A 109688-nucleotide genomic window follows, 5' to 3' on the forward strand; every position below is an offset into this window, starting at 1 on the left:
CCACCCCCCAGGTCATGCCATCGACAGGGGGCAAAAGTCATACCGGGCCCGGAGGCCAGCGGTCCTCTTGCAGGACCGCGGAAAACATAACGGGGCAGGACCCGTCGAGCTGGGCGGGCGGGGGGTCAGGTGGTGATGGTGGCGACCGGTTCGAGGCCGTAGGTGCGGGCGTAGCCGTTCTCGGTGCCGACGAGGAGGTCGATGACCTCGAAGTAGCGGTCCCAGAAGGAGGTTTCGCGCAGTGCGTCGATGAGGAGCTGGTAGGCGTGGTGGCTTTCGGCTTCCCACACCCAGACGTCGGTGACGCGCGCGGAGTAGAACTCGGTGTCGTAGAAGCGCGCCCGGACGCCGGTGGTCTTCGCCTCGATCGCGGGCAGGACCCGGGTGGTGAAGGCGTCGACGCGCTGCTGCACGGTCAGCGCGAGCCACTCGGGTGTGGTCTTGACGAGCATGAAGGCCGTGACCGGTGGTTCGGTCGTTTCCGTGGGCATCAGGGTGCCTCCGAGGTGAGGTGACAGGTGGTCCTGAGCGCCGGGTCGTCGCTCTGGGGTCCGGCGGATGGTGGGCTTCAGGAGAGGACGGCGGGCTTGAGCGTCTGGGCGCACCACTGCTCGAAGCCGGTGGGGGAGGAGGTGGCCGGGGTGCGGGCGACGCCGGCGTCCAGGCCTTGGTCCTTGGCCCGCTTCATGTCGACGATGCCCTGGACGAACGCCTGGTCGAGGCCGAAGCCGACGAGGGCGGTGTGGAGTTCGTCGAGCCTCTGACGTTCGTAGCGGACGGGGCGGCCGAACTGCCCGGTCATGATGCGGGCCAGGTCGTTGGGGGACAGGTCCTGGGGTCCGAGGACCGGGACGCTGCCGGTTCCGGTCCACGAGCGGTTCAGCAGGAGGTCGGCGGCCACGGCTGCGATGTCGGCGGTGGCGACCAGCGGAGCCTTGCGGTCGGCGCCGACCGTGTCCGTGAAGACGCCCCTCTCGCGGATCGACTCGGACTCCTCCAGGAGGTTCTCGAAGAAGGACGGGTTGGCCAGGGCCCGGTAGGCGACACCGCTGCCGGCGATGAGGTCGTCCAGGGCGAGGGAGGCGGTGACGAGGCCGGCCCGGTCGGCGAGCGGGGTGCCGCGGCCGAGCGCGGAGACGCCGACGACATGGCCGACGCCATGGGCGGCGAGCGCCTTCACGGCAGGTCCGCTGAAGCCGCTGTAGGCGTCGTACGGGGTCAGGGAGGCGTCCGGGGGAGCGAGCCAGAAGACGGCGTCCGCGCCGTCGAAGGCCCGGTCGACGACCTCGGCGTCCCCGTGCGAACCGGCGATCACCTCGACGCGTTCGCGTGCCGCCGTCGGCAGCCGGGAGGGGTCGCGCACGATCACACGTAGTTCCTCGCCGGCGGCGGGGGCGGACTCGAGGAGCCGGGTGAGCAGATGGCGACCGATGTTCCCGGTGGGAGCGGTGATGACGATCATGAAAACCTCGCAGGTCGTGCTGGTCGGAACACCCCCCATCCTGCGAAGGGCAACCATGTTGCCACAATGGGAACTTCGGCACGGAATCATTGACTGAAATGGAATGATGCTGGTGAACAGCCCGGATTCGGCCCTCGACGCCAACCTCGCCATCGCGTTGGACGCCCTGCTGGCCGAGAACAGCGTCACCCGGGCCGCCGCCCGCCTGCACACCTCGCCCGCCGCCATGAGTCGCACGCTCGCCCGCCTGCGCCGCACCCTGCAGGATCCGCTGCTGGTCCGGGCCGGGCAGAGCATGGTCCCCACCCCGCGTGCCCAGGCGCTGCGGGAGGAAGCCGCGGCCGTGGTGCAGCGCCTCGGAGCCCTGCTCAGCCCCGACACCGGCATCGACCCCGCCGCCCTGCGCGGGACCTTCACCCTCCAGACCGCCGACCTGGTCGGCTCGGCGCTGGCGCCCGGACTGCTGAGCCTGGCCGAGCGGGAGGCGCCGGGGGTCTCGTTCCGGCTCCGTGCCGAGGAGTTGGAGGCCGGCCCCGCCCTGCGCGACGGCCGGATCGACCTGGAGGTCGGGTCCATCGACCATGCGGACCCCGAGACCAGGGTCGAGGAACTGGTCAGCCTTCGTATGGTGGCGGCCGTGCGAGCCGGTCATCCGCTGACCGAAGGCCCCCTGACCCCGGCCCGGCTCGCCGCCGCCTCCCACGTCGCCGTCAGTCGACGAGGCCGGTTCACTGGCCCCCTCGACACCGCGCTGGCCGAGCGGAACCTCCGTCGACGGGTCGGCATCGTGCTCCCCAGCCACCTGGCCGCCATGACCCTCGCCGCCCGCAGCGACACCGTCTGCCTCGTACCTGCCGCGCTTCCCGGCGCCGCCCCCTCACCCCTTGCCCACGACGCCATCGCCCTCGGGCTGCGCCTCCTGGACATCCCCTTGGCGCTGCCGCCCGTCACCGTCGGCATGGCCTGGCACCCCCGCCACGCGGCTGACCGAGCCCACCGCTGGCTCCGCGACGCCGTCCGCCGAACCCTCCGCACGCCCGTGAGCTTGACGGCGAGCCCGGCCGCGTGAACCGGCCGAGGCGCCCGACGAGGCGGCGCGCGTCCCCGCTTCGATGATGGGCCGATGGCGCCGATCAAGCAGATCCCCATCACCCGAGGGGTTCGCCACATCTGTCCCTCAGGTGTGGGCCCGGGACCGCATTTTCAGCGCGTTCCCGAGGGCAGGGCCGTCAAGAACCGGGTGCATCTCGATGTGCGGGTCGGCACGGGGCTCGTGGCTGAAGAGCGCCTGGCCGCACCCGAGGCCGCGTGCGCACGGCTGGTCGCGCTCGGCGCGGTAGGTGGCCGGCCGTTCCTCGCGAGTTCCGTCTCGACCGAGGTGGGGACCGGTATGCCGTGCCATGGATCCCGGCCTCCCCACGGCACGCGCGGTGCCGCGGGGAGGCCGGGTCCGCCCGCCGTCCAGGCCGGCCGGAGTGGTCGTCAGCTGACGGTCGTGGTGCTGAGGACCGGGTTGGGCGAGGGGTAGCAGGAGGTCGGGACGCTGACGTTGGTGAAGAGGATCGGAACGGTGGCGGTGAAGGTGAGGCCAGGGTTGTTGTAGTCGGTGCCCGAGAGCTGCGTCCGGACGGTGCCGCCGGACGGCCCCGCGGTCAGGGCGAGGTTCAGTGCCGGGAGCGTGAAGGTGGCGCCGCCGCTGATCGGGCCGGGCACCGTCATGACCATCTGCCCGCCACTGACCGTCACGCCGGGAGTTCCCGCGCCGGTCCCGGAACCACCGGAGAGGCTGACGCCGTTCAGTGTCGCGCCCGCCGGGACCGGGGCCTTGAGGACGATGTTCTTGATCGACTTGACGGTGAAGCCGCTCACAGAGCCGGGCACCGTCATCGGCTGGGTCGCCAGTGAGACGGTGAACGCGCTACCGGAGGCGACGGTGGCCGGTGCCGTGGCGTCGACTCCGGCGGCCAGGCTGAAGGTCTGCGCGGAGCCGATCGGCGGCTTGGCCTGACAGGCGAAGGTGAGGCTGGTGCCGGCGGCTGACGCCGGGCCCGCGAGCAGGCCGGTCAACGCCAGTCCGGCGGCCGCGGCGACCGGTATGCGCAGGCAGAGGGATCTGGGGGTCATGAGCGTTCTCCTCGCACGTGCTGGGGGACACAACGAAAGAAGAGCTGTCGCGTGCATGACAGCATTGAGAGGGTGCGATGTACAGGGACGAGCCCCTGTGAGTACCTGTGTGCTGTCGGAGCCGGCGGGCGGGCCGACGGCCGTGGGGCAGGTGCACCAGGGCGGGCGATGACGTTTCCTGGCGCGAGGTGACGCCGCCGGATACTCTCCGGTCCATGCCCGCTCAGCCTCCACAGCCCATCACGCTCATCGGTCACCGGGTACGCCTCGAGCCGTTGGCGGTGCGACATCTCGATGAACTCTTCGCCGCGGGAGGCGGCGACGAAGAGGTGTGGCGATGGCAGGACGGGCCGGCGCCGAGGACCCGGGAGGAACTGGGGGCCAAGCTGGCCGTGGTGCTGGACGCCGCGGCGCTGGGTGAGGTGGTGCCCTTCGCGGTCGTCCACCGCGCCTCCGACCGGGCCATCGGCTGGACGACGTACATGGATCTCGACGTGGCCGACGAACGGCTGGAGATCGGCTGGACCTGGTACGGGCGCGCGTACTGGCGCACCGCCGTGAACACGGAGTCGAAGCTGCTCCTGCTCACTCACGCCTTCGAGGATCTCGGCATGGGGCGCGTGCAGTTGAAGACGGACCATCTCAACCACCGCTCCCAGGAGGCGATCGCGCGCCTGGGAGCACACCGGGAAGGCGTGTTGCGGCGCCATCGCCGGCGCCCCGACGGCTCGTGGCGGGACACGGTGTACTTCTCGATCCTCGCCGACGAGTGGCCCGAGGCCAAGAAGCGTCTGACCGCCAGGCTGGGGGCGCCCGGTGACGGCGTACGCCGCGAGGAACCCCGTGGAACGGAACCGCCGCGCGCACCCGACATCACGTCATAAAGCCTTGGCCAAAGGAAATGCGGTGAACTGCCGCCGCCCGGGGCTTTCCTGCGAACGGAAGGCGATGGCATTCCTCCGGTCCGGGGAGCAGATTCCCGCACAGGAACCCGGGTTCAGGGCGCGGACGCGCGGCTCGGGTCGACCGGACCGGCGATCCGGGCGGTGAATACGGTCTCGCCCTCCTGCCGCCCGGTGACCAGCACACGCCGGCTGCCGTCGCCGTCCTCGGGCAGTTCGCCGGCCTCGATCCAGCAGGGCGCGCCGAACTCGGCGTAGCGGAAGAACTCGGCCTGGATGTCCGACGGTGTCAGGGGCTCGGGGTGCAGCAGGCCGCAGGCGGCCTGGCGGGCCGCTTCGAGCAGGACCATGCCGGGCATGTGATCGCCGCTGTGGTCGAAGAGGATGGGATGGCGCGGGTCGGGGTCGAGAAGCCAGCGGCCCGGTCGGTCCGAGGGGGAGAGCACCACGTCGAAGGGGAGTGTCCTGCCGAAGACGGACGCTTCGGGGGCGGCCGGGGGGTGCGTACGTCCTGCGCCGTGACCGCGCCCCGGGCCCGAACCGGCACGTGCGCCGGCACCGGCGCGAAGGCGCTGGTAGGTGGCGGGAGCGATACAGGTGAACCGGCCGCCCCCGACGGCGCAGGCAACGCCGTCACGCTCCACGCTGATCTCCATGGAGAACTCCGACAGCCGCTTGCCCTTCCACTTCATCGAGGTGCAGACGGCCGTCAGGTCGAGATCGCTCGGTTCGGCCCCGATGGCCAACCGCTCGGCGTACGCCGTGACATGCAGGTCCCACATGAGGAACTGATGCCCGAGGGGAACGCCGAGTTCGGCGTGGGCGAGGTAGAGCCCCGTCTGGCGGATGGTCTCGGCGGCCTGCATCGGATCGTGCCGGACGCCGTCGGCGCTGGTGAAGAAGGTGTGCGCCCTCGGCCACTGGCCGCTCAACGCGAAGTGGGTGTCGTCGAGTTTCGTACAGCCGGTGAGGAAGACCTCCGCGAGGCTGGACCGGTGGACGTATTCCCGGGGGACCGTCGTCGTCAGTCGGGGCAGTTCGGCGACGTCACCCACGGAGGGCCCGCACGGCTCCCCGGGTATGGAGCGGTCATTCTCATGGAACGTCAGGACTGCCATGTGATCTCCGTCTCGCCGTCGGAATAACACCGGGAAGGCCGTTCGGGCATTACAACATACGAACCTAGCGGTTTTCTTTTCAACCCCGGTCAAGCGGTGTGCGGCCGCGGATCGCATCCGTACAGATGCCAACGCGCCCTTTTCGCATACGCGCCGGCCCGGGAATGAGCCGGCGGCGCACATTCCTTGGAGGCGCCGCCTTTTGACGCCGCCATACCGCGGCTCCGGTGCCCCTCTCGTACGCCGGTGCGCTCGTGCCCCTCCCGCGCGAGGTCTCCCCCCGGGCTCTCGATGAGGCTACTGTAAACCGGGCCACCGGTTTGGTTCCGGGGGTGGAGCCCGTCCAGTGGTGAAGCCCCGCACTGGGCGGCGCGGGGGGACCGGCCGGTGCCGGACCCTGTTGCAGCAGCAGTCCCATGAACTCGGCGACCGGGGAGACACCGATGTCCCACGCGCAGTGCCCGTACGCGATCGACCCTTTCGGCAGCGACATCCACGGTGAGGCCGCGCGGTTGACGCGGCGCGGACCCGTGACGCCGGTGGAACTGCCCGGAGGGATCGGAGCCTGGGCCGTGAGCGACCCGGCGGTCGTCCGGAACCTGCTCACCGACCCGCGGATCTCCAAGGACGCCTACCGCCACTGGCCCGCCTGGATCAACGGGGAGATAGCCGAGACCTGGCCGCTGGCCATCTGGGTCTCCGTCCAGAACATGGTCACCGCCTACGGGGACGAGCACAAACGCCTGCGCAGACTGGTCGTGTCGGCCTTCACCGCCCGCCGTATCGCCCAGCTCCGTCCTCGGATCGAGGAGGCCACCGCGGCGCTGCTCGACGATCTGGCACGCCAGGACCCGAGCCGGCCGGTGGATCTGCGGCGCGGGTTCGCGCAGGAACTGCCCCGCCAAGTGGTCGTGGAACTGTTCGGTGTGCCCGCGGCGTTCAGCGAGCCGCTGCGGCAGATCATCAACGGCTTCTTCGAGACGGGCATGACCATCGAGGACGCACGGCGAGGTCACGAGGCGCTCTACCGGACCATGGGGGAACTGGTCGCCTACAAGCGCCGCCTGCCGGGACAGGATCTGACCAGCGCCCTGGTCGAGGCGGGCGCCGCGGACGAGACCCGGCTCAGCGACAAGGAGCTGATCGACAACCTGATCCTCCTGCTCACCGCGGGCTACGAGACCACGGTCAACCTCCTGGACAACACGGTGGCCCTCCTGCTGGCGCATCCCGACCAACTGGAGCTGGTGCGCTCGGGCAGGGCCACCTGGGCCGACGCGATCGAGGAATCCCTCAGGGTGGAGAGCCCCGGCGCGAACGGCATCCTGCGGTACGCCGTCCAGGACGTGCGGGTGGGGGACACCGTCATCCCCCAGGGCGACCCCGTGGTCATCTCCTTCGCCGCGGCCGGAAGGCACCCGTCGGTCCACGGCGCTGACGCCGACATGTTCGACGTCACCCGCACCACCCGCCGCGACCACCTCGCCTTCGGCCACGGCGCGCACTACTGCGTGGGCGCGCCCCTGGCCCGGATGGAGGCCGAGATCGCGCTCAGCGCCCTGTTCGCCCGGTTCCCCGAGATGTCCTTGGCCGTGCCCCCCGGTGAACTGCGTCCACTGGAGTCGTTCATCTCCAACGGCCACCGCGAACTGCCCGTGCTCCTGGGCCCGTCGGCCGCGGAGCCGGACCCGGGACGGCGGCTCAGCCGAGCAGACTCCGGTAGTACGGCATGACCTGCCGCAACCCGTCCAGGGGCGCCGGCCCGGGGTCCAGGTCCGGCAGTTCCCAGATCGGGTCGCTGTCGAACCAGTGGTCCACCGCCAGCATCTCCAGGTGATGGCGGAGCAGGGGCTCGTCGGCGACCAGCTCCCGTGCCCGCTCCAGAGTCAGGGCCGGGCCGGCCGCCCCACCCGTCTCCTCCCGTATCAGCTCCATGAGCGCTGATACCGGCAGGGGGTCGGGATGGCTCACATGGTGGGCGCCGGCCAGGTCCCCCTCGAACAGGGCCGCCGCCCACGCCGCCCGCGCGAGGGCTCCCACCTCCACGGCCGAGTGCACCGACGGGCAGTCGACGATCCCGCCGAGCCGCCGGATCAGGTGGACGAGGCCGGGTACGACCCACCGGTCTCCGGCGCCGTAGACCAGGTGAGGCCGCAGCACCGTGCCGGAGGCGGCCAGCACGTGCCGTTCGGCGGCGGCCCTGCTGCGGCTCGTGGCGGACGCCGGGCGTACGGGCGGCGCGCCGGGCTCGGCCCGGTCGAAGGGGCCGCGGCCGTGGACGGCGGCCGTGCTGACGTACACGAACCGGCGCACGCCGCTCCGGGCCGCCTCCGCCACCAGCGCTGCCGTGCCGAGGTCGTTGGTCCTGCGGAGCTCCTCCTCGTCCCCCTCGATGAGCGAGGCGCAGTGCACGACCGCGTCGACGCCTCGGCACAGCCCCTCGACGGTGGCCGGGTCGGACATATCCGCGCGCGCGATCTCCACCCTCGCGCGCCCGGCGTCCGACACGGTGACCGGCGGGGTCGAGCGATGCCGTACCAACCGGATGTCCACCGTCGGTTCGGCGAGGGCCCGGGCGGTCACCTGGCCGCCGATGAACCCGCTCGACCCGGTGATGAGTACGCGGCGCGACATGGGGCTCTCCTTCGAGCACACGAGGTGGGCGGCCGGATGCCGCCCCTTGTGAAAATACGGACTACCTGGTTTGGTTCAAGGTGATAGCAGACAGGCTTGTGCTTTGTGCAAGGAACGACCCCTGGAGGGCCCGTGGTGCGGCAGGAACGTGCGATTCGCACCAGACGAGCGATTCTCGACGCGGCGGCCTCGGTGTTCGACGAGCGAGGGTACGAGGCAGCCACGATCGGCGAGGTCCTGGCCCGGGCCGGAGTGACCAAGGGAGCCCTCTACTTCCACTTCCCCTCCAAGCAGGCTCTCGCCGAGGGCGTCCTGAGCGAGCAGTTCGCCGACGTCCGGCTGTCCCCCAGGGCGAGCAAGCTGCAGGAGCTGGTCGACATGGGGCTCGCCCTCGCCCACCGCATGTGCCACGACCCGCTGGTCAGCGCCTCGGCGCGGCTGTCCTTGGGGCAGGAGATGGGGGAGCTGTTCGGAACCCGCGGGATCACCGGGTGGATCGAGACCACGGAGCAGGTCCTGAGGGAAGCCAAGGAGCAGGGCGAACTGCTTCCGCATGTGGAGCCGGGTGAGTCGGCCTGGATCATGTCCGCGGCCTGGACCGGTGTGCAGGTCTACTCCCAGACCCTGTCGGGCAGGCGGGACCTGGCGGAACGTGTCGCTTCCCTCTTCGAGCATCTCCTGCCGAGCATCGCGGTCCCGGCCGTGCTGAACAAACTGGTCTACGGCCCCGAACGGGCCGAGCAGGTCGCGCGGGAGGGCGCCCGGCTGGCCGCCGACGCGCGCAAGGAAGAGGAAGAGGAACTCCGGGCATCCGCCTGACGGGCCTGAGACCCCACGCCGCCCCGCGCCCCGAAGGGGCGCGGGGAAAACCGCGAGACCGGCCACGACGGCGCCGCGGACGAACGACGGGCCCGGTGAACCACGATGCCGGGCCGCCGGGGCCGCGCCCGAGCGGGCATTCCGAGAGGGCCTCTAGAGCCGGGCGCCGAAGTCCTGGGTCCACCAGGGGCCGCCGCCGCCGTTGTGGACGCCCACGCCCAGTTCTTTGAACGAGCAGTTGAGGATGTTGGCGCGATGGCCGGGGCTGTGCATCCAGGAGTCCATCACCGACGCCGGGGTCTGCTGGCCCCTGGCGATGTTCTCGCCGTACGTCGACCAGCGGTACCCGGCCGCGGTGATGCGGTCCCCGGGGTCGGCGCCGTCGGGGTTGGTGTGTTCGAAGAAGTTGCGCGCCGCCATGTCGTCGGAGTGCTTCTGGGCGGCGTCGCGCAGCTGGGAGTTGGCGGTGACCGGTCCGCAACCGGCGGTCGCACGCTCCTTGTTGACCAGCGCGATGATCTGCTCGACGGTCCCGCCGGGCGCCGGCGGCGCGGCGGGGGCGACGGTGCGGCGCTGGGTGGGACGGGCCGGTGCGGGGGAGCTGCTGGGCTTCCTGGAAGGGCTCGGGCTCTTCGACGGGGAGGCGGAGGGGGACGGCGACGCGGACGCCGAAGCGGACGGTGAGGGGGACGGGGAGGCCGATCCGGGCGTCGTCGCCTCGGTCTGCGCCAACGGTGTGGTGGGCGTGGTCTCGGCGCTGGTGTCCTGGGTGCCGGACTCCGTGGAGACGTACCAGACCCCGGTCCCGAGCAGGCAGGCCGCCGCGACGGCGCCGCCCAGTGCCCGCTGCCGGTTGCGGCGCTGTCTGCGCGCCGCGGTCCGCGAGGTTCCCGGCTCCGCCGCGGAGCGGTGCCTGGCGGTCCTGCCGCCCACCGACGGCAGGACGGTGGTGGCGCTCGCCGGGGCGGAGTCGCCGAGGGTCGGGCGCAGGCCCGACAGCAGCGCGGCCGGTACGGGGAGCAGCGCCAGCCCGGCGAGCAGCCCCTCGGCCGGCATCAGCCCGTTCCACTGGCCCGCGCAGCGGACGCACTCCCGGGCGTGCCGGGCTATTCGCTTGCGCCACAGCGCGGAGGGCCGCCCGTCCCAGCCGGCCAGCTGGGACCGCAGGTCCTCGCACACCGGCTGCGCCTCCAGGGCGCGTACGACGACACGCGCGGCGTCGAGCTGCGTCTTCATCCGCTGCACCCGCACCGCGGTGTGCTGCGGGGTCAGCTCCAGAGCCTGCGCCACCTCGGCGCGGGTCAGCTCGCCGGCGCACTCCAGCCACCACAGCGAGAGCAGGCTCCGGTCGTCGGGCTCAAGCCAGCGCGTCGCACGCGCGGTCTCCTGGCGCTGGCCGGACAGCTGGAGCCGCATCATGGTCAGATCCACGAAGTCGGCCCCGGGGTCGGCGAACTCGCTCGCGTCCTCCACGGGGCCCGGGGCCGACTGCCGGTCCTGCCAGTACGCCCGGACCCGGTTCATGGCGATCGCCACCAGCCAGGGACGGAAGCTCTCCGGCTCACGCAGACCGCTGAGCCCGTTCAGGGCCCGCAGCATGGCGTCCTGCACGACGTCGTCCACGTCCACCGAACCGTTCAAGGCCCGGCCCACGACGTTGTACACCAGCGGCAGGTACGCGCTGACCAGAGCGTCCTGCGCCGCCTGGTCGCCGTCGCGGGCAGCGGTGACCAGCGCCGCGGAATCCGCCACGTGCTGTGTGCTCATATGAAGACTTCCCTGTCCTTGACGTCGGACGGTGGTGTCCGACGCTTGGGAGACGCGCGAGGCCGGTCCGGATAACAGTTCTCGGGACACTAGTTCCGAACGGGTTCACGCCAGGGTGGAGTTGGTGGCTCTTCGTGCCGGAATGCCCACTCTTGGGCGTAGCCGGAATCACACGCGACCGTCGCGGCGGCCGGAGGCGCGGGGCCGCCGCGGAGACCACCTGTTTGACAGTCGGGCTCCTCCTGATCAACTATTCACTACTCAAATAGTGAAAGGAAGTTTGCCGGGATGGTCGAATACCGGATCGACCGGCGCAGCGGGGTCGCCACCTACATGCAGATCGTCCAGCAGACCAAGCAGGCGCTGCGGCTGGGCCTGCTGGAGCCGGGCGACAAGCTTCCCGCCGCCCGGGAGGTCGTGGAGGCCACGGCGGTCAACCCGAACACGGTGCTCAAGGCGTACCGGGAGCTGGAACGGGAGGGGCTGGTCGAGGCCCGCCGGGGGCTCGGCACCTTCGTACGCAGGACACTCGGCGCCGCGCCGGGCGACTCCCCGCTCAGAGGCGAGCTGGCCGAGTGGGCCACGCGCGCCCGGGAGGCCGGCCTCGAGCGCGACGACGTCGCGGCGCTCTTCACCCTCGTACTGGACGAGCACTTCGAGCCCACGGAAAAGGAACAGCAATGACGAACACCGCCATCGAGGCGAGGGGACTGGGCAAGTCGTTCTCGCGGTACGGGAGCTGGGCTCTGCGGGAGTGCACGTTCCGACTGCCGGCCGGACGCGTCTGCGCGCTCGTGGGCCCCAACGGCGCCGGCAAGTCGACCCTGCTCGCTCTGGCGGCGGGCCTCGTGGCCCCCAGCGAGGGCTCGGTCACGGTACTCGGCGAACACCCGGCTCACGCGTTGCCCCGCACGGCGTTCGTCGCCCAGGACAAGCCGTTGTATCCGCAGCTCACCGTCGCCGAGACGCTCCGCATGGGCGCCGACCTCAACCCCGGCCGCTGGGACGCGGCAACCGCGCAGCGGGTCGCGGCGGGCGACGGCCTGGACCTCACGGCACGGGTCCGCTCGCTCTCCGGCGGCCAACGCACCCGGGTGGCGCTCGCCCTCGCCCTGGGCAAGCGGCCCGAACTGCTGCTGCTGGACGAGCCCATGGCCGCCCTCGACCCGCTGGCCCGCCACGAACTGATGGGCGCCCTCATGGCCACGGCCGCCCAGCACGGCACCACGATCGTCATGTCCTCCCACGTGATCGCCGAACTGGAGGACAGCTGCGACCACCTGCTGCTGGTCGGCGACGGCCGAGTCCGCCTGGCCGGCGACATCGACGACCTGCTCGCCGCCCACACCCTGATCACGGGCCCCGCGCGCGACACCACCGGCACCGCCGAGGACCTGGGCCCGCACACCGTGGTGGAGTCCCGCACCACCGGCCGTCAGCTCACCGCCCTCGTCCGCCCCGCCGGCCCCCTGGCCGGCACCTGGCAGCGCTCGGAACCGTCCCTGGAGGCACTGGTTCTCGCCCACCTGCGCAGCCCGACGGCACCCGCCCTGACCCTCGACCCCATATCCGCGTCCGCCCGGCCCCAGGAGACGACCGCATGACCGCCCCCGCCGCCCTGACCCCCGCGGCCACCCGGCGTTCCCCCACCGCCCCCCGCCAGACCCGGTGGCTGCTGCGCCTGCACCGTCCCGCGCTGTGCGCCTGGGCCGTGCTCGTGATCGCCGTCTCGGCCCTGCTCCTGTGGCTGTGGGGCCCGCTCACCGATGCCGCCGCGACGGCATGGAGCCAGTACGACGCCTGCGACTTTTCACCGACCTGCGTCTACGACCAGCCCGCGATCCTCGTCTACAAGGACGTCTACCAGTACGCGACGACCGCCGTCCTCGCCCTCCCCTTCCTCATCGCAGCCTGGGCCGGTGCCACCCTGACCAGCAGGGAGCTGGAGACGGGCACCGCGCAGCTGATCTGGGCGCAGTCGGTGCCTCCGGCCCGCTGGCTGGCCATGAGGCTCGCCGTCCCGGCCGCCCTGACCGCCACCGGCACCAGCCTGCTGGTCGCCCTGCAGCACCTCGCCTCGTCCGCCGGCCAGGGCCGCGTCGACACCGCCAAGAAGTGGTTCGACCCGCCCACCTTCTACGCGGGAGGCCCCCTCACCGTCGCCCTGGCCCTCGCGGGCCTGGCCGCCGGCGCCCTGGCCGGCCTGGCCTGGCGGCGCTCCCTCCCGGCCCTGGTCACGTCCGTACTCGCCACGGGAGGTGTGTTCGGGATCGTGCACCTGGCGCTGCCGCACCTGTGGCCCAGCGTGACCCGCGTCAGCAGCTTGACGCTCAGCAACCCGGCGGGCTCGGGAATGACCGTCGACGAGGGGGTCCTCACCTCCAAGGGCGCCCGACTGCCCGAACCCTTCTGCGGCAGCAGCGAGTGGAAGCCGTGCCGCGCCACGTACGAGAAGCTCGACGCCGTCAGCTTCTACCGCGACTACCACCCCCTCTCCCACTACTGGCCGCTCCAGCTCACCGGCACCGCGCTGACCCTCGCCATCGCCGCCCTGCTCACCTTCGCCACGTTCCACCTGCTGGCCCGCCGCACGGGCAAGACGCCACCCCGCGCCAAGGCCGGTACCTGACCCGGACCCGCACGCCGCCCGCCACTTCTCGGGGCCCCGCGGCCCCGAGGGAGCGACGTACCGGCCGCGGCCGGTACCGGTGGTGACACCACCCCCGCCGCCCGGCGGTCCCTGCCGCGTGCCCGCGCACGCCGTGCCCGCCCACCCGAGGCCGCGCACCGCGACCTGCCCGCCGCCCTTCGACGAACGCGAACCGCCGCCGCGCTGACCGCGGTACCGGCCCGTGGCCCCCTGAAGGCTGTCCCGCGATCCTCGGCGGGCGCGCGCCGACCGCCACGGCACCCCGCCGCGTCGTCCGATCGCCCGCGCCCGGTGCGCGGACGACCCCGCGCCGTGCGACGCGCCGCATCCGACGCCGCGCGCCGACCCGCCGGGAACGACGGGACGGCTTCGAGGCCACCACGACCCGCCCGCCGCTGATCCCCACCGCAACCGCAACCGCAACCGCAACCGCGACCCCGGGCCGGGGCACCCCTGCCCACCGTCGGCCGGAACCGGCCACGCGACGCCCCCGGCCCCCTCAACGATCGCTCACGCCCTCTCCAAGGACGGACGTCCGATGCTTCGAGCTGCCCGAGAACAAGCCCCGCAGGCCTGCCCCGCGGACAGATCACCGCACCGCGAACGGCGGTGGGACCGGCTGGTCCTGGTGGTGTGCGCGATATCGGCCCTCACGGTGGGGCTGGCCTCCGCCCCGAACACCTCGCAGCACGCGTGGGGTCTGTTCGCCGCGGCGGGATACGTGTGCGCCGCCCTCGCCGCGGCGAGGACGCCCACGCCGTGGGCCCGCGTCCCCGCGACGATCGCCGTCGTCGGCGCGGCCGTCCTGCCCCTGCTGTACCTGACCGCGATCGGCAGGGCGCAGATGGAGGTAGGCGTCGTGGAACGGTCGGCCGACCTGCTGTTCTCCTCCGGAACCCCGTACCACCCGGCACCCCACGCGGTGCGCGACTTCAACCCCTACCTTCCCGGCATGGCGCTCTTCGGAGTACCGCACATGCTGTTCGGCCCCGCCGCGTTCACCAGCGCCCGCCTGTGGTTCCTCCTCGGCTTTCTCGCGGCCCTGGCCGCCGCCGTACGCGCCCTGACCGGTAAGCGGACCACCGGCAGCCGCCCGCCGAACGGCACCGTGCTCCGCGGCACCGCGCTGACCGGCGCCCTGTGGCTGACCGCCTGCCCCGTCGTCGCACTGCCTCTGAGCATCGGCGGCGTCGACCCGCCCGTCGTCGCCCTGCTCTGCCTGGCCCTGGCCTTCACCCACCGGGGCTCCGCCGTGCCCGCGGGCCTGGCCATCGGGGCGGCCGCCGCCCTGAAGTGGACCGCCTGGCCGGCCGTCCCCGTGATCGTCGCCGTGCTCGCGGTCATCGCCGGGAAGCGCGCCGCGCTCACCTGCGCTGCGGTGGCCTCCGCCCTCGCCGCTCTCGCCATCGGGCCCGTGGCGCTGGTGGACGGCGGTGCCTTCTACCAGAACGTCGTGCTCTACCCGTTCGGCCTCGGCCCGACCGCTTCCTCCGCGCAGAGCCCGCTGCTCGGGCACCTGATCGTCCTGGCGGTTCCGCACGGTGAGACCGTCACGATGGCACTCATCGCGTCGAGCGCCGTCGGCACCGGGTTGTCGCTGCTGCTCCGCCCGCCACGCACCACGACGGCGGCCGCCGACCGCCTGGCCCTCGGCCTCGCTCTGGCGATCCTGCTCTCGCCGGCCACCCGCGTGGGCTACGCCATCTACCCCGTCGTCCTCGTCGCCTGGCCTCGCTTCACCGCCCGCCTCGCCACCGAGCGGCCCGCACCCCGCCCTCACCCGGGTGAGCGGCCCCACCTTCGGCCCACCGTGGCGAGCCGCCTGTGCACCGGCACCGCCTCGGGCGATCCGTCGCCACGCCACCGCACCTCGACCCGCACTCCCACCGGTTCGCCGTCCCCCCACCGGAGACCGCGCCACCCCGACGCGGCCGGGGACCCGCGCCCGACTCCGGGGGCGCTCCGCTCCCCGAAGCGCCCCTGAGGAGAGGGTGAACCTGCCGCGTCGCACGGCGTCACACCGGGATCATCACCGGCCGCACCGGTCCACGAGCCAGGCCAGAGCGTCCGCGCCGGCGCCGAGCACGGAGATGTGCCCCTCCTCGGGGAGCAGCCTCAGTTCCGCCGAGGGGCAGTGCCGCGCGAGCCACTCGCTGTGCGAGCAGGGCACGACGCGGTCCCGGCGGCCGTGCAGGAACAGGACCGGTGTCCGGACCTGTCCGGGATCGAATCCCCACGGGGCGACGTACGCCAGATCGTCGTCCACCAGCCCGCCCGTCCCGGCCGCCAGGGCGGGAGCGACGACATCGTCGAACCAGGACCACGCACCGGCGAGGGCGGCGTGATCGGCCGGGGTGAACATCTCGGGGTCGTAGGTCGCGGACGCCTCATGGGCCTCCTTCGCCGCCCGCCCCTCGGTGGCGGCGCGAAGGGAGGCCGCACCACCGTCCGACATGCCCGCGAACCAGTCCAGCCCCTCGGCCGTGAACGGGGCCGGCCCCGCCACGTCGACCGCGGCGAGGACACGGTCGGGCAGCAGCGCCGCGCACGCCAGGGCGTGCGGACCACCGCCGGAGTGCCCCATGACCGCGAACCGCCCCACGCCCAGCGCGTCGGCGACGGCGGCCACGTCGTCCGCCGCGGACGCGATGGTGCGGCCGGGGAGCGGAGTGGAGCCGCCGTAGCCCGGCCGGTCGTACGACACCCAGCGGACGCCGAGCCGGTCCGAGGCCGGGAGGAGGGGCACGGGAGGGGCGCCGATGTTCGGAGTGCCGTGCTGCCAGAAGACCACGAGGCGGCTCTCGCCGTCGCCCTCGCCGGTGTCGTACACGTGCAGTCGGCGCCCGTCGCCGAGTTCCAGATCGTTCTCCACCACGCTCCCACCTCCTGGCGCCGCGGCCACCGGGACCACGGCGGCACGAATCTACCGGCCGGCGGACGCGAGCAGCGGTTCCGGATCCGCTCTCGACGGGGCGGGACGATCCGGCTGTTCCGACGGCGGCGTGCCACCGGAGCGGCGAGCGGGGCATCCCTGAGGATGGGCACGTGCACAGCGACCCTGGCGTCCCACCCCTCGACCTGCCGGGACGAGGGTGACCATGGACCGGTACGACGAGGACGGGATCCCTCGACAGGAACCGAGCCGGCTGCCGCCCCAACTGCGTGAGGAACTCCTGCGCCGGCTGCGCCGCACCGACCGTGCCTTTCGCGCGGACGACGTGCGGGTGGTGGAGCGGCCGATGCTCAGGCGCGCCGTCGGCGCCTCTGCTCTCGGCAACTGCATGGAATGGTTCGACTTCGGCGTCTACAGCTATCTGGCCGCCACCATCGGCAAGGTGTTCTTCCCCGGCGCCTCGCCCGCCGCCCAGCTCATCTCGTCCTTCGCCACGTTCGCCGCGGCCTTCGTGGTCCGGCCCCTCGGGGGCGTGGTGTTCGGCCCCCTCGGCGACCGCGTCGGCCGGCAGAAGGTGCTCGCGACCACCATGATCATGATGGCGGTGGGCACCTTCGCCATCGGACTGATCCCCGGCTACGCGACGATCGGAGTCGCCGCCCCGGTCCTGCTGCTGCTCGCCCGCATGGTGCAGGGCTTCTCCACGGGCGGTGAGTACGGCGGGGCCACCACCTTCGTGGCCGAGTACTCCCCGGACCGCCGGCGGGGGTTCCTGTCCAGCTGGCTCGACTTCGGCACGTTCGTCGGCTACGCGCTCGGCTCGGCCCTGGTCACGGTCCTCAATCTGGCCCTGAGCGACGCCCAGATGCTGTCGTGGGGCTGGCGGATCCCCTTCCTCGTGGCGGGCCCGCTCGGCGTGATCGGCCTCTACATCCGGCTCAGACTGGAGGAGTCGCCCGCCTTTCAGCAGCAACTCGACGAGCACGAGAAGGAGATCGCGCAGAAGTCGGCGGGCGGCGAGTTGAGGGAGGTCGTCACCGGCCAGTGGCGGCCGCTGCTCGTCTGCATGGGCCTGGTGCTGCTCTACAACGTGACCAACTACATGGTGACCGGCTACCTGCCCACGTATCAGACCGAGACCCTGCACCGCTCGAGCGGTTCGGCGGATGTCCTGGTGCTGCTCGGCATGGTGTGGATCGTGCTGCTGATCACCTTCCTCGGCAGGCTGAGCGACCGGGTGGGCAGGCGGCCCCTCTACGGGGGCGCGGCGGCGGCGATGATCGTGCTCGCGGTGCCGTCCTTCCTGCTGCTCAAAGCGGACGGCACAGCGGCTCCGGTGTGCGGCATGCTCATCCTCTCCACCCTGCTCGCCTGCTTCGCGGCGCCGAGCGCGGCCACCCTGCCCGCCCTGTTCCCCACCGCGGTGCGCTACGCGGCCATGGGCATCGGCTTCAACATCGCCGTCTCCGCCTTCGGCGGCACCACCCCGCTGGTCACCGAGGCCCTGGTGAACGCCGCCGGTGACGACCTGATGCCCGCCTACTACCTCATGTTGACCGGTGCCATCGGCCTGCTGACCGTCAGACACCTCCCGGAGACCGCCCGACTGCCGCTCGACGGCTCCCGCCCGATGGTCGGCTCCGAGGCCGAGCAGCGCGAACTGATCCGGGTGTCGCAGGAGCTGTACGCCACGCAGACCGGGAACCGCGGCCCGGAATGAGGAGCGGCCGTCACTGGTGCTCGGGGGAGGCCCAGGAGACGAGTTGGAGGATGACGCCGTTCGGGTCGGTGACCTGGAAGAGGCGCTCACCCCACGGCTCTTCGCGCAGCGCCATGGTGATGGGGGCGCCCTCGTTCCGCAGCCGCTCGTACTCGGCGTCCAGGTCGGTCACGGTGAACGCGATGATCACGCCGGCCGCGCGCTGGTCCCGGAAGCCTTCCGGCAGGACCTCGATGCCGCGCCGCAGGAATATCACGCCGGCCGAGTCCTCGCGGACGAGCGAGGCGAAGCCGTCGGCGGCCATGGCTTCGTGGAAGCCGAAGTGCTCGACCAGGAACGCGGCGGAGGCGGAGAGGTCTTCCACGGTCAGAGAGAGGGCGGTGGAGGTGATGTTCATGGTGTGCTCCCGGGTTCGCATCAATGTCTGTACAATGTACGCTGTACAGCGTACAGAAAAGAAAGGGAAGGGGTGTGGGTTTCAGCGGGGAGAATGGCGCCCATGGCCAAGGAACACGGGGGCACGAGCGACCCGACCCGCACCCTGGAACTGCTGTGGCGCGAGCCTGGGCAGGGGGACTCCCGTCGCGGACCCAAGCAGGGCCTGTCGGTGGACACCGTGGTCCGGGCTGCCGTCGACCTCGCCGACTCCGACGGCCTGGACGCCCTGACCATGCGTCGCATCGCCCAGCAGTTGGGCGTCACGCCGATGACGCTCTACACCTACGTCCCGGGCAAGGCGGAGCTGCTCGACCTGATGCTGGACTCCGTGTACCTGCGGATGCCGCGCAGCGACCGATCGGCCGCCTCGTGGCGCGCGAGGGTGGAGGCCGTCGCGCACGAGAACCGTGATCTGTACGACCGTCACCCCTGGGTGGCGTCCATGCCCACGGTGCGCCCGCCCCTGGGGCCCGGACTCATGGCCAAGTACGAGTACGAACTGGCCGCGTTCGACGGCCTGGGCCTCGACGACGTGGAGATGGACGCGGCCCTCACCCTGCTGCTGGACTTCGTCCGGTCCGTCGCCCGCGCGGCCCTCGACACGCAGGCCGCCGCCCGCGACAGCGTGATGTCCGACCAGCAGTGGTGGGCCGCCAACGAATCACTCCTGGCCAAGGTCTTCGATCCGGCCCGATTCCCCCTCGCGGCCCGGGTCGGAAGCGCCGCGGGGGCGGCCCATCAGGGCGTGTACAACCCCGAACACGCCTTCACCTTCGGGCTGCAGCGCATCCTGGACGGGCTCACCCACCTCATGGGCCGGCCACGCTGACGGCGTGCCGTCGCCGTGCCCTGGGTCCTCCTTCACGAACATGGAGTTCTTCGTGAGTGGATGAGGAAGGGCAGGGCACACGGCAGCGCAGGAGGTTGATGACCATGGTTCCCCTGCTGCTCGTTCTTCTGCTCGCCCTCGTCCTGTTCGGCGCCGGCTTCGCCATCAAGATCCTGTGGTGGGTCGCGGTCGCCGTCCTGGTGCTGTGGCTCCTCGGCTTCGTGATGCGCTCCACCGACGCCGGAGGCGGCCGCGGCCGCTGGTACCGATGGTGACCTGACACCGCACACCCCACATCCACACCCACGCGGGCCCTGCCGGTATCCGGCGGGGCCCGCGGGCGTGCCCGACTACTTGGCGTCGACGCGTCCCACCGCGCCGGGGCCGGTCGTCAGCGCCTCGCGCGCGGTCCGCCACGCGGAGGAGTCGGGGTGGAACCGGGTGTGGAGGTAGGCCCCGGTGAGTCGGGCGAGGGCGCTCACGCGCTCGGGGCTCTCGTCGGTGGTCTCGGCGGCGTCGTATCCGGCGATCCCGCCGAGTCCGTGCTCCGCGTCGAACAGGGTGAGCAGGGACGTGGGGCCGGGGGCGAGGTGGTGGGGGTCGGCGTGCCAGTCCGGCCCCCTGTCCGTGAAGTGCCGGGAGTCGTCCTTGTCGCCGACGACGACCAGCGTGGGTGTGGTCATGGTGGAGAAGTCGACGGCTCCGATGACCGGCCACTGCTCGGCCATGGGCCCGTTGTAGGAGTCCCCGCCCCGGCCGGGCGCGGCGAGCAGCACGCCTGCCGTGATGCGGGGCTCGGTGAGGTGCACCACCTGCCCGGTGTCGGGGTCTGTGAGTCCGGCGCCCAGCAGGAGGGCGGCGGTGAAGCCGCCGAGCGAGTGCCCGGCGAGGGCGACCCTGGTGCGGTCGATGCGCCCGGCGAGATGCGGCACGGCCTCCTCGATCACGTCGAGCCGGTCGAGGATGTGTGTCATGTCCTCGGCGCGGGAGCGCCAGAAGAAGGGTGCGCCGGGGGCGTCGGCCACCAGGTGGGTCAGCGTCCTGGACGTGAGGTGGGTGGGCTGGACGACGACGAACCCCTGTGCCGCCCAGAGGTTGGCGAGCGGCGCGTAGCCGTTGAGCGAGGAGAGGTTGTGGGAGGGGCCGTGCCCGTGGGAGAGAAGGATGACGGGCAGGCCGGTTCCGGTCGCGGGGGCGGAGACGCGCACGTGGAGGTCCACGGGGCGTCCGGGCACGGAGAGGGCTACGGGGCTGAACGACAGAACCGGCACGGGCGCGCCCAAGGGTTCGGTTCCGGTGGCGGTGGAGGTGCTCACGATGCGGGTCCCTTTCGGTGGCGTCTGCCGCCCGCCCGTCTTCTGCGTGGACGGGCGGTGAGGACGGTCGGCGGCGCTCCGCTTCGGCTAAGCTGAAACGGAACGATGCTCCACTTAATATCCGGAGCAGCGCTCCGTTTTGTCAAGACGGATCGACGGATCGACGGATCGAAGGAGAACGCGATGGCCGCCGAAGGTCCCGCAGGGGGGGAGTCGCCGTCCCGCGGCAAGCGCGCCGACGCCCAACGCAACCGGCAGGCGGTGCTCGCCGCCGCCGCCGAGGCCTTCGCCGCGTCCGGTGTCGACGCGCCGATCCGCCAGATCGCGGGGCGGGCGGGCGTGGGGATGGCCACGATCTACCGCCACTTCCCCACCCGGGCCGACCTGGTCACCGCCGTGTACCGCCACCAGATCGAGGCATGCGCCGAGGCCGGCCCCCGACTGCTCGCCGACGAGGACTCCCCGCTCGACGCGCTGCGCCGGTGGATCGGCCTCTTCGTGGACTTCCTGGTCACCAAGCACGGGCTCGCCGACGCCCTGCAGTCCGACAGCGACCGGTTCGCCGCGCTGCACGCCTACTTCCTCGACCGCCTGCTCCCCGTCTGCGCCGAACTGCTCGACGCCGCGGTCCGGTCCGGCGAGATCGAACCCGGCGTGGAGCCCTACCTTCTGATGCGCGGCATCGGCAACCTCTGCATCGGGCGCGACGACGACCCCCGCTACGACCCCCGACGGCTCATCGCCCTCCTCCTCCAGGGGCTCCGGCGGCCACGGTCGTCCTGACGCCCGAGGGGGCTCACCACGGGACGGGCTCGCCGTGGCGGTCCAGGAACCGCAGGCCGGGCGCCCCGGCCTGCGCTTCGAGGACGTCGACGACCGACGGGATGCTCTCCCGGGGCATGAGGGGTGCGTCGGGTCCGCCGAGCGCGGTGCGGTTGTGGCCGGGGTCGATGAGCAGCTTGGTGTGCTGGTCGTCGGCGTGGCGGGTGGCGTAGCTGCGCATCAGCTGGTTGAGCGCGGCCTTGCTGGCCTTGTAGAGCTCGTAGCCCTCCTCGGTGTTGCGGGTGATGCTGCCCTGCTCGGAGGACATGACGGCGACGGTCCCGCCGGGCACGACGAGCGTGCGCAGGGCCTCCAGGACGCGCAACGGGCTGAGCGCGTTGGTGACCATGACCTCGGTGAACATGTCGGTGGGCACCTCGTGGATCGGCAGGTCCCCGCGGTCGATCGCCGCGTTGACGAAGAGCAGGTCCAGCCGGCGGCCGTTCAGACGCCGCCGCAGGGACTCCAGTTGGTCGGCGCTGGTCATCTCCAGCCTCTCGACCGCCGGCCGCCCGTCACGGCCGTCGGTGTCGGCCTGCAGCTCGCCGGTGGCCTGGCGTGTGGTGGCGGTGACGTGCCAGTCGCGGCGTAGAAGTTCGCGTACGAGGACGAGTCCCAGTCCTCGGGAGGCGCCGATGACGAGGGCTCGGCGGGTGGGCGCAGTGGACACGGTGACCCCTTCGGTTGTGGTGGACCCGAAGCTAGACGAGACGTTGCGTCTCGTCAATGCGTCCCGACCGGTAGGGTGTCCCGCATGCCCGCCACCAGCCCCCAGTCCCCAAGGCCGCGCTCCGGCAACCGACGCGACGAAGCCGCGCGCCTGTCGGTGCTCCACGCCGCGGACGATCTGCTCGTCGAACACGGATTTCGTGCCCTGACCGTGGAGGCGATCGCGCGCCGCGCCGGCGTCGCCAAGCAGACGATCTACCGGTGGTGGCCCTCGAAGAGCGAGATCCTCCTCGACACCCTCGTCGAGGACAGCGGCAAACGCCTGCCCGTCCCGACGGAGGCGCCCACCGCCCACGCCCTCCGCGACTATCTGCGCGACGTCGCGCGGTTCCTCGACGAGGACCCCGCCGGCAAGGTCCTGCTCGCGCTCATCGCCGAGGCGCAGCACGATCCAGGCGTGGCCGAACGCTTCCACGAGCGCTTCCTCGGTCCGCGCCGCGAGCAGGAGCGCGCCATGATCACCGGCGCGCTCGACGCCGGACAGATCTCGGCCCCGCTCGGCCCCGACGCCACGCTCGACGCCCTCCTCGGCCCGATCGTCTACCGCGCCCTGACCGGAGCGAGCGTCCCCCACGCCCTCGTGGACGCACTCGTCGACGATCTGCTCCGACCGCGTCCGAACTGATCTCCCCCTGGCCTGGTGCGGAGGGGCCGCCTGCGGTGGGCTAGCCGCTGCCTTGGGTGGAACCGTCCCACCCGTTCCGACGTGCAGGTAGAGGAGGTGCCCGGATGCCGTGCCGGGCCGCGACGACGGGGGAGGGGCGTTGGCCGAGGAAGAGGTCGCGGAGTTCGCCGCACTGCTTGCGGGCATGAAGGCCCGCACGGGGCGCAGTTACGAGTCCCTGGCCCGACGGGTGCGTATGAACACCTCGACCCTGCACCGCTATTGCGCGGGCGAGGCGGTTCCGCAGGACTTCGCGCCCGTGGAACGTCTCGCCGCGTTCTGCGGTGCGACCGGGCCGGAACGCCTGGAACTCCACCGGAGTTGGCTGCGGGCACTGGCGGCCAGACAGAGCCCCCGGACGTCCTCCGCCCCGGAGGCGGACACCGGGCCCGACGCGACCGTGCCCGGCGCCGCCCCGGAGCCCGCGGTGCCTGCCGCGCCTGAGGTGGAGGGTGGGGGCCGGGAGCCGGAGGCGTGCGCCGCACCTCGGGATACGGGTCCCGCGCCACAGGAGACGGACCCCGCCGCCTTGGCGACCGGGAACGTGCTCCGGCGCCCGGGCGGACGCGAGTCCACGCCCCGGCCCCGTACCTGGACCCGGCGACGACGGGCGGTCGTCGCCGGCACGGCCGCCGGCGTCGCCGCCGTCGTGGTGGGCACGGTGTCCTTCACCCTCGCCACCGAACGGACCGCGGCGACCCCTTCCGCCTCCCCGTCGGCGACGCCGGCGGCATCCGTCCGCCCCACGCGTCCGGCCCGGGACGTGCCGCTCACCTGGACCGCCGACTCCCAGGTCTGGGCGGGAGGCTGCGACCACGACTACGTCATCACCAAGGCTCCCCACCAGGTTCCCCCGCCCCCCGCCCCCCAGGACGCGGCGACCTGGGCGGCGACCCAGGGCGCGGTGCACGGGCGCGAGACGGAGGTGAGGGTCTCGGTCCAGGGCCGGTCCGACACCGCCGTCGTCCTCCAGGACCTGCGGGTCCGCGTCGTCGGGCGCACCCGTCCCGCGCCGGGCGTCGCCTACTCGATGGCGCAGGGATGCGGCAGCGACATGACGCCCCGACACTTCGCCGTCGACCTCGACCGGGACCGCCCCGTCGCACGTTCCGTGCCGGCCGTGGACCAGGGCGTCCGGCGGCCCGCGGTGAACCTGCCCTACCGCGTCTCCGCCCGGGATCCGGAAGAGCTGTTGGTCAGGGCGACCACCGCAGGCTGCGACTGCCGCTGGTACCTCGAACTCGACTGGTCCTCGCAGGGGCGCACCGGCACCGTCCGCATCGACGACCACGGGCGGCCCTTCAGGACCACCTCGATCGACGGGCTGCCGCACTACTGGTACGGCTCCGTGGGGTCGCTGCGCCGGTGGGTGCCGGTGCCCGGCTGATGGCGGGCGGCCCGGCCCGCCGCGTTCAGCTCTGCACGGTGGGGCGGACGACGATCTCGCTCACGTCGACCCCCTCGGGCTGTTCGATGGCGTAGCCGATGGCGGAGGCGACGGCCGACGGCGGCATGGCGATCTCGTCACGCTGCTGGATCATGGCGGCCGCGACCTCGGGTGCGGCTCCCTTGCCGACTCCCTCGGTGTCGGTGAAGCCGGGGGAGACGAGGGTGACGCGCAGGTCGGGTCCCGATTCCTGGCGCAGGCCCTCGGTGAGCACCTTCACCGCCGTCTTGGTGGCCGCATAGACCGCCTGGGGGGACTTGACCACGTAGGCCGCGGTGGATCCCACGGTGACGAACTGGCCGAAGCGCTGCCGGCGGAAGACGGGCAGGGCCGCCCCGATGCCGTTGAGCAGGCCGGTGATGTGGGTGGAGACCATGGCGTCCCAGTCGTCCTGGCGCAGGTCGTCGAACGGCGAGACGGCCATCGTGCCCGCATTGGAGACGAGGACGTCGAGCCGGCCGTACCGGTCCAGAGCCGTGTCCGTCAGGCGCTGGAGGTCTTCGCGGCGCGTGACGTCGACGGTGACGCCGACGGCGGTGCCACCGCCGGCCGTGATGCCGTCCACGACGGCGCGCAGCCGGTCCTCGCGCCGGGCTCCGAGCACGAGTCGGGCGCCCCGGCCCGCGAGATAGGTCGCCGTCGCTTCGCCGATGCCGCTGCTGGCGCCTGTGATGGCGACGACTTTGCCCTGGATGCCCGACATGGTCGACTTCCCTTCCCGGGGTGTGCACAGGTCAGCGTGGTGACCTAGAGTGAAAACGGAGGTGTCCCCACTTGACTCACACTAAGTGGGGGCGCCCCCGGTCAGCAATTCCGAGAACGTCCGAGAGGGGCAGGAAGCGATGGGCGACGGAGCGCCCCGGCCGCAGCGGGCCGACGCGCGGCACAACAGGGAGAAGATCCTCACGACCGCCGTACGCGTGTTCACGACGGAGGGCCTGGACGCTCACCTGGAACGCATCGCCAAGGAGGCGGGTGTGGGCAGCGCGACGCTGTACCGCAACTTCCCCACCCGCGAAGCCCTGATCGAGGCGGTCTACCGCAACGAGGTGTCCCGTCTGTGCGACGCCGCCGCCGCGCTGCTCGCGCGGAAGGAACCGAAGGAGGCGCTGCGCGCGTGGACACGCCTCTTCCTGGACTACGTCACCGCCAAACACGGCATGATCGACGCTCTCCGAGCCATCGCCGCGACGGGGAACAACCCCTACGGGCACAGCCGGGACATGATCCAGGCCGCCATCACCTCGCTCATGGACGCCTGCACGGCCGCCGGGGTGATCCGCACGGACATCCGGCCCACCGACATCGCCGCCGCCCTGGAAGGCATCGCCCTCACCTCGGCGGGCGCTGAGGACCGCGAGCGGGCGGAGCGCCTGCTCGACCTCACCCTGGACGGTCTCGCGGTCCGCCCGTGAGCCTTCCCGCACGCGGCCGTCCGGGACTCCGGCGGGCCGTGACGCACGCTCCACCCCGCGACGTGCGTACCCTGTCCATCGGTGCCGACACCGGAACGTAGGGGAGAGCGACGATGAGCCTGTTCGGGGAGGGCCTGGACACCGCGGTGCAGAAGGCGTTCACCCGCCCGGCGCCCAAGAGCGCCGGCGCTCAGATGCGCTATCTGGTCAGGCAGCTCAAGGGCACCGCGCCGGTCGCCCGGTTGCTGCGCGTCTCCCAGCGCACCGTCGAACGGTATGTGAAGGACCAGCTCCGAAAGCCCCGCCCGGAACTCGCCGCGCGCCTGGAACGCGAGGTGAAGGCCCGGTGGCAGCCGCAGGTCCGGGCCAGGGCCCGGCAGCGGGCGGCGACGACCGACGGCATCGTCATCGACACCCGGGCCAGGATCGGCTACACCGCGCCGATCGGCTCGACCGACGACTCCCGGATCCGGCATCTGACCGTCGCCCTTCCACCGCAGTACGCCGCGCGCCTCTTCGACGCCCAGCAGGCAGGCGCCGGCGACCAGCAGTTGCGGCGGATCGCCGCCGAAGGACTCAAGGAGACGTACTTCCAGGACGACGGCCGCCGCGCCGGTGCCCTGGAGGAGATCCGCTTCACGGACATCGAGCACCTCGAGTTCGGCCTGTAGCGAGCCTCGCCCCCGAGCCCGCTCAGTCGCCCCGGGCGAAGTCGGGGAGCAGCCGCAGGAGCGCCCGGTTGACCAGCAGGCGGTTGCGGGCCTGGCGCAGGACGACACTACGCGGCGAGTCGAGAAGCGAACTGGTGACCTCCTCGTCGCGCCGGGCCGGCAGGCAGTGCATGAAGACCGCGTCCGGGGCGGCATGGCCGAAGAGCTTCTCGTCCACCTGGTACGCGCCGAACTCGGCGAAGCGCTCGGTCCGCTCGTGCTCGTCGTCGGGGACCATCGACCGCCAGACGTCGGTGTAGACCGCCTTCGTACCGGCGACCGCCTTCACGGGGTCGGTGAACAGCTCCAGTTCGCCGCCCGAGCGCTCGCAGGCGCGGCGCGCCCGCTCGATGGCGAACCCGGCGGGGCGGTGGTCCGGCGGGGTGGCCACCCGGACCCGGAGCCCGAGAGCGCAGCAACCGAGCATCACCGAGTTGCAGATGTCGTTGCCGTCGCCCACGTAGCTGACGGGGAGCCCGCGGAGGTCCCCGAACTCCTGCTGGAGCGTCAGAAGGTCGGCGAGGATCTGCGTGGGGTGCCAGAGGTCGCTGCCGGCGCTCACGGTGATCTTTCCGAAGCCCTCGGCGAAGGCGTCGACGTCCTGCTGGTAGGCCCGGATGAAGGCCAGGTCGACGTACTGGGCCATGACCCGCCCCGTGTCGGCGAGGGTCTCCCCGTCGGCGAGCCTGCTCCTCAGGTTGTCCAGGAGAACGGGCGACCCGCCCATGCCGCTCACGGCGACCTCCAGCGAGACCCGGGTACGAGTCGACCGTTCGAGGAACACCAGCAGCACACTGCGGCCCGCGAGGGCGCGCTCCGCGGGAGCGTCGTCCGCGGCGACCCGGAGCACCCTGGTCATCTGTTCGGGGGTGAGGTCGTCGTCCTTCAGCAGATGGAACATCGTCTCTCTTCCTGTCGGGCGTTCAGGCGGCGCTCAGCGCCGAGTGGGTGACGAGCCAGGAGGCGAGCCCCTGCGCCCCGTCGGGGACGGCGCACTCCTCGCCCGCCCCGAGGGCCGCGAACTCCCGCACCCACCGCACGCGGTCGGCGGGGAACCTGCGCGACCGGCCGTGCGTGGCGACCAGCACTCCTTCGCCGTCGGCGCACCACAGCAGCGGCGCGTGCGTGAGGGAGACGACCCGCGCGGGCGGCGGTACGGCGGGGAGGCCGGGATCCGCGCCGGGGATGCCGTAGGCGGAGGCCATGGCGAGCGCTTCGTCCGCGCCCTTGTCGACCGCGAGGTAGGAGCGGTAGGCGTCCAACCAGCCGGGTGCCACCCGGCCGTCGGCCTCGGCCTCCAGCCGGAACGCCGACTCGTCGGGGTCGAAGGAGGACATGTAGCGGGCGAGATTGATGGCCAGCGCCGGACCGTCGTCGGTCTCCCCGACGTGCCAGACGCCGTTGGCCCAGCCGAACACCTCGCCGGGACCGGCCGACAGCGCGTCGCCGTGCGCGGAGACCGCCTCCACGCGCAGCGACGGCAGGTACTCCTCGTCGCTCTCGCCGACCGGCCCGTCGGCGTGGTCGCGCTCGGTGCCGTCCGGGATCCAGTCGTCCCCGGTCCAGAAGTGCATGAACTTCCGCCCGGCCAGGACGAAGTGGTTGTTCGCGCAGTACTCCCGGTGTATCCCGCCCGGGGTCGCCCGGTACTGCCCGCAGAAGAGTTCCACGTCGACCTCCCGCCGCGACAGGCCGGAGCCGGCGAACACCGGTCCGGCCGCCGAGAGCAGGACCTCGAACAGGGTGCGGTCGTGGCGGGCGAGGTCCCGGGCGTAGAAGAGGATCGACGCGCCGGGGCCGTTCGCCTCCCGGATCCGGCGGAGCCACTCGTCATGGCTCTCCGGCCCGAGGGCGCCCGGCATGGCCTCGGGATCACCGGCGACCTCCCCGGCGACCATGACCTTGGCCAGGTCGTCCGGCCCGCCGGCGGCCCGGGCGGCGACGGCGGTCAGACCGCCGCGCCAGGCGGTCTCGGGCGTGAGGGACGCGCAGGTCCAGGCCGCCTTACCGAACCGCGGCGACGGGGTCGGGGAGAGGGACGGCTCCAGGGACAGGGTGGGCAGGGTCATGGGGGGAACCTCTCCAGATCGCGCGGGGATGGTCTCTTCGCAGTCGCCGGCGGCGTTCAGGCGCCACGTCCGAGCGTGGCGATCACCTCCGCCGCGCGCTGCGACAGCGGCTTGACGTAGAGGAACTGGGGCATGGCCCGGGTGCCGCGGAGCAACTTCGCACGGTCCGTGCTGATCCCGTACTCCAGGACCGTGGTCGCGGGATCGTCGCAGCCGTGGGCGATGGGGAGGCGGAAGCCCAGCGTGGAGTACATGGGGAGCCCCGCACCGGCCTCGTAGTCGAAACCGGCGTGGAAGCCGTACATGCGGCCCTGGTGGTGCAGCCACATGCTCATCGCGATGTCGCGGCCGGCGAGCCGGGCCGTGAACACGGTGGTCGGGACGTGCTTGCCGATCGCCGCGAACCACGGCGCCAGCCGTTCGGAGGTGGTCGTCTGCTCGTACCGGCGCTCCAGGCGCCAGGCGAGGTCGGCGACCGCCTCCACGTTGGAGTCGTCCAGCGGCCGGTGCGAGGTCACCGCCCCGGCCTGCGCCATCTTGCGCAACTCCCCGCGGATCCGCACCCGGTGGCGGGACGGGAGGGAGGCGAGGTAGTCGGCGTGGCTGGGATGGTCGCAGTCGAAGACGTGCCGGGCGAGGGCCGGCAGGCGGACGAAGCCGGCCTCCTCCAGGGCCGAACGGAGCCCGATCTCCTCGGCGTCGACATACGGGAAGAAGACCGAGGAGCTGCCCGATCGACGCCCGGCGGCGACGGCCCTCGAGATCAGCTCCCTGCGCGGCGCCGGATCCGTCGCGTCCTGGCCCGCGCCCGCGACGAGGACCCGGGAGTTGAACCACCCACCGCACATCAGCGACGGCATCAGGGCGTCCGCGAGTTCGTCCGGGGAGCGGTCGGCGAACTCCGGGAGGTCGAGCAGCATCTTGTCGACCCGGACGGTCACGTCGTCGACGGTGCGGTCGAACAGCTGGAGCGTGAGGCCCGCGGTGATCCGACCCCCGTCCAGGCGGACCAGGCAGTGGTGCTCCGCCGGTACCCACGGTCCGGATCCGTCCAGCTCCACCGCCAGCCACGAGGGGGTGCAGAACAGGTCGGCGGGGCCGCAGAGTTCGGCCCAGTCGTCGCGGCCGGCCGCTTCGGCCACGGAGAGGGTGCGCAGCTCACTCATGGCCGTCCTCCGGCGGGTCCACCTCGGCCGCACCCTCGAACCACGCGGCGACGTGGGACAACTGCTCCCGGGCGACGGCCTCGCTCGGCGCCCGCACCAGCGCCTTGGCGACCAGGAGGTGCGAGCCGAGGCTCATGTCCCCGACGGTCTCACCGGCCTTCGCCCACAGCTGCGCCTCGACGACACCGGGCCGCGCCCTCATCTCGTCCAGGGAGGGAAGGCGGCGTATCCGGCCGGGACGGGTCGGGATGTTGGCCCAGCCGAACGAGTCCTTCATCGTCCTGATTCCCCGCACGGCGGCGGGCGACGGTAAGTCCAGCGCGGCGGCCGCCCACTCCGCGTAGAGGTCCACCCCGTACTTGGCGAGGACCGCCTCCTGGATCAGTCCGCCGCCGATCCGGCCGGCGCACTCGCCGAAGGTCAGCCGGCCGTCGTCGTGGAAGGCCTCCAGATGGAAGACCCCGTCCGTGTACGCGAGCGCGGCCAGCACCTGTTCGGTCAGCTCCGCCGTCCTCGCCACCGGCCCGTCGTCCGTGTCGTCCATGGTCGCCGACGCGACCAGCCGGCCCTGGTGGACCTCGATCACGTTGTTCAGGTACCGGCTGACCGACGCCAGCAGCACTCGCCCGTCCCGCACCACGCCGTCCACGTGCAACTCCTCGCCGGGAACGAAGCGTTCGACCAGCCAGGGGCCGCTCCCGGGGCCGGCGTGCGACTCGACGGCGTCCAGGTCGCCGGGGTCGGTGACGATCCAGGTCTGCTGCGAACCCGCGCCGGCCGGAGGCTTCACCACGAACGGCGGCTCGATGGGCGAGGAGCGGACGGCCTCCAGGTCCGGGCACCGCACCCAGTCGGCCACGGCGACGCCGGCGGCGCGTGCCCGCTGCTTCTGGTACGCCTTGTCCCGCAGGGCGAGCGCGACCGGAACCGGAGCGGGATGCGCGCTGCCGAGGGAACCCAGCACGGCGGCGGCGACCACCGCGAACTCGTCCTCGGTGCACACCGTCCAGAAGTCGGCCGGTGCGAGGCCGAGTTCGGCGACGGCACCGAGCACGTCCTCGGTGTCGGTGTGGTCCCGGGCGATCGCCAACGGGCCCTCGAAGTCCTGCTCGCGCGCCGTGCGCCCGAGCTCCGGGGTGACGACACAGGTGACTTGGGCACCGAGGCGCCGTAGGGACTCGACCGGTTCGCGCTGCCAGCCCAGGTAGAGGACGCTCCGGCGAGCCGGGGTCGAGGGGCGGGACACGGGGTCAGGGGGCACGGCACTCCTTCATTCGAAAGCAGGAACCAGGGGCCTTCTTCGCTGAATGGCGTCAAGTCGCCCGACGCGGAAGAAGTGGTCCAGGGGGATTGAGGAGGAGCTGGAAGAAGACCCTTCCATAGACCCTCTGCGTATGGCAAGATCCTCTGAGTATGGCAACATCTGTCATGGACCTTGACGACCCGGCAGGAGTTGAATCAGCGTGAGGCCGTTATCCACATCGGACGTGCACCCGGCATGATGGCATCCGAGACCATGGAAAGTTCTCCCACCGCAGTACCACTGACTTACCGACAGGTCTTCGGCAGCCGTAATGTCCCGCAGCTCTTACTTGCCGCCTCTTTATCGCGTCTCGCCAGCAGCATGCTGCTGTTCGTCACGGTTCTCTACGTCCTCGCGGAGTTCCACTCCGCGCCCGCCGCGGGTCTGAGCGGGTTCTTCCTGACGCTGCCCGGCTTCCTGGTGAGCCCGATCGCGGGTGCCGTCCTGGACCGTCTGGGTGTGCTGCGGGCCGTGGCCCTGGACACCTTGTCCAGCGCCGTGTTCATCGGCGGCATCGCCCTCCTGTCGCTGGGCAGGGCGCTGACCGAGCCCGCGCTCTTCACCCTGCTGGCCCTGTACTCGCTCACCAGCCCGCTGACCGCGGGCGGGATCCGGACCCTCTTCCCGAGGTTCGTGCCGGAAGCCGCCTACGACAAGGCCAACGCCCTCGACCTGAGCACGTTCTCGGTGATCGACGTGGCAGGTCCGCTGCTGGCCGGCGCGACGTTCACCCTGATCGGCCCGAACCCCACGCTGCTCTCCGTCGCCGGCATGTACGCGCTGACCGCGCTCAGCCTGACGCTTCTGCGCGACGGCACGGCCGAAGTCCCCGTCCCTCCCCGCCAGCACCTGCTGCGCTCGGCCTGGGAGGGCATCACCTACCTGTTCCGCAACCCCACCCTGCGCGGCCTCGCCGTCTCGTACGCGCTCTACCAGGCGGCCGCCGGCATGGTGATCGTGATCGTGCCGGTCGCCGTGGCCGACTGGCTCGGCGGCGGTTCGGTGGACCGCTACGTGGGCCTGATGTGGGCGATCATGGGCCTGGCCGGGGCGGTCGGCGCGCTGTTCGCGGGCAAGGTGCTGCGGGCGGGAGTCGAACGCCGCTACATGGTCGCCGCGACACTGGTGTGCGCCGTGGCGATCCTCTCGGTGAGCCTGTGGGGCTCCCTGGTGACGCTGGGCGTCGGGCTGATGATGGTGGGCCTCGGGGAGGGCACGGTGAACGTCAGCCTGCTGTCGCTGCGGCAGCGGCGGACCGAGTCGGCCTGGCTGGGGCGCATCATGACGGTCTCGATCAGCGTGAACCTGATCGGCTTCCCGATCGGGACCGCCCTGGGCGGTGCGGTGGCCACCCACTCGGTCGCCGCGGCGCTCGCCACCGCGGCACTGCTGGCGGCCGGTTCGGCGGTGTCCGGCCGGCTCCTGATCCCACGGGAGGCGTGATGTCGCTGCGACTCGCCGACACCCGCCACGGCAGCGGACGGACCCTGGTCTGTCATCCCGGCGGCCCCGGCATGCACCCTCACTACATCGAGCAACTCGCCGCGCTCGCCGGTGACCGCCGCCGGGTCGTGCTGCTGCACCCGCGCGGCACCGGTGCCAGCCCCAGGCCCACCGACCCACTGGACTACGCCGTCCAGGCATACGCGGACGATCTGGCGGACTGGATCCGGCGCGAGGCGGACGGGCCCGTCGACCTTCTCGGGCACTCGCACGGCGGGGTGGTGGTGGCCCGGGTCGCCGCGCGCCACCCCCAACTGGTCAGCAGCATGGTGCTGCTGGCCACGCCCGCCTACGGCGGTGAGCGGGCCGTCAAGGAGGCGGAGGCGCTCCAGCGGGCCCGCGCGGACGAACCGGACTGCGCACAGGCGCTTCGGGCCCTGGAGGAACAGGGGGACGACTACCCGTCCGAGGTGGAACTGGGGCGGCTGATCGCCCGGGTCGTCCCGCTGTGGGTCGCCCCGATGACCGACCGGATCCGACGCTGGCAGGCACAGGTCGCCGAGCAGCCCGCCAACGTCGACGCACTCAGGTACTTCAACGAACAGGTCTTCCCCGTCCTGGACGGCGTGCCCGCGGACGTCGCCGCGGCCGTCTGCCCGATTCTCGTCCTCGGGGGAGAAGGGGACGGCTGGGCCGGGCCCGATCATATGGCCCTGCTGACGCGGGCCGCCCGCGACGCGGTCTCGGTGACTCTCCAGAATTCCGGACACATGTGTCACGCGGATTCCCCGGAAGGTGTCGTCGCCGCGATCGCGAAATTCCTGGACGGCGTACCCCCGCCCCGATAGCAGCCAGAAATTCCGAAGGAATTCACCCCCGTCGGCGGTGTCCGAGACCGCCCGCCGGTCGATATTCCACGCCCATTTCCGGGGTTCCCGCAGGGGAAACCGCCCAAGAAGGAGGAGAGAGTGATCGACCAGCAGGAATGGCAGGAACAGGATTCCGACGATTTCATCGAACTCGGCGAGTACTTCGTCCCCGAGCGCCAGGTGCAGATGGACGTCGTGACCTCCGTCATCGCCGAGCCGCGGGAGCCCGCGGAGATCCTGGATCTGTGCTGCGGCCAGGGCCGGTTGAGCGGGGCGCTGCTCAAGGCGTTCCCCGCGGCCACCGTCGTCGGACTCGACCTCAGCGCCGCGATGCTCGACACGGCACGGCGGGACCTGGCCGATCACGGCGCCCGCTTCCGCACCGAGCAGTTCGACCTGGCCGAGCGGGGCTGGCGGACCCGCGCCGAGGCGCCGGCGGCCGTGGTGTCCTCGCTGGCCGTGCACCACCTGGACGCGGACGGCAAGCGCGCGTTGTACCGGGATGTGCACACCATGCTGCGCCCCGGTGGCGCACTGGTCATCGTCGACCTGGTCCAGCCCGTCGGAGCGCGCGGCGTGGAACTGGCCCGGCGCATGTGGGACGAGTCGGTCCGCGAGCAGGGCATCGCCGGAACCGGGGGCCTGAAGCCCTACGAGCGGTTCCACGAACTGGAGTGGAGCTGCTACCAGTACGCCGACGAGCTCGACAAGCCCTCCCCGGTCCTCGACCAGCTGAACTGGCTGACGGAGGCGGGATTCACCGAGGTCGACCTGTACTGGATGAAGGCCGGCCACGCGGTCTTCGGCGGCGTCAAGGCAGGGGAGTGAGGCACCCGAGATGAAGCGCGACTACCCTCTGGTGATCTTCGGCAACTTCATCAACGAACTGATGGTCACCGTACCGGCGCCCCGGCACGGCGACGCCCTGGTGGCGGTGTCCCCGCGCAAGATATGGCTGACCCGGCCCGGTGATGTCCTGGTCATCCCCACGGCGATGTCTCAGCCCCTGTGCGCGTACGCCTGCGGACTGCTCGGCTTCGATCCCGCCGACGTCCCGGTGGTCAGCGCCCCGACCGGCGAACTGGCCACGCTGACCGAGGCCGTGCGGCGCAACGGCCTGGTGGACCGCATCCGCTCCCTGGCCGCCGAGCGGCCCGACGCCCACCTCCAGGCCTTCGCCCAGGACCGCCCGGCGCTCGCCATGGCCGCCGAACTCGGCCTCCCGATCGAGGGCTACGGGCCCGACGGCGTCCCCGCGTCGGCCCGCGACGCCGTGTACCGGATCAACACCAAGGACGGATTCCGCTCCGTCGCGACCGAGTTGGGCATCCGGATCGCCGAGGGCCACACCTGCCGTACACCCGACGACCTCGCCGCCGCCGTCCGCCGGACGCTCACCGACCACGGCGGCGCGGTGGTGAAGCCGGCCCGTGGCTCCAACGGCTACGGCGTCCTCTTCCTGTCCGAGAAGGACCTGCCGGAAATCGACGAGCGGCTCGCCGCCTACCTGCCCACCGTCGCCGAGCAGCCCCCGGGCTGGGTCGTCGAGGAGCGCCTCGACTTCGCCCGTGTGGTCACGGTCGAGATGGCCGTCGACGAGACGGGCCCGTCCATCCTGCACGTGGGTGAGATGCGCACCCCGGGCGGCAGCTTCAGCGGTCAGATCACGCCCCTGGTGGCCAGTTCCTCGGCGGTCGAGGAGCTGAAGGCCGGAGGCATGGCTCTCGGGCGGTACCTGTACCGGGCCGGCTACCGCGGCCCGTTCGACATCGACGGCGGCATCGCCGACGACGTGCTGTACGCCACCGAGAGCAACGTCCGCAAGACCGGCGCCACCTACCTCGACCTGCTGGTCCGCAGGCTGCTGGGCGAGGAGCGGGCGGCCGGGGCCGTCTGGCTCGCGGACTCCCGACCCGGCGGTGTGGAAGCGGAGTTCGACGCCGGACTGGCCCGCGTCCGAGCCGCCGGACTCGCCTTCGAGGCCGATGGCACCGAGGGCGTGGTCCTCACCTCCGACACCCTGGCCTTCGACGGCAAGTGGCGCTACCTCGTGCTCGCCGAGAGCCACCGCCGGGCCGAGGAGATCGAGGCGGGCCTGGCCGACACCCTGAAGCTGGCGTGAGCCCGTGCTCGCGTCAGGAGTGGACATCCAGGCCAGCCCCACCCACAACGTCGGCCTGTTCGCCACCCGGCCCATCCCGGCCGGTACGGCGCTCTGGCTGCCCTGCACCAAGTGCTCCCGCTGGTCCAAGGAGGAGGTCGCGGCACTGCCCGAGGAGCGCTTCACGGCCCTCGACACGTACGGCCACCTGCTGGCCGACGGCAGCCTTCTGCTTCCGTGCCTCGGGGCGTACCTGATGAACCACTCCTGCGAGGCCAACGTCCTGGACTTCGGCCTCGACTTCGGCCTGGCGGTCCGGGACATCGCCCCCGGCGAGGAGGTGACCTGCGACTACGCCACGTTCGTCGAGGACGCCGGCTGGAGCATGGAGTGCAACTGCCGCACCGGTTCGTGCCGCGGCCGGGTCACCACCGCGCAGGGAACCGAGGAGCATCTCGCCGGCCACTGGCGCGGGCGGATCGAGGCGGCACTGCCGCTGGTGGCAAGGGTGGAGCAGCCGCTCCACGACGTACTGGCCGAACTCAGCGTGCCCTACCAGCGCATCCTTCGGGGCGGAACGGTCCTCGCCGAGGTGGCGAGCGGCGTCAGCGTGTGCGCGCCGGCGTTCATGACGGCCTGATCCGGCGAACGCCGTGGCGGCGGAGTCCCGCTGCCACGGCCGCGGCCCCGTCCTCCCTGCGTGAAAGGAAGCCGATGCATGCCGACCTGGAGCAACCGTACAGCTACCGATACCGCGAACCCGTCGAGCCGGACTGGCGACGCCTTCCGGGCTGGCGAGGCGTCACCGGGCAGGAGTGGCGCTCCTTGCAGTGGCAGCGCGCCCACTGCGTCAAGAACACCCGCCAACTGCGCGCCGTACTCGGCGACCTGGTGTCCGAGACGTTCTACACCGACCTGGAACGCGACCAGCGCGAGACCGCCACCATGTCGCTGCTGATCACCCCGCACATGCTCAACACCATAGCCCCGGGCGACGACGGGCGCGGCGGCCCGGGATCCCTGACCGACGCGTTCCACACCGACCCCGTACGCCGCTACATGCTGCCCGTGCGCAGCGACCGCCGCGCCGACTTCCCCTCCCACCCGTACGCGCACAGGGACTCGCTCCACGAGCGCGACATGTGGGCCACCGAGGGGCTGACCCACCGCTACCCGACCAAGGTCCTCGCCGAACTCGTCGCCACCTGCCCGCAGTACTGCGGGCACTGCACCCGGATGGACCTGGTCGGGAACCCGACACCGCAGGCCGGCAAGACCCGGTTCTCGCTGCGGCCCACCGCCCGCCACCAGGCCATGCTCGACTACCTCCGCAAGAGCCCGGGCGTGCGCGACGTCGTGGTCTCCGGCGGTGACGTCGCCAACGTGCCCTGGCCCCGGCTCGAGTCGTTCGTGTCGGAACTGCTGGACATCGAGTCCATCCGGGACATCCGCCTGGCCAGCAAGGCCCTGATCGGGCTGCCGCACCACTGGGGCTCGGACGAGGCCCTGGCCGTCATCGAACGGCTCAGCGCGAAGGCCCGCGCGCGAGGTGTGCAGATCGCGCTGCACACGCACGCCAACGCCGCCCAGCAGATCACCCCGGCCGTATGCGAGGCCTCCTCGCGGCTCCTGGCGGCCGGACTGCGCGACATCCGCAACCAGGCGGTTCTGATGCGCACGGTGAACGACACCCCCACCGCGCTCCTCGACCTGTGCTTCGGACTCCTCGACGGCGCCGGGATCATGCCCTACTACTTCTACCTGTGCGACATGATCCCGTTCAGCGAGCACTGGCGGACCTCCGTCGCCCAGGCCCAGGACCTCCAGCACGCGATCATGGGCTACCTCCCGGGCTTCGCCACCCCCCGGATCGTGTGCGACGTGCCCTTCGTCGGTAAGCGCTGGGTCCACCAACTCGCCCACTACGACCGGACCCGCGGCATCTCGTACTGGTCGAAGAACTACCGCACCGGCTTCGACGACACCGCGCCCGAGGACCTGGCGCGGACCTACGAGTACTACGACCCCATCGACACCCTGCCGCCCGAGGGCCGCCAGTGGTGGCTCGACCACGCCCCCGCACGGCCGGATTCCGGTTCCGCGTAGGGATGTGAGGGGCGCCACGCGTATCGACCGGAACCCGGCCTCCCGCGACTCCGACTCCTGAGGCGGTACGGAGCGACTCAGCGACTCCGTACGACGTGATCTGGAGGCGCGCTCGATGGACGAGTCCCGGCAGTACCCCTCCGGCGCGGGCGCGGTGCCGCCGAACCGCACACCTCCGCCCGTCCTGTGGGGATTCGTTCTTCTGCTGGCGCTGGTGTTCACGGTGTCGTACGCGGTCGGCGCCGCCGCCGGCCCCGTCGCGCCCGGCATGCACCACGGCGGCACGAGCGGGCGCGACGGCGACCCCGGCCGGGACGGCGGCATGGAGGACATGCACGGGGCGGGCGGCTGATGGGCGCGGAACCGGTGACGGCCCCGGTGACGACCGAACTGACGGTCGGCGGGATGACCTGCGCGGCCTGTGTGCGGCGTGTCGAGAGGAAGCTCGCCAGGCTGACCGGGGTGATCGCCGAGGTCAACCTGGCCACCGGGCGGGCCCGGGTCAGCCATCCGGCGCAGGTCGGCGTCGAGGAACTCCTCGCGACGATCGAGCGGGCCGGATTCACCGCGGCTCTCCCCGCGCCGCCCAGGAAGCGGGGGCCCGAGGACGGCGGCGAAGCCGAAGCGGGGACGTCCGAGCGGGACCGGCTCCTGATCACGGCGCTGCTCGCGCTTCCGGTGCTCGTGCTGTCGATGGTGCCCGCTCTGCAGTTCCGCGACTGGCAGTGGCTGTGCTTCGTGCTGGCCGCGCCGGTCGCCGTGTGGGGCGCCTGGCCGTTCCACGCGCGTGCGGTGCGCGGGCTGCGGCACGCGGCGGCGACCATGGACACGCTGGTGTCGCTGGGCGTGGCGGCCTCGTTCGCCTGGTCGGCGTACGCCCTGTTCCTCGGCGGCGCGGGGGAGCCGGGGATGCGCATGCCGTTCTCCCTCGTCCCGTCCGCCTCGGACGGGGCCGCGCACCTCTACCTCGAAGCCGCCGTCGGCGTACCGCTGTTCGTTCTCGTCGGGCGGTTCCTGGAGGCCCGGGCCCGGCGCGGCACCGGAGCGGCGCTCAGGTCGCTCGCGGCGCTCGCCGTCGACGAGGTCGCGGTCCGCGAGGACGGTCACGAACGCCTTGTCCCCGTCGAGCGGTTGACCCTGGGGCAGGAGTTCGTCGTACGGCCGGGGGAGCGGGTGGCCACGGACGGGGACGTGGTCGAGGGCAGTTCCGCGCTGGACCTCTCCCTGATCACCGGCGAGAGCGAGCCGGTCGAGGTCGAGCCGGGTTCGGCGGTGGTCGGCGGGGCCGTGAACGCCGGCGGGCTGCTGCTGGTCAGGGCCACGGCCCTCGGCGCCGACACCCGGCTCGCCCGGATCACCCGGCTGGTGACCGAAGCGCAGGCCGGGAAGGCGCGCGCGCAGCGGCTGGCCGACTCGGTGGCATCGGTCTTCGTGCCCGTCGTGCTGACGCTGGCCGTCACGGCACTCGGCTTCTGGCTCGGCGCCGGAGCCGAGCCGCAGGCCGCGGTCACCGCGTGCGTGGCGGTCCTGGTCGTGGCCTGCCCGTGCGCGCTCGGCCTGGCGACGCCGACCGCGCTGATGGCCGCGACCGGGCGCGGAGCCCAACTCGGTGTCCTCGTCAGCGGCCCGCAGGCGCTGGAGGGGTTGCGGCACATCGACGCCGTCGTGCTGGACAAGACCGGGACGCTCACCTCGGGCCGCATGACCGTGGCCCGGGTCACGGCCGTTCCCGGCGGAAGAGGGAGGGACGCGGTGCTGCGCCTGGCCGGCGCGGTCGAGAGCGGTTCCGAGCATCCGCTGGGCCGAGCCGTCACCGCGTACGCCCGACGAGCGGCGGAGGGTCAGCCGCTGCCCCGGGTGCACGAGTTCGCCGCACTGCCCGGCCGCGGGGTGCGCGGCCGGATCGAGGGCCGGCTGGTGGAGGTCCACGCGCCGGACGGCGCGTTGCCCGCGGAGCTCACCGACGCCGTGACCGTGACCGAGGCCGCGGCCCGCACACCCGTCGTGGTGTCCGTGGACGGCCTGGCCGAAGCCCTGATCGAGGTCGGCGACACCGTACGTCCCGACGGCTACCGCGCCGTGGACCGCCTGCGCCGTCTCGGCGTCCGACCCGTGCTGGCCACCGGTGACCGGGAGGCGCCCGCGCGCGCCGTGGCGTCGGCACTGGGCATCGACGAGGTACGCAGCCGCTGCTCCCCGGAGGACAAGGCCGACCTCGTGCGGAGCCTGCGGCAGCACGGACACCGGGTCGCCGTCGTCGGCGACGGGCTCAACGACGCCGCCGCGCTCGCCGGTGCCGACCTCGGCATCGCCATGGGCGACGGCACCGACGCGGCCGTCGAGGCGGCCGACGTGACGCTGGTGCGCGGCGACCTCGGCGCCCTGGCGGACGCGATCCGCCTGGCCCGGCGCACGGTGGGCACCATCCGCGCCAACCTCGTCTGGGCGTTCGGGTACAACGTCGTCACCGTGCCGCTGGCCATGGTCGGCCTGCTCACTCCGATGCTCGCCGCGGCCGCCATGTCGGCCAGTTCGGTGCTGGTCGTCGGCAACAGCCTGCGGTTGCGTGCCTGGCAGCCGCCGTCCGCCCGGAGGCGTACACGATGACCCGGCCCAACCCCTGGCGGCCCTCGCGCCGCCGACTCACCGACACCCTGCGGGCCGCTCTGGCGCCCGTCGCCGCGTGGATCCTCGCCCTGGCGGGTCTCACCGCCTGGGTCGGGGCAGGGGAGGCGGGCAGCCCGGCGCGGATCACCGTCTCGTCCGCGCGGGTCTTCCTGACGTACGGCGCGAGCACGGAGACCGCGGCGTTCTTCGACCTCCGCAACCGCGGTGGGGCCGACGACCGCCTGGTCGGGGTGACATCGCCCGCCACGCGAGGCGGGACGGAGCTCAGCCGGCACCGCGTCTCGGCGAGCGGAGCCGGCTACAAGGGCGAGGTCCCCTCGGTCACCGTCCCCGCCGGCGGCCGGCTCACCATGTCCCCGCACGGCGTGGATGTGACCCTGCGCGCCGGGGACGGCTGGCGCGTGGGCGACCGTGTGCCGTTCACGCTGCACTTCGAGCGCGGCGCGCCGGTCCGGACGTTCGCCTCGGTGGTCCGTCCCGGGGAACCGCCGGCGCCGCGGGGTGATTCCTCGTCAGATGTCGGGTAGGAACCATCGTCCGCGGCGCCCGGTCCACCGCCGCACCGCCGCATGACGACCGACGTCCGGATGCGAGGATGAGACGCCATGACAGCAGGGTGGTGCGCTCGCACGTCGAGGGCCGCGGTGTTCGCGGCCCTGTGCGTGCTGCTGGCCGCCCTGGGCCATGTGCTCATGTCCGGCAGCGACGTGCCCGCCTGGGCGCTGGCCGCCGGTGGAGTCCTGAGCGGCGCCCTGGGCCTGTGCCTGGCCGGGCGTGAGCGCGGGCTGGCGCTGATCGTGACGGTCGTGGTCGCCGCCCAGACGGTGCTGCACGAGGCGTTCTCCTACGCCCAGTCGACGTCCGGTGCGTCCGGCGGCCCGGCTCCCATGGACATGCGCGGCATGAGCGGCACGGCCATGGGATCGATGCCGACGGACTCCATGGACATGGGCGCCCTGCCCATGAGCCACATGGACATGCACCACCCGGGCCACCTGGGCCCCATGGGGCACTCCATGGCCGGCGGCACCTCGTCGCTCGGCATGCTCGCCGCCCACCTGTTCGCCGCGCTGCTGTGCGGGCTGTGGCTGGCGCTCGGCGAGAAGGCCGCGTTCCGGATCCTGCGGGCGGCGGCCGGCCGGCTCGTGGCGCCGCTGCGCCTGCTGCTCGCGCGGCCCCTCACCCCGCACCGCCCGCGTCTCCCGCGGCGACGCCGCTCGGACCGGGCGCCGCGCCTTCTCCTGCTCGTCCACGCGATCACTTCCAGGGGTCCGCCCGCCGGAGTGGCTGTCGTCTGACGACAGCTGGTTCCCCGGGGCCGCCCGTCGGCGCCCCGGGCCACGGTCGTGCGATCACGCGGGTGCCTCGGCGCCGCGCGGCCGCGCGGCCGTCCTCCCACTTCACCGGACCGCCCGCGCCGCGCCCTGCCGCGCCCCGGTCCGGATCACGGTCGACCGGAGAAGGACACCAGGTGACTACCTCTGCCCTGCGCACTTCGCGCACCTCGCGCGCCGCAAGCGACAAGACGCAAGCACTCGACGACTCGATCACCGCATGGGCGCTGGCCGCCCGGGGCGGCGACACCGACGCGGTCGAGCAGTTCGTGGCTGCCCTGCACCGGGACGTGCAGCGCTATGTCGCCCATCTGTGCGCCGACCCCCAGGCCGTGGACGACCTGGCCCAGGACACCTTCCTGCGCGCGCTCGGCAGCCTGCACCGGTTCGAGGGGCGTTCCTCGGCGCGGGCGTGGCTGCTGTCCATCGCCCGACGCGCGGTGATCGACAGCTACCGGTACGCCTCGGCCCGGCCGCGTCTTTCGGACACCCAGGACTGGCAACTGGCCGTCGAACTCGCCCAGCCGTGCGACCTGCCCGGCTTCGACGACGGTGTCGCACTGCTGGATCTGCTGGACTCGCTGCCCGACGACCGCCGGGAGGCGTTCGTCCTCACCCAGCTGTTCGGCCTGCCCTACGCGGAGGCGGCCCTGGTGAGCGACTGCCCGATCGGCACGGTCCGCTCCCGCGTGGCCCGTGCCCGTTCCGCGCTGATGGATCTGCTGCACGAGGCGGAGCTGCCCGCCGCGCAGGCGGCCTCCGCCTGACGAGCCGGGGTGCCGCTCCCGCCCCGGAAGCGGGACCGGCACCCCGACGTCGTGCTTCGTGCCGACCCGGCAACGCGACCGCGCCACGGGCCGCCTGCCGCGCGGGCGCGGAGAACCCGTGAGCGCTCCCGCGAACCGGCCGGGAACTCATGGGGCGTGCGATCCGACTTCTGGAGCGGGTGACGGACGTTCGCCCGTGTACCGAGTGAATCCAGGAGTTGTTCGATGCGTTCTCGTGTGAGGGTCGGCACGGCGGCCGTCGTGCTGGGCAGCCTGCTGCTGGCCGGTTGCGGCGACGGGGGGCGGGGCCCGGCGGACGAGAGCACGCGGCAGGCCGGGAAAGCCGGATCCGGTGCCTACCCCGTGTCCGTCACCGACTGCACGGGCGCCAGGACCACCTTCTCGGCCGCCCCGAAGCGGATCGTCACCAGCAACGCCTCGGGCCTGGAACTGCTGCTGCGCCTCGGCGCCGGCGACAAGGTGATCGGCACGGGCTTCCCCCCGGGCCGGGGGACCCTGCCCGGCCCGCTCGACGCGCAGGCCCAGAAGGTCGAGGTGCTCAGCCGGAGCGTGATCCCGAAGGAGAAGCTGCTCGGCTCCGGCGCCGACCTCTACCTCGACACCTTCGCCTCCATGGGGGGCATGGGCGGCGGGGGGATGTCCGACGCGCCCACGGCCGAGGAGTTCAAGGCCGCCGGGATCGAGCACGTCTACCTCAAGTCGACCGCCTGCGCGGCCCGCGGCAAGGCCCCGCTGACCGACCTGTCCGCGGTCGAGGCCGACATCACCGCACTCGGCGCGATCACCGGGACGGGCGCGAGGGCGAGGGAACTCGTCGCGGGGATGAGGGAGAAGGTGGACGCCGTCCACAGGGCGGTCGGCGGCACGGCCGAGAGCGCGCGGCCGACGTACTTCTTCTTCGACTACGACGCCGGCACCAAGCAGCCGAGCGTCACCTGCGACCGCCAGATCGCCAACGCCGTGATCGCCCTGGCCGGCGCGCGCAACGTCTTCGCCGACTGCGAGGGCGACTTCAAGCAGGTCGGCTGGGAGGACGTCATCGCCAGGAACCCGGACTGGATCCAGCTCGGGGTGCGCGACCGCGGCAGTCGGGCGGCGAACGAGAAGGCGTTCGACGAGGCCGCGCGGTGGTTGCGCGCCAACCCGGCCACCAAGGGCCTCCAGGCGGTCAGGAAGAGCCACCTCCTGCGCATCGGCTCCGAGCGGACGACCATCGCCGGAGTGGGGAACGCCGACGCCGTCGAGGAGATCGCGAAGACCCTGTACCCGGGCAAGGTCGGCTGATCATGGCATCCAGGCTGGTGCTCCGGAGGGCCGCCGCCTCGCGGGAGCGCGGCACCGTGCCGGTCGGGCCTGCGGCGGCTGTCCTGGCCCTGGCACTGCTCGCCGCTCTGACCGCGGCCGTGGCCTGGGGCTCGACGTCCCTCACGGCCGGGGAGGTGTGGGGTGTGGTGTGGCGGCGGCTCTGCGGCGAGGCGCCGCGGCCCGGCACGAACGACCTCATCGTCTGGCAGCTCCGGGTCCCCCGCGCCCTGCTCGCCGCCCTCGTCGGAGCGGGGCTCGGCCTGGTCGGGACGGCGGTGCAGGCACTGGTGCGCAATCCCCTGGCCGATCCCTACCTCCTGGGCATCTCCAACGGCGCCTCCCTCGGCGCGGTCGCGGTGATCGTCCTCGGCCTCGGCACGGGCGGGGCCCTCGGCCTGGGCCTGTCCGGGGCGGCCTTCGCCGGAGCCATGGCGACCTTCGCGCTGGTGTGGGCGGTGGCCCGGCGCGGAGGAGGGTTCGCACCGCTTCGCCTGGTGCTGGCCGGTGTGGCGATCGGGCAGTTCCTGTCCGGGTTCACCAGCTACCTGGTGCTGCGGGCCGGGGACGAGCAGCAGACCCACGGCGTCCTGTTCTGGCTCATGGGCAGCCTCGGCGGAGCGACCTGGGAACTGATCGCGGTGCCCGCGGTGGCCGTGCCGCTCGCCGCGCTGTGGCTCCAGGCTCGCGCCCGCGGGCTGAACGCGCTGCTGATGGGCGACGAGACGGCCGCCGGACTCGGCATCGACGTCACCCGGCTGCGCCGCGAGCTGTTCACCGTCACGAGCGTGCTGACCGGCGTCCTGGTGGCGGTGTCCGGCGCGATCGCCTTCGTCGCGCTGATGGTGCCGCACGCCTGCCGGCTGGTCGTCGGCGGCGACCACCGTCGCCTCCTGCCGCTCTCCGCGCTCTTCGGCGCGGTGCTCCTGGTCGTGGTCGACCTCGTGTGCCGTACGGCGATGGACACGCAGGAGCTGCCGGTCGGCGTCGTGACCTCCCTGCTGGGGGCGCCGGCTCTGCTCTACCTGTTGGACCGGCGTCTGGAGAGCGGCAGTTGAGGATCGACATCGAGGACCTGCAGGTCGCCTACGCGGGCCGCACCGTCGTCGCGGGCGCCCACCTCGTCGCGGCCGAGGGGGAGATGACCGGACTGGTCGGGCCGAACGGCAGCGGAAAGTCCACCCTCCTGCGCACGGTCTACCGGCACCTGCGCCCCACCGCCGGGCGGGTGCTGCTGGCCGGCACCGACCTGCGCGAGCTGACACCGGCCCGGTCCGCGCGGCATGTGGCGGCCCTCCCGCAGGAGCGGGGAGCCGATTTCGAACTGACCGTTCGCGAGGTCGTCTCGATGGGCCGCACGCCCTACAAGCGGGCCTTCGCCGGGGAGGACGACGCCGACCGGGACATCGTCGCGCGGGCACTGGCGGACGTCGGCATGGCGCGGCAGGCCGTGCGCCGCTTCACCGCCCTGTCCGGTGGAGAACGCCAACGCGTGCTGCTGGCACGGGCGTTCGCCCAGGACCCGGACGTCCTGGTGCTGGACGAGCCGACCAACCATCTCGACATCCGCCATCAGGTCGAGCTGCTCGCCCTGCTCCGGGCCCGACGCCGCACGACCCTGGTGTCCCTGCACGACCTCAACGCCGCCGCCTCCCTCTGCGACCGCCTGCACGTCCTGCACGCCGGAGAGGTCGTCGCCTCCGGCACGCCGCGCGACGTCCTGACCCCCGCGTTGCTGGCGGAGGTGTTCGGGGTGCGGGCGGCGGTCGTGGAGCACCCCCTCACCGGCGACCCGCTGATCGCCTTCGACCACCGGGTGTCCGCGCACGAGACGGTGACGACGTGACGGCCGGCGCTCACGCCCGGCGATGACCGCGGCCGGGCGGGACGTCCGTCGCGTCCCGCCCGACAGGCCCTGGTCCCGACTTCCTGGATCCTGGCGGGAACTCATCCGTGATCCCGGCCGACTTGTGGGACGAGGTTGCTGTCCGGCAGCCCACCGACGAACGTGAGGGGCGGCAGCGGTGACGTGCCACGGACCCGGCTCGCAGCGGCCCGACCACGCCGACCCGCAGGAGCGCTGGCTGCTCGTCGCCGTGGCCGGTGTGCTGTCGTTCGTGGCGATGCTCGACATGAACATCGTCAACGTGGCCCTGGCGGATGTCTCCGACGGTCTGCACGCCTCCGCCGCCACCGTCCAGTGGGCGGTCCTGGGCTACCAACTTCCCGTCGTGGCCTTGTTGTTGCCGGTCGGAAGCTGGCTGGACGGGACCGCGGCGCGCTCCGCCGTCCTGGTGGCGACCGCCGGATTCGGCCTGTGCAGTGCCCTGGCGGCCGCCGCCCCCTGGGTGGCCTGGCTGATCGCCGCCCGCCTCGCCCAAGGGGTGTTCGGGGCCGTGCTGTTCGTCCTGATGCCGGTGCTCGCCCTGCGCTCGGTCCGGCCGGAACGGCGCGGGCGGGCCATGAGCGTGCCCGCGACGCTGGGCCCGCTGGGCGCGGTGACGGGCCCTGCCGTGGGCGGACTGCTCCTGGACCACCTCGGCTGGCGCTCCGTCTTCCTGGTCAAGCTCCCCTTCTGCCTGATCGCCCTGGTGGTGGCATGGCGCGCGCTGCCGGCGGACGCGGGCCTGCGCCGCCCCGACCGGCGGTCGGTGCGGGACGCCCTCGTGGGCGGCACCGGGGTGGCCCTCGTGCTGCTCGCCCTGACGATGGCGTCGAGCAGCCCGCGATGGCTGGCGATCGGGCCGGCGGCCGTGCCCTTCCTGTGGTGGTGGCTGCGGGGGCCCGCGGGCCGTTCGGTGGCCGGTGCCCTGCGGACGGCGGGCCTGTTCCAGGCGCATGCGGCCGTGCTGGCGCTGGCCGCCGCGTTCGCCGCGATGCACTACGTCGTCGCCCTGCACCTCCAGCGTGACGACGGAGCCGGCGCCACCACGACCGGACTGACCGTGCTCGCCTTCCCGCTCGCCATGGGGCTGGCGAGTCCGGTCGGTGGTCGCCTGGCCGACCGGTACGGGGCCCGGCCTCTCGCGATCGCCGGCGCCGCGCTGACCGCCGTCGGCCTGCTGCTCCTCGTTCCGCCGGCCGGTGACTGGTCACCGGGAGGTGTCGCCTGGCGACTGGCTCTGGCCGGAGCCGGCATGGGCCTGAACGGCGGCCCCACGCAGGCCCTGGTGATGGGTGCCGCCCCACCGGATCGCACGGCCACCGTCGGGTCGTCGGTGCAACTGGCCCGCAGCCTCGGCTTCACCCTCGGCCCGGCGCTGGCCATCGCCGTGTGGGGCATGGTCGGAGGCGATCGGGGAGTCACCGCCGGGCTGGCGCTCGCGGCCCTGGCCGCCGCTCTCGCCGTGGCCCTTCTGGCCGTGCACCGGCCACGTCCCCCGTCCGTGCCCGAGGAGCCGACCCCAGCGGCTTCCGCCTCCCACCGCCCCTGACCGAGGAGTTCTCCCCATGTGCGGAATCACCGGCTGGGCGTCCTTCCACCGAGACGCCCGCCTCCACGCCCCGGTCATCGAGGCCATGACCGCCACGCTCACGCCTCGGGGCCCCGACGCCTCGGGCGTCTGGCTCGGCGAGCGCGCCGCGATCGGCCACCGGCGCCTGGCCGTCGTCGACCCGGTCGGCGGCGTGCAACCGATGGCCGACCGGCCCGACGAGCCGGCGTGCGTGCTCACCTACAGCGGCGAGGTCTACAACCACCACGACCTCCGGGCCGAACTGCGCGGCCGGGGCCATGTGTTCCGCACGCGCAGCGACACCGAGGTCGTGCTGCGGGCCTACGCCGAGTGGGGCGAGGACCTGGCCGAGCATCTGGAGGGCATGTTCGCCTTCGTCGTCTGGGACGAGCACGCCCAGCGGCTGCTGCTGGTCCGCGACCGGCTCGGTGTCAAACCCCTGTTCTGGGCCGCGATCGACGGCGGCCTCGCCTTCGCCTCCGAGCCCAAGGCCCTCTTCGCCCACCCCGAGATACGGCCCCGTGTGGACGCCGACGGTCTGCGGGAGGCGTACAGCCTCGTGTTCGACACCGGCCCCACGGTGTGGTCCGGCGTACGGGAGGTCGACCCCGGCGGGCTGCTGGTCCTGGACCGGAACGGCATCCGCGAGCGCCGGTACTGGCACCTGGAGGCACGGGACCACACCGACGACCGGGAGGCGACGGTGGAGCGCGTCCGGGAGCTGGTCGGCGCGGCGGCCCGCAGCCGGCTCGGAGCCGACGTCCCCCTGTGCAGCCTGCTCTCCGGCGGCATCGACTCCACCGTACTGACCGCCCTGCTCGCCGACGAGATCCGGCTGCGCGAGGGCTCGCAGGCGAGGATCCGCTCCTACGCCGTCGACTACAGCGACCAGGCGGAACGGTTCACCGCGGACGTGCTGCGCACCGGCCACGACACCCCGTTCGCCATCGAGGCGGGTGCCTTCATCGGCACCGACCACAGCACCGTCGTCCTGGACCCGCACGCCCTGCTCGACCCCGAGCACCGCAGGGCGGTCGTCGTGGCCCGCGACTCGCCCATCGGCGTCGGCGACATGGACACCTCCCTGTACCTGCTGTTCGGCGAGCTGCGCGCGCACTCCACCGTGGCCCTGTCCGGGGAGGCGGCCGACGAGGTCTTCGGCGGCTACCCCTGGTTCCACCGCCCCGAGGCGCTCGCCGCGCCGACGTTCCCCTGGCTGCTGGTCACGGGCGACGAGGCCGCCATGCCCCTGAACCCGGAACTGGACCTGCGCGTGGGCGAGTTCCGCGAGGAGACGTACCGTGCGGCACTGGCCGCCGTGCCGCACCTCGACGGGGAGACGCCCACCGAGCACCGGCAGCGCGAGATGCAGCACCTGTCCCTGACCCGCTGGCTGCGCCAGCTGCTGCACCGTAAGGACCGGCTCAGCATGGCCCAGGGGCTGGAGGTCCGCGTCCCGTACTGCGACCACCGGCTTGTCGAGTACGTCTTCAACGTCCCCTGGGCGCTGAAGAGTTTCGACGGCCGTGAGAAGAGTCTCCTGCGCGCGATGGGGGCCGGCCTGGCTCCGGACTCGGTCCTGCGCCGCCCCAAGAACCACTACCCGGCGACCCACCACCCGGACTACAACCGCGGCCTGCAGGACCTGGCGCGTGAGGCCCTGGCCGTCGAGCAGGTGCGCGCCCTGGCCGACGAGGCACGTATCAAGCCCTGCCTCGACACCCCGCCCGACCGGCTCGACTGGGGCCACCGCCTGCGCCTCGAACGTGTCGTCGACCTTGCCCTGTGGCTGGATCACCACCAGCCCGAACTCGTCCTGTGAGGAAGCCCCCCATGACGGTCCAGGAACCGAAGCCCGCCCCGGACGACAGGGACGTCCTGCCCGACCCCGTGCCGCTGACGGGATGCCCCTACAAGGCCGACCCCTACCCGCTGTACGAACGGATGCGCGACGCCGGCCCGGTGCACCGCGTGCTCTTTCCCAGCGGGGTCGAGGCCTGGCTCGTCACGGGCTACGACGCCGCCCACGCCGCCCTGAACGACGAGCGCCTGGGCAAGGACCACCGCCGCGGCAACGACCGCTGGCGAGCCCGGGCGTCGATCATGCCCGAACCGCAGCACTCCCAGCTTCAGGTCCACCTGCTCCACCAGGACCCGCCCCGGCACACGCACATGCGGCGCCTCGTCGCCGACGCCTTCGCCCCCCGCCGGATCGAGAGCCTGCGCCCACGACTGCGGGAACGCGCGGACGCCTTGATCGACGCCCTTCCCGAGAGCGGCCCCGCGGACATCGTCGCCGGCTTCGCCGCACGGTTCCCCTTCCAGGTCCTGGCCGAAGTGATCGGCCTGCCCGGCGAACTGGCGGCCCGCTTCGACCGCGACTGGGGCAAGGTCGTCCAGCCGGTGGGTCCCAACGACCCGCGCCGCCCGCTGTACGAGGCCCGTCTGCACGGCCTGCAGGCGTACATCGCCGACGTCGTCGCCCACAAGCGAGACCAAGGGGAGGACGACCTGCTCAGCCGGCTCGTCGTGGCCCGCGACCGGCACGAACTGTCCCAGCAGGAGCTGGACTCGATCGTCTTCCAGCTCCTGGTGGCAGGCCAGGAGCCGGTGACCAACCAGATCACCACGGCCCTGATCGCCCTGTTCCGCCATCCGGACCAGCTGGCCCGCCTCCGCGACGAGCCCGGTCTGCTGCCCCGCGCGGTGGAGGAACTCCTGCGCTACGACAGCGCCTTCGAGCTCACCACCTGGCGCTTCTTCGACCAGGACAGCGACCTTCACGGGACGGGCGTCCCGGCGGGAGACTCGGTGATCGTCTCCCTGTGCGCGGCCAACCGGGACCCCCGCCGCTTCCCCGACCCGGACACGCTGGAGCTCGATCGCAGCCCCAACGCCCACCTCGCCTTCGGCCACGGCATCCACTTCTGCCCCGGCGCCGCCCTGGCCCGCACCGAACTCCAGATCGCCCTCGACGCGATGCTCACCCGCCTGCCCGGCCTGCACCTGGCCATCGGCGACGAGGACATCCCGTGGATCCCGGCCGTCCTGGGCCGCGGTGCCGACCACCTGCCCGTCGGCTACGACCGACGCCTGTGACACCGGCCGCCGCCTGACCGGCTCCGGGCGGGACCGCCCGGAGCCGGTCCCGGCCGACGCACACCCTGCCGACCACGGCGCCCGGCCTCCCCCGCCACGGCGCCATGTCGCCGTGGCCTCGTACCCCAGGAGCAACGACATGCCGACGACCACCGCCCCGGACACCCTCTCCGCCCGCGTGGGCGCCGAGATCCTGAACCTGCTGCTGCCCCACCACCGCACGACCGACCGCGCCTGCGGTCCGGCCCCCGCGTCGGCGTTCCCGCACCAGCTGCGCCGCATCGCCGACTTCGTGCACGACGGCGCGCCCGTCCTGTTCACCCTGCCGGGCTTTCCCTGCAAGTCCCCGAACCCCGCCAAGGTCCTCGGCCGCCTTCCCGATCAGGGCGAGCGCCTGTCCCTGGCCTTCCTGAACTCCCTGTGCACCAGGATCCAGCGGGTCTACCCGCCGGGCGCACGCGTGGTCATCTGCTCCGACGGTCACGCCTTCGGCGACCTCATCCACGTCCCCGACCACGACATCGACGCCTACGCCGACGACCTCCGCGCGCAGATACGCCGGCGGGGCCTGGACGCGCTGTCCGTCCTCGACCTGCGGGAGGTGCTCGGCGACCTTCCGAACGACACGAAGCGCGCCCGCCTCCAGGACCGCCACGCCCCCACGCCGGAGGCTCTGCGTGCCGAGATCCACGCCGACGACCGGGCCCTTTCCCTCTACCGCGGCATCACCCGCTTCCTCGTCGAGGACACCGCGGACTGGACCGGCACCCGTTCCGCCCTTCAACGGGATTGCCGGCGGCGCGCCTACGGCGTCATGGGGCGGAGCCGGGCCTGGGGCCATCTGATCGCCGAGCACCACCCCCGTGCCGTACGCCTCTCGATCCATCCCCAGCCCGTCGGTGCTCCGAAGTTCGGGATCCGCCTCCTGGACGCGCCGGACGCCTGGACCACCCCGTGGCACTCCGTCGCGCTCCACCGCGCCGACGGCACCTGGACACTCCTGCCGAGGGCCGCCGCCGCCGAAGTCGGACGCCTGGTCGAGGTCGACGGAGCCCCGAGCCACTACGAGGCCGGGAGCTGAACCCCTGCTCCGACGCTCGTCCCGGTCAGGCCGGCGGGGCGTGGCCTGCCACGCTCTCGACGGCCGCGTCCAGCACACACGCGAACATCGCGGCGAGGGCGGATGGCGGGAGCGCGTCCGTGGAGTGCGGCGGGAGGGTGCTCCACCGCCCCAGCGCCCCGTTCAGTTCGTTGGCCAGGAAGCCCGTGAAGACCGCGCACAGGGTGGCGGCGACGCGCGGGATGCGCTCGCCGGGCAGTCGCGCGGCGGCGAGTGTCCCGGTGAGGCCCCGCCAGAAGGGATCGTCCGGCTGGATGAAGTCGGCGTGCGCGAAGGAGTAGCTCATCAGCCTGGGGTGACTGTGCGCCAAGGCGCGGAAGTCGAGCGCCAGTTGCCGTAGTCGGTCCTGCCAGGGGGCGTCCGCCCGCTCCGGGGTGCGGAACCGCGAACCGACCCGTTCGGCCACGCCGCGCAGCACGGCGTCCTTGTTGGGGAGGTGGTGGTACAGCGACATCGGGTTCGCGTTCAGTGCGGCGGCGAGTCTGCGCATGGTGAGCGCCTCGACCCCGTCGTCGTCGATGAGCCGCAGAGCCATCGAGCAGATGCCGTCCTTGGTGTCACCCGGCGCGGTTCGTGCAGCACGCCCTCGCGAACGCGTCCGACGCGGTGTGGCAGGCCATCCGGAGCGGCGCACACATCTACGTCTGCGGCGACGGCCGCCGCATGGCCCCCGCCGTCCGTGACGCGCTCACCGCGATCCACCGCGAACAGACCGGCTCCGACGCCAGGGCCGCCCAGGCGTGGCTCGCCGCGTGCGAAGCCGACGGACGCTACCAGCAGGACGTCTTCGCCTGACCTCCCATCGCCACGTTCGACACACGACGGCGCGTGACACGACCGCGCGGAGCCTGTGGGCCCTCTGGGCCGTCTGGCGCCTCGCCGGCGAGGCTCGAGCCGGTGTCGGAAGGCCCGCTCGCCGCGGAACTCCGGTGGCGACGAACGGGCCGCGCGCGTCCTGACGCTGCACCAGGCGATGTTCGCTCCTCGTCGGGCGGACATCGCCTGGTGCGGCACTAGCTGCCTTGCTGCCGGTGTCCGATCGCCGTCCGCTGCGGCTGCGCGCCTGCGGCCGGCCGGTCGTCTGTTCCGCGACGGTCGGGGTGTCCGGGCCACCAGACGGGAGGGCCGATGTCCCGGACCAGGGCTGGCACCAGCAGAGTGCGTACGACGATGGTGTCGAGCAGGACACCGAAGGCCACGATGAAGGCGATCTGAGCGAGGAACGCGAGGGGAATCACCAGGAGAGCCGCGAAGGTCGCCGCCAGCACCACCCCGGCGGAGGTGATGACCCCTCCGGTCGCGATCAGCCCGCGCAACATGCCCTGCCGAGTGCCGAGACGGAGGGTCTCCTCGCGTACGCGGGACATGAGGAAGATGTTGTAGTCGACGCCGAGGGCGACGAGGAAGACGAACCCGTAGAGAGGCACGGAGGCGTCGGTGCCGGAGAAGCCGAAAGCGTGCCGGAACACGAGTCCGGCGATGCCGAGTGTCGCCAGATAGCTCAGTGCGACGGTGGCGACCAGCAGCACCGGCAGCAACACCGAGCGCAGAAGGGCGACGAGGATGGCCAGGATGATCGCCAGGACGACGGGGACGATCAGGGTCCGGTCGTGCTGGGCCGTGCTCTGGGTGTCGTACTGCTGGGCGGTGTAGCCGCCGACGAGGGCGTGGGCCCCGGCCGCGTGCAGGCGGTCCCGCAGCCTCTCGACGGTCTGCTTCGCCCGGTCGCTGTCGGGCGCCGCGCTCAGGACGGCGTCGACGCGGACACGGCCGTCGACCACCAGGGGGCTCCCGCCCGGCCTGCCGGAGGAGCCGACGGCCTGCGCACCCGCCACACCCGGTGTCCCGTTCGCGGCCCGGACCACCTCTCGGCCCTTGGCCGCGTCGGCGATGATCACCGCCGGTTGCCCCGAGCCGCCGGGAAAATGCCGGCCCAGTGTCTGCTGCGCCGCGACCGAAGGGGCGTCGTTGACGAAGAGTTCGTTCAACGGCACGCCCTTGGACTGGAGCGCGGGGAAGAAGGCAGCGCCGGCGAGGAGCACGGCAAGGGTTCCCAGCCACAGTGTCCTGGGGCGCGTGTCGACCCAGCCGGCCACGCGCCGCCACAGTTGGTGACCGCCGCCGTCCGCGTCGGCCGGACGCGGCGTGGCCGGCCAGAAGGCGGCCCTGCCCAGGAGAGCGAGTACGGCGGGCAGAAAGGTCAGCGTGGTCAACACCGCGCAGACGATCCCGATCGCCCCGACCGGCCCCAGCGCGCGGTTGTTGGTGAGATCGCTGATCAGCAGAGCGAGAAGTCCCAGGGCGACGGTCGCCGCGCTCGCCGTGACGGCTCCCGTCGATCGGCGCACAGCCGCGACGGACGCGGCCACCCGATCGTCGCGGCGGGAGAGTTCCTCGCGGAAGCGGGCTGTCAGCAGGAGGGCGTAGTCGGTCGCGGCACCGATCACCAGGATGGACAGGATGCCCTGTACCTGGCCGTCGACGCGCACGATGCCGTGGGCCGCCAGCAGGTACACGATCGCGCAGGCGACACCGAGCGCGAACATCGCGCTGACGATGATGGCGAACGGCAGTAGCGCGCTGCGATACACGAGCAGCAGGATGACCAGAACCGTCGCCAGCGCCGCGACCAGCAGAACTCCGTCGATGCCGGAGAACGCGTCCATGAGGTCGCCTTGCGTCGCCGCCGGGCCCGCGATCTGCACGTGGGTGCCCGCCACGTCGCCGGCGGCCCGCCTCAGTCCGTCGAGCGTGTCGGTGAGCTTTTCTCCGAGGTCCGGCCGAAGGGGCACCACGCCCTCGAGCGCCGCGCCGTCCTTCGAGCGCAGGGCCGGCGAGGGTGTGCCCTCCACCGCGTCCCCCTGGGCCATCGCCCGCAGCACCCGGTCGGCCGCGGCCTGCTGGGCGGCGTCGATTCCGGCGTTCTCCTCGGCGGTCCAGATGACGACGGCGGGGAGGCTTTCCCTCTGGTCGAACCGCTTCTGCTGAGCGATGACCTTCGTGGACTCCGCGTTTCGGGGCAGGAAGGCGGCCTGGTCGTTGGTCGACACCTCGCCGAGCCTGCCCGCGTAGGAACCCAGCGCACCCCCCAGGCCGAGCCAGACGATCACAAGAACCAGAGGAACCAGCCGACGTGCTGACCGTGGCGCGATGTTCATTGACTCCCCATGGAGCGCGGAGGGACGACGACTGCCTTGACCCTAAAGTATCTCAATGATTGAGGGATATTATCCTGGGTGCATGCAGCACGACAGCACGCACAGCCCTGAGGGCGTCGCCATCGACCTTCAGACCTACGCCGTCCTGCTGCGTACTCTGCACAGCGAGATCAACCGCATCGCCCAGACATTCGCCCAGGCCCATCAGCTGCACGCCACAGACGTCCACGCCCTGGCCGCCATCCTGGACGCCTCGGTCACCGACGGGCGCCCCATGACGCCCTCGCGGCTGCGGGAACGCCTCAACCTCACCTCGGGAGCCGTCACCGCCTGCCTCGACCGACTCGAGCGTGCCGGCCACATCAGTCGCACCAGGGACGACGTGGACCGCAGAGTGGTGCATCTGCACTACAACCCCGCTGCCCGTGTGCTCGCCCGCCGCTATTTCACCCCCCTCGCACGCGGCACCGACGCTGCCATGCGGCAGTTCACCCCCGAGCAGCTCGGGGCGGTGGCCGCGTTCCTCCACACGCTCAACCAGGAACTGGCGAAAGAGCGTCAGGACCACCCTCAGGACAAGCCCGGACCCGCCACGTGCTGAGCGACTCGGCCCACGCCACTGGGTAGGGTCGGGTCGTGGACCGGGGCAGCGACGGACAGCAGGGCGACGCGTTCGTCGGGGAAGCGCGGGGCGAGCTGTCGCCCCGGGCGGCCCGGCGCCTGTGGTGGGGGTCGGCCGCTCTGGTCCTCGCCGTCCCCGGCACCTCGGTGCTCGTCGCCGGCGCGGAGCACGGCGGGCGACTGCCCGCGGCCGTGGCGCTGGTCCTCGCTCAGGCCTGTGCCCTGAGGTGGCAGGCGCGCGCCCCGGTCGCCGTACTGGCGGCGAACACGGCATCGGGGCTGGCGGTGTGGGCACTGCTGCCCGAGGTGACCTTGACCGGCGCCCTGCTCGCGGCGCAGGTCACCCTGTGTGTGCTGTCGGCCGTCCGACCACGGCGGGTGTCGACGCGGGCCCTCGCGGCGATGTGCCTGCCGGCGCCCCTGGCGTTCACGGCGGGAGGCACGCCGGGCCTGACGGTCTATCTGCTGACGGTGGTCCTGTCGTGGACGGCGGGGCAGTGGCGCAGGGCGCAGCAGGCACGGGCCAGGGCGGAGGCGCACCGGGCCGTGATGCAGGAGCGCGCGCGGATCGCGCGCGAGGTCCACGATGTCGTGGCGCACACCTTGTCCGTGATGGTCATCCAGGCGGGAGCCGCCGACGACGTGTTCACCGAGCAGCCCGAACAGGCCCGGCTGGCACTACGGGCCATCGAGACAGGCGCCCGCTCGGCACTCGGCGAACTGCGCCTCCTGCTGCGGGCGTTCCGGCCCGACGCGGTGGAGGCACCGGCGGGGGAGCCGCACGAACCGAGACCCTCGCTCGCACGGCTCGACGAACTGGCCGAGACCGTGCGCGCGACCGGGATGACCGTGCACGTACATCGCGAGGGGACCACCGACGGGCTGCCCGCCGCGGTGGACCTGACGGCGTACCGGATCATTCAGGAGGCGCTCACCAACACACTGCGCCACGCGACCGGTGCCGACGAGGTGGGTGTACGGCTGACAGCGGACGGGGGATGCGTGGAGGTCACCGTGGTGGACAACGGGCGTACCCCGCCGAACCGGTCGGCTGGGGCGACAGCGGGGCGAGGCCTGGTGGGGATGAGGGAGCGCGTAGGGCTGGTGGGGGGCACCTTGCGTACCGGTCCGCTGCCCGGAGGCGGGTTCGAGGTGGCGGCGCGGCTTCCGCTGGAGCGCGCCTCATGACGCTGCGTGTGGTGGTGGCCGACGACCAGGCCATGGTCCGTACCGGATTCCGTATGATCATCGACGCCCGGAGCGACCTCGAGGTGGTCGGTGAGGCCTCCGACGGGCAGGAGGCGGTGCGGCTGACGCGGGAACTGGCGCCCGACGTGGTCCTGATGGACGTGCGCATGCCCGTCCTGGACGGCATCGAAGCCACCCGGCGGATCGTGGAGTGCGGGAGCCGGGCCCGGGTGCTCGTCCTGACCACCTGGGACGTGGACGCCCACGTCGTCGCCGCCCTGCGGGCCGGGGCGAGTGGCTTCCTGCTGAAGGACATGCGTCCCGCCGAACTCGTCGACGCGATCCGCGTCACCGCGCGTGGTGACGCGCTGCTCGCGCCGATCGTCCTGAGCCGTGTCCTCGACCGGTTCCTGCGCACCACGCCCGATCCGCTGCCACCGCCCTCGCTGCGCGACCTGTCCCCCCGGGAGCGGGAGGTGCTCACCCTGATCGGGCAGGCACTGTCGAACGCGGAGATCGCCGAACGGCTGCGCCTGTCGGAAGCCACCGTCAAGAACCATGTCACCGCGGTGCTCCGCAAGCTGGGCCTGCGCGACCGCGTCCAGGCCGTCGTCGCCGCCTACGACCACGGCCTCGTCCAGCCGCACCGCCCCTGACGACCACCTCCTTCCCGAGGATGAGGCGGGGCCGCGGTCCTCCCGTGCTCCCGGCGCCGCTTCGTTCCCGCGGCCGATCCGCGGCCGGGGCGCCCGCCCGTAGCGTCGAGGTGTGATCGACGACCTGGCCTGCCTCATGTATCTGCTCGCCTACGACGACGCGGTCGAAGGCCCCTATGACCGCTCTCGGACGGAGCTGCTGGTTCGTGCCGCGGCGCTGATCGACCTCGCGTCGCGCGGTCGGCTCAGGGAGGACCACGGCACGGTCCTCGTGTCCGGCACGGAACCGACCGGCAACCCCGTCCTGGACGGCGTTCTGCGCGACGCGTCCGCCGGGGGTTCCTGGAAGCACCTCCTGCGCCGCCACCGCAAGCGGACCTTGGGGGAGGTGGAGGACCGGCTCACGGCGGCGGGAGTCCTCGCCCCGACGTCGCCGCCCACCCGCTTCGGCGCAGCGCGGCTGGCGGTCGCGGACCGCGCTGCGGCCACCGCACCCCGCGCCCGGGTGTCTGCGGCGCTGCGCGGGCACCTCCCGGTGCGGGAGATCCCCGCCGACGCCGCCTTGGTGGCGCTGGCGGCGGCGGGCCGCATCCGCCCGATCGTGTCGCGGCAGGATCGAAAGATCCTGCGGGACCGCATCGACGCCTGCACGTCCCAGCTCGCGGTCCTCGCGCCAGGCCTGGAGAAAGCCGTACGGGCGCTGCCGACGACCATGATCGCCGCCCAGGGCGGCATGGGCGGCAGCTGACCGCAGGGGAGACGACGCGCATGCACCGCATCCTGACCACTCTCGGCTGCGCCCTGACCGTCGCGCTCGCGACGGCCTGGTCCGTCGCGCCACCGCCCGACGTCGCCCGGCCCGCCCCCACGACGGTACGCACCCATGACGGCCCGGTGCGGGGGACCGCACACGACGGCTACCGCACCTTCGACGGCATCCCGTACGCGAAGCCCCCGGTCGGGAGCCTGCGCTGGGCGCCACCCCGCCCCGCGTCCGCCTGGTCCGGGACATGGGAGGCGACCCGCCCCCGAAGCGCCTGCCCGCAGCCGGCCGGCGAGGTACCCGGTGGCAGCACCGACGAGGACTGTCTTCATGTGAACATCACGACGCCCGACGACGCGGGACCGGCACGTCCCCGGCCGGTGATCGTGTGGCTGCACGGCGGCGGCTTCACCACCGGAGCGGGCAGCTCCTACGACGCCCACCGCATGGCCACCCGCGGGAACGTCGTGGTCGTCACCGTCGACTACCGCCTCGGGGCTCTCGGATTCCTCGCGCACAGCGGGCTGCCCGGCTCCGGCACCTTCGGCCTGGCCGACCAGCAGGCGGCGCTGCGCTGGGTCCGGGCCGAGATCGGCGCCTTCGGCGGCGACGCGCACGACGTGACACTGGCGGGCGAGTCGGCGGGCGGCTACAGCGTCTGCGCCCAGCTCGCCTCACCCGCGGCCGGGGGGCTCTTCGACCGGGCGATCATCGAGAGCGGACCGTGCACCGGCAGCCCCGACCGGCCGTTCGCACCGTCCTCCGTGCCCCTGTCCACGGCGCGCGCCCAAGGTGAGGACCTCGCGGCACGGGTCGGCTGCGGCTCCGCCCGCGACGCCGCGGCCTGCCTGCGGCGCGTGGGTGTCTCCCGTCTGCTCGCGGCTCAGGACGGCGATCAACACCCCTCCTACGGAACCCCGTTGCTGGCCGTCGACCCCGCCGCGGCGCTCACCGCCGGCCGCCTGCGCCGCGTCCCTGTGCTCATCGGACACAACCACGACGAGGGCGACGGCTGGGCCGCCGGGTTCGTCCTGGCCGGCCACCCGGTCACTCCCGACACCTGGCCCGACATCGCGAGGTCCTTCTTCCCTTCCCCCGGGCAGGCGCGGGCGATCGTCCGCGCGTACCCGGTGCACCGCACCGACGGGGGACCGGTGTTCGGGGCCGTGATCGGCGACGCGGACTTCGCCTGCCCGACAGCGCGCACCGAGGCCCTGCTCGCCACCCGGACGCCCGTGTGGCGCTACGAGTTCGCCGACGAACACGCCCCGCCGCTCACTCCCGGCACCTCGCCGTTCCCGCTCGGCGCACCCCACGCGAGCGAACTGCCCTACCTCTTCGACCTCGGCGGCCGCCCCCGCGCCCTGACCGGGGCCCAGCACCGCCTGGCCGACGCCATGATCGACTACTGGACCCGCTTCGCCCGCACCGCCGACCCGAACGCTCCGACGTCGCGGCACTGGCCCCGGCAGACGGTGCTGTCCCTGGCGCCGGACCACATCGCTCCCACCCACACGTCACGCTCCCGCCACCACTGCCCGTTCTGGAACGCCATGAGCGAGCACGGGGCACCACCACACGGAAGCCGGGAAACCCTGTGAACGAGACCGTGGTCAGGCGTTGGACGGGCCTTGCCGGCATCGCCGTCGCCGCCGCCTTCATCGTCGAAGTGCCTCTGTATTTCCTCTACTCCGGCCCGCCGCCGGACTGGAACGTCCTGACCAGACTGCTGATCGGAATCCTCGGGCTGGCGCTGCTCGTCGTGTTCGTGACGGCCTTTCGTGAACTGGTCAAGCGGTCGAACCCCGCCTACGAGTGGGTCGGCACGACGGCGTTCGCCACCGGACTGGTCTACGCGACGATCACCCTGGTCTCCAGCGGTCTGGAAGCAGGCGCCGTCATCGCCGCGGACCACCCGATCGACCCGACCGTCACGGTCGGCGGTACCTACATCCTCTACGGGACGATCGGCCGCCTGATGCTCGCGCTCTTCCTGAGCGCCGTGGGCTACGCGATCTCCCGCACGCACCTGCTACCACGCTGGACCGGCCGGTCGGCCTTCGTGCTGGCCGGAGTCAACCTGTCCTTCGTGCCGTCCCTGTTCTTCGGCAACGTCCCCGCGCACTTCTACGCGGCGAACGGCTGGGGCACCACCGCCCTGGCCGGCGCGCTGTTCAGCTACTGGATGCTCGCCCTGGGCGTCTCCACCTACCGCAGCGCCTCACGACGCGCGCCCGCCGGCGCGCCGGCTCGGCAGCACTGAGCCACCGACGATGTCCCGGGCCAGGCCCGAGACATCGTTCCGCCCCGCTTCCGTCAACCGCGGGGGAGCGGGGTCACGGTCTCCAGGTAGAAGGCGTCGATGCTCTGCACGGCGCGTTCGAAGTCGTCGAGATTCACGGGCTTGGTGACGTAGGCGTTGGCGTGCCTGCGGTAGGCGCCGACGACGTCGTCGGGAGCCGACGACGTGGTCAGGACCACGACCGGGATGGTGCGCAGGTCCTCGTCGTCCTTGATGACCGCGAGCAGTTCACGGCCGTTCATGCGGGGCATGTTGAGGTCCAGGACGATCAGGTCCGGGCGGGGGTTGGCCCGGTCCCGGAGATAGGCGAGACCGAGGACGCCGTCGTGGACCTTGACCAGGTTGCGGGCACCGCGGGTCAGGAGCGCGTCCTCGATGAGCAGGGCGTCGGCCTCGTCGTCCTCCACGAGCAGGACGTCGTAGGCACGGGCAGGGGCGATCATCATCGGGTGCTCCCGGATTCGGGTTCGGAGTGATTGAGCAGGCCTGGCCAACGGCGGCGCGCTCCCTGGCGGGTCATGTTGGAGGCTCGGCCGATCTGCGGATAGCCCGCACCGGCGTCGGCGGCCTGGTGAGCGGCCTGAGCCTCCAGCTCGTCGACGGCCTGCTGGACGTAGGTGAGCAGATGCAGGTGTGCCAGGGCCCGCGCCTGCTCGGGGGTGTGACCCACCGACCCGCGCGCGGGCTCGAACACCTCGGGGAGGAGTCGTGCGACGAGTTCGTCGACCTCGCGGAGGGTGATCTCCGAGATCTCGTCATCGGTCATCCGCAAGGAGAAATGGATGCCTGGCATGCGCTCACTGTAGGGGCTGGCGCCCACGGGTGACAACACGTGTTGTCGCCGCGCTAGAGTGTGCTCGCCGTGTACGTGCCGGGGGGATCGAGTGAAGGGGCGGGGGTCCGTGATGATCGGACGGAGGGGGCAGCGCACCGCGCGCCCACGCGCGGCGGCGAACTGGACGACGCGGCGGTGGCTGCGTGTCGGTGTCACGGTCGCCTTCGCCGTGCTGGCCCTCCTCGGCGGTCTGGGCGCCTGGGCCATGGCCCGGTCCGCCACGATCACCAGTGACCTGGTCGACACCCGCTCACCCGCCCTGACCAACTCCGTGCGCCTGGAGACGGCCCTGGTGAACCAGGAGACCGGAATCCGCGGTTACGGCCTGACCGGTCAGAAGCAGTTCCTCCAGCCCTATCAGCAAGGGGTGAAGGACGAGAAGGCGGCCGCGGACCGGCTCGGTCGACTCCTCGTCGGCGACCGCCCCGCCCTGGCCGACCTGCACACGGTCCTCGACCGGGCCGGTGCCTGGCAGCGGCGGATCGCCGCTCCCATCGCCGCGGCCCGACCAGGTGCCCCGGTCCCGTCGGCGGGCGACCGGTCGGCACGGGGCAAGGCCGACTTCGACCGTCTTCGGCAGGCGATGACCACCCAGCAGAGCCACCTCCTGGACGCCCGCAGGAACGCGGTGGGCGACCTCGAGCGCGCTCAGAAGCTGCGCGACTGGATCTTCATCGCCATCGCGGCGGTGATCATACTGCTGGCCGCGGTGGTGTCCGAAGGGCTGCGCCGCGGGGTCACCGGTCCGCTGACGCGGCTCAGTGCCGACGCCGGGCGCGTGACACGCGGGGACTTCGCCCATCGGATCACCGCCTCAGGGCCGGCCGACCTGCGCACCCTGGGAACGGACATCGAGTCCATGCGCCGCCGCCTGGCCGACGAACTCGCCCTCAGCGAGCAGCGCCGTCAGCTGCTGGACGAGCAGGCGGTCGACCTCAAGCGGTCCAACGAGGAGCTGGAGCAGTTCGCCTACATCGCCTCCCACGACCTCCAGGAGCCGCTGCGCAAGGTCTCCAGCTTCACCCAACTGCTCCAGCGCCGCTACCGAGGACAGCTCGACGACCGCGCCGACCAGTACATCTCCTACGCCGTCGACGGCGCCAACCGCATGCAGGTCCTCATCAACGACCTGCTCGCCTTCTCCCGCATCGGCCGCGTCCACAACGCCCTCGACCCCGTCGATCTCCACACGGTCCTCGACAAGACCCTCGACACCCTCAGCATCTCCATCGAGGAGGCCGGCGCCCGCATCACCCGCGAGGACCTTCCCACCGTCGCCGGGGACACCACCCAACTCGGGATGCTCTGGCAGAACCTCATCTCCAACGCCATCAAGTTCCGCGCACCCGAGCGCACTCCCGAGATCCACATCGGCGTACGCCAGGGAGACGGTCTGTGGCAGTTCACCGTCACCGACAACGGCATCGGCATCGAACCGGAGTACGCCGACCGCGTCTTCGTCATCTTCCAGCGCCTGCACACCAAGGACCGCTACCCCGGCAGCGGCATCGGCCTGGCCATGTGCAAGAAGATCGTCGAACACCACGGCGGCACCATCCGCGTGGAGCCCACCGCCGAGCCCGGAACCCGCATCGCCTTCACGCTCCCCGACACGCCGCCGGCGGACGCGCACGGCTGAGACCGTGGCCTAGCGACCCATCTCGGTGACGAGAGTGGAGGAGATGTGGGCCAGGGCGGGGTCCGCGGCGATGAAGAACGTCTCGACTCCGGCCAATCCGTGGTTCATGCGGGCCATCGGCATCTCGTGCTCCAGGTCGCGAACGCCGCGGACCCCACGGACGACGACGTCGATTCCCGCGCTGCGGCAGTAGTCGACCAGCAGACCGCCGGTGTGGGAGTCGACCGTGACGTTGCCCAAGTCGGCTGCCACGGCATGGAGTCGGTCCAGGCGCTCCGCGACGGGGAGGCGGCCGGTCTTGCTCGCGTTGGACATCACGCACACGACGACCTCGTCGAACAGGAGGGCAGCGCGCCGCAGAACGTCCTGGTGCCCTTGCGTGACCGGGTCGAAGGATCCTGGGAAGAGGGCTCGCATGAACGGAAAGAGTAACAATCGACCGGCAGGCGGGTCACGCGTGATCACGGCCACGCGGGACACGCTCTTCGCTTCCGAGCGTCAGCGAAGCGATCAGCGCGGCCGTGGCCGCCGGGTCGACGCTCTGGTGCAGGTGCTCGCCCGGTAGGTGAGCCACCTGCCAGCCGCGGGCCCGCGCCTCCTCGGCCTGGTGCTCGTAGGGCGGCCCGAACAGGACGTACGCGCAAGGGTGGTCGTCCCAACCGGGCGGCACCGGAACGGCCTGCTCGTAGTACGACAGCGGCAGCCGGGGCTGCTCGTCCACGATGGTCCGCCGCGTGGCCGCGTCGGCGAACATGGGCGACACATCGGCCTCGTCCCACCAGTCGGTCCACCGCGGGAGCACCCCGTCGACCGCCAACGGCCGCAGGAAGTCGAGCAGTTCCGGGCCCGCCACCGAGGTCGCACCGCTGCGGGCGGGCAGCGCCGCGTCCACGAAGACCGAGGCCACCACCGGGTGGGGCAGCGCCACCCGCACCTCCGGGACGAACAGCCCCGCGTTGCTGTGCGCCACCAGCACCAGCGGCCGGTTCTCCGGGACGTCGGCGACGGCCTCCCGGACGGCCGCCGCCACACGTGGCCAGAACGGCGGCTCACCCTTGCCCACGTCCGTCAGCGACGGCACCCGGACGGCATGCCCGGCCGCGGTCAGCCGCTCGGCCACACCGGTCCATGTCGAAGGCCCCACGGAGGGGCTGTGCACCAGGACGAAAAGCGGTTCGCCCAGGCGCGAGCGCACCGCGTGCCACGCGTCCGGCGACACCAGCCCGCGAACCGACCGCACCAGCCGGAACAGGCCCGGGCCGTACCGGGCGGCCAGATCCTCGTCGTGCTCGAACACGTCGAGCTCGTTGGCGGCGGTGATCTCCAGGAAGGCGCGCAGATCCTCGGCACACGGTTCGACGTCACGCCGCGTGAACCGGTCGCGGAAGGCAGGCCGGGGGGACGGCGCTCCCAGTCGGGGATACGTCGCGGCCCGATCGCAGCTGCCGTACAGGTACACCAGGGCCTCGGCCCGTTCACCGATCAGGTCGGCCAGGACCGCGCGCTCGGCCAGGCTCATGAGGGATTCGGCGAATCCGTCGGTTCCGTAGGCCGCATGACACATGCCCGCGCGTTGTACGTCGGCGTCCGCGCCCCAGCCCGCCAGGGTCCGGCTCACGCGGACCAGATGCTCCAGCAGCGTCCCGCCGGGGTGCGTCACGTCCTGTGCGCCGCGGCTGCGCAGGTACTCCACGACGGCTGAATGGTCGACGGATGCATGGTCAACGGATGCGGGTTCGTCTCGAATCTCGCTCACGTCACGAGTTATATCCGTGACGTGAGGGTGGCGCAAGGCCGGTGTGCGGGCCGCCCGCGCACCGCACGGTGGAGCGCTGTCGGTGCGCGGGTGCGCCGAACTCCGCCCGGCTACCGGCTCGTCGGCCCGCCGCGCCAGGCCGGGTTCACCCGAATCTCGATGTCGTCGGACGTCGACTCCCGCACGGTGTCCGGGGTGACCCGCACCCTGAGCTCGCGGCCTGTATCGGCTTCGACGAACACCAGAGGCGGCCGGCCGTCCTGCAGGTGCGTGTCGCCCCACTGCATCAGAGCCAGAAACACCGGCAGCAAGTCCTTGCCGGCGCCGGTCAGTCGGTACTCCTCCCGGGCGCGGCTGCCCGGCGCGTGATAGGTGACGGTCTCGGCGACGTGCGCCGCCTTCAGCTGTTTGAGGGCGCGCGACGCGGCCGGCGCGGAGACCCCGGCGCGCTCCACGAAGTCGTCGAACCTGGTGGTGCCGTAGAACAGCTCGCGGACCATCAGGAACACCGTCTTCGTGCTGAGGAGGTCCAGCACGCGGGCCGCGGAGCATCCGTCACCGATGGACCATCCGTCGCGGTCGCTCAGTCGCTCCTCGAACCTCATCGCCATGCGGCCAGCATAACTGACTAACGCTCACATAACTAACGCTTGCGTTACCCAGGCGGGGTGTGGTTGCCTCTTGTCGGCGAGATGATCACTCAGGTCCCGGTGGAGCGGCGCTGCGGTTGTCCTGCCGGACGAAACCCCACCGCACCGCACGAGGAGGCGCAACTGCCGTGCCCATGTGGAACATCCATCACACGCCAGGGGTCTTCGGGGCCGCGCAGAAGCGCCGGCTGGCCTCGGACATCACGGATCACTACGAGAAGATCGGACTCCCTCGGTTCTATGTGGTCGTCCTGTTCCACGAGGTGGGTCCCGACGACTTCCACATCGGCGGACAGCCCGCCACCCTCGGGGTTCGCATCGCGGTCGACCACATCGCCCGACGCAATCCCGACGAGGAGACCCGTCGTCGCACCGCTCGGTGGGTCAGGGGCATGCTCGAACCCCACCTTGCGCAACACGCAGGTCTGCACTGGGAGTTCCACATCGACGAGACCAGCAGCGAACTCTGGATGATCAACGGGATCGTGCCGCCGCCACCTCGTTCCGATGCCGAGCGGCGCTGGTCCGAGACGAACGCGGCAACCGCCTACTGAGGGCTGCAGGTGCTGATCTCGATCAGATTCCCGTCGGGGTCGCGCACGTAGGTACGGGTGACCGGGCCGAGCGCGCCGGTGCGCGGTACGGGGCCCTCCTCGACGGCCACGCGGCAGGACGCGAGGTGGTCGAGGAGATCTGGCGTTGCGCCTGGGAGGTGACCAGGCACAGGTCCGCGCTGCCGGTGGTGGGGCGGGCCGCGCGGGGAAGGAGTTCGCCGCCCGCCGGGTGAAGGTTGATCTTGCTTGCGCCGAAGGCCAGCGCGCGGCGGCCCTCTCCGAAGGTCACCGGCCGCATGCCCAGGACACGACTGCAGAAGGCGACGGTCCGCTCCACGTCGGCCACGGTCAGCACCAGGTGGTCCAGGGCGCGGACCCACAGCCCCGGCCCCTCGTCGGCGGCACCGGGCCGAGCAGCCGGACGCAGGCGTCCCTCGCGGGGGCGGACAGCCATGCGTGGAAGCGGGCGAACAGCCGTGCTGGATCGGGGCCGTTCCGTAGGGCGACGTCCTCGTCGCCTTGCGCCAGGTCGGGTTCGTCGGCGGCGGTGATCTGGGGGTTGAGGAACATCCATGTCAGATCGTGCGCTAAGCCCTCGCGGCCTCGATTGGCGCTTTGACCTGGGCTGATCGTACGGCGCAGCCTTCGCGGGTCGATGTTGTCGATCTTCGGAGGATCTGGTGTCGGTCGAGTTCCTGTCGGATCAACAGGCAGCCCAGTACGCGGCGTTCAACATGCCGCCCCGCGGGGCTGGACCCTGGTGTGGCTCAACCTGTTCGGACGCAGCCGGGTGTGCACCTACGACTTTCGGGGCCCGCACGCGGACCCCCGGAGGGCCTGCCGGTCCTGAAGGCGTTGAAGTCGCTGCCGGACCTGATGGGGCGCAAGAAGGTCGGGCCCGCCGAGATCGACACGGGCTTGCTCACGGGCTCCTGGCGGCGTCTGGTGCTGTTCGCGCCGCACTTGGAGCCGGGCACGGTGGACTGGAAGGCGTACGCGTTCTGCGTCCTGGAGCAGATGCACCGGATGCTGCGTCGGCGGGAGGGGTTCGCTAAGAACTCCTCCAAGTGGGGCGATCCTCGCGCGAAGCTGCTGGACGGCACCTACCGCGAGGTCGGCCTCGGGGAACATCGGTACAGCGGTTGGCGCTGAGAACGATCATGGTCAGGGTGTGAGCGCGCTGACCCGGTTCTCGTACTCGCGGCGGGCCTTGCGCTGAGCTGGTACCGCTGGGGTGCCCTGGGCGCCGTCGAGCGCCTGGCACCGGGCGAGGAGCTGGTGGTGCACCGCGGGTACGGCGCTGACACGCAGGGTGTAGCCCTGGCCGCGTCTTACGTTCGTCCCCTGGTCGAGCGCGGCCCGCTCGGCGGGCTCCAGCTCGATGGTGCGGAGGTAGTCGGCGACCTTGCCCGGCATGTCGAGCGTGACCGGCAGCTCCGGGGCGGGCGCGTCTTCCTCGCTGGCGGCATGATCGGGCAGGAGGCCGGCGACGGCGGTCCGGTTGGCGCCGCGGCTGACCCGGTGGTCGCAGGCGAGGGCGGCGATGGAGCGGCCTTCCAGGTACGCCGTGCGCACGTCGCTGGTCTGCGCGGCCGTGATGGCGGGGCGGCGCCCGCCCTTGTTGCCCTTGGCCTCGGCGGCGCGCAGACCGTCGTAGGTCAGCTCGCGCTGGAGGTCGCGCTGGAGTTCGCCGGCGGCGGCGAGGTTCTGCACCATGAACTTCACGGTGGACAGCAGCTCGCCGGTGCGCGGGTGGCGGGCGGTGAGGTCCATGGCGGAGAACGCGCCGTCGTGGATGCGCAGGGCGAGACGGTCGCGGTGGAGGACGTCGAGCACGTCGAGGATGTGCTGGTTGCCGCGCACGAGGCGGAACATCTCGGAGATGTGCACGGTGTCGCCCGGCCGCGCGTAGGTGAGCAGCTTGCCGAACTTCGGACGCTGGAGGGGGTGGAGGCGGCTGGAGGTACCCGGGTCCTCCTCGAAGACGACCGGGTCCTCGATCCCGGCCTCGGCCAGGACGAGGTTTTGGCGGGCGGTGGACTGCTGGTCGGTCGAGACCCGCTTGTAGACCAGGTTCGCCACCGAGGGCCCCTTCCGTACGGAGGATCGGACCCTATCTGTCGTCAAACCCTGTCAGCAATCACCATCGGATCTGATTGGATTCGCGCCGCCGTGAACCCCCGGATTGCACGGGTTCATTGGACGCGCCGCCCGCCTGTCGTCAAACGATCGTTTGCTGACAAGAGCCCGCGGCCGATCAGAGGCAGCTAGTCACGTGACTGAAAGGCATCGAGCAACCGTTCCCCGAGTCGAGGAGATTCGGGATCATGAAGCATGCTTCCGGATGACTGGCACCTCACCCAAGACGTTGACGACTTCCTCGCCCGAGCCGGGGACTTCCTGTGCTCGCGCCCCGCCCTGCACAACACTCCGCTGACGGACATCGAGAAACTGCGGATACGCAGGCCGGACGCGCACGGCCCCGTCACCTCCGTCTTTGGCCGGCTGGAGTCCGGAGGCGAGGTCCAGGCGGTTTTCTCTCTCACTTCACGCGGCCGCCTGGGCCTCACCCCCTCTCTGTCGAGCAGGCCGACGCCCTCGCCGCCCGTCTGGCGGTCCTCGGGCCCTTGCCCGCCAACGTCATCGCGGACCGTGACACCGCCACCGCATTCGCCGACTCCTGGCAGCGCCACACAGGCGCGGCGCCAGCACTCTATTGGCGGACGCATCTCTACCGTCTCGGCACACTCACCCCGCCGCAGCCGCACCCGAAGGGCCGGGGCCGCCTCACGGGCGGGACAGACCGCGAACACGTCGTACGCTGGTGCCGTGAGTTCTGCGTCGACGTCAAGGAGCAGTCCTCCATCGACCTGATCGACGCCGGCTCCTGGGACGACTCGCGCCTCGGCGACCGACACTTCACCTTCTGGGAGACCCCGGACGGCACGCCCGTCTCGATGGCAGCCGCGACCTCACTCATCGGCGGCATGGTCCGGATCGACCCCGTCTACACCCCGGCCCACCTCCGGGGCCGTGGCTACGCGGGCGCCGTAACGGCCGAGGCGAGTCGGGCAGCGCTGGCCGCAGGAGCGGCGGACGTCGTCCTGTTCACAGACCCGGACAACCCCACCAGCAACGCCCTCTACCAGCGCATCGGGTACGTCCACGTCGCGGACTTCGCCGGGTACAAGTTCTCCTACGACGCACCACAAGCCGGTTGAGGGCGTAATCGGCGCATACGCGCCAGCAACACACCAAACCGCACGTAAAGCGGCTGACGGTAGCGAGGGCTGGCAAACTCGACACCGCTCTGGTCAACCATGACTAGTCCGGCTCGCCCCCGTCGTCGTCCTCGTCCAGCTCCGGTGTGTCCGGGTCGCGCAGCGGGCGCAAGGCGCCGGCGGCCGGGACCTGAGCGGTGAAGCTATAGCGGCCGAGCAAGTTCAGGTTGCGATGCTTGAGCGGGAACAGTCGGGCGATGTCCTCGTCCCGGATCTCGTGGCCCTCGGCGCGGAGCTGGGCGACGGCGGCGTCGATGTACTTCGTCGTCCACAGCACGATGGCGTTGAGGACCAGGCCGAGCGCCCCGAGCTGGTCTTATCCGAACTAGCCCAGCCCGGTGGCAGGGCCGCCTGCTCGCCGTCGTTCACCACGGAAAGTAGTCGTGAAGAACTTGGGTGGACGGGTTTCGTCGGGGGTGTCGTGCACGTGTCGGCGTACTCGCCTATGTGTAGAGCCGCGTACGGATGAACGTGCAGAGGATGGAGACCTGTGAAGCGCGGGCGTCGTGGTTCGAGATGATGGCGCGGTGTCTCTTCGCTATTTCAATCAGACCGGCTGGACCGCGATCTTCAATGGCACCGACACCGAGATCGGCCGCATGGTGCGTGTGGAGGGCTGGGACCAGGCGACCGGAACGGCCCTGGTCGTCGATCCCAAGCAGGGTGCCCTGCGTCCGGTGACGGGCTACGAGACTTCTCCCACCTGGAGCGAGCTGATCAGGTCGTGGCCGCGGTGCCTGGCGGAGGGTGGCGGGTGCACTGGAAGGACGAGGGACCAGGGGGAACGCCGCTGACGGAACAGCTGCTGGCCTGGCTCATCACGTCGCAGGGGCGAGCGACGGCCATCACGGTCGATGCTCAGGGGTATGTCGAGGATGCCGATGGCGCTGACGCCTTCATCCCGCCGGGCGAGGACCCGGTGTCCTGATCGCAGTTGGTCAGGTCACGTCGCTTCCGGCGGCCGAACACTTGATCAGTTGTTGATCACCAGCTGAAAGCTCTCGGAGAATTCGCTGCTCTCGATCAGTCCGGCGATCACGTCAGTCATGCTGTCGATGCCCGGATCCCTGACGATCAGGCCGTCCGAGACCCAGAAGTACCGTCCCCCGAGGGCCTCGTCGGTCCCTGCCCAGAGTTTCATCAGGCGCTCGACTTCCGCGACGGTGAACACGGTCGCGGTCCAACGAGACCCATCCTCCAGAGTCACGAAGACATCGACGTTGCAAACCTCGTCCAAGTCCTCGCCCTCGCTGGGCAGGAACGACGCCTCGAAACCCTTCATACGGACCCGATACCAGGGCTCGTCCCACCCTCGCTCGATCGGTTCAGACCATGTGCTGCGGCTCATCGCGCGAGTGTCCCTGGTCGGGGCATCGATCTCAACCGAGATCCTCTGCCGTGCTGCCGCCACCCGCGGCCAGAGCTGGGGACGTTCGTCCGTACGCAACTGGGGACAAAAAGTCCGTACGCCGGCAGCACGCCGTCCGCGCGCTTTGCGGTCCTACTGGGAGAGCGCGTAGGTCCGGACGGGGTCGAGGTGCAGTTCGAAGGGCCCGAAGCAGTCGGCTGCGAGGGTCGCGACCGGAGCGCCGCAGGGGCAGGCTCGGTTGAGTCCCTCGTCGCCTGTCGGTCCGCAGCACCCGTTGCTGTTCTCCCAGTTGGGCAGTGGCTGAAGGCCGGCGGCGTCATCAGGATGCACCAGCACTGTGTGTCGGCTGCCGGCCGAGATGACGAAACCTTCTTCACGGCAGACCACCGGTCCGCGCGACTGAGCTGGCTTCGGGTCCTCCTGATCGTCCTGCGCGACGTAGGGAGGTCCCCAGGGCTCGGGATCGATCGCGTAGTGGCCCCGCGGAACGGTGGAAGGTGCCCGGCGTGTTTCCTTGTCCCTGTCGCGCTCGTCGTCTGAGACGTCAGGGATGGCGGCAAGTTCGGCCAGCTCCGGCGTGATCGCGGTGCCGCACTTGGAACAGAGGAAGACGGTCATCCCCTCGTTGTAATGCTCAGGACTGCCGCTTCGCATCCTCGTTTCGCTGCTCGGAGTCGATGCGCGCGACGAAGCCACGGAGATCGGGCATGCCCAGGTGGACGGTGGTGTGCCGGGCCGCGAGGTCGCGCATGGCGGCGAGCTTCTGCTCGGCGGCGGCGAGGCTGGCCTCGATCGCGGCGACCTCGCCGAGCCAGCCCTGTTCCTTGGCCTCCTGGAGCCGGTCGAGCAGGTTCGCGTGGATTTCCTCCAAGCGGGGCATCTGCTCGGGATCGGGCCGCAGGACGGGGCAGCGGATGCAGGCGTGTTCGTGGACGCAGGGGGTGCCGAAGTCGCGTGCGCAGACGCCGAGGGCGACCTTCCGCAGCTCGAAGTGGGCCAGGAAGTCCTGCCACTCCTGCGCGGTGGGTTTGCGGTACTCCTCCCCGGGTCGCAGTGACCGGCGGCGGGCGATGAAGGACCGGTGGTGGTTGATGACGTCCTCGGGATAGATCGCGGCATAGCCGAGAGTCGTGTCGACCGTCCGGTGGCCGCAGATGCGGGTGGCGATGTGCGGGGGCAGGCCGGAGCGGAGGGCGTCGGTCACGAAGATTCTCCGGAAGTTGTGCGGTGTGTATCGCAGCTGCTCATCGCCGGGCCCGGTCAGCCCGCTGGCGGCGAGGGCGTCGTTGAGGCAGGTGTAGATGTAGTTGCGCGGGATCGCCCGGTCTTCTGGGCCGCAGAGGCGCTGAAAGAGAAACGGCATCGGTGCACTCCAGAGCCGTTCCAAACTGTCGTAGGCGGAGACCAGGGGTGGCCTGCTGCCTGCGCCGGACGCGATGGATGATCGCGGTGAGCACCTCGCCGAGTTCTGGTGAGACCAGCAGCAGCCGCTCCTGGTCGAGCTTGGACGGGGCGACCTGGAGCATGGGCACGATCTCGCCGGTGGTGGGCAGCTGGTAGGCGACGAAGCTGTGGTGGGTGAGTTCGAGTGCTTCCTCGATACGCACGCCGGTGTGGCGAAGGACTTCGACGATGGCCCAGGCCCAGAAGGCGCGTTCTTCTTCCACGGTCAGGTCCCGGCGCCGGCCGGTGGCGGGGTCGTCGGCGTAGACGCGGGAGGACGCTCCGGCGCAGCGGAGGAGGTTCTCGCCCGCCGGAGTGGTGAACGGAGCTCCGGCCGGGATCTCCCGCCCGGTGGCGAGACAGGTCTGGGCGTCCTTGAGCTGGCGCTCGACGGCTTTGACCAGGGCCGGAAGTGCGGGCAGCAGGGTGCGGGTGCGCTGGTCCATGGCCGCCTTGCGGCGGGCGCGGTTCTTCCTGTGGTCGGTGTCGCTGTCGCGGACCGGGCAGGGCGCCACCCACGGGCCCCAGCGCATCGGTTCGTCGGCGGCCCAGCGGGTGAGATCTTGGTAGAACGTGCGGACCCAGCTGAACACGGTGTGTGCGTTGACCCGCGGCCGGATGGGGGTGCCGTGCCGGTCACGGACCATGCGGACGCGCTCCCGCCAGGCGGTGACGATGTCTGCGTCCAGCCGCAGCGAGTCGATGCCCGGGTGGTGTTTCTCCAGGTCACGCCAGAAAAGTCCGGCCAGGGTGCGGGCCATGTCCTCTAGCGTGGTGTAGTCGACGTCCACCGCGCGTTCGGCGAGGTAGTCGACAAGGAGGTCCCGTATCGCGGTGCAGGTGATGCCCTGCCGGTCGACCAGGTCTGCCGGTGTCAACTGCCCCGGCAGCATCACCGCCTTCAGCCGTGCTGGGGCGTCGGGGCCGAAGACGCCGAGGCCCGCGAGGAGCGCGTAGAAGAGGTGCTTGCCGTGGTAGCCGTTGGTCTGATGCTCGCCGATGGCGTGCTGCAGCTCGGCGCAGTCGCCGATGGTGACGTCGCGGACGGTCCCGCCCTTGGAGACCACGATTCAGGTGACGCGGTTGAGTGCGTTGTTGCAGTCGTTGGATCCCGCGTGGCCGGTGGCCGCGTACTGGTCCTTGAGCGCCGCGAACCCGTCGGGATCGGTGACGCTGCGGATGTGTGCCAGCAGCTGCGAAGGACGCTGCCGCAGTAGCCACCGGAAGGCGGGGCGTACGACTTGTCCGCCCAGCAGCGGGATCATGCCACAGCACAGATCGGCGCGGTCGTACTTGCGTGCCCGCTGGTGCTCGGCAAGCCACTGCATCGGCAGCCGCGTCCACTCCCGGCCTGCTTCCTTGGCTCCGCTGGCCATCCAGCGCTCCTGCCAGGTGCGGCCGGGCTGGTCCTCCAGCCAGTCCAGCAGCTTGATCAGACCCCGGTGCCGTGTGCGCAGGTTGGCGTCGCTGTCCGCGGTGAACGGCAGCGCGAGTGTGCGCTCCAGCACCCGTTCGCGCAGTTCCTCCGTCTGCCACCAGGTGGCTGGCGCTTCGCGTTTCTCCTGGCCGGGAGGCAAGGGGGGCGTGACGGGCGGTGGCGGAGGGCCGGGCAGTCACGGTCGCGGTAGTCATACCGGGCCTCCACCGAGGGCGGCCGTCCCGAGTAGTGTCTGGAGGACCTCGGAACGGTAGCCCGGGGCGGGCATCACCGGTTTGACGGGCTCCGCAGCCTGCCGGGCGTGGTGGGCCAGCACGTGAGCCACGACCTCGTCCTCAGCAGGTTCGAGGTACTGCTCCGTGGTGCTGATATGGAGATGGCCAAGGACCCATTGGACGTCGGTGAGCGAGAGCTTGGGGTCGCGCACCATGCGTTTGGCCGCGCTGTGCCGCAGGTCATGCAGGGTCCAGTTCGCTCCCAGGGTCTCGTTGGCCCGGGTGAACACCATGCGTGCCGCGTCGTAGCTCAACGGCCTGATCGGGCGCCGCAGGGTCCACCACAGCGGCTCCTCCGGCCCGTCGAGAGCCTGCGGGCGGATCTGCTGATGGTAGAGACGCAGCCATACGAACGCATCGCTGGAGGCGGGGATCCATTGCAGGGCCCGGTAGCCCTTGCGGATGACGCCGATCGTCTGGTCAGCGGGGCTGACCCGGTCCCGGCTGACGCCGAGGAGTTCCGAGGCGCGGGGGCCGGCCGAGATGTAGAAGGCGACCAGCGCGCGGTCGCGGTGCGAGGGCAGGGCCGCGAACAGTTCGTTGAACGCCTGGTCGGGGATGCCGCGCGGGGTTCGCCGGGGCTCCTTGGGCTGGTCGGGGGCCCGGCCGCCAGGGTGCTTGAAGGCGTGCATCGGGTTGTGGTGGGCGTTGAGGTGCTCGTCCTCGGCGCGCTTTGTCTTTGGGAACGGGTTGAGCAGCGGACGTCCGTGCACGTCGCGCTGGTACTCGTAGAAGCTGCGGACGACTGCCCGCGCGTGTCTCCGGGTGCGGGGCGCGTATTTCCCGCCCGCGTACTGCTTGCCGGTCACCGGGTTGATCGACCCGGGCACCGGGGCGTCCGGCCGCCGGGGTCGCGGCGGTTTCTTGACCATCTTCAGCCACAGTGCGAAGTCCCGGGCCTCCGCCCGGCCGGCCCGGTCCCACGGCACGTCGACAGCCCACAGGAACCGGAACCAGGCCAGCAGCTCGTACGCGTACGAGCGGAGCGAGGCCGGGCTGTCGTCGTCGGCGAGCATGTCGAGCAGAAACTCGCTGACCGCCGCCACCTCAACCCCGTCCCGGACGAGCAGCCGATACGGCAGCGACGGATCGTCGGTCTCCTCGACCCGGCCGACCCTCGGCACTGTGACCGCCGTGACGTCCCGTAACTGCATGCTCTCTTGCACCTGATCCTCCACGAGCCGTGGTGGTCTCCAACAGCTCGTGATGACAGCACATCAGGACGGTGGTGTGGCACGGCTTCCGAGGCGAGCTGACCGGCCTGGTGCTTGATTCCGTCACCGTGCGTAGATCTCCGGCTGCTCGTCGGCTCACGCCCCGGTAGTTCGGTCGACAGGTCATCGGCGCGCTGGGACTCGTCCTCAACGCCCTGGTGTTGTTCACCACCCGATACATGGACGCCGCCGTCATCCAGCTCCGCAACGACGGCTTCGACGTCCGCGGCGAGGACGTTGCCCGCCTCTCGGCCTTCGTCCGCCACCACATCAACATGCTTGGCCGCTACTCCTTTTCCCTGCCTGACCTGCCGGGGAGCCTTCGGCCGTTGCGCGCCCCGGATGCCGCGGAGGAGTAGGAGACCAGGAGGCGGGCGCGACCGTACGCGCCCGCCGCCCGGGACCGGTCAGCTGCTCCGTTTCCGCGCCGTCAGTTGGAAGAGTCGCGCAGTGTGCATGTAGGGCGGGCGCGCGGTGGTGGCGAGTTCCAGTTGTTCGAGGTCGGCGTAGAACGCCGGGTCGTACTTGCGCGCGTCGTCGGTGATGTAGTCGCAGAAGCTGCGGATGCCGTAGTGCTGCACGTCCTGGCAGCCGAGGCCGTGCAGCACGGAGATGATCTCCTCGGCCGTATGCAGTGTCAGCGCTGAGTTGAACATCTGGGTTCGGGCCTGGTCGGTGACGAGCGCGGCCAGTGCGGCGGCTGGATCCATCTGGCGAACAGTGATGTTCAAGGCCGCCGAATGCCGGTTTATCGCCATCACGGAGAACAGGCCGCCGTCCTTCAGCGGGGCGAGGGCCGTGGCAAGCGTGCCCGCCACGTCATCCACGTACTGAAGGAGGTTGTGGCACAGCACTACGTCGAACTGCCCGGTAACGAGGTCGGCGGGCAGAGCAGCCACATCGGCCTGCACGCAGGTGATCAGCTCAGTCAGGCCGCCCCCCGTGGCTCGCTCGGTCGCGGCGGAGAGCATGGCAGGGGCGTAATCGACGATGGTGACGTGGTGTCCGCGGGCTGCGAGGCGCATGGCGTCACCGCCGTCGCCACCAGCAAGGTCGAGTATGCGCAATGGCCCGTCGTTAAGGCCGTCCAGATGACGGGCCAGGTTCACCTCGGCGATTGCGTACCGCAGGCGGCCCCAGGGGGCGTCCTGCCATTCCTGCCAGGTGGTCATTGCAGTGTCGAACTTCTCAGGAGCTTCAGGCATCTGGTGACGATAGCGGCCTGGCCGTGGCCAGACCGGCTACCTGTGCAGCCACACCACGACACGGCCGCGCAGGTCAGCGTCGGCTGTCGCCGGGGGCGAGCAGGCTGGTGAGCTCGGCGATTGCGTCCGAGGACGGCTTGAAGTAGCGCCGGACGTTCTCCGGCTTCTTGTGCCTCGACTTCGCCATCAGCATCAACAGGGAGGCGCCCTGCTCGCCGAGGTGGGTCAGCGAGGAGTGGCGGTACTCGTGCAGATCCCAGCCCGTGCCGGGTCCGCGTACGACCGTGTGGTCATCGAGCAGGGCGCGGGCCTGCCCGTACGACAGCCGGGCGAACCCGGTGTCCGGGCAGACGTCGCGCGGGCTGACGACCTTGCCGGGACCGGGCTTCCGGTGGGTGACGAAGACCGGCCCGCGGGTGCGGCCGCGCAGCAGGCGGGGCAGGAGCCGGGCGGTGCCGGCGTCCCAGTACAGGGTCTCCAGCACGTAGTCCTCGCGGGCCTGGCCGCGGCGGCGGGCCTTGGTCCGGGCACCTTTCGCCTTGACCGGGCAGCGGCGTCCGGCGAAGTCCAGCTCCTCGATATTGACGCCCAGGATCTCCTCGGACCGCCCGGCGGTCTCGTAGAGCATCCGCCACAGCGTCTTCTCCCGCAGGTGCACCTCGCGCCGCGCGACCAGCCGGTCGACCGCCATCTTCGAGCGGGCCGGGGTCTCGGAGTCCGGCACCGCCAGCCGCTGCGCCCAGGCCGGGACCATCGGTCCCTCGTAGCCGCGCTCCCGGCACCAGCCGAGCCAGGACAGCACCCCTGCCCGGCGGGAGTTCCAGGTGTTGACCGCCGCGGTGCCCCACAGCAGTTCCAGGGCCTCGCCGATCTCGTCGTCCGCGACCGACGCCAGCGGCCGGGCGTTACCGAGCCGTTCGGCGGTCTTGCCCACCCCGATCCCGTAGTTCCGGACCGTGTTCGGGTTGCCGAGCGAGTCGAGAAACACGTCCGCCGCCGCACAGACGGTCAACGCCTTCCCGGTCGGCATCTGCACGACGGTGGGCACCGCATCCCCCCTGCCACAGATAACAGCGCCGCTTCACGTAGCGGCCGGAGAACGTCACCGCAGATGACGGATCAAGCTACCGCAGATATTGGGGTGTTATCTGCGGGAAGACTTCAGTCCCGTCTCGGAACCGACGCTCCGTCAGCCCCCCACCAGGGCCGACGAAGGCTTAGCGCACGATCTGACACAGATGTTCCTCAACCCCCGATCTACATCGGCGCACGCGACTCGTCGTCGGTCTGGGGCTGCTCGGTCCCGGGGAGACGGTCACGGAAGACCAGCGGCCGATCACCGCCGAGGCCGAGCAGCGAGGCGGCCCTCAGGGCGCGCAGGTGTTCTCCCGGACGCGGGTCCAGGAGGACTCGGGTGCGTTCCGACTCGAGTCATGTCACGAGTTATGATCGTGACGTGAAGGGTGAGGCGAGTGGCAGCGGGGACGTCCCCGCCGAGGAGTTGCGGTTCGACTTCCGTTCCGGCCGGCTGTGCCTGGCCTTCGTCGCCACCGTGGGAGAGCGATGGCGAGGCAACCACGAGCGGCTGCGCGAGCCGGCTGACCTGGCGCGCTGGTATGTCGAGGCCGGCCTGCTCGACGAACCGCCCGCGGTCACGGCCGCCGGACTGGAGGCGGCACGCGTGCTGCGCGAGGCGGTCCACCGCATCGCCCAGGCGCTGATCGCCGCTCACCCGCCGGCCGCCGACGACGAGACCGCGGTCAACGCCGCCGCCGCGCTCCCACCCCTGATCCCGGTCCTGCGCGCTGGAACCGGCAGGCTCACCCTGCCCCCCACCCGAGCGCAGCAGTCCGCTCTCAGCACGGTCGCCCGCGAGGCCATCGACTTGTTCACGAGCACCGGCATCGACCGCATCCGAGAGTGCGTCGGCCCGCAGTGCGGTCTGCTCTTCGTCGACACCAGCCGCCCGGGGCTCCGTCGCTGGTGCTCCAGCACCGCCTGCGGCGGCAAGGCCCGGGCGGCCACCTACCGCCACCGACGCGCCGCGTCCAGTGGCAACCCCGGCCCGGAATAGCGGCAGCGGCGCGAGCACGAGCCACCGAAGGCATGGGAGGCACGCGACCGAGCTGCCCGAATCGATCAAGCCGCCGCACGGCCCGGCAGCGTGCCCTGCGCTCACCCGGAGGCCCGGGTGGCGACCCGGGTGACCGTGACGGTCACGGTCACCGTGCCCGGCTCGTCGTGAGCGGTCAGGTGCGAGACGACGGCGCTTCGCACCCGGTCGTGGACGTGACGGGCGGTGTCCACCGCTCTGTGACCCTCCGTCAGCACACAGCGCACCTCGACGTGCCAGCCCGTGCCGTCCGGTGTCCTGTCCACGCGGACGCCGGACGCGGGCGGCAGGGGATGAGCCGCAGACTGGGGGAGCGCGGGCGAGGCGGCGGCCGCGAGACGGTGGGCGAGCCGGGGCTGCAGGCCGGCCACACCGGGCACCGCGAGAGCCGCCTCGGCGACCGTGGCGGCGGGCGGGCGCGTGCTGACGTCAGCCATCACGAACCGCCGCCCGCGGTTGGTCCGGTGCCGGCCCGGTCCGACTGCACGGACGGTTCCAGCACGTCGACCACGATCACGTCGACAGCGGTCACGGCCAGCCCCAGGGCCTGCCGGGCGGCGTCGAAGATCGATCGGCGTACCTGGTCGACCGTGTCGGGCAGCGGGCGGTCCAGAGCGGCGGCCACGGTCATGGCCACCCGCACCTCGATACCGCCTTCCGGCACGAGGCGACACGTCGCGGCCCGCGCGCCCCCCACCGTGTCCGCGGCCTGCCGCAGAACCCTCGCCGCGGCACTCTCGGCGATCCGCAGGTCCCGGACCGTGTCGGCGAGCGGCAGCAGCCGTCCGAGCCGGACCTCCGCCCTGACGATGCGCATGACGCGGTCGGCGAGTGCCTGCAGGCCGGGAGGGTCCTCGGCGCGCAGCGCCCGCGTGGCCGCGTTCAACGCGGCCAGCCCTTCGACGGCCTCGCGGCAGTGCGGACATGACGCGGAGTGCGCGTCCACGGCCGCCACCCCGTCCCGCGCCTGTTCCCATGTCCGGCTGAGCAGCCGGCCGCACGGCAGCACCTCGTCGTCCGCGAGCGGCACCGCTCCGGGATGCGTCGGCCGATCGGGAGATCCACGAGGTCCCGGCGGTCCGGACGACCGCCGGTGGGAGTCGGCTAGCGCCATGAGGCCATCGCCTCCTTCAGAAAACGGCGCCCCCTGTACAGTCTGCCTCGCACCGTCTGCTCGCTGGTCCCCGTCACGACGGCGATCTCCCGGTAGGGCAGCCCCTGCAGTTCCCGCAGGATCCAGCAGACCCGCTGTCCGGCGTCCATCTCGCCGAGCGCGCGCGTCAGGGCGGCGGCCTCCGCGTCCTCCTCCGCGGCCCCGGCGGGGGAGTTCCATCCGTCGCCCGTCGCGGGTTCGGCGACGGCATCCAGGGGGAGGGGCGGCAACCGGCGCCGGCGCATGGTCAGGCAGCGGTTCACGGTGATGCGGTGCATCCAGGTGTGGAACTCCGCGGCGTGCCGGTACTCGGGCAGGCGCCGCCACGCGCTGACGAAGGCGTCCTGAACGGCCTCCTCGGCGTCCTGGGAGTTGCCGAGCAGACAACGGGCCAGGCCGAGCAGGGAGCGGCTGTGGCGCCGGACGAGCATCGCGAAGGCGTCGTCGTCCCCCTCGGCGGCCCGCGCGGTCAGCAGCGTGTCCGGCAGGTCGTCCAGCCGCGGGTGTCCGGTTCGCTCCATTCCGCTCCTGCACGACGCTCCAGGCAGGCGAGTACCCCGACCGCGAAGATGTGACGCACGTCACGCCGCAGGGGTGTGAGAGGCCGGACGTCCGCGGTGTCCAACGTATGTGACGGGCACCGCGCGGTGCCCGGACCGACGGACCGACCGAACGATCGAGGCGACCGCCATGACCGAGAACACCACCGGCATCGGCTTGGGCAGCCGGCCCGACACCGGCGTGAGCGCGCTGAAGGGCCGTACCGGGGCCGAAGCACCCTCGCAGACACGGGGGAGGACCACCATCACCGACGGCGTGGTGGCCAAGATCGCAGGCGTGGCCGCCCGCGAGGTACCGGGTATCCACAACCTCGGGGCCGGCATGGCCCGTGCCATCGGCGCGATGCGCGAACGCGTCCCCGGTGCGGGCGGCAGCGTCACCCAGGGGGTGAAGGTCGAGGTGGGCGAGAGCCAGGCCGCCCTGGACCTGGACGTCGTCGTCGAGTACGGCGTACCCATCGTCGAGGTGGCCCGCGACGTGCGCACCGATGTCATCGGCGCCGTGGAGCGGATGACCGGACTGGAGGTCGTCGAGGTCAACGTCACCGTCGACGACGTCCACCTCCCCGACGACGAGGAGGAGTTCGATGACGACGGGAGCCGCGTGCAGTGACCGGCCGCACACGCCGGGTGGCCCGGCGGCAGCGGAAGGCGCCGGGCGGCGCTCCCGAGCTGAGTGGGTGGTGAGTGAGTGATGAACACGGCTACGACGGGAATGGCGGCCGGCATGGCCCTGGCCTTCGCCGGCTACTTCGGCGGTTTCTGGGCGTTCCTCCTGGTCCTGGTGCTGGGCGCGGTGGGTCTGACCGTCGGTCTCGCCCTTCAGGGCGACCTCGACGCGCGCTTGTGGAGGCACCGGTGAACACCGGGACCGGCCCGGACGTCGCCACGGGCGGTGACCCACCCGCGGTACGGGCCCTCCGTCTGCCGCCCCCCGCCGAACGAGGCGCCACCGTCATCCCCGACAAGGTGGTGGCACGGATCGCCGCCCGGGCCGCACACACGGTCCAGTCCCGCCGCGCCGCCCTGCCGCCCGGCCGGGACCGCCCGGCGGCCCCGAGCGCGTCCGCGGCCACCCACATGGGTTCGGTGCGCCTGCATCTGGCCCTCGACCTGCCCTATCCCGCCGACATCCCTCTCGTCTGCGAGCGGATACGACACGACGTCGCCGAGCGCGTCACCCGACTGACCGGCCTGCGCGTAGGAGAAGTGACCCTCGTCGTCAGGCGCCTGGTTCCGCTCTCCGGCGTGAACCGGGGACGGGTCCGCTGAGCCCGCCGGCCCACCCGCCCGGCGACACGAAGGAGGACCGGAATGACACCCGCCCCGGGTTCTCCCGCCCCGAACCCCCCACCGACGGCACACCGGGACCCGGCTCCGCCTCCGCCCCCGGCGGCCGAGGCTGCCCGACCCGCACCGCCCCAACGGGACGCGCCCGCACCGGAGATGGCGGCCGGCGACCCCGGCACATGGCGCTGCCACCACCGCCCGTGGTCCGCGCGGCGCGTTCCGGCCGGGCTGGTCGCCGCCGTGATCGTCCTCGCGTCGGGCGCCGCACTGGTGGACGTCGTGGCCGTACGGGTGGGACGCCCTGCGGCGGGCTGGCGCAGAACCCTGGCCCACGAACTGGCCGACCGCCCGGTGGACGACGTGTGGATGCTCACCGGAGCCGCCGTGGCCGCGGCCGTCGGCCTCTGGCTGATCGTCCTGGCCCTGAGCCCGGGCCTGCGCCGCCGACTGCCCCTGCGCACACCCGCCGAGGAACCCGTACCCCGGCTGCGAGCCGCCTTGGACCGCGACGCTGCCGCCGTCCTGCTGCGCGATGCCGCCCTGCGGGTCCCCGGGGTGAGCAAGGCTCACGTCCGGGTGCGCCGCCACCGCGTCAAGGTCCGCGCGGACGTCCGCTTCCGCGATCCCCGGCAGGTGAAGACCGACCTCGTCGCCGTCCTCGCCGAGGCACGCGACCGCTTCGCCCTCTCCCACCCCCCTCGCATCGTCGTCCGCACGCGGCGGGAAGCCGCCTGACCGGCACTCAGCACCCGGAGCCCCCTCATGACACCGCGCCCCATGGTCAACCGGACCCTGCTGGCCCTCACCGGACTGGTGCTGCTCGGCGGCGGGCTGCTGATCGGCGCCGCCGGACTCGACCTGTACGCGACCCACCATCTGGCACCGCCCACCGGCTGGCCGCTGACCACCGCGGACGACGTCCTGCTCAGCTCGGCCGACCGGGCCCGCTGGAGCGACCAGGGCTGGTGGTGGTGGCCCGCGGTCGTCGCCGCCCTCGCCCTCTTCCTCGCGCTCGCCCTGTGGTGGCTGCTCGCCCAGCTGCCCCGGCGGACCGCCGACGGGCTACCCGTCGGCGGCGACCCCCCGCAGGACGGCGTCGAACTGCGCGCCCGGGCGCTCGGCGACGCCATCGCCACCGAGGCCGGCACGCTGCCGGGCGTCCAACGGGCGACCGTCCGCATCACCGGCCGAAGCGCCCGTCCCCGCGCCCACGTCACCCTCGTCCTCACTCCCGAGGGGACACCTGCCACCGCCCTCGGCGCCCTGTGCGAAGGCCCGTTGCGCACCGCCCTACAGTCCACCCGCTCGCCCGCCATGCCCACCGAGGCCCGCCTGCGCGTGGCCCGCCACAAGCCCCGCCGCGCCGAGTAGGGCGAAGGGGATCCGGCGAAAGCCGCTCCCGTCCCCCTCTCCGCAGGGTCCCGCCATCAGCCGCGGGCGCGAAGGCTGGCGTCCTCGAGGTCGAGTTCTCGCTGGACCCGGCGCCGGGTGCCGTCGCTGATCTTGTTCCTCTCGTAGAGGCGCTGGAGTTCGGCCGCCTCGATCGCGATGAGCGTGCGACGTATCTCGCGGTAGGCGTCGGCGGGGCGGGCGTCCGGATCGTTGTGGTGGGCGTCCTCGGCCTGGTGGATACGCGCCTCCAGATGGCGGCGCGCCTGTTTCAGAGCGGTCTCGGCGGCGGAACCCAGCTCGGCGAGCTGGTCCAGGTCGCCGAGCTGCTTGAGCTCCTCGAGAGCGGCGTGGGCGATGTGGCGGCGGGTGCGGGCCTCCTCACGGGCCGTGTGCTCGGGTTCCAGGGCGATGCCGGAGCGTCGGACGACCGGAGCGAGGGTGAATCCCTGGAAGATCACGGTGAGCGCGATGGTCCCGGTGGTGAGGGTGAGGACGAGCGCCCGGTGCGGCAGCGGCGCTCCCGTGTCGGTGGTCAGGGGGATGGAGAGGGCGGCGGCCAGCGGCATGACGCCCCGGGTGCCTGCCCAGGACAGGACGGCGGGTACCCGCCAGGACAGTCGGCTGTCGCCCCGGCCGTGCCGGAAGTGGAGGAGGGCGGACAGGGGGAAGACCCACAGCAGGCGGATCGCCATGACGGTGAAGGCGATCACCGGCACCCACAGCGGCCAGCCGCGTTCGTCGTGTGCGAGATGGCGGACGGCCGAGGGCAGCTCCAGGCCGATGAGCGCGAAGACGACGCTCTCCAGCAGGAAGGTCAGGGTGTCGTAGAGGGCGTGGACCTGAAGGCGCATGGGGGCGTTGCCGAGTTTGTGACCGGTGCTGCCGAGGACGACTCCGGACACGATGACGGCGGTCACGCCGGAGGTGTGGGACTGCTCGGCGATGACGTACGACGCGTACGGAGTGACCAGGGCGATGACGGTCTCCAGCGTGGGGTCCCTGGTGCGGCGGCGAACGAGCGTCACCACCGCGGCGACCGCGGCGCCGATGAGGGCTCCGCCGCCCGCGAGGAGCAGGAACTGCTCGATGGTCCCGGTCACCGTGATGGCGCTGCCGGTCACTGCGGTGGCGACGGCGACCTTGTACAGGACCAGGGACGTGGCGTCGTTGAACAGGCTCTCCGCCTGCACCATGGCCTGCACGCGTGGGGGAAGGGACAGGCGTCGGCCCAGCGCGGTGACCGCCACGGGGTCGGTGCTGGCCAGGACGGCGCCGAGGATGAACGCGGTGGCCGCGCTGAGCGGGGTGATCGCCCGGGCGACGAACCCGACGGCGACGGCCGAGGCGAGGACCAGACCGAAGACGAGAGCGGTCACGGGCCGCCACACGGTGCGCAGGTCGCGGACGGAGATCTCGCCGGCCGCGGCGAACAGCAGGGGTGGCAGCACCAGTACGTTGATCACATGCGGTGGCAGGCGGACCTCGGGAACCCAGGGCATCAGCCCGACGAGCAGGCCGGCTATCACCAGGAGCGACGGGGCGGGCAGACTCCAGCGCCGGGCACCGGTCGCCACCGCGGTGGCCAGGACCACGAGCAGCAGGATGACGGTCAGGCCGGTCATGGAGTGTCCCCGGTGGACTACGGCTTGTTACCCCCCGTGACCAAGTGCCTTATCAACATAACCGAACCTGTGCGATGACGCAGGTGCCGGTTCGTGCCGCCGCCCGTGTCAGCCGCCTCGCGCCTCCCGGTCGCCGCGCCCGGTGCGGAACCGCTCGGCCGCCGGCCCCAGCAGGGCGCAGGCCGTCGCGACCACGACCGCCGGGATCATCGAGTGGGCATGCACCCCAGGGGTCCATGCCAGCAGCATCAGGCCGGTGAGGAAGCAGGCCAGCCAACTGCACGCCGCGTCCAGGGCGTTGCCGACGCGGGGTGAAGGCTGGAGCGCGGCACGCGTCAGATGCCGCAGGGGCACGGCGACGGCCATGGCGATGCAGGCGCACGGTGCGAGGAGCACCAGGGCCCAGGCCACGGGCGCCTTGCCCTCGAACTCGATGGCCTGCGGGAAGAGTGCGGCGGTGCCGAGCAGCACGAGGAGGAAGAAGAGAGCCACGGCTGCGACCGCGAGCAGGACCAGGCCGCCGATGACGGCCCCGGCCAGGAGTCTGTCACCGAGGCTCTTCGGCTCGTCGTCGGTGTCGTCCGCGGGTGCGGGCTGCTTCTCCATCGGGACTCCGCTGGGGCTTCGGCTGTGGACGGGGGGAGGAGGGGGCATGGCCGCGAGCGCACGGCCATGCCCCCTGTCCAGGTGCAGGGCTCAGAACGCGACCAGCATGATGGCCATCGCGAGATCCTTCGCCACGTCCGTGGGCACTCCGGCCCTGACCAGGGCGATGACCAGGGCGTGCTCTCCCCAGCCCTCCACGCTCTCGATCGCGTCGGCGATCTTGCCGCCGTACTTGCCCGCGTACTTGGCCGACTTGGGGTGGACGTGCTTGAGCACCTTGCCGAGCCATGTGCCGCCGTGCCGGAAGGCGGCGATGATCAGCTTCCGCACGATCGTGCCCATGCCGAGGAACGAACTGCCAGGGTGCGCGCCGGACTCCAGGGACGCGGCGTAGAGCTCGAACTGCTCGGTCTCGGCGGGGCTCGCGCCGTCGGCCTTCATCTGCTTGACGAGGTCGCGCACTTCGGCGGCGGTGAACTTCATGTCCGACGACTCCGAGGCCGCCTTCGCCGCCGCGGCGGCAGCCGCGGCAGGCTGGGACACCGACGACGCGCTGTTCTGCGCCTCCGACGCCTCCGCGAGGGGAGCCGCGGCTCCCAGGGCCATCGCGACGGTGGCCGCGATGGCGGCGCCACGCAGAACGCCCCCGTGCGTGTGCGACGCCGAACGCGTCCGAGATATATGCATTCTCATTTTATTGTTTTCCTTGTGTCTCTTATTTGGTGCCGCTCATGGGGTGCGACGCGGCCTTGCCCCTGAGGAATTCCGGAGCAAGGCGGTGGGAGAAAGCGCGTCACGTATTCTGGTCGCGACGCCGGCAGGCAATACGCCGGGATTCGGTGGCGACTCGGATTCCCCCATGAACACGTTGAGCAGCTCCTGGTCAGGGAGCGGCGCGGCATCACCATTAGTACCCGATGGTGATCTTGTGATGCAAGTGAAGCCGATGTGAATGCGCGACAGTTGAGCTTCGCTTGAGGAAGTGTGTGGAGGGGGCTCTTCCATTCGCTCGAAGAATGGCGGGCTTCGGCGCGGGCAATGCGGGAGCCCGACGGAATGCGGTGGCGGGGAACCAGGGCGCCGGGCGTCCCGTTCCCCGCCGACCGGTCAGCGTGTGGTGATGGTGACGTGCCGGATGTTCACCGGCAGGTTCGGGAAGCCGTCGCCGGGGTTGTTCTGGTCGTCCTCGCCGGCCGCCGCGATCTTCTGCAGGACATCGAGCCCGCGCGTGACCTGGCCGAAGGGCGTGTAGTTGGGCGAGAGCTTGGTGTCCTTCCAGACGAAGAAGAACTGGCTGCCGTTGGTGTTCGGGCCGGCGTTGGCCATGGCGACCGTTCCGGCGGGGTAGGTGGCGCCCTGAAGGTTCTCGTCCGGGAACGAGTATCCGGGGCCGCCGCTCCCGGTGCCGGTCGGGTCGCCGCACTGCAGTACGAAGATCCGCTGTGTGGTGAGCCGGTGGCAGTGGCTGCGGTCGAAGTAGTCGTGCGAGGCCAGGAACCGGAACGAGAAGGTGGTGCACGGGGCCTTGTCGGTCAGCGCCTTGAAGGTGACCGCGCCCTGACTCGTCCGCAGCGTCGCGCTGTACGGCTTCGCGGCCTTCTTCGCGTCGAAGACGGGGATGCCCTTGAAGTGGTCGGCCGGTACCGCGGACGTGTAGGTGCAGGCGGTGTCCGTCGTGCCGCCGGGGGCGGGCGGCCCCGCGACGGCGACGGAGCTGGACAACGCCAGCGGCAAGATGGTCAGAGCCGATAAGAAAGCCCAGGACGTGCGCTTCACGTGACAGCCTTCCGGGATGAGGTTGGCGTGGACCCGTCATATCTGCCCGATCGGACCGGGACCATGCGTCGCACTCCTGGCGACTCCCCCCTGACCGGCCACGCGAAAACCGCACCACCGTACGCAATCCGTACGGTGAACGTACGTGAGTTGTACGGTCCGTGCGGTAGGTTGTGGACCAGGAGGTGTGTCATGTCCGAGCTGTTCGACGCGGTCGACGCGCTGATCGCGTCCCGCTCCTCGCTGCCGTCGGTGGAGGAGCGCAAGCGGCTGCGCACCGCGCACGGCCTGACGCTGGACGACGTCGCCGGCGCGCTGAAGGTGCGCAGGGCCACGGTGTCCGGCTGGGAGTCGCTGAAGAAGCCGACCGAGCCGCGCGGCCCGGAACGAGAGGCGTACGCACGACTGTTGCGGCAGCTCGCGGAGCTGTACCCCCCGCCGGAGGAGCCGACCACCCCGGTGCCCGCCGCGCGCACCGGCGCGCCCGACCCGGCGCCGGCGGGAACTCCGCCCACCGAGCGCCCCGTCGAGGCCTCGGCCGCGACGGCGACCGAGAACACCCCGCCCCCTGCTCCCGCCCCCGTCGCCCCGGCCCGCCCGGCGCACACCACCAGGCCGTCCTCCACGTCGAGTCGTCCCGGCGCGCGGAGGACGGCCCCGCCCGGCACCCCCGCCGACGGCACCGACCCGCGCTTCGAGAACGGCCCGCTCGCGGTCGTCGACGTCGACGGCGGCCAGGCGCTGGCGTACTGCGTCGGCGGCCTGGTCCTGGACGTGCCCGCCACGTCGCTCCCGGCCCTGGTGGACTGGACGCTGCGCGAGGCAAGGCTGGGCCAGCCGAAGCTCACCGGGCCGGGCAGGAACGCCGACCCGCTGCTCGTGCTCACCGAGGCCGCCCTGGAGCGCTACGGCCTGCCCGTCACCCTCACGGAGGAGGAGCGGCTCGCCGGGCGCCTGCCGGAGGGACACAAGGTCGTCAGGCAACTCGCCCGCGCGGAGTGGAAGCTGACCAAGCGCGGCCTCGGACCGTGGGCGCGGATCTACCGCCCCGCCACCGGCTCGGAGCGGGCCTGCGTGCAGCTGTGCGTCCCGTCGTGGAACGCGCTGGACACCCGGCACTGGGGTGACGCCGGGCAGCTCCCGCCGGCCGAACTCGCCCGTGTCCTGGGCGTGTACGCGTCCCGGGTGATGACGCCGCGCGGATCGACCGCCGTCACCGGCCTGGAACTCATGACCGCGCTGCACCCGGCGACCCGCGCCTCCGAGCCCGACTCCGAGGGCCGGCGGCACTCCGAGCACAACCCCGGCTCGCTCGGCACGGACCCGGTGGACTGCGCGCCGTGCGAGGCCCCGGACGGACACCCGCTGCTCAAGGATCTTCCGCGCTTCCATGTGCGCGGCCCGGCGGAGAAGCTGTTCGAGGAGGCGTACGACTGGGCGCGGCCGATGACCGACGACGAGTGCACCCTGCGGCATCTGGTCGGTATCGACGTGAACATGGCCTTCGCGGCCGGCGCCAACGGCCTCGTCGTCGGCCTCGGCGCGCCCACCCACGTCGAGGCGCCGGTGTTCGACCCGAAGCTGCCCGGTTCGTGGCTGGTCGACCTCAGCCACGTCGACCTGTCGAGGGTGAAGGTCGGCAAGGAGTGGACGCAGCTGGACGGTTCCCTGCTGCCCAGCCCGTTCACGCCGAAGGGCGAGCACCCCGAGGGGCCGGCCTGGTACGCGACGCCCACCGTGGCGTACGCGGTGGAACTCGGCTACGAGGTGCGCCCCCTGGAGGCGTGGGTGCGGCGCGAGAACGGCCGCTACCTCGACGGCTGGTACAACCGACTCCGGGACGCCTACCTCGCCACGATGGCCGACCTGGGCGTCGACGCCGACCTGCCGCCGGCCGACTTCCTGACGGCGATGGGCGACCACAGATCCCGCGACCCGGAGCTGGCGATCGTCCTCTCGGCCGTCAAGGCGACCGTGAAGGGCGGTCTGGGCAAGCTCCGCGAGCGCCCGCGCGGTGAGGGCTGGCGGCCGGGCGAGCCGTGGCGCGCCCTGTCCCGGCCCACGTGGCGGCCGGACATCCGCGCGGCGGTCATCTCCCGCACCCGGATCAACCTGCACCGCAAGATCGTCAAGCACGCGGCGTTCACCGGGCGGTACCCGGTCGCGATCCTCTCCGACTGCGTCGTGTACGCGGCCGACGGCGAGAGCCCGCTGGACTTCCTGCCGTACCGCCAGGGAGAGCCGCTGCCCGGCGGCTTCAAGCTCGGCGTCAACCCCGGCCTGGTCAAGCACGAGGGCACCCAGTCCGTGCTGTGGGGGGAGGGGGTCCGCGAGAGGTTCGACGCACCGGATCTCAACCTCGCCCGCTACATCAAGGACGGCACCGTCACCGACGTCGACAACGGCGAGTAGGAGGAGACGGCGGGACGAGCCTCAGAAGCCTCCCGGCCTGGACGCGGCCCCGCTGCCGGCCGAGCGCGCTCCCAGGCCGCGCGGCGCCCGGTCCTCCCCGGCACGTGGACCTTCCGGCCGGTGTGGGATCCGGCACTGTCCTCCGGGCGTCGTACCGCCACCTTCACCGCATCGCAACGCGACGCGTGGAAGGTCGACGGCCGCGGCGGGAACAGCCGGTCCGGCCGACGCTGTTGCATCGACCGGGGGACCGGCACCGCACATGCGGGGAACACGGAGACCGCGAGGTCGTCCGCGCCGACAGGTTCCGGGCCCCGGGATCGCGGTACGACCGCCGCGCACTCCGACCAAGACATATCTGTGCAGGAGGACTGTTTCAATGACCGACCGGCCCTTGACGCTCATGGCGGTGCACGCCCATCCCGACGACGAGGCCACCGGTACCGGGGGGATCCTCGCGCAGTACGCGGCGGAAGGAATCCGTACGGTTCTGGTGACGTGTACCGACGGCGGTTGCGGTGACGGACCGGGCGGCGTCAAGCCGGGCGATCCGGGGCACGATCCGGCGGCCGTGGCCGCGATGCGCCGTCAGGAACTCGAGGCGAGCTGCGAGGTCCTGAAGATCAGCGAACTGGAGATGCTGGACTACGCCGACTCCGGGATGACGGGCTGGCCGAGCAACGACGCCCCGGGAGCCTTCTGGCAGACCCCCGTGGCGGAGGGCGCCGCCCGTCTCGCGGAGCTCATGCGGCACTACCGCCCCGATGTGGTCGTCACCTACGACGAGAACGGCTTCTACGGCCACCCCGACCACATCCAGGCCCACCGCATCACGATGGCGGCGCTGGAGATGACCGAGCTGACACCGAAGGTGTACTGGACGACCATGCCCCGCTCGATGATCCGGCGGTTCGGCGAGATCATGCGCGAGTTCCAGGAGGACATGCCGGAGCCGGATCCGGCCGAGGCCGCCGCGCTGGCCGAGATCGGGCTCCCCGACGACGAGATCACCACGTGGGTGGACACCACCGCCTTCAGTGGTCAGAAGTTCGACGCGCTGGCCGCGCACGCCAGCCAGGGCGAGAACATCTTCTTCCTCAGGATGGGCAAGGAGAGGTTCGGTGAGTTCATGGGCATGGAGACGTTCGTACGTGTCCAGGACGCCACCGGCGCGGCCGTGCCCGAGAACGATCTCTTCGCCGGACTGCGCTGACCCGTCCGCCCGCGGGATGCCGGGCGGTGCGCGAGGCCGGGCGGAGGTCCGGCCTCGCGCAGGCGGCTCCCGGGCCGGTCAGGCCGGGGACAGTCGCCATCTCTGGTTGGTGCCGCCCGTGAAGCGGTAGGTGATGAGCTGCACCGAGTTCGCGTGGGAGTGGCCGGGGACGTCCAGGTAGGTGCCGCTGAAGTCGTTCCTCAGGTAGAAGGAGCCGTCGCCGGCGGGCACGGCCTGCCAGTAGGTGTGGCCGCCGCTGCAGTCGCCCAGGACGGCCTGCGCGTCCTGCTCCTTGAGGCAGAAGTCCACACCGGACCGGATGTTGTACACACCGGGCGCGTATCCCTGGAAGAACTCCCAGACCTGGGCGTTCGTACCGTTGGCCTGGTACTGCTGGACCGGGGTTCCGCGGGCACCGGCGGCATCCCGGACGTCCATCATCTTCCCGCTGTGCTCGGCGGCGATCCTGTACGGCTTGTACTGCTCGATGTCCGAGGTCGGGCCGTGCTTGAAGAAGGCGAGGACGCCGCTGATGACCTCGCTGTTCCCCATGAACCTGTTGTGGATCGTGGAGGGTCCCCTGGCATGCCGCAGGTCGATCCGCCGGTTCTCGGCGTTCCCCGTCAGCGGCACACTGTCCTCGTCGACCTGCTCATCGCCGGGAGTGCGGTAGGTCAGGTACTGCGTGGGCCCTGGCGCCTCGGTGCCGGAGTTGAGCTTGGCGAGGAAGGCCGAGTTCCGCTTCATGCCGGTCAGTTGCGGCCCGCACGTCATGGTGCCGCACAAGGCGTTGAGCCACTCGTTCTTCGCTCCGTGGTTCGGGCCCGCGAGAGACACCCAGTGGGCCACCTGCGAACCCAGCGCGGGCACGTGCTCCCCCGATCCGTTGAAGTCGTACCTGATCGCCTGACGGGTGATCAGACTGCCCATGGAGTGGGCGACGACATCGACGGACCGGCCGCCCAGGGCCTCGCGTACCGCCCACCCGAAGCCGGAGGCGAGTTCCTCCAACGTGTGCACGAACGGGCCCGGCCCCGACGGGTAGTCGTAGTAGTAGACCTTGCAGTAGCCGTCCTCCTCGAACTTCTGGGTCATGGTCGACCAGACCCCTCGGTCCCCGGTGAACCCGTGCACCATGACGACCGGTCGCCGACTGCTGTCGCACGCCCGCAGCCCGGTGGCGACCGCGTGCAGTTCACCTGCCGCGGCCGGCCTCTCGCGGCGCGCGGGCGCACCCCCGGTCGCGGCCGCCGGGGTGACCGAGGCGAACAGGACCGCGAAGAGAGCGATCACCAGGGTCGCGAGCGGCACCGTGCCCCCTCGGCGCCGCCCCTGTCTGCGCGGGGCCCCGGGGGCGAGGCTTCGGGAGACCCGGCTACGGGCGGTCGTCGGTCCTGTCACGTGGCGACTCCTTCGGGATCCGGTGATGGTGTTCTCTTCGGGGAGGGGCGTCTACCGCACCTGGACACGCTCGTCGAAGTACCAGTGGCTCTGGTCGCAGGAGCTGCTCCCCCCCGAGCCGCGGCTGTCTGCCACTGTCCTTGTTCGCGTCCGGCGTGTGCAGAAAGGAGCCCGCGTAGTCCTGGTGGAGCAGGAACGCGCCGTCCTGGGCGGGCTCGATCCGCCAGAAGTGGTGATCCGTGGTCTCCTGCGTGGCACCCGAGCCGGAACGGCAGGTGAGGAACTGTCCGCTGCGCTCACACCGCAGCCGGTACACGCCGCCGGCGTACCCCTCCTCCAGGGTCCACCGCTGCTGCGGCAGTCCGGTGTACGTCCACTGGACGACGGACGCCTGCGCCGTGCCCCCGTCCAGCGCCTTGCCGGTCGCCTTGTTCCAGATCACGTACGACGTTCCCGTCCGCAGCGCGGGCCGGCTGAAGGGGTTCATGCGGTCACCGACGCGGTCATGTCGATGTCGCCCGCGTCCCAGTCGCCGTCGGGGCTGTCGACGTAGTCCATGGCCACGATGCCGGCGCGGTGCGTCCTGTAGAAGTAGTCGCCTTCCAGGAGCCTCCGCGTCCAGGGGTTCATCTCCCTCGCATACGCCCAGGGTGTCCACACCGTACTGCCGGCCCCGGTCGCGCTGGGGTGGTTGACGTACATCCGGCGCCCGTGGGACTTCCACTAGGCGGCACGCAGTTGCTCGTCCACGGCCCGCTGCTTGCGCCCGGTCGGTGGGGCCTTGTAGTCGTCCTGGACCGAGAACAGGCTCTCGTCCGAAAAGCGCAGCCCCTCGTCCAGGTAGGGCCATCCGGACATCAGCGCGATCTTTCCCCGTGCCTGGTCCAGGGTCGGGAAGGAAGGGCTGATGTGGAACCACGGGCGCCATCCCTTCGCGTCGAGATAGTTCGCGAAGATCCTCCGGTACGCCGCCGCGTCGCCGGAGTACTCCTGCTGCATCCGCATCAGGACGGTCTCCGTCGGATACGTGGCCAGGAAGTCCCGGCAGGCATGCAGGACGTCCCCGAAGACCATGTCCTGGTGGTAGGCGCCGTGGTGGAGGGTGAAGATGTCTCCGTACACGCGGCAGCGGATGTCGATGTAGCGCACCCCGGCCCGTAACTGCCAGTGCAGGTCCCGGTTCTGACACTGTGCGAAACCGGCGCTGCCCGCGCTGAACCGGGCGCACGTCTCGTGCGTTCCCGGAATCGACAGGTCGCGCAGGTCCGTCGCGCCCGGGACACGGCTCATCCACTGCACCGTGGCCGCGCGCACGCCCCCGAGGTCGGCGCTGCGTCCCGGCCCGGCATCGCCCCGCGCGGGGACCGCCGCCCGGGCCCCTGCCGGTGTATCGGCGAGGGCCAGGCCGATGCTCGCGGCGGTGCCACCCCGCAGAAAGCCCCGCCGACTCGGATGCGCCACCCTGCCCACTCCCGCCCGCTGTTCGCCGTCGCTCGGATCGCGCACCCGGCAGACCGGGACCACCGGTCAGGGATGCCGCCCCGCTGCCTGTCAGCCGGGTGGGTGCGATCATCCTGCAGGCATTCCCTCACCTTCGCGGAGAAAAACGACGTTCCCGTCGTGGGGGGCCGATTCAGGTCACATCACCCGATGCGGGCCGTGTGCCGCACATGTGCGGCCCGGGCCGGACGACGGTGCTCCGGCTGCGTCCCCGCCCCGGGGCACCACCACCCGAGGCAGTTCGCTCGGTGGCCCCGCCTGTGGCCCTCCGTGGCTCTCTGTCTGCTCGTCGCCTCCGAACCGACCCAGGCACGACCGGATCTCGTCGGCCATGCCCACGGGGGCGTCCCGGCGAAGTGACTTCTTCCGAGCGGCCCGCGTCGCGCACAATGCATGGTCATGGCAATCACTGACCTGAAGCAGATCGCGCCCGGCGTCTTCGCCTGGCAGCCCGGCCGTGAGGCGGCATGGGGTCTGGCCAACTGCGGCCTCGTCGTCTCCGGGGGACAGGGCCTCGTCATCGACACGCCCTACACGCCCGCCCTGACCGACGACTTCCTCGCGGCCGCCCGTGCGGCCGCGGGCTCGGACATCGTGCTGGACCGGGTCGCCGTCACCCACGCCAACGGCGACCACACCTGGGGGCTTCAGCAGCTTCCCGGCGCCGAGATCATCTCCACCCACGCCACCCTCGCGCACCAGTGCCTGGAGCCGCGCCCCGAGCATCTGCGGGCCCTCATCCACGACTCCGACCCCGACCAGCCGCTCGGCCGGTACCTCCGGGAGCACTTCGGCAGGTTCGACTTCTCGGACGTACGGGTTCTCCCACCCACCACGATGTTCACCGGACGCTTGGATCTGACGGTCGGCCAGGTGCCCGTCGAGCTGCACGAGGTCGGTCCGGCCCACACCGTCGGCGACCTCATCGTCCATCTGCCCGAGCGGCGCGTGGTCTTCGCCGGCGACATCGTCTTCGCGGGGGACCACCCCTCGCACTGGGCCGGCCCCCTGGAGCGCGTCTCCGCGGCCTGCGAACGGATCCTGGCCCTCGACCCGGAGTGGATCGTGCCCGGCCACGGCCCGGTGATGACCCCGATCGACCTCCGGACCCACGCCACCTACCTCGACGACCTGGCGCACCAGGCACATGTGATGCACCGTCAGGGTCGGACCGCCGTCGAAGCGGCGCGCACCCTGATCGAGGAGGATCGCTATCCGGGCCTCGGCCTTCCGGAACGGCTCGCGATCACCCTCAGCACGGAGTACCGCCATCTCGACCAGGACTCCACCGCCCCGGACCTGGTGGAGTTGATGGACCACGCGGCGCGCATCGCCTGGGACCGCTCCTCGGCGGACTCCGTCGAGCCCTGACATCCCCCCCGGGGGGGGCGCTCGCTCCGGTTGCCGCCCCCGGGACAGCCCTCAGGAGTGGAAGGCCTTGCGCAGGAGTTCGGCGAACGCGGTGGGGTGCGTGGTCAGGCCGATGTGCCCGCCGGGGAAGTGAAGGAGTTCCTGGCCGAGCCGCTCGGCCAGGAACGCCGCCGGACGGTAGGGAAGCTCGCCGCGCGAGTCCTGCCCGCAGGCGAGCACGAGCCGGTCCGACACGGCCGTGAGCCGGTCGACGTCGGGGGAGTAGGCCATGAAGCTCGGCACGATGCGTCCGACGAAGTACGGCAGATCGCCCCTGGTCTGCTCGGCCCGTGCCGCCGCTTCCGGCGGGAGTACGACCTCAGCTCGGGGCTCGGCGATGCCACCGTCCTTCCGCAGCCCTGCGGCGAACACGGCCATCGCCGGCGCCGGCCCCTCTTCGCGGAACGCGTCCCGCACGCGTGCGAGGAGCGCGCGGTGCGCGGAGGCGTCCGGGAGGACCTCCACCACCGGCGGCTCGTGCACGACGACACGCGCCAGGCGTTCCGGGTGGGCGATCAGCAGATGCAGGGCGGTGATCGCCCCCGAACTGGCGCCGAACACCCGGCCGGGCTCATCGGGTGACAACACGTTCAGCAGCCGCAACGCGTCCTCGGCGTGCTCCTCGACCGTCTGCTCGGCCTCGGGATCGTCCAGCACGCTGCGGGACATGCCGCGTGGGTCGTAGGTCGCCACGGTGTGCGTGTCGGCCAGGTCGCCGGCCACCGCGGCCAGGGAGGCCGCGCCGCCCGTTCCTCCCGGGACCAACAGCAGGAGCGGGCCCTGGCCGCGCACCTCGTAGTGCAGGGTCGCGCCGTTCACACGCAAGGATCCGACGGTCGGCTCGGTCATGCCCGGCCTCCCTCCTCGGACGAGGGCCAGTGCTCCAGAAGGGTGTGCAGGGCGTCGAGGGTACGGACCCAGGAATCCTGCGCCGGGCGCCTGTGCGCGAAGCCGCCTGCCGCCTCCAGGGCGACGAACCCGTGGAACGTGCTGCGCAGCAGGCGGACCGCATCGGTCAGATCGGGTTCGGCCAGTCCGTAGCCGCGCAGCATGCCGTACGCCAGCTCGACCGCACGTCGGGGCCCCGGCGCGTCGGCGGCCAGCACGGGATCGATCGCGATCGGGATCTGCGTCGCCGTATAGCGGCCCGGGTACCGGCGGGCGTAGTCACGCCACGCGTCCGCGAACGCGACCAGCGCGTCCTTGCCCGCCCGCCCGGCCGTCGCGTCGGCGATACGGATCGTCTTCTCGTCCGAGGCCAACAGCGCGATCCGCCCTCGCAGATCCTCAAGACCGCGTACATGCGCGTAGAGACTCGCATCCTTCACCCCGAGCCGCCGCGCCACCTGAGACATGGTCAGCCGATCGAAGCCGACCTCGTCCGCCAACTCGGCGCCCGCGATCACCACCCGCTCGGCCGTCAGCCCTGCCCGCACCATGCGCACCCCACTTTCCTAGGTGCATTAGTTTTAGCCTAGGACTCCTAGGCCCGCAACCGGGATCCGTGTTCTGACTCTTCAGAGACGTACGGAGCCTGTGACGTCCGCGTCGAGGACCGACCCGACCCGAAGAGCGTCGATCCGTCCGACGCGGTGGTGCGCACGGCGGCCGTGTGCGTGCGCGGAAGCGATCGGCGACGCCGCCCCCGGCGGCCGCCTCTTCGACCAGACCTTCGCCCTCGACCGGACACCGGACGCCTACCGAGCCATGGCCGACCGCACGGGCCTGCCCGCCGGCCGAAGGCGCGTCAGCCCGCCGAAGTCGCGCCTTGCTCCTTGCTCAGCAGGGTCCCGCGCGGCCCGAACCCGGCCGAGGAGTAGAAGCGAACGGCTTCCCTGTTCGCTGTGAAGATGCCGGCATAGAGGATCACCACACCGCGCTCCGCGGCGGCCTTCTCCGCCGCTGCCAGCAAGGCCGCCCCGACGCCCTCGCCGCGATGCCCGTCCAGGACGACGGTGTGGATCTCGGCCGCACGCCGGGGCGCCAGGATCTGATGTTCCGGGGGATCCGCCAGCAGGACCACCTCCACCATGCCCACCACCTCGCCCACCCTCTCGGCGACCAGGACCAGCACGGTGGCCTCGGCAGCAAGCACCTCCTCGAAGTGCTTGCGCACGGCCTCGACGTCGGGCACGCGGTAGATGGCCGGATCGAGTTGGACATGCCTCTCGGCGTTCGCGAGACGCAGGCGAACAAGGGCGGGCACGTCCCCCCGCGCCGCAGCCCTGACCAAGACCGGCATGAGGGGAGCCTCGCAGCTCGCCCACCCCCTCGCAAGGCGCACGGGGCAACTCAAGGCCGAGCGAACCCGGGACAGCATCCCAGGGCATCCCAGCACCGCCTGTTTCCGCAGCTCACAGTGGGTGGGATGGTTCCACCGCCGTGGGTGGGCCGACTGCGGTTGTGCGAAGCCCCGCTGCCCCCGAAGCTCAGGGTGTCGCACCGGCCGAGGCAGAACGACGGCCCCGGCCGCAGCCTGGCAACGACATCCACCCTGCGCCTCACCACCTGGGCACCCCTGTGTCCAGAGACCCCAGGTGCAGTGGTCCCCACCCGGGGGTCCGCGAGGACACGGGACGGATGCCCGTACGGAACCAGAAGAGGAAGACGCACATGAACATGAAGTCCCCCACGCAGCACCGTCCGGGCCGCGTCGCGGCCGTCACCGCCGGCATCGTGCTGGCCCTCGGGCTGGGTGTGTCGGCCCAGGCCTCCGTCCCCGCCCCCGCGAAGGCGCCCACTGCCGCAGCGCAGTCGGTCAGCGGCACGAACGGCCAAGCGGTGACCCGGGTCGCCGACTTCTACGGGGCCTACATCGACGCGAAGGGCGACTACACGGACCCGGACGTCACGCTGGCCACGGCGCTCCGCAAGCACTACCTGACGTCCGACTTCGCCAAGCGGTTGGCTGCCTGGGAGCAGCAGAACGGCGCGGACGGCGTCCTTCGAGCCCAGAACGTGCCGACGGCATGGACGGTGACCGACAACGGCGCCGTGGGCAACAGCCGTGAGGTCATGGCCACCTTGACCTTCGGCAGCGGGGAGACGACGCGGAAGACCAGACTCTTCGTCCTGGTGGAGCGGTACAACCACATCGTCGACATCGCCACCACGAGTGCCCGCTGACGGCGAAGCCGCCCCGCCCGCGCCCCCGCCGACACCCCATGTCGGCGGGGGCCGCGGCGGGAAGCCATGAAAAGCGTGGGCCCGGTGCCGCACCTCGTCCTGACGGTCACTGTCGGCCGACCAGTGGGGAATCGGAGCGCGGCCCGGCGGAGAACCGTCTTCCCCTCCGGCAGAGCTCGACGTGAACGAGAGGAACCCCCTTGCCCGTCATCCGTGTTGGCCGCCGGTCCACCGCACCGCGGCTCACGGCCGTGTCCGTCGTTGCCCTGCTCGGACTTGTCGGTTGGTACCTGTTCTCGGGCCGGGGTGCGGGGCTGTTGCCGCAGGACAGTTGGGGGCCGTGGCGGGAGAAGCGGGAGTCGTACGGATGGACGGTGTGGGTGCGGGTCAACTCCTGGAGCGACGCTGCCGAGGCGGAGGGGAACTACGGCAAGGCGGAGGACTTCACGTTGAGGGCCTATGGCACCCCGGCCGGCGCCACGAACCTGATGATCGGCCTCCGGTTCACCCTGGCGCCCGATGGAGAGCTCACCCTCGACGAGGCGCGAGAGAGCTGAGGCGTGGTCGAGTTGACGGTTGAGGCCGCCCGCGCGGATGTACCGTTCGAGAACGGCGTCCTGGTCGAGCGTGAGGGGGCGGACGCGTGAGCGGGAGCCCTGGCCCCGGCAGCCGTTGCGGTGGCGTGGAACCGCAGATCGACCGGGTCGTCGTCGCGTCCCTGGAACAGGCCACGGTCAGTGTGCGCTGTCTGCGGGGACCGGTCCGTCGCGGTGCCCGCTTCCAGCGGCTCGACGGTTCGGTACAGGCGATGGACCTGACGCTGACGCACGCCGTCGTCCACCGTCATCGAGTGACCGAACTCGACACCGGCCTCACCGCCTTCGTGACGCTCCGAGGTGAGGGCGTTCACCACCTGAAGTCGGGCACCCCGGTCTCCGGGTGGCAGGTCATCGAAGGCACCAACCCGTTGTCCTGACGCGGCGATCCACAGGAATCGCCAGCGGATGTGCCGGCCGGCCTCAGTGCTGTCGCGGGGTGGGCCGATGCGGGGAGCGGAGCACGAGCAGAGTGATCTCACTGGGGGCGAAGACCCGGAACGGCGGGCCCCAGAAACCGGTTCCGCGGCTGGTGTAGAGGAGGGTGCGGTCGTCGTGGCGGCTGAGGCCGGCGACGGCGGGCTGGTCGATGCGGACCAGGTGGTGGAAGGGCCAGATCTGGCCGCCGTGGGTGTGGCCGGAGAGCTGGAGGTCGACGCCGCCGGCTGCCGCCCGGTCGACGAACTTGGGCTGGTGCGCCAGCAGCAGGACGGGCAGGTCGGGGTCCGCGCCGTTCAGGGCGCCGGCGAGATGGGCACGGTGGCCCGCCAGACCGGAGGACTCGGCTGTGACGTCGTCCACGCCGGCGACCACGAGGGTGTCGCCTCCGCGTTCGAGCAGCAGATGGCGGTTGCGCAGCGGCTCCCAGCCCAGCTCGTCCATGAGGTCGACCCAGCCCTGGGCCTCGCTGTAGTACTCGTGGTTGCCGGTGACGTAGACACGGGCCCGGGTGGCCCGGACGGTACCGAGCGGGACGGCCTGGGCGCGGCGGCGTTCGGCCGTGCCGTCCGCGATGTCGCCGGTGTGGCAGACCAGGTCGGCCTCCAGAGCGTTCACCCTCTCGCACACCCGCGCCGACCAGCGCGCGCGATCGAGCGGGCCGTAGTGGGTGTCGGTGATGAGGACGACGCGGAGACCGTCCAACCCGGCACCCAGTCGCGGGAGTTCCACGTCGAGGCGACGCACGCGCGGCACGCGGCGGGCCTCCGCGTACCCCCAGGCGAGGAGTACGGCCGTCGTGCCGAGGACGGCCCACGTGACGATCCGAGCCCGGTCCTGCCCGTCGCCGACACCGGCCAGGGTCAGGGCGAGCCGCAACAGGACGCCGAGCAGGACGGACCAGGTGAACAGGACCCAGCTGCTGCCCAGCAGGGTGTCACCGACGATCGCCGCCCTGTCCTGCTGGCGCCGACCGTGACCGCGCGCCATCGCGAACGGCATACCGACGAGCCCGAGGGCGAACAGGGCGGTGCCGGCGAGCGTGACGGGCAGGGGCCAGTGCTGGCCGGTGTACAGGAGCACCCAGCAGGGCACGGCCCACAGCAGGACGGGGGCGATCAGAGGGATGTACCGCATCAGGCGGTGCAGTCGGCTCCGCGGCGCTCGCACTTCGCTGTCGGCGGGTCGGGTGTTGTCCGTGTCGGTCACGCTGCGCCTCTCTGACCAGGCTGCCGTCCCGCGCACTGTATCCGGTCGCCTTCGAGCGGCCCGGACCGGCGTTCATGGACGCGGCTCCCTGTACCGGGGGCTCTCTGCGGAAGAGCAGGACTCCGTCATGGACACCTCCCTCGGCGAGAGCCGCGAGCAGGGCGCTGCGGCCCCGGCTGTGAGGAGGATCTGCCCATCCACGTCTCGCTGCGGCTAGGTTGTCGATCTATGGATCGCCGCCCCGTCAAGCTCGTGCTCGATGTCCTGCTCATGCTGGTCGGGACCCTGTTGGGCATCGCGACGAACTACGCGACCGGCCAGTCGGACCATGTGCCGCTGGCGCTGCGGCTGTTGCGGGACTGGTCGGTGCCGCTGATCGGCGTCGCGCTGGTGCTGCTGGTCGGGGGCCAGATCGCGTTGCACCTCCTCGATCGGCCGACGCCCACGCGCCGGGTGTGGGACAGCGCCCAGCCGCCGTACCCGGGGCTGGAAGCCTTCACGGAGGACGACGCGGCCGTCTTCTTCGGGCGGGACCGGGAGATCGCCGAGCTGGTCGGGCGGCTGCATCCGGCGGTGCCGGGACGGGCGCAGCGGTTCGTGACCGTGGTCGGGCCGTCGGGGAGCGGAAAGTCGTCGTTGGTGCGGGCCGGACTGCTGCCGGCGCTGGCCCGGCGGCGAGGGCGCTGGACGGTCGCGGCACCGTTCTCGCCCGGCGTGGACCCGGTCGGCGCGTTACATCGGCTACTCACCCGACTGCCCAGCGATCGACCGGCGTTGCTGGTGATCGACCAACTGGAGGAGCTGCTCACCCTGTCCGGTCGTGAGGAGCGGGACGCGTTCCTCACCGCGATATCCGACGCACTGCGGCGTGACTCGCGGCTGTGGATGGTGGCCACCTTGCGCTCGGACTTCCTCACCGGGTTCCTGGAGTCCGGATTCGCCGAGCTGGTACGTAACCCGGCCGTCGTCGGTGCGCTCGCCCGGGACGCGCTGTACGAGGTCATCGAAAGGCCCGCCGAGCAGGCCGGGCTGACCTTCGCACCCGGCGTCGTGGCCCGCATGGTCGACGAATGCGGCGGAGGCGACGCGCTCCCGCTGCTCGCCCACACCCTCCACGAGCTGTACCTGCGCGCCGGAGGGTCCGGCGGGACGGTGACCGAGCAGGCGTACCGCGCCCTCGGCGGCGTCGCCGGCGCCCTGTCCGAGCGAGCGGACCAGATCACCGGCGAGCTGGCGGACGCACCCGTGATCCCCACTCTGCTGCGGTTCGTCACCATCGACCGCAACGAGGCCACTCGCCGCCGGGTCCGCCGTGCCGACCTCACCCCGCGGGAACGAGAGGTCGCCGACGCTTTCGTCGCCGGACGCCTGCTCACCGGCGACGGTGACGTCCTGGACGTGGCCCACGAGGCGCTGTTCCGCCAGTGGGCGCCTCTGCGCCAAGCGGTCGTCGCCCGTACCGAGGACCTGCGCCGCCGCACCGAGCTGGAACGCTGGGCGCAGGACTGGGACCACGCGGAGCACCAGGACGCCTACCTCCTCACCGGGGAGCGGCTGGCGGTGGCCCGGCAGTGGCTGACGCGGTCCTCGCGGACGGTCGGTGCGACGCCACTGGTCGAGGAGTTCGTGGACCGGTCGCTGCGGGAGGACCGGGCGACGATGCGACGCGCCGCGGACGCGGTCGCCGTCCGCGCCCTCGACAGCCTCGACACGGAGCCGGAGACCGCCGTGCTCGCCACCCTTGCGGCGGTCGAGGAGTACGCGGCCACACCTGGCGCCGTCCAGGCCCTGCACACGGCCCTGTGCGCCTCACGGCTGCGCGCCGTGCTGCGCGGCTTCGAACGCGGCGCGTCCGGGGTGGCGTGGTCGCCGGACGGGCTGCGACTGGCCGTGTCCAGCGACGACGGCACCGTACGGGTGTGGCGTCCGGACCGCGACGACCCACCGGTGGTGCTCGCGGGAGACGGCGCATGGATACAGGGGGTGGCCTGGTCCCCCGACGGACGCAGGCTCGCGGCCGGCTGCAGGGACGCCACCGTGCGGATCTGGTCCTGCGACACCTGGGCCGAACTGGCCGTCCTGCGCCACACCGTGGGGACCGGCGACCGGGAGGAGGGCGTCGGCGGTGTCGCCTGGTCACCTGACGGCAGCCGCCTCGTGTCGGTCGGCAGCGACTGCGCCGTGCGGATCTGGGACGCCGACACCTACACCGGGTCCGCGGTCCTGCGCGGCCACGAGCGCATGGTGTGGAGCGCTACATGGTCACCTGACGGGAGACGCGTGGCCAGTGGCGGAGAAGACGGCACGGTACGGGTCTGGGACACGACCACCGCAGCCCTCGTCACCGTGCTCACCGACCACCGGAACAACGTCGAGTCGGTCCGGTGGTCGCCCGACGGCCGCCGGCTCGCTTCGGCCTCCGGCGACCGAACCATACGGATCTGGGACACCGCCGGCTGGCAGGTGCGGCAGACGCTGGAGAGCCCGGAGGTCGTCAACTCCCTGGCCTGGTCACCGGACGGCAGGCGCCTCGCCGGCGGTGACGCGGACCGCACGGCCTGGGTCTGGAGCCTTGACGGGACCGCAGGCGAGGTCCGGCTCACCGGGCACTCCGACACCGTCTACGGCATCGCCTGGTCTCCCGACGGGCAACGACTGGCGACCGCCTCCCGCGACCGGACCGCAGCCGTGTGGAACGTCACCGCGACCACCAGCGTCTTCAGCGACGGTGAGGGCCCGGTCCTCCGCGTCGCCTGGTCGCCCGACGGGACGTCCCTCGCCTCCGTCCACCAGGACGGCTCCCTGAGCGTCCGGGACTTCGCCACCGGCCTTACCACTGGCCGGTGGCACGGCGGTGAGGTGTCCGACGCGGCCTGGTCCCCCGACGGCACCCGTCTGGCCATCGCCCTGCGGGACGGCGCGGCCCTGGTATGGCGCAGGGACGGCCGCGACGACGACGTCGACCTGGCCGGACACACCGAGGAGCTGTCCCACGTCTCCTGGTCCCCGGACGGCACGCGCATCGCCACCGCGTCCCGCGACGGCACAGCCCGCGTCTGGGACGCGGCCACCGGTGCGACCGCCCACATCCTGCGGGGCCACGGGGACTGGGTCGCCGGTACGGCCTGGTCACCGGAGGGCCGCTATCTCGCCACGTCCAGCACGGACCGCACCGCCATCGTCTGGGACACCGCCGACGGCACCGCCGTCACCACCCTGCGCGGTCACCTGGACTACGTCTGGAAGGTCCACTGGTCACCCGACGGACGCCGCCTCGTCACCGGCTCCCGCGACCGCACGATCCGCCTGTGGACCCCTTCGACGGTACCGAACTCGCCGTGATGACCGGCCACGAGGAGCGGGTCCAGGACGTTGCCTGGTCACCCGACGGCACCCGTATCGCGTCCGTGTCCCAGGACCGCACGGTCCGGCTCTGGGACCCGGACAGCGCCACCCAGACCGCGGTGCTCGGCGTCCACACCGACCGGGTGAGCGGCCTCGCCTGGCACCCGGACGGCTCACGGCTGGCAACCGCCTCCCGCGACCACACCGTACGCGTCTGGGCGGTGGCCGATCACGACATCGACGGCCTGGTGCGCCGCGCCCGCCGGCGGGTGTTCCGGCACCTGACCACAGAGGAACGCCGCGCTTTCCTGCTGCCTGACAGGAACTGACACCCACGTCCGGCGTCCTCCCGCCGAAAGGAGATGGTGGGAAGGATCGACTCTTCACCTGGCGGCCGTGACCGTCGTCGTCCCGGACGACAGCCACACGATGAGCATGTGCGCCTCGACCCACGGTCGCCGAGCCAACCACCACCGTGGGCACCGCCCGGTCCGGCGGCGGTCCGACCGGCTACTCCCTGCGCCCGGCGACGAGCTGCGTGGCGGCGATGAACACGGCAAGGACCACCGCGGAGATCGCCAGCATGATGCCGGCGGGGGCAAGCAGTTTCGCCGCGTCGGGAGTCGTGGCCATCAGCACGAACAGGCGGTTGACCGGAGGCATGCCCTTGGTGAAAAGAGCTGCCATCTCCAGTGCCAGGGCTACTACCAGCGCGTGTCCCTGCCGTTTGAAGACCAGTCGCGAGCACAGCACGCCGATGGCGATGCCGACGAGGGCACAGGTGAGCTGCGCCTCGACGCCCAGCAGGAGATCGGTCGTGCTGACCACGTGGTCGCCCGTCCACAACGGGAAGAACAATCCGAACACCATCAGGACGAGACAGCTCAGCAGGGCCGTGCCGATCGTCGCGAGCAGGACCGTGAGCGACCGTCCGCCCGCGGTGACGACGAGGACCGCCCGCTGCGAAGGGGCGTCCAGGCTCATCAGGACGATCGTCAGCCAGGTCGAGCAGACGAACAGCGCGCCGGCGGAGGAGGCGTAGGCGGGGGGCAGTGGGCCGCTGCCGTTGACGGTCAACACGCCCAGCAGGCCCGTGAACAGGAGCAGCGGGGCGAGGTAGCGCTGCGTGTGCAGCATGGTGGCGAAGGTGTAGCGGATGAGCGCGATCACCGCATGTCTGCGTTCGTCGCGGCGTTCGACGCCTGGTGGTGGTCCGTGGTCGTTCCGGTGACGCGTTCGACGGACCAGCCGTCCTGGAGCGCCGTGAGCAGCAGAGCATCGGTGGACTTCCGTCCCACGCGCACTCCGACGCCCGTGACGTTCCGGCTCACCGTCACCACGCCGTCCAGTAGCTCCCAGTCGAGGTCCTGCGGTTCGCGGCCGTGTTCCGAGCGCGCGGTCAGGACGACGTAGGACGTGGGCTCCTGCTCGGTGGCCCGCGGCTCCGGTCCCCGCAGCGACACGCGGCCCTTGCCGACCGTGTATGTCCGGGTGGCGTGGGCCCGGGTGACCGACGCGCGGTGGTCGGTGAACACGACGGTGCCGCCGGATGCCGCGACCTCGGCCATGATCTCGGCGAGCACGCCGTGGGCGTCGGCGTCCAGCCCGGACCACGGCTCGTCCAGGACGAGCAGCCCGGGTTCCACCAGGAGGGCCTGGGCCAGCGCGACCTTCTGCCCGTTGCCCTTCGACAGGCTCCGCAGAGGGGCGTGCCTGGAGCCCACCAGGGCGAGCCGGTCCAGCAGTCGTCCGGCCCGCGCCGAGGCCACCGAACTGGTCAGCCCGCGGATACGGCCCAGGTGCGTCAGGTACGCCACGGCCGACATGCGTTCGTCGGGGGAGAACCGGTCCGGGACGTACCCGACGACGGGCGGCCGGGCGGCCACGGTGCCGCGGGTCGCCCGGGACACGCCCACCGCGATCCGCAGGAGCGTCGACTTCCCCGATCCGTTCCCGCCTTCGAACGCCACGACCTCACCGGCCGGGGCCTCCACGTCCACGTCTCGCAGGATCCAGTCGCCACGGCCATAGCGCTTGCTCACCGCGTGAAGACGTAACAACCTATCTCCTTCGTCCGGTTCGACACTCCCAGGCGCTCGAAGATTACGGGGCCCGTCCGCCCCACTCCAGGATGCCGACTGTCTTCGGGGCGTCCCGTGGCTTCAAGCCGACGGAGGCGAGGCGCCGATCGATCTGCGGTTCGCTGTCACACACGAGGTACGCCGACGGACTCGCGACGATGAGGGAGGTGTCGACGAACGGCACCCAGTTCGCCAGTCCCTGATGCCACCCTGGGCGCGCGGACACCGTGAGGCACCGAGCCGCGGCTGATCCGCGGTGTCGACGCCATGTCGGAACACTGTCGGGGCTGTCGGGCGGATGTCGGTGGCTCGTCGACAGGGGCTGGCACCTTTCCAGGGACGGCCGACCGGAGTCGACCGGGCGGCCTGATCCCGAAGGAGCCACCATGCACGCCCCCGTCACGCGCCCCCACTACGCCCTGCCGGTGGAGCACCGCTGGGACCGGGTGCCGGGGGTGACCCTGCTCGGCGACGCCGCCCACCTCGCAGCCCCGAACGGAGAAGGCGCCAACCTGGCCATGCTCGACGGCGCCGAACTCGGCCAGGCCCTCGCCGCCCACCTCGATGACATCGAGGCCGCGATCACCGAGTACGAGCAGGCCATGTTCCCCCGCAGCACCGAGGTCGCCACCTTCGAAGGCGCCGAGGTCCACCGGATCGACTCCGGCGACAACACAGCCCAGGGCCTCATCAACATGTTCACCGAGAAGGGCTGATGAGCCACTCCAGCCCCGACCCGATGACCTCCTTACCGACCACCGGGCCGTCTGAGCACCGGCAGCATCCTCAAGAACCGGTCGCTCTCTGAGGATCGCCCTGCGAGGCCGCCCCGCCCCGCAGGGCCTCCGCAGTCACCTTTGAGGACCTGGGTCAACCCGGTAGCGGCTCACCGAGGCGACCACGACCCTGCCCCTGCTGACGAGGAACGGGGAACGGGGGCGGGCAAGGCGGAGCGTCGGCCACGGCGACGGCGAGGAACGCCGGACCTGGCCGCGCTCCGAAGGCACGATAAGTACAGCGGGCCCGGAATCCACTTGGCGCACGCCAGACGGTGTGCCGGTCCGTCCCCGGGGGCGGACGACGGCTACCACCAGAAGACGGCGTATCCGTTGCCGCCGGCACCGCCCGGCGTCGCGCCGACACCGCCGCCTCCGCCCTGTGCCGCCCCCGTCGGCCCGGGCGCGACGATGCCGTCGACCGCGGGACTGGCCCCTGCGCCGGGAAGCGGGCCGCCATTCTTACCGGTGGGGCCCTGACGGACCGCGCCGCCGGCGGGAGTGCACACCCCAACACCTCCTGGAGCACCGACGCCGCTGATGGCGCCGAGGCCGCCGGTGGCCAGCGCCGATCCGCTGGGCAAAGCAGTCACCAGGGTGTTGCCCCCGACGGTCCCGTCCATGTCGGCCGACCCGCCACTCCCGCCCTGCCCGATCGTCACGGAAATCGTCTGACCGGGTGTCACTGTCAACTGACACCAGGCGAAGCCACCGCCTCCTCCGCCGCCACCGCCGATCTCGCCGCCGCCGCCCGCGCCGGCTCCACCGCCCCCTGCACCCCATGCCTGGACGAAGATCCCGGTCAGTCCGGCGGGCACGACGAAGGTCCCGTCGGTGGTGAAGTCCTGAAGACCGTGCACGGCCCCGGGCCCTTGCGGTCCGGTGTCTCCCTGCGGACCGGTCGCCCCCGTCCGGCCGTCGGCACCGGTGGGACCGGTGGGACCGGTGGGTCCAGAGGCCCCGGTAGAACCGCCTGCACCGGTAGGCCCGGTAGGCCCGGTAGACCCGGCAGGTCCAGTGGGCCCAGAAGCACCGGCAGAACCATCGGCACCTGTTGGCCCGGTTGAGCCGGTGGCACCCGCAGCACCGTTGGAACCAGCAGGTCCCGTGGGCCCGGTAGGCCCGGTGGGTCCGGTACGCCCCGTGGGCTTCGGGCAGTGGTCGTGGCCGCGGCCGTGCTTGCCCTGCGGGGCGGCGCACGGGTGGTGGGTGGAGCCGGCCGAGGCATCACGCACGGGGTTCATCGCACGGCCGTCTTCCGAACCGCCCGCATACGCCTCGCCCGCCACCGCACCCGATGCCAGGGCCACGCTCGCGGCCATCGCCCACACGCGCACATGGCCGCGCCGCCGCCGGAGGGACAGCTGAAGTCTGTCGTTTCGGAACAACTCGCGTCACCTCTGGGAAGGGGGTTCCGACGGATGGCGGGCGCCGGCCGGCGCGGAGGAGGCTCGCACCGGACAGCAACGAACCCACAAAGGATGATCACCATGAGTCACGGGTCGCACACAAAGACTGCCCGTCTGGGCGATCGGCACCTTCGTGCGGGGACGACCGGACCGCCGTAGACGAGTACGCACACATCCCGGCATCGCCTCCGCGCCCGAGGACCAGTCCATCGGCGACGGCCCGGCTCCGACAGCCGAGTCGGGTCGACCGCAGGCCCGACCGTGGGGCCGGCGTATCGGCGTTCTCCGCGGCCGCTCCAGCGCGGACATCAGTTCCAGGAGCGGCTTCGACGGGGCAGGTTCCGCGTCCTCGGCAGCGGCCGGCCGGGTTTCGTGCGGAGGCTCTCCCACGCGGGCGTCCTCAGCCGACCGCGGCCGGCACGCCGAGCATGACGTGCTCCTGGGCCCGGGGGAGGGGGGCCAGGAGCGGCGGTCGGTCTAGCGTGATGCGTCGGGATACGCGGCGGTCGCGCGGATCTCCACGAGGAGCCCCGGGCTGGCGAGGCCGCTGACCCCGATGATCGTCCAGGTCGGGTAGGGCGCCTCGACGAGGCCCTGCTTGGCCTTGACGAAGCCGGGCAGGTGCTGGCGGATGTCGACGTGGTAGCTGGTGACGTCGACGAGGGCGGACAGGTCGAGGTCCTCCAACCGGAGGATCTCCTCGATCTTCCGGATGGCGATCTCGGTCTGCTCCTCGATGGTGTCCGGGATGGTTCCGTCGGCGCGGCGACCGATCGTCCCGGCGACGAACAGGAGGCCGTGCGCACGCACCGCGGCGGAATAGCCGAAGCTTGCGAAGGCGCTGGTGGTCTCCCCGAAGACCGGGTTGTTCTCGGGAACCTCGACGGTGTGGACGGTCATGGTGGTGCTTCCTCTTCTTTGTTGACGGGTCGTGGAGTCGGCGGAGTCAGTCGCCCCAGCGGGACGAACGGCCGGTGTGCTCCAGCCGGGTCCGGCCGAAGGTCTGGCGTTCGCGCAGGAGTTCGCCGGGGGTCGTGTACCGGGGTGCGTTCTTCGGGTCCTTCGCGGCCTGCGCGACGATCGCGTCGGTCAGTGAGCGGACCATGTCCAGCCGCGGGTAGGCGGCGTGCAGGGCGTCGGCCTGCTCATCGGTGACCGTGTCGAGGTGGTCGGCGCTCGCGGGGCCGCCGAAGTCGAGGGCGACGCCTTCGCGCACGAGCACGCACAGCGTGCCGCGGCGTTCCGCGATGCCCGGGGAGGTGTGCAGGGCGATGGCCTGCCAGACCTGGTCGGCGTCGGCCGTGGACGTCCCTTGTCGGATGAGGAATTCGGCGGCCCGGTCGGCGCCTTCGACCTCGAACCGCTGCCGGTGCGGGCCGTCCGACGCCAGTCCGAGGTCGTGCATCGCGCACGCGGCGAACAGCAGGTCGTCCTGGTAGTCGTGGCCGGCGGCCAGGCCGAGGCGGTCGGCGACCAGCCGGGCGAACAGGTAGCTGCGGATGCTGTGGTTGAAGACGGACGGCGTCTCCACCGGTCGGATGAGGTTCGTGACGGCGGCGACAAGGGGTGTGCTGGGCAGCGCGATCGGGTCGGCGATCGCCTCGCGAGTAGGTCCGGTCATGTCCTCAGCCTGGCCGTGACCGCCCTGACCTGGCGAGAGGCAATATTTCCTTAGTTCGTTAGGATCTTGCCATGGCAGCTCATCGAGTCGCGGTCCTGGCGTTGGACGGGGTCACCCCGCTCGACCTGGCGATCCCGACGCAGATCTTCACCACCCGGCCGGAAACCCCCTACGAGATGACCCTGTGCGCGCTGGACACGAAAGTGGCCACCTCCGCCGGGTTCGCACTGATCGCCGACGGAGGCCTGGAGCAGGTGCGCAGCGCCGACACCGTGATCGTGCCGGGATTCGAACCGGCCCTCTCGTTGCCGGACGCCGTGCTCGACACACTGGCCGAAGCCCGCGACCGCGGCCGGCGTGTGGTGTCGATCTGCACGGGCGCCTTCGCGCTGGCCGCGGCGGGCGTCCTGGACGGGCTGCACGCCACGACCCACTGGAAGCACATCGACGAGTTCGAGCGGGACTTCCCGGCCGTCACGGTCGACCGCGACGTGCTCTACGTCGACGAGGGCGACGTGCTCACCTCGGCCGGGGTGTGCTGCGGCATCGACCTGTGCCTGCACATCGTGCGCCGCGACCTCGGCGCGGAGGTGGCCAACCGGATCGCCCGCGGTCTGGTCGCGGCCCCGCACCGGGACGGTGGGCAGGCCCAGTACGTGCCGGCTCCCGTCGCGGTGGCCGGTGAGGCGTCGCTGTCCGGTACTCGTGGGTGGGCTCTGCACCGGCTCGGGGAACCGCTCACACTGCGCGTGCTGGCTCGGCACGCGGGCCTGTCGCAGCGCACCTTCATGCGCCGGTTCACCGAGGAGACGGGCACGACCCCGTTGCAGTGGGTGCTCAACGCCCGCATCGGCAGGGCGCGGGAACTGCTGGAGACCACGGACCTCTCCGTGGATCAGGTGGCGCGGGACTGCGGGCTGGGCACGGCGGCCAACCTGCGGCTGCACTTCCGGCGGACGCTGGACACCACCCCCACCGCCTACCGCCGCACCTTCACGCACTCGGCGTCGCGCGGTCCGGTCCCGTCACCGGCGGTCCCGCGCACGGACT

Annotated in this window: 111 protein-coding genes and 6 pseudogenes (1 of these 117 running past the window's edge); 64 read left to right on the forward strand and 53 right to left on the reverse strand. The window is 71.8% G+C overall.

Translation table 11 applies throughout. The features are described 5' to 3' along the window. Positions 1-125: 125 nt before the first annotated feature. Together AB0C59_RS20865 and AB0C59_RS20870 are read right to left on the reverse strand one after the other, a co-directional pair. Positions 126-491 (reverse strand): darcynin family protein, encoded by a 366-nt coding sequence (locus tag AB0C59_RS20865; RefSeq protein WP_363006635.1) that lies wholly within the window; start codon positions 489-491, stop codon positions 126-128. A gap of 77 nt (positions 492-568) precedes the next feature. Further along, the gene (locus AB0C59_RS20870) at positions 569-1462 is read right to left on the reverse strand and encodes an NAD(P)H-binding protein (RefSeq protein WP_363006636.1); all 894 of its coding nucleotides are present in this window, start codon (positions 1460-1462) and stop codon (positions 569-571) included. 103 nt (positions 1463-1565) lie between these two features. Between AB0C59_RS20870 and AB0C59_RS20875 the strand changes: the two genes are divergently transcribed. Both AB0C59_RS20875 and AB0C59_RS20880 read left to right on the forward strand, forming a co-directional pair. Further along, positions 1566-2531 (forward strand): LysR family transcriptional regulator, encoded by a 966-nt coding sequence (locus AB0C59_RS20875; protein ID WP_363006638.1) that lies wholly within the window; start codon positions 1566-1568, stop codon positions 2529-2531. 105 nt (positions 2532-2636) lie between these two features. Next, positions 2637-2801: pseudogene (locus tag AB0C59_RS20880) on the forward strand (VOC family protein); the annotation flags it as partial. 143 nt (positions 2802-2944) lie between these two features. On the opposite strand, the gene AB0C59_RS20885 reads toward AB0C59_RS20880, so the two are convergent. Further along, positions 2945-3586 carry a cyclase gene (locus AB0C59_RS20885; RefSeq protein ID WP_363006640.1) on the reverse strand — a complete coding sequence of 214 codons (642 nt, stop codon included), beginning with the start codon at positions 3584-3586 and terminating at the stop codon, positions 2945-2947. Positions 3587-3801: 215 nt separating this feature from the next. On the opposite strand from AB0C59_RS20885, the gene AB0C59_RS20890 reads away from it, so the two are divergent. Continuing rightward, positions 3802-4470 carry a GNAT family protein gene (locus AB0C59_RS20890; protein WP_363006642.1) on the forward strand — a complete coding sequence of 223 codons (669 nt, stop codon included), beginning with the start codon at positions 3802-3804 and terminating at the stop codon, positions 4468-4470. Between the two features lie 113 nt (positions 4471-4583). Here AB0C59_RS20890 and AB0C59_RS20895 read toward each other — a convergent pair whose 3' ends face one another. Further along, the gene (locus AB0C59_RS20895) at positions 4584-5606 is read right to left on the reverse strand and encodes a ScbA/BarX family gamma-butyrolactone biosynthesis protein (protein ID WP_363006644.1); all 1023 of its coding nucleotides are present in this window, start codon (positions 5604-5606) and stop codon (positions 4584-4586) included. Positions 5607-6049: 443 nt separating this feature from the next. Here AB0C59_RS20895 and AB0C59_RS20900 point away from each other — a divergent pair, with 443 nt between their 5' ends. Then, on the forward strand, positions 6050-7339 hold the full coding sequence (locus AB0C59_RS20900) for a cytochrome P450 (protein ID WP_363006646.1): 1290 nt from the start codon (positions 6050-6052) through the stop codon (positions 7337-7339). Here AB0C59_RS20900 and AB0C59_RS20905 read toward each other — a convergent pair. Continuing rightward, a complete protein-coding gene (locus AB0C59_RS20905; RefSeq protein ID WP_363006648.1) occupies positions 7308-8240 on the reverse strand; it encodes an NAD-dependent epimerase/dehydratase family protein in 933 nt (310 codons plus the stop codon). The two genes, AB0C59_RS20900 and AB0C59_RS20905, sit on opposite strands and share 32 nt — an antisense overlap. Before the next feature lie 135 nt (positions 8241-8375). On the opposite strand from AB0C59_RS20905, the gene AB0C59_RS20910 reads away from it, so the two are divergent. Then, a complete protein-coding gene (locus AB0C59_RS20910) occupies positions 8376-9059 on the forward strand; it encodes a ScbR family autoregulator-binding transcription factor (RefSeq protein WP_363006650.1) in 684 nt (227 codons plus the stop codon). 153 nt (positions 9060-9212) lie between these two features. Here the strand turns inward: AB0C59_RS20910 and AB0C59_RS20915 are convergent, their stop codons facing one another. Then, complete coding sequence (locus AB0C59_RS20915; protein ID WP_363006652.1) at positions 9213-10826, reverse strand: sigma-70 family RNA polymerase sigma factor; 1614 nt, start codon at positions 10824-10826, stop codon at positions 9213-9215. Positions 10827-11114: 288 nt separating this feature from the next. Between AB0C59_RS20915 and AB0C59_RS20920 the strand changes: the two genes are divergently transcribed. The 4 genes from AB0C59_RS20920 (at position 11115) to AB0C59_RS20935 (ending at position 15460) form a co-directional block, all read left to right on the forward strand. Then, a complete protein-coding gene (locus AB0C59_RS20920; protein ID WP_363006654.1) occupies positions 11115-11510 on the forward strand; it encodes a GntR family transcriptional regulator in 396 nt (131 codons plus the stop codon). Continuing rightward, positions 11507-12430 carry an ABC transporter ATP-binding protein gene (locus AB0C59_RS20925; RefSeq protein WP_363006656.1) on the forward strand — a complete coding sequence of 308 codons (924 nt, stop codon included), beginning with the start codon at positions 11507-11509 and terminating at the stop codon, positions 12428-12430. The genes AB0C59_RS20920 and AB0C59_RS20925 overlap by 4 nt, the downstream gene beginning before the upstream one ends. Continuing rightward, positions 12427-13455: an ABC transporter permease gene (locus AB0C59_RS20930; RefSeq protein WP_363006658.1), complete on the forward strand. Its 1029-nt coding sequence runs from the start codon at positions 12427-12429 to the stop codon at positions 13453-13455. The genes AB0C59_RS20925 and AB0C59_RS20930 overlap by 4 nt, the downstream gene beginning before the upstream one ends. Before the next feature lie 559 nt (positions 13456-14014). Continuing rightward, entirely contained in the window at positions 14015-15460 is a 1446-nt protein-coding gene (locus AB0C59_RS20935; protein ID WP_363006660.1) for a glycosyltransferase 87 family protein, read from the forward strand. Between the two features lie 45 nt (positions 15461-15505). Here the strand turns inward: AB0C59_RS20935 and AB0C59_RS20940 are convergent, their stop codons facing one another. After that, positions 15506-16351: an alpha/beta fold hydrolase gene (locus tag AB0C59_RS20940; RefSeq protein ID WP_363006662.1), complete on the reverse strand. Its 846-nt coding sequence runs from the start codon at positions 16349-16351 to the stop codon at positions 15506-15508. 223 nt (positions 16352-16574) lie between these two features. On the opposite strand from AB0C59_RS20940, the gene AB0C59_RS20945 reads away from it, so the two are divergent. Further along, complete coding sequence (locus AB0C59_RS20945; RefSeq protein ID WP_363006664.1) at positions 16575-18089, forward strand: MFS transporter; 1515 nt, start codon at positions 16575-16577, stop codon at positions 18087-18089. 10 nt (positions 18090-18099) lie between these two features. On the opposite strand, the gene AB0C59_RS20950 is transcribed toward AB0C59_RS20945, so the two are convergent. Then, positions 18100-18486, reverse strand: coding sequence for a VOC family protein (locus AB0C59_RS20950; RefSeq protein WP_363006666.1), 387 nt, complete (start codon positions 18484-18486; stop codon positions 18100-18102). Positions 18487-18588: 102 nt separating this feature from the next. Between AB0C59_RS20950 and AB0C59_RS20955 the strand changes: the two genes are divergently transcribed. Both AB0C59_RS20955 and AB0C59_RS20960 read left to right on the forward strand, forming a co-directional pair. After that, the gene (locus AB0C59_RS20955) at positions 18589-19356 is read left to right on the forward strand and encodes a TetR/AcrR family transcriptional regulator (protein ID WP_363006668.1); all 768 of its coding nucleotides are present in this window, start codon (positions 18589-18591) and stop codon (positions 19354-19356) included. A 104-nt stretch (positions 19357-19460) separates the two neighbouring features. Beyond that, positions 19461-19631: a hydrophobic protein gene (locus AB0C59_RS20960; protein ID WP_363002839.1), complete on the forward strand. Its 171-nt coding sequence runs from the start codon at positions 19461-19463 to the stop codon at positions 19629-19631. Positions 19632-19706: 75 nt separating this feature from the next. Here AB0C59_RS20960 and AB0C59_RS20965 read toward each other — a convergent pair whose 3' ends face one another. After that, on the reverse strand, positions 19707-20672 hold the full coding sequence (locus AB0C59_RS20965) for a chlorophyllase (RefSeq protein WP_363006670.1): 966 nt from the start codon (positions 20670-20672) through the stop codon (positions 19707-19709). Positions 20673-20855: 183 nt separating this feature from the next. Between AB0C59_RS20965 and AB0C59_RS20970 the strand changes: the two genes are divergently transcribed. Beyond that, on the forward strand, positions 20856-21455 hold the full coding sequence (locus tag AB0C59_RS20970) for a TetR/AcrR family transcriptional regulator (RefSeq protein WP_363006672.1): 600 nt from the start codon (positions 20856-20858) through the stop codon (positions 21453-21455). 13 nt (positions 21456-21468) lie between these two features. Here the strand turns inward: AB0C59_RS20970 and AB0C59_RS20975 are convergent, their stop codons facing one another. Further along, positions 21469-22164, reverse strand: a complete 696-nt coding sequence (locus tag AB0C59_RS20975) for an SDR family NAD(P)-dependent oxidoreductase (RefSeq protein WP_363006674.1) — start codon at positions 22162-22164, stop codon at positions 21469-21471. Positions 22165-22248: 84 nt separating this feature from the next. On the opposite strand from AB0C59_RS20975, the gene AB0C59_RS20980 reads away from it, so the two are divergent. Next, positions 22249-22848, forward strand: a complete 600-nt coding sequence (locus tag AB0C59_RS20980) for a TetR/AcrR family transcriptional regulator (RefSeq protein ID WP_363006676.1) — start codon at positions 22249-22251, stop codon at positions 22846-22848. A 184-nt stretch (positions 22849-23032) separates the two neighbouring features. Beyond that, positions 23033-24274, forward strand: coding sequence for a helix-turn-helix transcriptional regulator (locus AB0C59_RS20985; RefSeq protein WP_363006906.1), 1242 nt, complete (start codon positions 23033-23035; stop codon positions 24272-24274). Between the two features lie 25 nt (positions 24275-24299). Here the strand turns inward: AB0C59_RS20985 and AB0C59_RS20990 are convergent, their stop codons facing one another. Continuing rightward, positions 24300-25037: an SDR family oxidoreductase gene (locus AB0C59_RS20990; protein ID WP_363006678.1), complete on the reverse strand. Its 738-nt coding sequence runs from the start codon at positions 25035-25037 to the stop codon at positions 24300-24302. 139 nt (positions 25038-25176) lie between these two features. On the opposite strand from AB0C59_RS20990, the gene AB0C59_RS20995 reads away from it, so the two are divergent. Then, a complete protein-coding gene (locus AB0C59_RS20995; protein WP_363006680.1) occupies positions 25177-25749 on the forward strand; it encodes a TetR/AcrR family transcriptional regulator in 573 nt (190 codons plus the stop codon). A gap of 113 nt (positions 25750-25862) precedes the next feature. Continuing rightward, positions 25863-26420, forward strand: coding sequence for an XRE family transcriptional regulator (locus tag AB0C59_RS21000; protein WP_363006682.1), 558 nt, complete (start codon positions 25863-25865; stop codon positions 26418-26420). Between the two features lie 22 nt (positions 26421-26442). Here AB0C59_RS21000 and AB0C59_RS21005 read toward each other — a convergent pair whose 3' ends face one another. The 4 genes from AB0C59_RS21005 to AB0C59_RS21020 are packed head-to-tail and all read right to left on the reverse strand — an operon-like array spanning position 26443 to position 30955. After that, the gene (locus AB0C59_RS21005; RefSeq protein ID WP_363006684.1) at positions 26443-27360 is read right to left on the reverse strand and encodes an ornithine carbamoyltransferase; all 918 of its coding nucleotides are present in this window, start codon (positions 27358-27360) and stop codon (positions 26443-26445) included. 22 nt (positions 27361-27382) lie between these two features. Then, positions 27383-28528: a hypothetical protein gene (locus AB0C59_RS21010; protein WP_363006686.1), complete on the reverse strand. Its 1146-nt coding sequence runs from the start codon at positions 28526-28528 to the stop codon at positions 27383-27385. 56 nt (positions 28529-28584) lie between these two features. After that, positions 28585-29694, reverse strand: a complete 1110-nt coding sequence (locus AB0C59_RS21015) for a GNAT family N-acetyltransferase (RefSeq protein WP_363006688.1) — start codon at positions 29692-29694, stop codon at positions 28585-28587. Further along, positions 29687-30955 (reverse strand): ATP-grasp domain-containing protein, encoded by a 1269-nt coding sequence (locus AB0C59_RS21020; protein ID WP_363006690.1) that lies wholly within the window; start codon positions 30953-30955, stop codon positions 29687-29689. Before AB0C59_RS21020 ends, AB0C59_RS21015 begins: the two co-directional genes overlap by 8 nt. A gap of 255 nt (positions 30956-31210) precedes the next feature. Between AB0C59_RS21020 and AB0C59_RS21025 the strand changes: the two genes are divergently transcribed. The 18 genes from AB0C59_RS21025 (at position 31211) to AB0C59_RS21110 (ending at position 51203) form a co-directional block, all read left to right on the forward strand. Continuing rightward, the gene (locus AB0C59_RS21025) at positions 31211-32440 is read left to right on the forward strand and encodes an MFS transporter (RefSeq protein WP_363006908.1); all 1230 of its coding nucleotides are present in this window, start codon (positions 31211-31213) and stop codon (positions 32438-32440) included. Further along, positions 32440-33288 (forward strand): alpha/beta hydrolase, encoded by an 849-nt coding sequence (locus AB0C59_RS21030; RefSeq protein WP_363006692.1) that lies wholly within the window; start codon positions 32440-32442, stop codon positions 33286-33288. Before AB0C59_RS21025 ends, AB0C59_RS21030 begins: the two co-directional genes overlap by 1 nt. 120 nt (positions 33289-33408) lie before the next feature. Further along, positions 33409-34137 carry a class I SAM-dependent methyltransferase gene (locus tag AB0C59_RS21035; RefSeq protein WP_363006694.1) on the forward strand — a complete coding sequence of 243 codons (729 nt, stop codon included), beginning with the start codon at positions 33409-33411 and terminating at the stop codon, positions 34135-34137. Positions 34138-34147: 10 nt separating this feature from the next. Continuing rightward, the gene (locus tag AB0C59_RS21040; RefSeq protein WP_363006696.1) at positions 34148-35431 is read left to right on the forward strand and encodes a peptide ligase PGM1-related protein; all 1284 of its coding nucleotides are present in this window, start codon (positions 34148-34150) and stop codon (positions 35429-35431) included. Between the two features lie 4 nt (positions 35432-35435). Then, a complete protein-coding gene (locus tag AB0C59_RS21045) occupies positions 35436-36050 on the forward strand; it encodes an SET domain-containing protein (RefSeq protein ID WP_363006698.1) in 615 nt (204 codons plus the stop codon). A gap of 74 nt (positions 36051-36124) precedes the next feature. After that, complete coding sequence (locus AB0C59_RS21050; RefSeq protein ID WP_363006700.1) at positions 36125-37516, forward strand: lysine 2,3-aminomutase; 1392 nt, start codon at positions 36125-36127, stop codon at positions 37514-37516. Positions 37517-37631: 115 nt separating this feature from the next. Then, the gene (locus tag AB0C59_RS21055) at positions 37632-37868 is read left to right on the forward strand and encodes a hypothetical protein (RefSeq protein WP_363006702.1); all 237 of its coding nucleotides are present in this window, start codon (positions 37632-37634) and stop codon (positions 37866-37868) included. Continuing rightward, positions 37868-40123: a heavy metal translocating P-type ATPase gene (locus tag AB0C59_RS21060; protein WP_363006704.1), complete on the forward strand. Its 2256-nt coding sequence runs from the start codon at positions 37868-37870 to the stop codon at positions 40121-40123. The genes AB0C59_RS21055 and AB0C59_RS21060 overlap by 1 nt, the downstream gene beginning before the upstream one ends. Next, positions 40120-40671, forward strand: a complete 552-nt coding sequence (locus AB0C59_RS21065) for a copper chaperone PCu(A)C (RefSeq protein WP_363006706.1) — start codon at positions 40120-40122, stop codon at positions 40669-40671. The genes AB0C59_RS21060 and AB0C59_RS21065 overlap by 4 nt, the downstream gene beginning before the upstream one ends. A gap of 78 nt (positions 40672-40749) precedes the next feature. Continuing rightward, positions 40750-41442, forward strand: a complete 693-nt coding sequence (locus tag AB0C59_RS21070) for a hypothetical protein (protein WP_363006708.1) — start codon at positions 40750-40752, stop codon at positions 41440-41442. A 173-nt stretch (positions 41443-41615) separates the two neighbouring features. Beyond that, positions 41616-42245 (forward strand): sigma-70 family RNA polymerase sigma factor, encoded by a 630-nt coding sequence (locus AB0C59_RS21075; protein ID WP_363006710.1) that lies wholly within the window; start codon positions 41616-41618, stop codon positions 42243-42245. A 225-nt stretch (positions 42246-42470) separates the two neighbouring features. Next, a complete protein-coding gene (locus tag AB0C59_RS21080) occupies positions 42471-43550 on the forward strand; it encodes an ABC transporter substrate-binding protein (protein WP_363006712.1) in 1080 nt (359 codons plus the stop codon). 2 nt (positions 43551-43552) lie between these two features. Beyond that, a complete protein-coding gene (locus AB0C59_RS21085) occupies positions 43553-44626 on the forward strand; it encodes an iron ABC transporter permease (protein ID WP_363006714.1) in 1074 nt (357 codons plus the stop codon). Then, positions 44623-45414, forward strand: a complete 792-nt coding sequence (locus AB0C59_RS21090; RefSeq protein ID WP_363006716.1) for an ABC transporter ATP-binding protein — start codon at positions 44623-44625, stop codon at positions 45412-45414. Before AB0C59_RS21085 ends, AB0C59_RS21090 begins: the two co-directional genes overlap by 4 nt. A gap of 178 nt (positions 45415-45592) precedes the next feature. Next, a complete protein-coding gene (locus AB0C59_RS21095; protein ID WP_363006718.1) occupies positions 45593-47002 on the forward strand; it encodes an MFS transporter in 1410 nt (469 codons plus the stop codon). Positions 47003-47018: 16 nt separating this feature from the next. Beyond that, complete coding sequence (asnB, locus tag AB0C59_RS21100) at positions 47019-48845, forward strand: asparagine synthase (glutamine-hydrolyzing) (protein ID WP_363006720.1); 1827 nt, start codon at positions 47019-47021, stop codon at positions 48843-48845. Between the two features lie 11 nt (positions 48846-48856). Continuing rightward, on the forward strand, positions 48857-50122 hold the full coding sequence (locus tag AB0C59_RS21105) for a cytochrome P450 (protein WP_363006722.1): 1266 nt from the start codon (positions 48857-48859) through the stop codon (positions 50120-50122). 139 nt (positions 50123-50261) lie between these two features. Then, on the forward strand, positions 50262-51203 hold the full coding sequence (locus AB0C59_RS21110; RefSeq protein WP_363006724.1) for an isocyanide synthase family protein: 942 nt from the start codon (positions 50262-50264) through the stop codon (positions 51201-51203). Positions 51204-51228: 25 nt separating this feature from the next. On the opposite strand, the gene AB0C59_RS21115 is transcribed toward AB0C59_RS21110, so the two are convergent. Next, the gene (locus AB0C59_RS21115; protein WP_363006726.1) at positions 51229-51777 is read right to left on the reverse strand and encodes a TetR family transcriptional regulator; all 549 of its coding nucleotides are present in this window, start codon (positions 51775-51777) and stop codon (positions 51229-51231) included. Between the two features lie 38 nt (positions 51778-51815). On the opposite strand from AB0C59_RS21115, the gene AB0C59_RS21120 reads away from it, so the two are divergent. Continuing rightward, positions 51816-52037: a hypothetical protein gene (locus AB0C59_RS21120; protein ID WP_363006728.1), complete on the forward strand. Its 222-nt coding sequence runs from the start codon at positions 51816-51818 to the stop codon at positions 52035-52037. A 218-nt stretch (positions 52038-52255) separates the two neighbouring features. Here the strand turns inward: AB0C59_RS21120 and AB0C59_RS21125 are convergent, their stop codons facing one another. Then, positions 52256-54400: an MMPL family transporter gene (locus AB0C59_RS21125; RefSeq protein WP_363006730.1), complete on the reverse strand. Its 2145-nt coding sequence runs from the start codon at positions 54398-54400 to the stop codon at positions 52256-52258. A gap of 82 nt (positions 54401-54482) precedes the next feature. Between AB0C59_RS21125 and AB0C59_RS21130 the strand changes: the two genes are divergently transcribed. The 6 genes from AB0C59_RS21130 to AB0C59_RS21155 all read left to right on the forward strand — a co-directional run bounded on the left by AB0C59_RS21130 (position 54483) and on the right by AB0C59_RS21155 (position 59891). Beyond that, entirely contained in the window at positions 54483-55001 is a 519-nt protein-coding gene (locus tag AB0C59_RS21130; protein ID WP_363006732.1) for a MarR family transcriptional regulator, read from the forward strand. 35 nt (positions 55002-55036) lie between these two features. Continuing rightward, on the forward strand, positions 55037-56209 hold the full coding sequence (locus tag AB0C59_RS21135; protein WP_363006734.1) for a sensor histidine kinase: 1173 nt from the start codon (positions 55037-55039) through the stop codon (positions 56207-56209). Beyond that, complete coding sequence (locus tag AB0C59_RS21140) at positions 56206-56865, forward strand: response regulator transcription factor (RefSeq protein ID WP_363006736.1); 660 nt, start codon at positions 56206-56208, stop codon at positions 56863-56865. The genes AB0C59_RS21135 and AB0C59_RS21140 overlap by 4 nt, the downstream gene beginning before the upstream one ends. A 112-nt stretch (positions 56866-56977) precedes the next feature. Beyond that, positions 56978-57613, forward strand: coding sequence for a GPP34 family phosphoprotein (locus tag AB0C59_RS21145; RefSeq protein ID WP_363006738.1), 636 nt, complete (start codon positions 56978-56980; stop codon positions 57611-57613). A gap of 20 nt (positions 57614-57633) precedes the next feature. Then, positions 57634-59229 (forward strand): carboxylesterase family protein, encoded by a 1596-nt coding sequence (locus AB0C59_RS21150; RefSeq protein ID WP_363006740.1) that lies wholly within the window; start codon positions 57634-57636, stop codon positions 59227-59229. Beyond that, entirely contained in the window at positions 59226-59891 is a 666-nt protein-coding gene (locus tag AB0C59_RS21155) for a hypothetical protein (protein ID WP_363006742.1), read from the forward strand. The genes AB0C59_RS21150 and AB0C59_RS21155 overlap by 4 nt, the downstream gene beginning before the upstream one ends. 53 nt (positions 59892-59944) lie before the next feature. Here the strand turns inward: AB0C59_RS21155 and AB0C59_RS21160 are convergent, their stop codons facing one another. Continuing rightward, complete coding sequence (locus tag AB0C59_RS21160) at positions 59945-60376, reverse strand: response regulator (protein WP_363006744.1); 432 nt, start codon at positions 60374-60376, stop codon at positions 59945-59947. Further along, a complete protein-coding gene (locus AB0C59_RS21165; protein ID WP_363006746.1) occupies positions 60373-60723 on the reverse strand; it encodes a hypothetical protein in 351 nt (116 codons plus the stop codon). Before AB0C59_RS21165 ends, AB0C59_RS21160 begins: the two co-directional genes overlap by 4 nt. A 112-nt stretch (positions 60724-60835) precedes the next feature. Here AB0C59_RS21165 and AB0C59_RS21170 point away from each other — a divergent pair, with 112 nt between their 5' ends. Then, complete coding sequence (locus AB0C59_RS21170) at positions 60836-62404, forward strand: ATP-binding protein (RefSeq protein ID WP_363006748.1); 1569 nt, start codon at positions 60836-60838, stop codon at positions 62402-62404. A gap of 9 nt (positions 62405-62413) precedes the next feature. Here AB0C59_RS21170 and coaD read toward each other — a convergent pair whose 3' ends face one another. The 3 genes from coaD to AB0C59_RS21185 form a co-directional block, all read right to left on the reverse strand. Further along, on the reverse strand, positions 62414-62821 hold the full coding sequence (gene coaD, locus AB0C59_RS21175; protein WP_363006750.1) for a pantetheine-phosphate adenylyltransferase: 408 nt from the start codon (positions 62819-62821) through the stop codon (positions 62414-62416). A 34-nt stretch (positions 62822-62855) separates the two neighbouring features. Continuing rightward, positions 62856-64160: a DUF6817 domain-containing protein gene (locus AB0C59_RS21180; RefSeq protein ID WP_363006752.1), complete on the reverse strand. Its 1305-nt coding sequence runs from the start codon at positions 64158-64160 to the stop codon at positions 62856-62858. A 110-nt stretch (positions 64161-64270) separates the two neighbouring features. Next, positions 64271-64771 carry a helix-turn-helix domain-containing protein gene (locus AB0C59_RS21185; protein WP_363006754.1) on the reverse strand — a complete coding sequence of 167 codons (501 nt, stop codon included), beginning with the start codon at positions 64769-64771 and terminating at the stop codon, positions 64271-64273. A gap of 173 nt (positions 64772-64944) precedes the next feature. Here AB0C59_RS21185 and AB0C59_RS21190 point away from each other — a divergent pair, with 173 nt between their 5' ends. Then, positions 64945-65364 (forward strand): tautomerase family protein, encoded by a 420-nt coding sequence (locus AB0C59_RS21190; RefSeq protein WP_363006910.1) that lies wholly within the window; start codon positions 64945-64947, stop codon positions 65362-65364. A gap of 22 nt (positions 65365-65386) precedes the next feature. Here the strand turns inward: AB0C59_RS21190 and AB0C59_RS21195 are convergent, their stop codons facing one another. Beyond that, a complete protein-coding gene (locus tag AB0C59_RS21195) occupies positions 65387-65818 on the reverse strand; it encodes a VOC family protein (protein ID WP_363006756.1) in 432 nt (143 codons plus the stop codon). Positions 65819-66192: 374 nt separating this feature from the next. On the opposite strand from AB0C59_RS21195, the pseudogene AB0C59_RS21200 reads away from it, so the two are divergent. Then, positions 66193-66459: pseudogene (locus AB0C59_RS21200) on the forward strand (hypothetical protein); the annotation flags it as partial. A gap of 69 nt (positions 66460-66528) precedes the next feature. Here AB0C59_RS21200 and AB0C59_RS21205 read toward each other — a convergent pair. Continuing rightward, positions 66529-67446, reverse strand: coding sequence for a recombinase family protein (locus tag AB0C59_RS21205; RefSeq protein ID WP_363006758.1), 918 nt, complete (start codon positions 67444-67446; stop codon positions 66529-66531). Between the two features lie 252 nt (positions 67447-67698). On the opposite strand from AB0C59_RS21205, the pseudogene AB0C59_RS21210 reads away from it, so the two are divergent. Next, positions 67699-68585: pseudogene (locus tag AB0C59_RS21210) on the forward strand (GNAT family N-acetyltransferase). 103 nt (positions 68586-68688) lie between these two features. On the opposite strand, the pseudogene AB0C59_RS21215 reads toward AB0C59_RS21210, so the two are convergent. After that, positions 68689-68961: pseudogene (locus tag AB0C59_RS21215) on the reverse strand (Tn3 family transposase); the annotation flags it as partial. Positions 68962-69172: 211 nt separating this feature from the next. On the opposite strand from AB0C59_RS21215, the gene AB0C59_RS21220 reads away from it, so the two are divergent. Continuing rightward, on the forward strand, positions 69173-69439 hold the full coding sequence (locus AB0C59_RS21220) for a hypothetical protein (protein ID WP_363006760.1): 267 nt from the start codon (positions 69173-69175) through the stop codon (positions 69437-69439). A 179-nt stretch (positions 69440-69618) separates the two neighbouring features. Here AB0C59_RS21220 and AB0C59_RS21225 read toward each other — a convergent pair whose 3' ends face one another. From AB0C59_RS21225 to AB0C59_RS21250, 6 genes are all read right to left on the reverse strand, one after another. Beyond that, positions 69619-69993 (reverse strand): hypothetical protein, encoded by a 375-nt coding sequence (locus AB0C59_RS21225; protein ID WP_363006762.1) that lies wholly within the window; start codon positions 69991-69993, stop codon positions 69619-69621. A 153-nt stretch (positions 69994-70146) separates the two neighbouring features. Next, positions 70147-70632 (reverse strand): hypothetical protein, encoded by a 486-nt coding sequence (locus AB0C59_RS21230; RefSeq protein ID WP_363006764.1) that lies wholly within the window; start codon positions 70630-70632, stop codon positions 70147-70149. A 16-nt stretch (positions 70633-70648) separates the two neighbouring features. Further along, positions 70649-71218, reverse strand: a complete 570-nt coding sequence (locus AB0C59_RS21235) for an integrase (protein ID WP_363006766.1) — start codon at positions 71216-71218, stop codon at positions 70649-70651. 40 nt (positions 71219-71258) lie between these two features. Next, the gene (locus AB0C59_RS21240; protein WP_363006768.1) at positions 71259-72524 is read right to left on the reverse strand and encodes a hypothetical protein; all 1266 of its coding nucleotides are present in this window, start codon (positions 72522-72524) and stop codon (positions 71259-71261) included. 3 nt (positions 72525-72527) lie between these two features. Next, a complete protein-coding gene (locus AB0C59_RS21245) occupies positions 72528-72965 on the reverse strand; it encodes a hypothetical protein (protein WP_363006770.1) in 438 nt (145 codons plus the stop codon). Between the two features lie 120 nt (positions 72966-73085). Beyond that, the gene (locus AB0C59_RS21250) at positions 73086-74336 is read right to left on the reverse strand and encodes a site-specific integrase (RefSeq protein ID WP_363006772.1); all 1251 of its coding nucleotides are present in this window, start codon (positions 74334-74336) and stop codon (positions 73086-73088) included. 173 nt (positions 74337-74509) lie between these two features. Between AB0C59_RS21250 and AB0C59_RS21255 the strand changes: the two are divergent. Continuing rightward, positions 74510-74743, forward strand: a pseudogene (locus AB0C59_RS21255) (Tn3 family transposase); the annotation flags it as partial. A 48-nt stretch (positions 74744-74791) separates the two neighbouring features. Here the strand turns inward: AB0C59_RS21255 and AB0C59_RS21260 are convergent. Both AB0C59_RS21260 and AB0C59_RS21265 read right to left on the reverse strand, forming a co-directional pair. Continuing rightward, positions 74792-75589, reverse strand: a complete 798-nt coding sequence (locus tag AB0C59_RS21260) for a methyltransferase domain-containing protein (protein ID WP_363006774.1) — start codon at positions 75587-75589, stop codon at positions 74792-74794. Positions 75590-75662: 73 nt separating this feature from the next. After that, on the reverse strand, positions 75663-76637 hold the full coding sequence (locus AB0C59_RS21265) for a tyrosine-type recombinase/integrase (protein ID WP_363006776.1): 975 nt from the start codon (positions 76635-76637) through the stop codon (positions 75663-75665). 408 nt (positions 76638-77045) lie between these two features. Here AB0C59_RS21265 and AB0C59_RS21270 point away from each other — a divergent pair, with 408 nt between their 5' ends. After that, complete coding sequence (locus AB0C59_RS21270; protein ID WP_363006778.1) at positions 77046-77663, forward strand: ABATE domain-containing protein; 618 nt, start codon at positions 77046-77048, stop codon at positions 77661-77663. 101 nt (positions 77664-77764) lie between these two features. Here the strand turns inward: AB0C59_RS21270 and AB0C59_RS21275 are convergent, their stop codons facing one another. From AB0C59_RS21275 to AB0C59_RS21285, 3 genes are all read right to left on the reverse strand, one after another. Further along, positions 77765-78139, reverse strand: coding sequence for a hypothetical protein (locus tag AB0C59_RS21275; RefSeq protein ID WP_363006780.1), 375 nt, complete (start codon positions 78137-78139; stop codon positions 77765-77767). Continuing rightward, positions 78139-78732, reverse strand: coding sequence for a hypothetical protein (locus tag AB0C59_RS21280; RefSeq protein WP_363006782.1), 594 nt, complete (start codon positions 78730-78732; stop codon positions 78139-78141). Before AB0C59_RS21280 ends, AB0C59_RS21275 begins: the two co-directional genes overlap by 1 nt. Positions 78733-78806: 74 nt before the next feature. After that, entirely contained in the window at positions 78807-79376 is a 570-nt protein-coding gene (locus tag AB0C59_RS21285) for an RNA polymerase sigma factor (protein WP_363006784.1), read from the reverse strand. A gap of 169 nt (positions 79377-79545) precedes the next feature. On the opposite strand from AB0C59_RS21285, the gene AB0C59_RS21290 reads away from it, so the two are divergent. The 5 genes from AB0C59_RS21290 (at position 79546) to AB0C59_RS21310 (ending at position 82076) form a co-directional block, all read left to right on the forward strand. Next, complete coding sequence (locus tag AB0C59_RS21290; RefSeq protein ID WP_363006786.1) at positions 79546-80028, forward strand: Asp23/Gls24 family envelope stress response protein; 483 nt, start codon at positions 79546-79548, stop codon at positions 80026-80028. Between the two features lie 81 nt (positions 80029-80109). Beyond that, on the forward strand, positions 80110-80277 hold the full coding sequence (locus AB0C59_RS21295; RefSeq protein WP_363006788.1) for a hypothetical protein: 168 nt from the start codon (positions 80110-80112) through the stop codon (positions 80275-80277). Continuing rightward, complete coding sequence (locus AB0C59_RS21300) at positions 80274-80687, forward strand: Asp23/Gls24 family envelope stress response protein (protein WP_363006790.1); 414 nt, start codon at positions 80274-80276, stop codon at positions 80685-80687. Before AB0C59_RS21295 ends, AB0C59_RS21300 begins: the two co-directional genes overlap by 4 nt. Before the next feature lie 174 nt (positions 80688-80861). Further along, a complete protein-coding gene (locus tag AB0C59_RS21305) occupies positions 80862-81440 on the forward strand; it encodes a DUF6286 domain-containing protein (RefSeq protein ID WP_363006792.1) in 579 nt (192 codons plus the stop codon). Positions 81441-81467: 27 nt separating this feature from the next. Further along, positions 81468-82076, forward strand: a complete 609-nt coding sequence (locus AB0C59_RS21310) for an alkaline shock response membrane anchor protein AmaP (protein ID WP_363006794.1) — start codon at positions 81468-81470, stop codon at positions 82074-82076. Positions 82077-82132: 56 nt separating this feature from the next. Here the strand turns inward: AB0C59_RS21310 and AB0C59_RS21315 are convergent, their stop codons facing one another. From AB0C59_RS21315 to AB0C59_RS21330, 4 genes are all read right to left on the reverse strand, one after another. Continuing rightward, positions 82133-83719: a Na+/H+ antiporter gene (locus AB0C59_RS21315; protein ID WP_363006796.1), complete on the reverse strand. Its 1587-nt coding sequence runs from the start codon at positions 83717-83719 to the stop codon at positions 82133-82135. Positions 83720-83827: 108 nt separating this feature from the next. Then, a complete protein-coding gene (locus AB0C59_RS21320) occupies positions 83828-84325 on the reverse strand; it encodes a hypothetical protein (RefSeq protein ID WP_363006798.1) in 498 nt (165 codons plus the stop codon). Between the two features lie 90 nt (positions 84326-84415). Continuing rightward, positions 84416-85012, reverse strand: a complete 597-nt coding sequence (locus AB0C59_RS21325; RefSeq protein WP_363006800.1) for a hypothetical protein — start codon at positions 85010-85012, stop codon at positions 84416-84418. A 420-nt stretch (positions 85013-85432) separates the two neighbouring features. Next, entirely contained in the window at positions 85433-86101 is a 669-nt protein-coding gene (locus AB0C59_RS21330; RefSeq protein ID WP_363006802.1) for a peptidylprolyl isomerase, read from the reverse strand. 192 nt (positions 86102-86293) lie between these two features. Here AB0C59_RS21330 and AB0C59_RS21335 point away from each other — a divergent pair, with 192 nt between their 5' ends. Continuing rightward, positions 86294-88513: a helix-turn-helix transcriptional regulator gene (locus AB0C59_RS21335; RefSeq protein ID WP_363006804.1), complete on the forward strand. Its 2220-nt coding sequence runs from the start codon at positions 86294-86296 to the stop codon at positions 88511-88513. 379 nt (positions 88514-88892) lie between these two features. Then, entirely contained in the window at positions 88893-89726 is an 834-nt protein-coding gene (locus tag AB0C59_RS21340) for a PIG-L family deacetylase (protein ID WP_363006806.1), read from the forward strand. Positions 89727-89804: 78 nt separating this feature from the next. On the opposite strand, the gene AB0C59_RS21345 is transcribed toward AB0C59_RS21340, so the two are convergent. From AB0C59_RS21345 to AB0C59_RS21360, 4 genes are all read right to left on the reverse strand, one after another. Next, a complete protein-coding gene (locus AB0C59_RS21345) occupies positions 89805-91127 on the reverse strand; it encodes an alpha/beta fold hydrolase (RefSeq protein WP_363006808.1) in 1323 nt (440 codons plus the stop codon). Further along, on the reverse strand, positions 91102-91614 hold the full coding sequence (locus AB0C59_RS21350) for an RICIN domain-containing protein (RefSeq protein ID WP_363006810.1): 513 nt from the start codon (positions 91612-91614) through the stop codon (positions 91102-91104). Before AB0C59_RS21350 ends, AB0C59_RS21345 begins: the two co-directional genes overlap by 26 nt. Beyond that, positions 91611-91757, reverse strand: a complete 147-nt coding sequence (locus AB0C59_RS21355) for a hypothetical protein (protein WP_363006812.1) — start codon at positions 91755-91757, stop codon at positions 91611-91613. Before AB0C59_RS21355 ends, AB0C59_RS21350 begins: the two co-directional genes overlap by 4 nt. 93 nt (positions 91758-91850) lie before the next feature. Beyond that, a complete protein-coding gene (locus tag AB0C59_RS21360) occupies positions 91851-92417 on the reverse strand; it encodes a phosphatidylinositol-specific phospholipase C domain-containing protein (RefSeq protein ID WP_363006814.1) in 567 nt (188 codons plus the stop codon). A 609-nt stretch (positions 92418-93026) separates the two neighbouring features. Between AB0C59_RS21360 and AB0C59_RS21365 the strand changes: the two genes are divergently transcribed. After that, positions 93027-93998, forward strand: coding sequence for an MBL fold metallo-hydrolase (locus AB0C59_RS21365; RefSeq protein ID WP_363006816.1), 972 nt, complete (start codon positions 93027-93029; stop codon positions 93996-93998). Positions 93999-94049: 51 nt separating this feature from the next. Here the strand turns inward: AB0C59_RS21365 and AB0C59_RS21370 are convergent, their stop codons facing one another. The 3 genes from AB0C59_RS21370 to AB0C59_RS21380 form a co-directional block, all read right to left on the reverse strand. Beyond that, entirely contained in the window at positions 94050-94886 is an 837-nt protein-coding gene (locus AB0C59_RS21370; RefSeq protein ID WP_363006818.1) for an alpha/beta hydrolase, read from the reverse strand. Then, the gene (locus AB0C59_RS21375) at positions 94883-95476 is read right to left on the reverse strand and encodes a TetR/AcrR family transcriptional regulator (protein ID WP_363006820.1); all 594 of its coding nucleotides are present in this window, start codon (positions 95474-95476) and stop codon (positions 94883-94885) included. Before AB0C59_RS21375 ends, AB0C59_RS21370 begins: the two co-directional genes overlap by 4 nt. A gap of 308 nt (positions 95477-95784) precedes the next feature. Then, positions 95785-96279 (reverse strand): GNAT family N-acetyltransferase, encoded by a 495-nt coding sequence (locus tag AB0C59_RS21380; RefSeq protein WP_363006822.1) that lies wholly within the window; start codon positions 96277-96279, stop codon positions 95785-95787. Between the two features lie 371 nt (positions 96280-96650). Here AB0C59_RS21380 and AB0C59_RS21385 point away from each other — a divergent pair, with 371 nt between their 5' ends. The 3 genes from AB0C59_RS21385 to AB0C59_RS21395 all read left to right on the forward strand — a co-directional run bounded on the left by AB0C59_RS21385 (position 96651) and on the right by AB0C59_RS21395 (position 98139). Continuing rightward, positions 96651-97163 (forward strand): hypothetical protein, encoded by a 513-nt coding sequence (locus tag AB0C59_RS21385; protein WP_363006824.1) that lies wholly within the window; start codon positions 96651-96653, stop codon positions 97161-97163. A 251-nt stretch (positions 97164-97414) separates the two neighbouring features. Beyond that, positions 97415-97720 carry a hypothetical protein gene (locus AB0C59_RS21390; RefSeq protein WP_363006826.1) on the forward strand — a complete coding sequence of 102 codons (306 nt, stop codon included), beginning with the start codon at positions 97415-97417 and terminating at the stop codon, positions 97718-97720. Positions 97721-97806: 86 nt separating this feature from the next. Further along, a complete protein-coding gene (locus AB0C59_RS21395) occupies positions 97807-98139 on the forward strand; it encodes a hypothetical protein (RefSeq protein WP_363006828.1) in 333 nt (110 codons plus the stop codon). Positions 98140-98182: 43 nt separating this feature from the next. Here the strand turns inward: AB0C59_RS21395 and AB0C59_RS21400 are convergent, their stop codons facing one another. Further along, positions 98183-99406: a metallophosphoesterase gene (locus AB0C59_RS21400; RefSeq protein WP_363006829.1), complete on the reverse strand. Its 1224-nt coding sequence runs from the start codon at positions 99404-99406 to the stop codon at positions 98183-98185. 228 nt (positions 99407-99634) lie between these two features. Here AB0C59_RS21400 and AB0C59_RS21405 point away from each other — a divergent pair, with 228 nt between their 5' ends. Both AB0C59_RS21405 and AB0C59_RS21410 read left to right on the forward strand, forming a co-directional pair. Next, positions 99635-102748 carry an AAA family ATPase gene (locus AB0C59_RS21405; RefSeq protein WP_363006831.1) on the forward strand — a complete coding sequence of 1038 codons (3114 nt, stop codon included), beginning with the start codon at positions 99635-99637 and terminating at the stop codon, positions 102746-102748. Beyond that, positions 102715-103080, forward strand: coding sequence for a hypothetical protein (locus AB0C59_RS21410; protein WP_363006833.1), 366 nt, complete (start codon positions 102715-102717; stop codon positions 103078-103080). The genes AB0C59_RS21405 and AB0C59_RS21410 overlap by 34 nt, the downstream gene beginning before the upstream one ends. A gap of 181 nt (positions 103081-103261) precedes the next feature. Here AB0C59_RS21410 and AB0C59_RS21415 read toward each other — a convergent pair whose 3' ends face one another. Continuing rightward, on the reverse strand, positions 103262-103921 hold the full coding sequence (locus tag AB0C59_RS21415) for a hypothetical protein (protein WP_363006835.1): 660 nt from the start codon (positions 103919-103921) through the stop codon (positions 103262-103264). Continuing rightward, positions 103918-104811 carry an ABC transporter ATP-binding protein gene (locus AB0C59_RS21420; RefSeq protein ID WP_363006837.1) on the reverse strand — a complete coding sequence of 298 codons (894 nt, stop codon included), beginning with the start codon at positions 104809-104811 and terminating at the stop codon, positions 103918-103920. The genes AB0C59_RS21415 and AB0C59_RS21420 overlap by 4 nt, the downstream gene beginning before the upstream one ends. A 413-nt stretch (positions 104812-105224) precedes the next feature. Here AB0C59_RS21420 and AB0C59_RS21425 point away from each other — a divergent pair. Then, a pseudogene (locus AB0C59_RS21425) lies at positions 105225-105548 on the forward strand (FAD-dependent monooxygenase); the annotation flags it as partial. A 368-nt stretch (positions 105549-105916) separates the two neighbouring features. Here AB0C59_RS21425 and AB0C59_RS21430 read toward each other — a convergent pair. From AB0C59_RS21430 to AB0C59_RS21440, 3 genes are all read right to left on the reverse strand, one after another. Next, positions 105917-106468 carry a hypothetical protein gene (locus tag AB0C59_RS21430; protein ID WP_363006839.1) on the reverse strand — a complete coding sequence of 184 codons (552 nt, stop codon included), beginning with the start codon at positions 106466-106468 and terminating at the stop codon, positions 105917-105919. Between the two features lie 1026 nt (positions 106469-107494). Beyond that, a complete protein-coding gene (locus AB0C59_RS21435; RefSeq protein WP_363006841.1) occupies positions 107495-107917 on the reverse strand; it encodes a Rid family hydrolase in 423 nt (140 codons plus the stop codon). 46 nt (positions 107918-107963) lie between these two features. Then, positions 107964-108638 carry an HD domain-containing protein gene (locus AB0C59_RS21440; RefSeq protein WP_363006843.1) on the reverse strand — a complete coding sequence of 225 codons (675 nt, stop codon included), beginning with the start codon at positions 108636-108638 and terminating at the stop codon, positions 107964-107966. A 71-nt stretch (positions 108639-108709) separates the two neighbouring features. Between AB0C59_RS21440 and AB0C59_RS21445 the strand changes: the two genes are divergently transcribed. Next, positions 108710-109688, forward strand: partial view of a helix-turn-helix domain-containing protein gene (locus AB0C59_RS21445; RefSeq protein WP_363006845.1) — the 5' portion only. Its footprint extends 2 nt past the window's final position; 979 of the gene's 981 nt are visible here — the first part of the coding sequence; it begins with the start codon at positions 108710-108712; the stop codon is cut by the window's right edge — 1 of its three bases falls inside, at position 109688.

This window comes from Streptomyces sp. NPDC048664 (genome assembly GCF_040650555.1).
Taxonomy (GTDB): Bacteria; Actinomycetota; Actinomycetes; order Streptomycetales; family Streptomycetaceae; genus Streptomyces.

Bases quoted from the DNA above. Each gene is read 5' to 3' on its own strand.
- AB0C59_RS20865 (WP_363006635.1), bottom strand. From the start codon at position 491: ATGCCCACGGAAACGACCGAACCACCGGTCACGGCCTTCATGCTCGTC.
- AB0C59_RS20870 (WP_363006636.1), bottom strand. From the start codon at position 1,462: ATGATCGTCATCACCGCTCCCACCGGGAACATCGGTCGCCATCTGCTC.
- AB0C59_RS20875 (WP_363006638.1), top strand. From the start codon at position 1,566: ATGATGCTGGTGAACAGCCCGGATTCGGCCCTCGACGCCAACCTCGCC.
- AB0C59_RS20885 (WP_363006640.1), bottom strand. From the start codon at position 3,586: ATGACCCCCAGATCCCTCTGCCTGCGCATACCGGTCGCCGCGGCCGCC.
- AB0C59_RS20890 (WP_363006642.1), top strand. From the start codon at position 3,802: ATGCCCGCTCAGCCTCCACAGCCCATCACGCTCATCGGTCACCGGGTA.
- AB0C59_RS20895 (WP_363006644.1), bottom strand. From the start codon at position 5,606: ATGGCAGTCCTGACGTTCCATGAGAATGACCGCTCCATACCCGGGGAG.
- AB0C59_RS20900 (WP_363006646.1), top strand. From the start codon at position 6,050: ATGTCCCACGCGCAGTGCCCGTACGCGATCGACCCTTTCGGCAGCGAC.
- AB0C59_RS20905 (WP_363006648.1), bottom strand. From the start codon at position 8,240: ATGTCGCGCCGCGTACTCATCACCGGGTCGAGCGGGTTCATCGGCGGC.
- AB0C59_RS20915 (WP_363006652.1), bottom strand. From the start codon at position 10,826: ATGAGCACACAGCACGTGGCGGATTCCGCGGCGCTGGTCACCGCTGCC.
- AB0C59_RS20920 (WP_363006654.1), top strand. From the start codon at position 11,115: ATGGTCGAATACCGGATCGACCGGCGCAGCGGGGTCGCCACCTACATG.
- AB0C59_RS20925 (WP_363006656.1), top strand. From the start codon at position 11,507: ATGACGAACACCGCCATCGAGGCGAGGGGACTGGGCAAGTCGTTCTCG.
- AB0C59_RS20930 (WP_363006658.1), top strand. From the start codon at position 12,427: ATGACCGCCCCCGCCGCCCTGACCCCCGCGGCCACCCGGCGTTCCCCC.
- AB0C59_RS20935 (WP_363006660.1), top strand. From the start codon at position 14,015: ATGCTTCGAGCTGCCCGAGAACAAGCCCCGCAGGCCTGCCCCGCGGAC.
- AB0C59_RS20945 (WP_363006664.1), top strand. From the start codon at position 16,575: ATGGACCGGTACGACGAGGACGGGATCCCTCGACAGGAACCGAGCCGG.
- AB0C59_RS20950 (WP_363006666.1), bottom strand. From the start codon at position 18,486: ATGAACATCACCTCCACCGCCCTCTCTCTGACCGTGGAAGACCTCTCC.
- AB0C59_RS20955 (WP_363006668.1), top strand. From the start codon at position 18,589: ATGGCCAAGGAACACGGGGGCACGAGCGACCCGACCCGCACCCTGGAA.
- AB0C59_RS20960 (WP_363002839.1), top strand. From the start codon at position 19,461: ATGGTTCCCCTGCTGCTCGTTCTTCTGCTCGCCCTCGTCCTGTTCGGC.
- AB0C59_RS20970 (WP_363006672.1), top strand. From the start codon at position 20,856: ATGGCCGCCGAAGGTCCCGCAGGGGGGGAGTCGCCGTCCCGCGGCAAG.
- AB0C59_RS20980 (WP_363006676.1), top strand. From the start codon at position 22,249: ATGCCCGCCACCAGCCCCCAGTCCCCAAGGCCGCGCTCCGGCAACCGA.
- AB0C59_RS20985 (WP_363006906.1), top strand. From the start codon at position 23,033: ATGAAGGCCCGCACGGGGCGCAGTTACGAGTCCCTGGCCCGACGGGTG.
- AB0C59_RS20990 (WP_363006678.1), bottom strand. From the start codon at position 25,037: ATGTCGGGCATCCAGGGCAAAGTCGTCGCCATCACAGGCGCCAGCAGC.
- AB0C59_RS20995 (WP_363006680.1), top strand. From the start codon at position 25,177: ATGGGCGACGGAGCGCCCCGGCCGCAGCGGGCCGACGCGCGGCACAAC.
- AB0C59_RS21000 (WP_363006682.1), top strand. From the start codon at position 25,863: ATGAGCCTGTTCGGGGAGGGCCTGGACACCGCGGTGCAGAAGGCGTTC.
- AB0C59_RS21005 (WP_363006684.1), bottom strand. From the start codon at position 27,360: ATGTTCCATCTGCTGAAGGACGACGACCTCACCCCCGAACAGATGACC.
- AB0C59_RS21010 (WP_363006686.1), bottom strand. From the start codon at position 28,528: ATGACCCTGCCCACCCTGTCCCTGGAGCCGTCCCTCTCCCCGACCCCG.
- AB0C59_RS21015 (WP_363006688.1), bottom strand. From the start codon at position 29,694: ATGAGTGAGCTGCGCACCCTCTCCGTGGCCGAAGCGGCCGGCCGCGAC.
- AB0C59_RS21025 (WP_363006908.1), top strand. From the start codon at position 31,211: ATGGAAAGTTCTCCCACCGCAGTACCACTGACTTACCGACAGGTCTTC.
- AB0C59_RS21030 (WP_363006692.1), top strand. From the start codon at position 32,440: ATGTCGCTGCGACTCGCCGACACCCGCCACGGCAGCGGACGGACCCTG.
- AB0C59_RS21040 (WP_363006696.1), top strand. From the start codon at position 34,148: ATGAAGCGCGACTACCCTCTGGTGATCTTCGGCAACTTCATCAACGAA.
- AB0C59_RS21050 (WP_363006700.1), top strand. From the start codon at position 36,125: ATGCATGCCGACCTGGAGCAACCGTACAGCTACCGATACCGCGAACCC.
- AB0C59_RS21055 (WP_363006702.1), top strand. From the start codon at position 37,632: ATGGACGAGTCCCGGCAGTACCCCTCCGGCGCGGGCGCGGTGCCGCCG.
- AB0C59_RS21060 (WP_363006704.1), top strand. From the start codon at position 37,868: ATGGGCGCGGAACCGGTGACGGCCCCGGTGACGACCGAACTGACGGTC.
- AB0C59_RS21065 (WP_363006706.1), top strand. From the start codon at position 40,120: ATGACCCGGCCCAACCCCTGGCGGCCCTCGCGCCGCCGACTCACCGAC.
- AB0C59_RS21070 (WP_363006708.1), top strand. From the start codon at position 40,750: ATGACAGCAGGGTGGTGCGCTCGCACGTCGAGGGCCGCGGTGTTCGCG.
- AB0C59_RS21080 (WP_363006712.1), top strand. From the start codon at position 42,471: ATGCGTTCTCGTGTGAGGGTCGGCACGGCGGCCGTCGTGCTGGGCAGC.
- AB0C59_RS21085 (WP_363006714.1), top strand. From the start codon at position 43,553: ATGGCATCCAGGCTGGTGCTCCGGAGGGCCGCCGCCTCGCGGGAGCGC.
- asnB (WP_363006720.1), top strand. From the start codon at position 47,019: ATGTGCGGAATCACCGGCTGGGCGTCCTTCCACCGAGACGCCCGCCTC.
- AB0C59_RS21105 (WP_363006722.1), top strand. From the start codon at position 48,857: ATGACGGTCCAGGAACCGAAGCCCGCCCCGGACGACAGGGACGTCCTG.
- AB0C59_RS21110 (WP_363006724.1), top strand. From the start codon at position 50,262: ATGCCGACGACCACCGCCCCGGACACCCTCTCCGCCCGCGTGGGCGCC.
- AB0C59_RS21115 (WP_363006726.1), bottom strand. From the start codon at position 51,777: ATGGCTCTGCGGCTCATCGACGACGACGGGGTCGAGGCGCTCACCATG.
- AB0C59_RS21125 (WP_363006730.1), bottom strand. From the start codon at position 54,400: ATGAACATCGCGCCACGGTCAGCACGTCGGCTGGTTCCTCTGGTTCTT.
- AB0C59_RS21130 (WP_363006732.1), top strand. From the start codon at position 54,483: ATGCAGCACGACAGCACGCACAGCCCTGAGGGCGTCGCCATCGACCTT.
- AB0C59_RS21140 (WP_363006736.1), top strand. From the start codon at position 56,206: ATGACGCTGCGTGTGGTGGTGGCCGACGACCAGGCCATGGTCCGTACC.
- AB0C59_RS21150 (WP_363006740.1), top strand. From the start codon at position 57,634: ATGCACCGCATCCTGACCACTCTCGGCTGCGCCCTGACCGTCGCGCTC.
- AB0C59_RS21160 (WP_363006744.1), bottom strand. From the start codon at position 60,376: ATGATGATCGCCCCTGCCCGTGCCTACGACGTCCTGCTCGTGGAGGAC.
- AB0C59_RS21165 (WP_363006746.1), bottom strand. From the start codon at position 60,723: ATGCCAGGCATCCATTTCTCCTTGCGGATGACCGATGACGAGATCTCG.
- AB0C59_RS21170 (WP_363006748.1), top strand. From the start codon at position 60,836: ATGATCGGACGGAGGGGGCAGCGCACCGCGCGCCCACGCGCGGCGGCG.
- coaD (WP_363006750.1), bottom strand. From the start codon at position 62,821: ATGCGAGCCCTCTTCCCAGGATCCTTCGACCCGGTCACGCAAGGGCAC.
- AB0C59_RS21185 (WP_363006754.1), bottom strand. From the start codon at position 64,771: ATGGCGATGAGGTTCGAGGAGCGACTGAGCGACCGCGACGGATGGTCC.
- AB0C59_RS21190 (WP_363006910.1), top strand. From the start codon at position 64,945: ATGTGGAACATCCATCACACGCCAGGGGTCTTCGGGGCCGCGCAGAAG.
- AB0C59_RS21195 (WP_363006756.1), bottom strand. From the start codon at position 65,818: ATGGCTGTCCGCCCCCGCGAGGGACGCCTGCGTCCGGCTGCTCGGCCC.
- AB0C59_RS21225 (WP_363006762.1), bottom strand. From the start codon at position 69,993: ATGAGCCGCAGCACATGGTCTGAACCGATCGAGCGAGGGTGGGACGAG.
- AB0C59_RS21230 (WP_363006764.1), bottom strand. From the start codon at position 70,632: ATGACCGTCTTCCTCTGTTCCAAGTGCGGCACCGCGATCACGCCGGAG.
- AB0C59_RS21260 (WP_363006774.1), bottom strand. From the start codon at position 75,589: ATGCCTGAAGCTCCTGAGAAGTTCGACACTGCAATGACCACCTGGCAG.
- AB0C59_RS21275 (WP_363006780.1), bottom strand. From the start codon at position 78,139: ATGGCTGACGTCAGCACGCGCCCGCCCGCCGCCACGGTCGCCGAGGCG.
- AB0C59_RS21285 (WP_363006784.1), bottom strand. From the start codon at position 79,376: ATGGAGCGAACCGGACACCCGCGGCTGGACGACCTGCCGGACACGCTG.
- AB0C59_RS21290 (WP_363006786.1), top strand. From the start codon at position 79,546: ATGACCGAGAACACCACCGGCATCGGCTTGGGCAGCCGGCCCGACACC.
- AB0C59_RS21295 (WP_363006788.1), top strand. From the start codon at position 80,110: ATGAACACGGCTACGACGGGAATGGCGGCCGGCATGGCCCTGGCCTTC.
- AB0C59_RS21305 (WP_363006792.1), top strand. From the start codon at position 80,862: ATGGCGGCCGGCGACCCCGGCACATGGCGCTGCCACCACCGCCCGTGG.
- AB0C59_RS21310 (WP_363006794.1), top strand. From the start codon at position 81,468: ATGACACCGCGCCCCATGGTCAACCGGACCCTGCTGGCCCTCACCGGA.
- AB0C59_RS21315 (WP_363006796.1), bottom strand. From the start codon at position 83,719: ATGACCGGCCTGACCGTCATCCTGCTGCTCGTGGTCCTGGCCACCGCG.
- AB0C59_RS21320 (WP_363006798.1), bottom strand. From the start codon at position 84,325: ATGGAGAAGCAGCCCGCACCCGCGGACGACACCGACGACGAGCCGAAG.
- AB0C59_RS21325 (WP_363006800.1), bottom strand. From the start codon at position 85,012: ATGCATATATCTCGGACGCGTTCGGCGTCGCACACGCACGGGGGCGTT.
- AB0C59_RS21335 (WP_363006804.1), top strand. From the start codon at position 86,294: ATGTCCGAGCTGTTCGACGCGGTCGACGCGCTGATCGCGTCCCGCTCC.
- AB0C59_RS21340 (WP_363006806.1), top strand. From the start codon at position 88,893: ATGACCGACCGGCCCTTGACGCTCATGGCGGTGCACGCCCATCCCGAC.
- AB0C59_RS21350 (WP_363006810.1), bottom strand. From the start codon at position 91,614: ATGAACCCCTTCAGCCGGCCCGCGCTGCGGACGGGAACGTCGTACGTG.
- AB0C59_RS21355 (WP_363006812.1), bottom strand. From the start codon at position 91,757: ATGAACCCCTGGACGCGGAGGCTCCTGGAAGGCGACTACTTCTACAGG.
- AB0C59_RS21360 (WP_363006814.1), bottom strand. From the start codon at position 92,417: ATGAGCCGTGTCCCGGGCGCGACGGACCTGCGCGACCTGTCGATTCCG.
- AB0C59_RS21365 (WP_363006816.1), top strand. From the start codon at position 93,027: ATGGCAATCACTGACCTGAAGCAGATCGCGCCCGGCGTCTTCGCCTGG.
- AB0C59_RS21370 (WP_363006818.1), bottom strand. From the start codon at position 94,886: ATGACCGAGCCGACCGTCGGATCCTTGCGTGTGAACGGCGCGACCCTG.
- AB0C59_RS21375 (WP_363006820.1), bottom strand. From the start codon at position 95,476: ATGGTGCGGGCAGGGCTGACGGCCGAGCGGGTGGTGATCGCGGGCGCC.
- AB0C59_RS21380 (WP_363006822.1), bottom strand. From the start codon at position 96,279: ATGCCGGTCTTGGTCAGGGCTGCGGCGCGGGGGGACGTGCCCGCCCTT.
- AB0C59_RS21385 (WP_363006824.1), top strand. From the start codon at position 96,651: ATGAACATGAAGTCCCCCACGCAGCACCGTCCGGGCCGCGTCGCGGCC.
- AB0C59_RS21405 (WP_363006831.1), top strand. From the start codon at position 99,635: ATGGATCGCCGCCCCGTCAAGCTCGTGCTCGATGTCCTGCTCATGCTG.
- AB0C59_RS21435 (WP_363006841.1), bottom strand. From the start codon at position 107,917: ATGACCGTCCACACCGTCGAGGTTCCCGAGAACAACCCGGTCTTCGGG.
- AB0C59_RS21440 (WP_363006843.1), bottom strand. From the start codon at position 108,638: ATGACCGGACCTACTCGCGAGGCGATCGCCGACCCGATCGCGCTGCCC.